The organism is Pseudomonas izuensis, assembly GCF_002356535.2.
Lineage (GTDB): Bacteria > Pseudomonadota > Gammaproteobacteria > Pseudomonadales > Pseudomonadaceae > Aquipseudomonas > Aquipseudomonas izuensis.
Genome location: NZ_AP017423.2, coordinates 1,316,964 through 1,429,586 on the forward strand (window position 1 = coordinate 1,316,964; position 112,623 = coordinate 1,429,586).

The 112,623-nt window shown below is 60.1% G+C and carries 107 protein-coding genes, 1 tRNA gene and 1 riboswitch (2 of these 109 running past the window's edge); of the genes, 57 read left to right on the forward strand and 51 right to left on the reverse strand.

Annotated elements, in window-relative coordinates:
* Positions 1–834, forward strand: partial view of a PLP-dependent cysteine synthase family protein gene (locus LAB08_RS05890; protein WP_096513093.1) — the 3' portion only. Its footprint begins 261 nt before the window's first position; the window shows 834 of its 1,095 coding nt (coding positions 262–1,095); the start codon falls outside the window, past its left edge; the stop codon is at positions 832–834.
* Positions 835–959: 125 nt separating this feature from the next.
* Here LAB08_RS05890 and LAB08_RS05895 read toward each other — a convergent pair whose 3' ends face one another.
* Together LAB08_RS05895 and LAB08_RS05900 are read right to left on the reverse strand one after the other, a co-directional pair.
* Positions 960–2,573 carry an NAD(P)/FAD-dependent oxidoreductase gene (locus LAB08_RS05895; protein WP_096513092.1) on the reverse strand — a complete coding sequence of 538 codons (1,614 nt, stop codon included), beginning with the start codon at positions 2,571–2,573 and terminating at the stop codon, positions 960–962.
* Between the two features lie 95 nt (positions 2,574–2,668).
* Positions 2,669–3,334, reverse strand: a complete 666-nt coding sequence (locus tag LAB08_RS05900; protein WP_096513091.1) for a COG3650 family protein — start codon at positions 3,332–3,334, stop codon at positions 2,669–2,671.
* Between the two features lie 215 nt (positions 3,335–3,549).
* Here LAB08_RS05900 and LAB08_RS05905 point away from each other — a divergent pair, with 215 nt between their 5' ends.
* Positions 3,550–3,879, forward strand: a complete 330-nt coding sequence (locus LAB08_RS05905) for a hypothetical protein (protein WP_254007501.1) — start codon at positions 3,550–3,552, stop codon at positions 3,877–3,879.
* 35 nt (positions 3,880–3,914) lie between these two features.
* Here the strand turns inward: LAB08_RS05905 and LAB08_RS05910 are convergent, their stop codons facing one another.
* The gene (locus tag LAB08_RS05910) at positions 3,915–4,511 is read right to left on the reverse strand and encodes a short chain dehydrogenase (protein ID WP_096513089.1); all 597 of its coding nucleotides are present in this window, start codon (positions 4,509–4,511) and stop codon (positions 3,915–3,917) included.
* Between the two features lie 105 nt (positions 4,512–4,616).
* Between LAB08_RS05910 and LAB08_RS05915 the strand changes: the two genes are divergently transcribed.
* Positions 4,617–5,525 (forward strand): LysR family transcriptional regulator, encoded by a 909-nt coding sequence (locus LAB08_RS05915; protein WP_096513088.1) that lies wholly within the window; start codon positions 4,617–4,619, stop codon positions 5,523–5,525.
* Between the two features lie 194 nt (positions 5,526–5,719).
* Here the strand turns inward: LAB08_RS05915 and LAB08_RS05920 are convergent, their stop codons facing one another.
* The 5 genes from LAB08_RS05920 to LAB08_RS05940 all read right to left on the reverse strand — a co-directional run bounded on the left by LAB08_RS05920 (position 5,720) and on the right by LAB08_RS05940 (position 10,722).
* Positions 5,720–6,421, reverse strand: a complete 702-nt coding sequence (locus tag LAB08_RS05920; RefSeq protein WP_096513087.1) for an ABC transporter ATP-binding protein — start codon at positions 6,419–6,421, stop codon at positions 5,720–5,722.
* Positions 6,422–7,189 (reverse strand): high-affinity branched-chain amino acid ABC transporter ATP-binding protein LivG, encoded by a 768-nt coding sequence (gene livG, locus LAB08_RS05925; protein ID WP_096513086.1) that lies wholly within the window; start codon positions 7,187–7,189, stop codon positions 6,422–6,424.
* A complete protein-coding gene (locus LAB08_RS05930) occupies positions 7,186–8,442 on the reverse strand; it encodes a high-affinity branched-chain amino acid ABC transporter permease LivM (protein ID WP_096513085.1) in 1,257 nt (418 codons plus the stop codon). The genes livG and LAB08_RS05930 overlap by 4 nt, the downstream gene beginning before the upstream one ends.
* The gene (livH, locus tag LAB08_RS05935; protein ID WP_084321765.1) at positions 8,439–9,362 is read right to left on the reverse strand and encodes a high-affinity branched-chain amino acid ABC transporter permease LivH; all 924 of its coding nucleotides are present in this window, start codon (positions 9,360–9,362) and stop codon (positions 8,439–8,441) included. Before livH ends, LAB08_RS05930 begins: the two co-directional genes overlap by 4 nt.
* Positions 9,363–9,594: 232 nt before the next feature.
* Complete coding sequence (locus LAB08_RS05940; RefSeq protein ID WP_096513084.1) at positions 9,595–10,722, reverse strand: branched-chain amino acid ABC transporter substrate-binding protein; 1,128 nt, start codon at positions 10,720–10,722, stop codon at positions 9,595–9,597.
* A gap of 348 nt (positions 10,723–11,070) precedes the next feature.
* Between LAB08_RS05940 and LAB08_RS05945 the strand changes: the two genes are divergently transcribed.
* Entirely contained in the window at positions 11,071–11,376 is a 306-nt protein-coding gene (locus LAB08_RS05945; RefSeq protein ID WP_096513083.1) for a DUF2288 domain-containing protein, read from the forward strand.
* A gap of 270 nt (positions 11,377–11,646) precedes the next feature.
* On the opposite strand, the gene LAB08_RS05950 is transcribed toward LAB08_RS05945, so the two are convergent.
* Positions 11,647–13,848, reverse strand: coding sequence for a hypothetical protein (locus LAB08_RS05950; RefSeq protein WP_096513082.1), 2,202 nt, complete (start codon positions 13,846–13,848; stop codon positions 11,647–11,649).
* A gap of 198 nt (positions 13,849–14,046) precedes the next feature.
* On the opposite strand from LAB08_RS05950, the gene LAB08_RS05955 reads away from it, so the two are divergent.
* A complete protein-coding gene (locus LAB08_RS05955) occupies positions 14,047–14,943 on the forward strand; it encodes an NAD(P)-dependent oxidoreductase (RefSeq protein ID WP_096513081.1) in 897 nt (298 codons plus the stop codon).
* Here LAB08_RS05955 and LAB08_RS05960 read toward each other — a convergent pair.
* Positions 14,900–17,116, reverse strand: a complete 2,217-nt coding sequence (locus LAB08_RS05960) for a putative bifunctional diguanylate cyclase/phosphodiesterase (RefSeq protein ID WP_301943431.1) — start codon at positions 17,114–17,116, stop codon at positions 14,900–14,902. The two genes, LAB08_RS05955 and LAB08_RS05960, sit on opposite strands and share 44 nt — an antisense overlap.
* Before the next feature lie 146 nt (positions 17,117–17,262).
* On the reverse strand, positions 17,263–17,628 hold the full coding sequence (locus LAB08_RS05965; protein WP_096513079.1) for a YkgJ family cysteine cluster protein: 366 nt from the start codon (positions 17,626–17,628) through the stop codon (positions 17,263–17,265).
* A 303-nt stretch (positions 17,629–17,931) separates the two neighbouring features.
* Here LAB08_RS05965 and LAB08_RS05970 point away from each other — a divergent pair, with 303 nt between their 5' ends.
* On the forward strand, positions 17,932–19,281 hold the full coding sequence (locus LAB08_RS05970) for a spinster family MFS transporter (RefSeq protein WP_096513078.1): 1,350 nt from the start codon (positions 17,932–17,934) through the stop codon (positions 19,279–19,281).
* Between the two features lie 158 nt (positions 19,282–19,439).
* On the opposite strand, the gene rapA is transcribed toward LAB08_RS05970, so the two are convergent.
* Positions 19,440–22,286, reverse strand: coding sequence for an RNA polymerase-associated protein RapA (gene rapA / locus LAB08_RS05975; RefSeq protein WP_096513077.1), 2,847 nt, complete (start codon positions 22,284–22,286; stop codon positions 19,440–19,442).
* Positions 22,287–22,504: 218 nt separating this feature from the next.
* Between rapA and LAB08_RS05980 the strand changes: the two genes are divergently transcribed.
* From LAB08_RS05980 to ccoM, 3 genes are all read left to right on the forward strand, one after another.
* Complete coding sequence (locus LAB08_RS05980; RefSeq protein WP_096513076.1) at positions 22,505–22,846, forward strand: aspartate-semialdehyde dehydrogenase; 342 nt, start codon at positions 22,505–22,507, stop codon at positions 22,844–22,846.
* Positions 22,847–22,913: 67 nt separating this feature from the next.
* A complete protein-coding gene (locus LAB08_RS05985) occupies positions 22,914–23,120 on the forward strand; it encodes a hypothetical protein (protein ID WP_157755743.1) in 207 nt (68 codons plus the stop codon).
* 141 nt (positions 23,121–23,261) lie between these two features.
* Positions 23,262–23,378 (forward strand): cytochrome c oxidase subunit CcoM, encoded by a 117-nt coding sequence (ccoM, locus tag LAB08_RS30510; RefSeq protein ID WP_281355032.1) that lies wholly within the window; start codon positions 23,262–23,264, stop codon positions 23,376–23,378.
* Between the two features lie 265 nt (positions 23,379–23,643).
* Here ccoM and LAB08_RS05990 read toward each other — a convergent pair whose 3' ends face one another.
* Positions 23,644–25,119 carry an inorganic phosphate transporter gene (locus tag LAB08_RS05990; RefSeq protein WP_096513075.1) on the reverse strand — a complete coding sequence of 492 codons (1,476 nt, stop codon included), beginning with the start codon at positions 25,117–25,119 and terminating at the stop codon, positions 23,644–23,646.
* A gap of 375 nt (positions 25,120–25,494) precedes the next feature.
* On the reverse strand, positions 25,495–25,695 hold the full coding sequence (locus LAB08_RS05995) for a hypothetical protein (RefSeq protein WP_008056863.1): 201 nt from the start codon (positions 25,693–25,695) through the stop codon (positions 25,495–25,497).
* Positions 25,696–26,385: 690 nt separating this feature from the next.
* On the opposite strand from LAB08_RS05995, the gene pcaR reads away from it, so the two are divergent.
* From pcaR to pcaC, 11 genes are all read left to right on the forward strand, one after another.
* Positions 26,386–27,228: a pca regulon transcriptional regulator PcaR gene (pcaR, locus tag LAB08_RS06000; protein WP_096513074.1), complete on the forward strand. Its 843-nt coding sequence runs from the start codon at positions 26,386–26,388 to the stop codon at positions 27,226–27,228.
* A 128-nt stretch (positions 27,229–27,356) separates the two neighbouring features.
* Positions 27,357–28,703: a 4-hydroxybenzoate transporter PcaK gene (pcaK, locus tag LAB08_RS06005; RefSeq protein ID WP_096513073.1), complete on the forward strand. Its 1,347-nt coding sequence runs from the start codon at positions 27,357–27,359 to the stop codon at positions 28,701–28,703.
* A 294-nt stretch (positions 28,704–28,997) separates the two neighbouring features.
* Positions 28,998–29,855 carry a CoA transferase subunit A gene (locus LAB08_RS06010; RefSeq protein ID WP_008054173.1) on the forward strand — a complete coding sequence of 286 codons (858 nt, stop codon included), beginning with the start codon at positions 28,998–29,000 and terminating at the stop codon, positions 29,853–29,855.
* Positions 29,855–30,634, forward strand: coding sequence for a CoA-transferase subunit beta (locus tag LAB08_RS06015; RefSeq protein WP_096513072.1), 780 nt, complete (start codon positions 29,855–29,857; stop codon positions 30,632–30,634). Before LAB08_RS06010 ends, LAB08_RS06015 begins: the two co-directional genes overlap by 1 nt.
* Positions 30,631–31,836: a 3-oxoadipyl-CoA thiolase gene (gene pcaF / locus LAB08_RS06020; protein ID WP_172901629.1), complete on the forward strand. Its 1,206-nt coding sequence runs from the start codon at positions 30,631–30,633 to the stop codon at positions 31,834–31,836. Before LAB08_RS06015 ends, pcaF begins: the two co-directional genes overlap by 4 nt.
* 37 nt (positions 31,837–31,873) lie before the next feature.
* Entirely contained in the window at positions 31,874–32,578 is a 705-nt protein-coding gene (pcaH, locus tag LAB08_RS06025) for a protocatechuate 3,4-dioxygenase subunit beta (protein ID WP_096513070.1), read from the forward strand.
* Position 32,579: 1 nt separating this feature from the next.
* Positions 32,580–33,146 (forward strand): protocatechuate 3,4-dioxygenase subunit alpha, encoded by a 567-nt coding sequence (gene pcaG / locus LAB08_RS06030; RefSeq protein ID WP_096513069.1) that lies wholly within the window; start codon positions 32,580–32,582, stop codon positions 33,144–33,146.
* Positions 33,147–33,338: 192 nt separating this feature from the next.
* Positions 33,339–34,643: an MFS family transporter gene (locus LAB08_RS06035; RefSeq protein WP_096513068.1), complete on the forward strand. Its 1,305-nt coding sequence runs from the start codon at positions 33,339–33,341 to the stop codon at positions 34,641–34,643.
* A 43-nt stretch (positions 34,644–34,686) separates the two neighbouring features.
* Positions 34,687–36,051 (forward strand): 3-carboxy-cis,cis-muconate cycloisomerase, encoded by a 1,365-nt coding sequence (locus LAB08_RS06040; RefSeq protein ID WP_096513067.1) that lies wholly within the window; start codon positions 34,687–34,689, stop codon positions 36,049–36,051.
* Positions 36,052–36,062: 11 nt separating this feature from the next.
* The gene (gene pcaD, locus LAB08_RS06045; RefSeq protein WP_096513066.1) at positions 36,063–36,851 is read left to right on the forward strand and encodes a 3-oxoadipate enol-lactonase; all 789 of its coding nucleotides are present in this window, start codon (positions 36,063–36,065) and stop codon (positions 36,849–36,851) included.
* Between the two features lie 11 nt (positions 36,852–36,862).
* A complete protein-coding gene (gene pcaC / locus LAB08_RS06050) occupies positions 36,863–37,255 on the forward strand; it encodes a 4-carboxymuconolactone decarboxylase (protein WP_007976697.1) in 393 nt (130 codons plus the stop codon).
* Between the two features lie 136 nt (positions 37,256–37,391).
* On the opposite strand, the gene LAB08_RS06055 is transcribed toward pcaC, so the two are convergent.
* The 4 genes from LAB08_RS06055 to LAB08_RS06070 all read right to left on the reverse strand — a co-directional run bounded on the left by LAB08_RS06055 (position 37,392) and on the right by LAB08_RS06070 (position 44,861).
* Positions 37,392–38,651, reverse strand: coding sequence for an OprD family porin (locus tag LAB08_RS06055; protein ID WP_096513065.1), 1,260 nt, complete (start codon positions 38,649–38,651; stop codon positions 37,392–37,394).
* A gap of 427 nt (positions 38,652–39,078) precedes the next feature.
* Entirely contained in the window at positions 39,079–40,539 is a 1,461-nt protein-coding gene (emhC, locus tag LAB08_RS06060; RefSeq protein ID WP_096513064.1) for an efflux RND transporter outer membrane subunit EmhC, read from the reverse strand.
* Positions 40,539–43,700, reverse strand: coding sequence for an efflux RND transporter permease subunit EmhB (emhB, locus tag LAB08_RS06065; RefSeq protein WP_096513063.1), 3,162 nt, complete (start codon positions 43,698–43,700; stop codon positions 40,539–40,541). Before emhB ends, emhC begins: the two co-directional genes overlap by 1 nt.
* Before the next feature lie 3 nt (positions 43,701–43,703).
* On the reverse strand, positions 43,704–44,861 hold the full coding sequence (locus LAB08_RS06070; RefSeq protein WP_096513062.1) for an efflux RND transporter periplasmic adaptor subunit: 1,158 nt from the start codon (positions 44,859–44,861) through the stop codon (positions 43,704–43,706).
* A 268-nt stretch (positions 44,862–45,129) separates the two neighbouring features.
* Here LAB08_RS06070 and emhR point away from each other — a divergent pair, with 268 nt between their 5' ends.
* Positions 45,130–45,762, forward strand: a complete 633-nt coding sequence (gene emhR, locus LAB08_RS06075; RefSeq protein ID WP_096513061.1) for an efflux system transcriptional repressor EmhR — start codon at positions 45,130–45,132, stop codon at positions 45,760–45,762.
* Positions 45,763–46,219: 457 nt separating this feature from the next.
* Here the strand turns inward: emhR and LAB08_RS06080 are convergent, their stop codons facing one another.
* The 3 genes from LAB08_RS06080 to LAB08_RS06090 are packed head-to-tail and all read right to left on the reverse strand — an operon-like array spanning position 46,220 to position 48,795.
* Positions 46,220–47,269: an alkene reductase gene (locus tag LAB08_RS06080; RefSeq protein WP_096513060.1), complete on the reverse strand. Its 1,050-nt coding sequence runs from the start codon at positions 47,267–47,269 to the stop codon at positions 46,220–46,222.
* A 21-nt stretch (positions 47,270–47,290) separates the two neighbouring features.
* Positions 47,291–48,457 carry an MFS transporter gene (locus tag LAB08_RS06085; RefSeq protein ID WP_096513059.1) on the reverse strand — a complete coding sequence of 389 codons (1,167 nt, stop codon included), beginning with the start codon at positions 48,455–48,457 and terminating at the stop codon, positions 47,291–47,293.
* 35 nt (positions 48,458–48,492) lie between these two features.
* Positions 48,493–48,795 carry an ArsR/SmtB family transcription factor gene (locus LAB08_RS06090; protein ID WP_096513058.1) on the reverse strand — a complete coding sequence of 101 codons (303 nt, stop codon included), beginning with the start codon at positions 48,793–48,795 and terminating at the stop codon, positions 48,493–48,495.
* Between the two features lie 171 nt (positions 48,796–48,966).
* Between LAB08_RS06090 and LAB08_RS06095 the strand changes: the two genes are divergently transcribed.
* Positions 48,967–49,536, forward strand: a complete 570-nt coding sequence (locus LAB08_RS06095) for an acyl carrier protein phosphodiesterase (RefSeq protein WP_096513057.1) — start codon at positions 48,967–48,969, stop codon at positions 49,534–49,536.
* A 108-nt stretch (positions 49,537–49,644) separates the two neighbouring features.
* On the opposite strand, the gene LAB08_RS06100 is transcribed toward LAB08_RS06095, so the two are convergent.
* Both LAB08_RS06100 and olsB read right to left on the reverse strand, forming a co-directional pair.
* The gene (locus LAB08_RS06100) at positions 49,645–50,439 is read right to left on the reverse strand and encodes a lysophospholipid acyltransferase family protein (protein WP_096513056.1); all 795 of its coding nucleotides are present in this window, start codon (positions 50,437–50,439) and stop codon (positions 49,645–49,647) included.
* Positions 50,439–51,194, reverse strand: coding sequence for an L-ornithine N(alpha)-acyltransferase (gene olsB / locus LAB08_RS06105; protein ID WP_034146715.1), 756 nt, complete (start codon positions 51,192–51,194; stop codon positions 50,439–50,441). Before olsB ends, LAB08_RS06100 begins: the two co-directional genes overlap by 1 nt.
* 155 nt (positions 51,195–51,349) lie before the next feature.
* On the opposite strand from olsB, the gene LAB08_RS06110 reads away from it, so the two are divergent.
* The 5 genes from LAB08_RS06110 to LAB08_RS06130 all read left to right on the forward strand — a co-directional run bounded on the left by LAB08_RS06110 (position 51,350) and on the right by LAB08_RS06130 (position 55,789).
* Positions 51,350–52,228 carry an acyl-CoA dehydrogenase middle domain-containing protein gene (locus tag LAB08_RS06110; protein ID WP_096513055.1) on the forward strand — a complete coding sequence of 293 codons (879 nt, stop codon included), beginning with the start codon at positions 51,350–51,352 and terminating at the stop codon, positions 52,226–52,228.
* Positions 52,229–52,385: 157 nt separating this feature from the next.
* Complete coding sequence (locus LAB08_RS06115) at positions 52,386–53,480, forward strand: serine hydrolase domain-containing protein (RefSeq protein ID WP_096513054.1); 1,095 nt, start codon at positions 52,386–52,388, stop codon at positions 53,478–53,480.
* Positions 53,477–53,806, forward strand: a complete 330-nt coding sequence (locus LAB08_RS06120; protein ID WP_096513053.1) for an amidase — start codon at positions 53,477–53,479, stop codon at positions 53,804–53,806. The genes LAB08_RS06115 and LAB08_RS06120 overlap by 4 nt, the downstream gene beginning before the upstream one ends.
* 233 nt (positions 53,807–54,039) lie before the next feature.
* Complete coding sequence (locus tag LAB08_RS06125) at positions 54,040–54,630, forward strand: YceI family protein (RefSeq protein ID WP_096513052.1); 591 nt, start codon at positions 54,040–54,042, stop codon at positions 54,628–54,630.
* Between the two features lies 1 nt (position 54,631).
* Positions 54,632–55,789: a phospholipase D-like domain-containing protein gene (locus tag LAB08_RS06130; RefSeq protein WP_096513051.1), complete on the forward strand. Its 1,158-nt coding sequence runs from the start codon at positions 54,632–54,634 to the stop codon at positions 55,787–55,789.
* 69 nt (positions 55,790–55,858) lie between these two features.
* On the opposite strand, the gene bglX is transcribed toward LAB08_RS06130, so the two are convergent.
* The gene (gene bglX, locus LAB08_RS06135; protein ID WP_096513050.1) at positions 55,859–58,150 is read right to left on the reverse strand and encodes a beta-glucosidase BglX; all 2,292 of its coding nucleotides are present in this window, start codon (positions 58,148–58,150) and stop codon (positions 55,859–55,861) included.
* Between the two features lie 261 nt (positions 58,151–58,411).
* On the opposite strand from bglX, the gene LAB08_RS06140 reads away from it, so the two are divergent.
* The 4 genes from LAB08_RS06140 to LAB08_RS06155 all read left to right on the forward strand — a co-directional run bounded on the left by LAB08_RS06140 (position 58,412) and on the right by LAB08_RS06155 (position 61,879).
* Positions 58,412–59,017 (forward strand): LemA family protein, encoded by a 606-nt coding sequence (locus LAB08_RS06140; protein ID WP_096513049.1) that lies wholly within the window; start codon positions 58,412–58,414, stop codon positions 59,015–59,017.
* A gap of 34 nt (positions 59,018–59,051) precedes the next feature.
* The gene (locus LAB08_RS30515) at positions 59,052–59,813 is read left to right on the forward strand and encodes a TPM domain-containing protein (RefSeq protein ID WP_096513048.1); all 762 of its coding nucleotides are present in this window, start codon (positions 59,052–59,054) and stop codon (positions 59,811–59,813) included.
* Between the two features lie 30 nt (positions 59,814–59,843).
* Positions 59,844–60,461 (forward strand): TPM domain-containing protein, encoded by a 618-nt coding sequence (locus LAB08_RS06150; protein WP_096513047.1) that lies wholly within the window; start codon positions 59,844–59,846, stop codon positions 60,459–60,461.
* Positions 60,462–60,664: 203 nt separating this feature from the next.
* On the forward strand, positions 60,665–61,879 hold the full coding sequence (locus LAB08_RS06155; RefSeq protein ID WP_096513046.1) for a class I SAM-dependent methyltransferase: 1,215 nt from the start codon (positions 60,665–60,667) through the stop codon (positions 61,877–61,879).
* An 84-nt stretch (positions 61,880–61,963) separates the two neighbouring features.
* Here the strand turns inward: LAB08_RS06155 and LAB08_RS06160 are convergent, their stop codons facing one another.
* On the reverse strand, positions 61,964–62,854 hold the full coding sequence (locus LAB08_RS06160; protein ID WP_096513045.1) for a DMT family transporter: 891 nt from the start codon (positions 62,852–62,854) through the stop codon (positions 61,964–61,966).
* 300 nt (positions 62,855–63,154) lie between these two features.
* On the opposite strand from LAB08_RS06160, the gene LAB08_RS06165 reads away from it, so the two are divergent.
* From LAB08_RS06165 to LAB08_RS06175, 3 genes are all read left to right on the forward strand, one after another.
* Entirely contained in the window at positions 63,155–63,736 is a 582-nt protein-coding gene (locus LAB08_RS06165) for a DJ-1/PfpI family protein (RefSeq protein ID WP_096513044.1), read from the forward strand.
* A gap of 14 nt (positions 63,737–63,750) precedes the next feature.
* The gene (locus LAB08_RS06170; RefSeq protein WP_096513043.1) at positions 63,751–64,056 is read left to right on the forward strand and encodes a ribbon-helix-helix domain-containing protein; all 306 of its coding nucleotides are present in this window, start codon (positions 63,751–63,753) and stop codon (positions 64,054–64,056) included.
* Positions 64,057–64,224: 168 nt separating this feature from the next.
* Positions 64,225–64,569: a YegP family protein gene (locus LAB08_RS06175; RefSeq protein ID WP_096513042.1), complete on the forward strand. Its 345-nt coding sequence runs from the start codon at positions 64,225–64,227 to the stop codon at positions 64,567–64,569.
* 142 nt (positions 64,570–64,711) lie between these two features.
* Here LAB08_RS06175 and LAB08_RS06180 read toward each other — a convergent pair whose 3' ends face one another.
* Complete coding sequence (locus LAB08_RS06180) at positions 64,712–65,731, reverse strand: DUF4917 family protein (protein WP_096515537.1); 1,020 nt, start codon at positions 65,729–65,731, stop codon at positions 64,712–64,714.
* Positions 65,732–65,883: 152 nt separating this feature from the next.
* Here LAB08_RS06180 and LAB08_RS06185 point away from each other — a divergent pair, with 152 nt between their 5' ends.
* The 4 genes from LAB08_RS06185 (at position 65,884) to LAB08_RS06200 (ending at position 70,683) form a co-directional block, all read left to right on the forward strand.
* A complete protein-coding gene (locus LAB08_RS06185; RefSeq protein ID WP_096513040.1) occupies positions 65,884–66,792 on the forward strand; it encodes a LysR family transcriptional regulator in 909 nt (302 codons plus the stop codon).
* Positions 66,793–67,045: 253 nt separating this feature from the next.
* On the forward strand, positions 67,046–68,239 hold the full coding sequence (locus tag LAB08_RS06190; RefSeq protein ID WP_096513039.1) for a CaiB/BaiF CoA transferase family protein: 1,194 nt from the start codon (positions 67,046–67,048) through the stop codon (positions 68,237–68,239).
* Positions 68,236–69,162 carry a hydroxymethylglutaryl-CoA lyase gene (locus tag LAB08_RS06195; protein WP_096513038.1) on the forward strand — a complete coding sequence of 309 codons (927 nt, stop codon included), beginning with the start codon at positions 68,236–68,238 and terminating at the stop codon, positions 69,160–69,162. Before LAB08_RS06190 ends, LAB08_RS06195 begins: the two co-directional genes overlap by 4 nt.
* Before the next feature lie 189 nt (positions 69,163–69,351).
* Positions 69,352–70,683, forward strand: coding sequence for an MFS transporter (locus tag LAB08_RS06200; RefSeq protein WP_096513036.1), 1,332 nt, complete (start codon positions 69,352–69,354; stop codon positions 70,681–70,683).
* Positions 70,684–70,760: 77 nt separating this feature from the next.
* Here the strand turns inward: LAB08_RS06200 and LAB08_RS06205 are convergent, their stop codons facing one another.
* Positions 70,761–71,249 carry a DMT family transporter gene (locus tag LAB08_RS06205; protein ID WP_096513035.1) on the reverse strand — a complete coding sequence of 163 codons (489 nt, stop codon included), beginning with the start codon at positions 71,247–71,249 and terminating at the stop codon, positions 70,761–70,763.
* A gap of 77 nt (positions 71,250–71,326) precedes the next feature.
* Here LAB08_RS06205 and LAB08_RS06210 point away from each other — a divergent pair, with 77 nt between their 5' ends.
* From LAB08_RS06210 to LAB08_RS06230, 5 genes are all read left to right on the forward strand, one after another.
* Positions 71,327–72,244, forward strand: coding sequence for a LysR substrate-binding domain-containing protein (locus LAB08_RS06210; protein WP_096513034.1), 918 nt, complete (start codon positions 71,327–71,329; stop codon positions 72,242–72,244).
* Between the two features lie 177 nt (positions 72,245–72,421).
* On the forward strand, positions 72,422–73,060 hold the full coding sequence (locus tag LAB08_RS06215) for a LysE family translocator (RefSeq protein WP_096513033.1): 639 nt from the start codon (positions 72,422–72,424) through the stop codon (positions 73,058–73,060).
* 87 nt (positions 73,061–73,147) lie between these two features.
* Complete coding sequence (locus LAB08_RS06220) at positions 73,148–74,491, forward strand: sensor domain-containing protein (protein WP_096513032.1); 1,344 nt, start codon at positions 73,148–73,150, stop codon at positions 74,489–74,491.
* 117 nt (positions 74,492–74,608) lie between these two features.
* Positions 74,609–74,764, forward strand: coding sequence for a KGG domain-containing protein (locus LAB08_RS06225; protein ID WP_096513031.1), 156 nt, complete (start codon positions 74,609–74,611; stop codon positions 74,762–74,764).
* 72 nt (positions 74,765–74,836) lie between these two features.
* The gene (locus tag LAB08_RS06230; protein WP_096513030.1) at positions 74,837–75,340 is read left to right on the forward strand and encodes a DUF4142 domain-containing protein; all 504 of its coding nucleotides are present in this window, start codon (positions 74,837–74,839) and stop codon (positions 75,338–75,340) included.
* Between the two features lie 45 nt (positions 75,341–75,385).
* Here LAB08_RS06230 and LAB08_RS06235 read toward each other — a convergent pair whose 3' ends face one another.
* The gene (locus LAB08_RS06235; protein WP_096513029.1) at positions 75,386–75,796 is read right to left on the reverse strand and encodes a low affinity iron permease family protein; all 411 of its coding nucleotides are present in this window, start codon (positions 75,794–75,796) and stop codon (positions 75,386–75,388) included.
* Between the two features lie 134 nt (positions 75,797–75,930).
* Between LAB08_RS06235 and tam the strand changes: the two genes are divergently transcribed.
* Both tam and LAB08_RS06245 read left to right on the forward strand, forming a co-directional pair.
* Positions 75,931–76,701 (forward strand): trans-aconitate 2-methyltransferase, encoded by a 771-nt coding sequence (gene tam / locus LAB08_RS06240; protein WP_096513028.1) that lies wholly within the window; start codon positions 75,931–75,933, stop codon positions 76,699–76,701.
* 511 nt (positions 76,702–77,212) lie between these two features.
* Positions 77,213–78,388 (forward strand): acyltransferase family protein, encoded by a 1,176-nt coding sequence (locus tag LAB08_RS06245; protein WP_096513027.1) that lies wholly within the window; start codon positions 77,213–77,215, stop codon positions 78,386–78,388.
* Positions 78,389–78,557: 169 nt separating this feature from the next.
* On the opposite strand, the gene LAB08_RS06250 is transcribed toward LAB08_RS06245, so the two are convergent.
* Entirely contained in the window at positions 78,558–78,965 is a 408-nt protein-coding gene (locus tag LAB08_RS06250; RefSeq protein ID WP_096515535.1) for a type II toxin-antitoxin system HicB family antitoxin, read from the reverse strand.
* A 37-nt stretch (positions 78,966–79,002) separates the two neighbouring features.
* Entirely contained in the window at positions 79,003–79,182 is a 180-nt protein-coding gene (locus LAB08_RS06255; RefSeq protein WP_096513026.1) for a type II toxin-antitoxin system HicA family toxin, read from the reverse strand.
* 328 nt (positions 79,183–79,510) lie between these two features.
* Here LAB08_RS06255 and LAB08_RS06260 point away from each other — a divergent pair, with 328 nt between their 5' ends.
* On the forward strand, positions 79,511–79,966 hold the full coding sequence (locus tag LAB08_RS06260) for an EcsC family protein (protein WP_096513025.1): 456 nt from the start codon (positions 79,511–79,513) through the stop codon (positions 79,964–79,966).
* A gap of 312 nt (positions 79,967–80,278) precedes the next feature.
* On the opposite strand, the gene LAB08_RS06265 is transcribed toward LAB08_RS06260, so the two are convergent.
* The 12 genes from LAB08_RS06265 to LAB08_RS06320 form a co-directional block, all read right to left on the reverse strand.
* Positions 80,279–80,352 (reverse strand) — tRNA-Gly (locus LAB08_RS06265).
* A gap of 157 nt (positions 80,353–80,509) precedes the next feature.
* Complete coding sequence (locus tag LAB08_RS06270) at positions 80,510–81,394, reverse strand: alpha/beta fold hydrolase (protein WP_096513024.1); 885 nt, start codon at positions 81,392–81,394, stop codon at positions 80,510–80,512.
* Positions 81,395–81,707: 313 nt separating this feature from the next.
* Positions 81,708–82,400, reverse strand: coding sequence for a pseudouridine synthase (locus tag LAB08_RS06275; RefSeq protein WP_096513023.1), 693 nt, complete (start codon positions 82,398–82,400; stop codon positions 81,708–81,710).
* A 34-nt stretch (positions 82,401–82,434) separates the two neighbouring features.
* Positions 82,435–82,653, reverse strand: coding sequence for a cysteine-rich CWC family protein (locus tag LAB08_RS06280; protein WP_096513022.1), 219 nt, complete (start codon positions 82,651–82,653; stop codon positions 82,435–82,437).
* Positions 82,640–84,133, reverse strand: a complete 1,494-nt coding sequence (locus LAB08_RS06285) for a sensor domain-containing diguanylate cyclase (protein WP_096513021.1) — start codon at positions 84,131–84,133, stop codon at positions 82,640–82,642. The genes LAB08_RS06280 and LAB08_RS06285 overlap by 14 nt, the downstream gene beginning before the upstream one ends.
* A gap of 192 nt (positions 84,134–84,325) precedes the next feature.
* The gene (gene atzF, locus LAB08_RS06290; RefSeq protein WP_096513020.1) at positions 84,326–86,098 is read right to left on the reverse strand and encodes an allophanate hydrolase; all 1,773 of its coding nucleotides are present in this window, start codon (positions 86,096–86,098) and stop codon (positions 84,326–84,328) included.
* Positions 86,099–86,122: 24 nt separating this feature from the next.
* A complete protein-coding gene (gene uca / locus LAB08_RS06295; protein WP_096513019.1) occupies positions 86,123–89,770 on the reverse strand; it encodes an urea carboxylase in 3,648 nt (1,215 codons plus the stop codon).
* 277 nt (positions 89,771–90,047) lie between these two features.
* On the reverse strand, positions 90,048–90,689 hold the full coding sequence (locus tag LAB08_RS06300) for an urea amidolyase associated protein UAAP2 (protein ID WP_096513018.1): 642 nt from the start codon (positions 90,687–90,689) through the stop codon (positions 90,048–90,050).
* A gap of 11 nt (positions 90,690–90,700) precedes the next feature.
* Positions 90,701–91,426, reverse strand: a complete 726-nt coding sequence (locus LAB08_RS06305; RefSeq protein WP_096513017.1) for an urea amidolyase associated protein UAAP1 — start codon at positions 91,424–91,426, stop codon at positions 90,701–90,703.
* 12 nt (positions 91,427–91,438) lie between these two features.
* Positions 91,439–92,227 (reverse strand): ABC transporter ATP-binding protein, encoded by a 789-nt coding sequence (locus tag LAB08_RS06310; RefSeq protein ID WP_096513016.1) that lies wholly within the window; start codon positions 92,225–92,227, stop codon positions 91,439–91,441.
* 19 nt (positions 92,228–92,246) lie between these two features.
* Positions 92,247–93,062 (reverse strand): ABC transporter permease, encoded by an 816-nt coding sequence (locus tag LAB08_RS06315; protein ID WP_096513015.1) that lies wholly within the window; start codon positions 93,060–93,062, stop codon positions 92,247–92,249.
* A gap of 15 nt (positions 93,063–93,077) precedes the next feature.
* Positions 93,078–94,145 (reverse strand): putative urea ABC transporter substrate-binding protein, encoded by a 1,068-nt coding sequence (locus LAB08_RS06320; RefSeq protein WP_096513014.1) that lies wholly within the window; start codon positions 94,143–94,145, stop codon positions 93,078–93,080.
* 61 nt (positions 94,146–94,206) lie between these two features.
* Positions 94,207–94,307: riboswitch (guanidine-I (ykkC/yxkD leader) on the reverse strand.
* 277 nt (positions 94,308–94,584) lie between these two features.
* Here LAB08_RS06320 and LAB08_RS06325 point away from each other — a divergent pair.
* Complete coding sequence (locus tag LAB08_RS06325; protein WP_096515533.1) at positions 94,585–94,830, forward strand: hypothetical protein; 246 nt, start codon at positions 94,585–94,587, stop codon at positions 94,828–94,830.
* Positions 94,831–94,997: 167 nt separating this feature from the next.
* Positions 94,998–95,462, forward strand: coding sequence for a hypothetical protein (locus LAB08_RS06330; RefSeq protein ID WP_096513013.1), 465 nt, complete (start codon positions 94,998–95,000; stop codon positions 95,460–95,462).
* 117 nt (positions 95,463–95,579) lie between these two features.
* On the opposite strand, the gene dspII is transcribed toward LAB08_RS06330, so the two are convergent.
* Positions 95,580–96,692 carry an enoyl-CoA hydratase/isomerase DspII gene (gene dspII / locus LAB08_RS06335; protein WP_096513012.1) on the reverse strand — a complete coding sequence of 371 codons (1,113 nt, stop codon included), beginning with the start codon at positions 96,690–96,692 and terminating at the stop codon, positions 95,580–95,582.
* A gap of 132 nt (positions 96,693–96,824) precedes the next feature.
* Here dspII and ung point away from each other — a divergent pair, with 132 nt between their 5' ends.
* Complete coding sequence (gene ung, locus LAB08_RS06340; protein ID WP_096513011.1) at positions 96,825–97,517, forward strand: uracil-DNA glycosylase; 693 nt, start codon at positions 96,825–96,827, stop codon at positions 97,515–97,517.
* Positions 97,518–97,615: 98 nt separating this feature from the next.
* On the opposite strand, the gene LAB08_RS06345 is transcribed toward ung, so the two are convergent.
* Genes LAB08_RS06345 through LAB08_RS06365 form a run of 5 tightly spaced genes read right to left on the reverse strand, consistent with a single transcriptional unit; the run spans position 97,616 to position 102,991 of the window.
* Complete coding sequence (locus tag LAB08_RS06345) at positions 97,616–98,656, reverse strand: AbrB family transcriptional regulator (RefSeq protein ID WP_096513010.1); 1,041 nt, start codon at positions 98,654–98,656, stop codon at positions 97,616–97,618.
* Positions 98,649–100,163, reverse strand: coding sequence for a tripartite tricarboxylate transporter permease (locus tag LAB08_RS06350; protein WP_008059450.1), 1,515 nt, complete (start codon positions 100,161–100,163; stop codon positions 98,649–98,651). Before LAB08_RS06350 ends, LAB08_RS06345 begins: the two co-directional genes overlap by 8 nt.
* Position 100,164: 1 nt before the next feature.
* On the reverse strand, positions 100,165–100,623 hold the full coding sequence (locus tag LAB08_RS06355) for a tripartite tricarboxylate transporter TctB family protein (RefSeq protein WP_096513009.1): 459 nt from the start codon (positions 100,621–100,623) through the stop codon (positions 100,165–100,167).
* Positions 100,624–100,681: 58 nt separating this feature from the next.
* Complete coding sequence (locus tag LAB08_RS06360) at positions 100,682–101,659, reverse strand: Bug family tripartite tricarboxylate transporter substrate binding protein (protein ID WP_096513008.1); 978 nt, start codon at positions 101,657–101,659, stop codon at positions 100,682–100,684.
* A gap of 39 nt (positions 101,660–101,698) precedes the next feature.
* Positions 101,699–102,991: an OprD family porin gene (locus tag LAB08_RS06365; RefSeq protein ID WP_096513007.1), complete on the reverse strand. Its 1,293-nt coding sequence runs from the start codon at positions 102,989–102,991 to the stop codon at positions 101,699–101,701.
* Positions 102,992–103,228: 237 nt separating this feature from the next.
* Here LAB08_RS06365 and LAB08_RS06370 point away from each other — a divergent pair, with 237 nt between their 5' ends.
* Complete coding sequence (locus LAB08_RS06370) at positions 103,229–103,900, forward strand: response regulator (protein ID WP_096513006.1); 672 nt, start codon at positions 103,229–103,231, stop codon at positions 103,898–103,900.
* Positions 103,893–105,281 carry a sensor histidine kinase gene (locus LAB08_RS06375; protein WP_096513005.1) on the forward strand — a complete coding sequence of 463 codons (1,389 nt, stop codon included), beginning with the start codon at positions 103,893–103,895 and terminating at the stop codon, positions 105,279–105,281. The genes LAB08_RS06370 and LAB08_RS06375 overlap by 8 nt, the downstream gene beginning before the upstream one ends.
* A 113-nt stretch (positions 105,282–105,394) precedes the next feature.
* Here LAB08_RS06375 and LAB08_RS06380 read toward each other — a convergent pair whose 3' ends face one another.
* Both LAB08_RS06380 and ygfZ read right to left on the reverse strand, forming a co-directional pair.
* Complete coding sequence (locus LAB08_RS06380) at positions 105,395–106,216, reverse strand: HDOD domain-containing protein (protein WP_096513004.1); 822 nt, start codon at positions 106,214–106,216, stop codon at positions 105,395–105,397.
* A 36-nt stretch (positions 106,217–106,252) separates the two neighbouring features.
* Positions 106,253–107,194 (reverse strand): CAF17-like 4Fe-4S cluster assembly/insertion protein YgfZ, encoded by a 942-nt coding sequence (ygfZ, locus tag LAB08_RS06385; RefSeq protein WP_096513003.1) that lies wholly within the window; start codon positions 107,192–107,194, stop codon positions 106,253–106,255.
* Positions 107,195–107,343: 149 nt separating this feature from the next.
* On the opposite strand from ygfZ, the gene LAB08_RS06390 reads away from it, so the two are divergent.
* Positions 107,344–107,598, forward strand: coding sequence for an FAD assembly factor SdhE (locus LAB08_RS06390; RefSeq protein WP_020797795.1), 255 nt, complete (start codon positions 107,344–107,346; stop codon positions 107,596–107,598).
* On the forward strand, positions 107,582–108,034 hold the full coding sequence (locus tag LAB08_RS06395; protein WP_096513002.1) for a protein YgfX: 453 nt from the start codon (positions 107,582–107,584) through the stop codon (positions 108,032–108,034). Before LAB08_RS06390 ends, LAB08_RS06395 begins: the two co-directional genes overlap by 17 nt.
* On the opposite strand, the gene nadB is transcribed toward LAB08_RS06395, so the two are convergent.
* Complete coding sequence (nadB, locus tag LAB08_RS06400) at positions 108,003–109,619, reverse strand: L-aspartate oxidase (RefSeq protein WP_096513001.1); 1,617 nt, start codon at positions 109,617–109,619, stop codon at positions 108,003–108,005. The two genes, LAB08_RS06395 and nadB, sit on opposite strands and share 32 nt — an antisense overlap.
* Positions 109,620–110,176: 557 nt before the next feature.
* Here nadB and rpoE point away from each other — a divergent pair.
* The 4 genes from rpoE to LAB08_RS06420 form a co-directional block, all read left to right on the forward strand.
* Entirely contained in the window at positions 110,177–110,758 is a 582-nt protein-coding gene (gene rpoE / locus LAB08_RS06405) for an RNA polymerase sigma factor RpoE/AlgU (protein ID WP_003172477.1), read from the forward strand.
* Between the two features lie 31 nt (positions 110,759–110,789).
* Complete coding sequence (locus tag LAB08_RS06410) at positions 110,790–111,377, forward strand: sigma-E factor negative regulatory protein (RefSeq protein ID WP_096513000.1); 588 nt, start codon at positions 110,790–110,792, stop codon at positions 111,375–111,377.
* A gap of 8 nt (positions 111,378–111,385) precedes the next feature.
* Positions 111,386–112,345 (forward strand): MucB/RseB C-terminal domain-containing protein, encoded by a 960-nt coding sequence (locus LAB08_RS06415; protein ID WP_096512999.1) that lies wholly within the window; start codon positions 111,386–111,388, stop codon positions 112,343–112,345.
* A gap of 178 nt (positions 112,346–112,523) precedes the next feature.
* Positions 112,524–112,623 carry the beginning of a DegQ family serine endoprotease gene (locus LAB08_RS06420; protein ID WP_096512998.1) on the forward strand. 1,328 nt of this gene lie beyond the right edge of the window, so 100 of the gene's 1,428 nt are visible here — the first part of the coding sequence; it begins with the start codon at positions 112,524–112,526; the stop codon falls past the right edge of the window.

Below are 112,623 nucleotides of genomic sequence, written 5' to 3' on the forward strand. Positions count from 1 at the left end.
TCCGAAGCGTATTTCGCCCGGTTGCTGGGCGTCCCGTTCATTGCGGTGGTGCCGGCCAGCACGTCCAAGGAAAAAATCGCACAGATTGCGTTCTACGGTGGCCAGACCCATCTCGTGGATGATCCGACGCAGATCTACGCCGAGTCCGAACGACTGGCACGAGAACATGATGGGCATTACATCGACCAGTTCACCTACGCCGAGCGCGCCACCGACTGGCGGGCGAACAACAACATTGCCGAATCGATCTTCCAGCAGATGCGTTTCGAAAAGTATCCGGAGCCGAGCTGGCTGATCTCCAGCCCGGGCACCGGCGGCACCACGGCCACCCTGGGGCGTTACGTGCGCTACCGCCAACATTGCACCCGCGTACTGTGTGCCGATGCCGAGCGTTCGGTGTTCTTCGATTACTACCAGACCGGCAATGCCAGCCTGCGCCTGGATCACGGTTCGCGAATCGAAGGCATTGGCCGACCGCGGGTGGAAGCATCGTTCCTGCCGAAGGTGATCGACGCGATGGTCAAGGTGCCGGACGCGTTGTCGCTGGCGGCCATGCACTACCTGGCCGAGCGATTGGGGCGACATGTCGGCGGTTCGAGCGGAACCAACCTGATTGGCGCACTGATGGCGGCGCAACAAATGGCGGCGGCGGGGGAGACGGGATCCATCGTGGCGATCCTGTGCGACAGCGGCGAGCGCTATGCCACGACGTATTACGATCAGAAATGGCTCAAGGCCGAGGGGTATGAGTTGAGCGGTTTGATGGCGGTGGTGGCAGCGAGTGTCGAGCAGGGCGTGGCGCTGCCGGCCAGTGTGTTGCGCGCCAATATCTAAGAACTTTCAGGCACTGAAGTCCCCGTGTGGGAGCGAGCCTGCTCGCGAAAGCGGTAGATCATTCAACATCTCTGTTGGATGACACTCCGTCTTCGCGAGCAGGCTCGCTCCCACAGGGATTTGTATCAGGCTTCGAGACCGAGGATGTCCCGCGCCACAGCTTCCGCAATCCGAATCCCGTCGACACCCGCCGACAGAATTCCTCCCGCATAACCCGCGCCTTCACCCGCCGGGAACAAGCCCTTCACGTTCAGGCTCTGCAACGATTCGTTGCGGGTGATCCGCAGTGGCGACGAGGTGCGGGTCTCGATCCCGGTCAACACCGCATCGTGCAGTGAGTAACCGCGAATCTGCTTCTCGAACGCCGGCAAGGCTTCGCGAATTGCTTCGATGGCGAAGGCCGGCAAGGCCAGCGCCAGGTCGCCCAGGGCAACGCCCGGCTTGTACGACGGTTCAACGCTGCCCAGTTCGGTGGACGGCTTGCCGGCGATAAAGTCGCCGACCAGTTGCGCCGGCGCTTCGTAGCTGCTGCCGCCCAATACGTAGGCGTGGGACTCCAGGCGTTCCTGCAACTCGATACCCGCCAGCGGACCGCCCGGATAGTCAACCTCCGGGGTAATGCCGACGACAATGCCGGAGTTGGCGTTGCGTTCGTTACGCGAGTACTGGCTCATGCCATTGGTGACCACGCGGTTCGGCTCGGACGTCGCCGCCACCACGGTACCGCCCGGGCACATGCAGAAGCTGTAGACCGAGCGACCGTTCTTGGCGTGATGCACCAGCTTGTAATCGGCGGCACCCAGTTTCGGGTGACCGGCGTACTTGCCCAGGCGCGCGCGGTCGATCAGCGACTGCGGGTGCTCGATACGGAAACCCACCGAGAACGGTTTGGCCTCCATGTACACGCCACGACCGTGAAGCATGCGGAAGGTGTCCCTGGCGCTGTGGCCGAGGGCCAGGATCACGTGTTTCGAATGGATTTGCTCGCCGCCGTGAAGTTCGACGCCGACCAGTTGCCCGTCTTCGATCAGTACGTCGGTGACCCGCTGCTGGAAGCGCACTTCACCGCCGAGGGCGCGGATCTCTTCACGCATGTTTTCCACGACACCGGTCAGGCGGAACGTACCGATGTGCGGTTTGCTGACGTAGAGGATTTCTTCCGGCGCACCGGCCTTGACGAACTCGTGCAGGACTTTGCGACCCAGGAATTTCGGGTCCTTGATCTGGCTGTAGAGCTTACCGTCAGAGAATGTCCCCGCGCCGCCTTCGCCGAATTGCACGTTCGACTCGGGGTTGAGCACGCTTTTACGCCACAGGCCCCAGGTGTCCTTGGTGCGCTGGCGCACATCGGGGCCGCGTTCGAGGATGATCGGCTTGAAGCCCATTTGCGCCAGCAGCAGGCCGGCGAAAATGCCGCAGGGTCCGAAGCCAACGACGACCGGACGCGCGCCCAGGTCGGCCGGCGCCTGGCCGACCATTTTGTAGCTGACATCCGGCGCCACGTTGACGTTACGGTCATCGACGAACTTGTGCAGCACCGAGGCCTCGTCGCGAACGTTGAGGTCGATGGTGTAGATGAAGCACAGTTCGGAGGATTTTTTACGCGCATCGTAGCTGCGCTTGAACAGGGTGAAGTCGAGCAAGTCATCGCTGGCGATGCCCAGGCGCTGCACGATGGCAGGACGCAGGTCTTCATCGGGATGATCGATCGGCAACTTGAGTTCGGTGATTCGTAACATGGCGGGATCCGGTTCGCGGGGCGCATAACTGCGCCAGGGCGTTTGAAGCCGGCGATTATAAGCCGCAATGAACCGGTCCCGTGAGGCCTAAACGATCAGTCGTCGCGCGATCCGCCGAAATACCCGCAACCGCGTTGCACCTGGCCGTCGATTCGCAGTTCGGCAGTCATGTGCTGAATGCTGCCGGTGCTACTGTCGACGCAACGTTGCGGTGCGACCCACAGTTCGATGTGCTGATTGTTGGCTTCGGTGCTGAGATTGAAGCGGCCATCGCCCAGTTGCTCTTCGACGTAGGGCACCGCCAACGGCGGCTGGCCGGCGCGGTCGATGACCATGCCTTTGCCGCTGACTCTTAGGCTCCACTCGGGAGCATGGCCGGCAGCGCGCAGAATCAGCAGTTTGAAGTTGGGATCGTCACAGGCGTTGCCGGAGCGTTCGACGCGGTACAGCTGTTCGAGGTCGAGCTGCCCGTCACCGGAGCCGGAAACGATCCGCCCGCGCACATCGGCAAACAGTTTGCCCTGGGCATCGGCCAGGCTCGCGGCCTGTTGCAGGACGCTGGTACCCCCCGTGTCATTGACCGCATAACGATGTTGCTCGCCGCACGGCTGGAACAACAACTTGCCGTCGGCGGCGCTCAACTGGCCTTGCATGCGGGTCTGGCCGACATGGGAAGCGCTTTCACGCGCACCGTCGAACAACTGGCATGCGGCGAATAACGGAACCAGGGCAACAAGGACTAAGGAACGGGCAACGCGCATCTTGGGGTCTCCTGACAAGTGCCGCCACGTTACTCAGACTGACCGTTCATCACAACCCATGAGTGGGTTTGTCGTGGTTTCTGACGCCGTTCTAGAAACATTCGGCTTTACTTCAGGCAACAGAGCGAAAGGTATTTGGACGTAACCTTGTCGACTTTTTCGTTGCGAGAGGTGTTATGAGGGGATCAGGCAAACTGCTTTTTGTGGCATTGGGAATGATGGCGGCGCTGCCCTCTCTGGCGGCAGACATCGATTTTTCGTCCAGGTCGGACTTTACCGAAATGAGCCTGGAGCTCAAACGGGTCGATGATCCGAATCCGCAATCCATTGGGCTCAAGGTCACCCTGAGCCCTGAGGCGCAACGCCGTCTGGAGCAGGTGACGAGTCAGGAAATGCATCAGCGTTTGCGGCTGTCCATCAATGGCGTTCTGGTCTCGACCGCGACGATTCAATCGGTGATCAATGGTCCCGGTCTGGCGATATCCGTACCGCGCGCGGTAGCCGGCAAGCTGGTTCCTACACTGCTGGAACCCCCGGCATCCTGATGCGACGCTGAGTCAGCGCCGCACCTTGGGGTTGTTCAGATGTGAAAGGTCTGGCCTGTCTGCAAGCCTTCGACACTTTTTGCGTAGGCCAATGCCACATCGGCTGCCGGAACCGGTTTGAAGCCACGGAAGTAGGGTGCGTATTTGCCCATGGCTTCGACCAGTACGTTGGGGCTGATCGAATTCACCCGCAAGCCGCGAGGCAATTCAATGGCCGCGGCACGAACGAAGCTGTCCAGTGCGCCGTTGACCAGCGCTGCCGAGGCACCGCTGAGGATAGGGTCGTGGCTGAGTACGCCAGTGGTGAAGGTAAACGACGCGCCGTCATTGGCGTACTCGCGGCCGATCAGCAGCAGGTTGACCTGGCCCATCAACTTGTCTTTCAGGCCCAGGGCAAAACTCTCTTCGGTCATTTCGGCCAGTGGGGCGAAGGTCACGTTGCCGGCGGCGCAGATCAGCGCATCGAACTTGCCGGTTTGCTCGAATAGCTTGCGAATCGAGGCGCTGTCGCTGATATCCACCCGGAAATCACCGCTGTTGCGGCCGATGCGGACGATTTCGTGGCGTTGGGACAGTTCCTTGTCGATTGCCGAACCGATGGTGCCGCCTGCGCCGATCAAAAGAATTTTCATGTTGCCGTTCCTCCACGGGTTTGAATGTGGCTTCAGTTTAGTGTGGTTTTTTTCACTGATAAGCGCGCTAATAGGCAACCTTTGGTTTTCAAATGGAAACAATCCATGAGTGAAATGGATGATCTCGCGGCGTTCGCCGTGCTGGTCGAAGCGGGCAGTTTTACCTTGGCTGCGCAGCAACTCGGGTGCAGCAAGGGACAACTGTCCAAACGCATCAGCCAACTGGAAGCGCAGTTTTCCGTGGTGTTGCTGCAACGCACCACGCGGCGCTTGAGCCTGACGGCGGCCGGTGCTGCGCTGTTGCCGCAGGCGCAAGCACTCGTAGTACAAGTGGAGAGGGCGCGTCAGGCTTTGGCGCGGCTGAAGGACGACATGGCCGGTCCGGTGCGTATGACTGTTCCGGTATCGCTGGGGGAAACCTTCTTCGATGGCTTACTGCTGGAATTTTCGGCCAGGTACCCCGAGGTGCAAATCGAGTTGGAGCTCAATAACAATTATCGCGAACTGTCCCGCGACGGCTTCGATCTGGCGATTCGTTCCGATGTAGCCAATGACCAGAGACTGGTGGCACGCCCACTGTTGGCGTGGCACGAAATGACCTGCGCCAGCCCGGCCTATCTGGAGCAGTTCGGTGAACCGCAGACACCCCAGGCGTTGATCGAACACCGATGCCTGCTCAACAGCCATTACAGCGGTCGCGAAGAATGGCTCTATCACCAGCAACACGAATTGTTGCGGGTGCGGGTGTCCGGACCGTTTGCCAGCAACCATTACAGCTTGCTGAAGAAGGCTGCACTGGCCGGCGCCGGCATTGCCCGTTTGCCGTCCTACCTGTTGCCGATGGAATTGGCTGACGGGCGTTTGCGTTGGCTCCTGCGTGATTATCAGACCCGGAGCATGCCCATGTACCTGGTGCATCCGTATCAGGGCGGGTTGCCGAAACGCACGCAGGTGCTGGCGGATTACTTGATGGGGTGGTTCAAGCGCAGTGGGGAGGCGCTGGATCGGCTGTAACTGTAAAACATGACACTGCACAAAACCTGTGGGAGCGAGCCTGCTCGCGAATCTGGATTGTCAGATACATCAATGTTGAACATCCCACCGCTTTCGCGAGCAGGCTCGCTCCCACAGGAGGGCTACGTCGTTGTTGCGATTGTGGCAGGCAAAAAAAACGGCCCGAAGGCCGTTTTTTTGTTTACCGCAAAGGCTTAGCCACCGAGGTACGCGTCACGTACTTTCGGATCGGTCAGCAGCGCTTCACCGGTGCCTGTCATCACCACCCGGCCGTTCTCCAGAACATAGGCGCGGTCAGCGATTTTCAGCGCCTGGTTGGCGTTCTGCTCGACCAGGAACACCGTTACACCGTCCTTGCGCAGTTGTTCGATGATGTCGAAGATCTGCTGGATGATGATCGGTGCCAGGCCCAGCGACGGCTCGTCGAGCAGCAGCAGCTTGGGCTTGCTCATCAGTGCACGACCGATGGCGAGCATTTGCTGTTCGCCGCCGGACATGGTGCCGCCGCGCTGGTTGAAGCGTTCTTTCAGGCGCGGGAAAAGTCCGAGGACTTTGTCCATCTGTTCCTGATAGTCGCCTTTCGCGGTGAAGAAACCGCCCATGGAGAGGTTTTCTTCCACGGTCAGACGGGCAAACACCCGACGACCTTCCGGGACCACGGCGATGCTTTTGCGCATGATCTGCGAGGAGTCCTGGCCAACCAGTTCCTCACCCATGTAGCGGATGCTGCCGCTGTGGGCCCGAGGCGAACCGCACAGGGTCATCAACAGCGTGGACTTGCCGGCACCGTTGGCGCCGATCAGGGTCACGATTTCGCCCTGGCGGACTTCGACGTTGACGCTGTGCAGCGCCTGGATCTTGCCATAGAAGGTGGAAACGTTTTCGAACTGCAGCATTTACGCTTCCCCCAGGTAGGCTTTGATCACTTCAGGATTGTCGCGGATCTGTTCCGGCGTACCGTCGGCCAGCGGCGTGCCCTGGTTGATCACGACGATGTGGTCGGAAATGCTCATGACCAGTTTCATGTCGTGCTCGATCAACAGCACGGTGACATTGTGCTCTTCGCGCAACACGCTGATCAGCGCCTTCAGGTCTTCGGTTTCCTTCGGGTTCAGGCCGGCGGCCGGTTCGTCGAGCATGAGGATCCGCGGGCGGGTCATCATGCAGCGGGCGATTTCCAGGCGTCGTTGCTGACCGTAGGCCAGGGTGCCGGCAGGGCGGTTGGCGAATTCCTTGAGGTGAACCTTTTCCAGCCAGTACTCGGCGTACTCCATGGCCTCGCGTTCGCTTCTGCGGAACGACGGGGTCTTGAACAGACCGGACAGGAAGTTGGTGTTCAGGTGACGGTGCTGGGCGATCAAGAGGTTCTCGACCGCGGTCATGTCCTTGAACAGCCGTACGTTCTGGAAGGTGCGCACCACGCCTTTGAGGGCGATCTTGTGGCCCGGCAGGCCTTCGATCGGCTCGCCGTCCAGCAGGATGCTGCCGCCGCTCGGCTTGTAGAAGCCGGTCAGGCAGTTGAACACGGTGGTCTTGCCGGCGCCGTTGGGGCCGATCAAGGCAACCACCTGTTTCTCTTTCACGCTCAAGGCAACGCCGTTGACCGCCAGCAAGCCGCCGAAGCGCATGCTCAGGTTTTCTACTTTAAGGATCTCGCGGCTCATTTGCGCAGCTCCATGTGAGGACGTTGCATGGGCAGCAGACCCTGAGGGCGCCAGATCATCATCAGTACCATCAAGGCACCGAACATCAACATGCGGTACTCACTGAACTCACGCATCATTTCCGGCAGCAGGATCATCACCACGGCCGCGAGCACCACGCCCAGTTGCGAGCCCATGCCGCCCAGGACAACGATGGCCAGAATGGTCGCCGACTCGATGAAGGTGAAGGATTCCGGTGTCACCAGACCCTGACGCGCGGCGAAGAAGCTGCCGGCGAAACCGGCGAAGCACGCACCCAGGGTGAAGGCCGAAAGCTTGATGATCGTCGGGTTCAGACCCAGCGCACGGCAGGCGATTTCATCTTCACGCAGCGCTTCCCAGGCACGACCCAGGGGCATGCGCAGCAAGCGGTTGATGACAAACAGCGCGAACAAGGCCAGGAACAAGGCCACCAGGTAAAGGAAAATCACCTTGTTGATCGAGTTGTATTCCAGGCCGAAGTACTCGTGGAACGTCTGCAGGCCTTCGGCGGCTTTACGTTCGAAGGTCAGGCCGAAGAACGTCGGTTTCTCGATGTTGCTGATGCCGTTCGGACCGCCCGTGAGGCCGGTCAGGTTGCGCAGGAACAGACGGATGATCTCACCGAAGCCCAGGGTCACGATCGCCAGGTAGTCGCCACGCAGGCGCAGGACCGGGAAGCCGAGCAGGAAGCCGAAAGTGGCCGCCATCAGGCCGGCGATCGGCAGGCAGATCCAGAAGCTCAGGCCGTAGTAATGCGACAGCAACGCATAACTGTAGGCGCCGACGGCATAGAAGCCGACATAACCGAGGTCGAGCAGACCGGCCAGACCGACCACGATGTTCAGGCCCAGGCCGAGCATCACATAGATCAGTACCAGTGTGGCGATATCCACCGCACCACGGGAGCCGAAGAACGGCCAGACCAGCGCACCGATGATCAACGCAATGATGATCCAGCGCTGGGTGGTTGGCAGGGTCAGGAAGTTACTGGCCTTGGCCGGCATGACCGGCAGGTTGGGCGAGGATTTCCAGGCCGCGCTGATCTGCTGGTCGAACAGCACACGCAGGAACATCAGCACCGAGCACACGGCGATGGTGATCAACGTGGCGTCGCTGGTGCCATGGACTTCGAGGTTGATGCCGACGATGGTCAGCTTCAGACCCAATACCGGGTAGGCCACGGCCCACACCAGCAAGGCGCTGAACAACGCCTGTTTAAGATTCCTAGTCATACTTTCTCAACCTCCGGACGGCCCAGCAGGCCGGTTGGCCGGAACAACAACACCAGAACCAGCAGGCCGAACGCCACGACGTCCTTGTACTGGTCGCCGAAGATATCGGCACCGAAGGCTTCCGCCACCCCAAGCACGATCCCGCCGAGCATGGCGCCCGGAATGCTGCCGATACCGCCCAGTACCGCTGCGGTGAAGGCCTTGAGGCCGACCAGGAAACCGGCGTTCGGGTTGATCACGCCGTATTGCATGCTCAGCAGCACGGCCGCGATGGCCGCCAGGGCGGCACCGATGACGAAGGTCAGGGCGATGATGTTGTTGGTGTTGATACCCAGCAGGTTGGCCATCTTGATGTCTTCGGCGCAGGCGCGGCAGGCACGACCCAGGCGAGAGCGGGAGATGAACAGCGTCAGGCCGAGCATGGCGACCAGGGTCACCACGAACACCACGATTTGCATGTAGGAAATCAGCACTTCATGTGCGCCACCTGGCCCGATGGCAAAGTTGCCCGGGATCAGGTTGGGAATGGATTTGTCCTTGGAGTCTTGCGCCAACAGAACCGTGTTCTGCAGGAAGATCGACATACCGATGGCAGAAATCAGCGGAATCAGACGGTTGCTGCCGCGCAAGGGGCGGTAGGCAATCCGTTCGATGCTGTAGCCGTAGGCACTGGTGACGACGATAGTCGCCAGGAAAGCGGCGGTCATCAACAGCGGAACACTGTCGAGTCCCAGCATGGCCAGTCCGGCGATGGCGATGAACGCCACGTAGGAGCCGATCATGTACACCTCGCCGTGGGCGAAGTTGATCATTCCAATGATGCCGTAAACCATCGTATAGCCGATGGCGATCAGGGCATACGTGCTGCCAATGGTCAGACCATTAACCAGCTGTTGGAAGAAGTGATAGATGTCAGGCATTACAGCGCTCCTAAAAACCTGATACGCATTTCACTGGTGGAGTCATTTTCCCGCCCGAGCCCCGTGGATCTGCATCCACTTCGAATTCGGGGTTTGCCAGCGAACCGCTGATGACGGTTTTGAGATTTTCAGGTGGGGAGACTAGCGGATCACGCCAGCGCGGCCCAATACGTTCGTAAAACAAAGCCCACGGCACGCCGTGGGCTTTATTGGCAGTCAGTCAGGCAGCGCCTTACTGAGGCGAAGCTTCAGTTTTTGGTTTGCCGAAGTGCCACTCGTAAACCACAAACTTGAAGTCTTTCAGGTCGCCCTTGGCGTCGAAGCTCAGGTCGCCAGTCGGGGTCTTGAAGGTGCCTTTGTGGATGGCTTCAGCCACTTTGGCGGCGTCTTCGGACTTGGCAGCCTTGATGCCTTCGGCGATCACTTCCACAGCCGAGTAGGCCGGGAACACGAACGGACCGCTCGGGTCTTCTTTCTTGGCTTTGAAGTCTTCAGCCAGTTTCTGGTTGGCCGGATCCTGGTCGAAGGATTTCGGCAGGGTCACCAGCAGGCCTTCGGAAGCGTCCTTGGCGATCTGCGAAATGGAGTCGTTACCCACGCCTTCCGGACCCATGAACTTGGCTTTCAGGCCTTTTTCCTGGGATTGACGCAGGATCAGGCCCAGCTCCGGGTGGTAGCCGCCGTAGTAGACGAAGTCGACGTTGGCTTGCTTGAGCTTGGAGATCATGGAAGAGAAGTCTTTGTCGCCGGCGTTGATGCCTTCGAACACGGCAACCTTGACGCCTTTGCCTTCCAGGGTTTTCTTCACGGCGGTGGCGATGCCTTCACCGTATTGCTGTTTGTCGTGCAGGACAGCAACGATTTTCGGTTTTACGTGATCGGCAATGTAGTTACCGGCGGCAGGGCCCTGGGCGCTGTCCAGGCCGATGGTGCGGAACACCATTTTGTAACCACGGTTGGTGATGTCCGGGCTGGTGGCAGCCGGGGTGATCATCACGACGCCTTCGTCTTCGTAGATGTCCGAAGCCGGTTGGGTGGAGCTGGAGCACAGGTGACCGACCACGAATTTCACGCCGTCGTTGACGACTTTGTTCGCGACCGCTACCGCTTGTTTAGGATCACAGGCGTCATCGTATTCAACGGCTTCGAGTTTCTTGCCGTCTACGCCGCCTTTGGCGTTGATCTGTTCGATGGCCATTTTGGCGCCACTGAACTGCATGTCGCCGTATTGGGCTACAGGGCCGGTTTTAGGGCCGGCGATGCCGATCTTGATGGTGTCAGCTGCGAACGAATGGCTGGCAACCCCGGCCAGAACCATAGCGGCAAACAGTTTGGAAATCTGCTTAGTAGCCTTAGTCATAGTGCTCCACTCTTACTGTTGTAGTTTTTATAGTCCTGGCGCCGTCGGCAGCAGAACCGGGTCAGTATCTACGACATCCCCGGAAAAGCCCCTCGGCAACTGTACCGGTACAGTGTAGAGCGCCGATTGTCAGCCTGGGAAGCTGGCGCCGGGGGACAAAACTTGGGCGTGTCGCTTTTTTGAAAGAAAAAGACAGAATTGCGGCGGGGGTTTGACGGGCGTATAGCCAGTTTCCGTGCATTCCTTGGCTTTCCTGCTCTTTTCGTTCAGTGACTCAAATTGCATCTGGGTTTTTCTGCCGGACCACCGACGTTATCATTGCGTCGATTTCTTTTCCGGACCGTACCCATGATTGAAGAACCTAGCACCCTCTATGCCAAGCTGCTTGGTGAAACCGCATCTATTACCTGGAAAGAATTGGAACCGTTCTTTGCCAAGGGTGCCCTATTGTGGGTCGACCCTGGCCTGGATTTGATCGCCGCGGCCGAGGCAATGGCTACGGACGATGGCGAGAAAGTGGCTGCCTGGTTGGCTGCCGACAAGGTCGCCAAGCTGTCTGAAACGCGGGCGCTGGATCTTTTCGAACGTGATCCGCAGCTGTGGGCCGTGGTGGTTTCGCCGTGGATCATGATCCAGGAAAGAGCAAAGCCTTGAATGCGTGCACCTGTCTGGTGCGCGTCGCTACCGAGCAAAAGTGTGTAGGCGAGTAGCGTGATGGCAGGTTGCCGTAGAGAAAGGCCACAGCCTCACGGTGACGTAAACGTAACGGGAACAGTTGAGTGAGCGGCCGGAGGGCTGCTCAATTGTTTCTGGATATTGGGATTCGCGGCAAATTCAGTGCCGCCTTCGCGAGCAGGCTCGCTCCCACAAGGTTCAGTGATGACCCTGTGGGAGCGAGCCTGCTCGCGAATGGAGCGACGCGGTTTAGAAGGTTTTGCCCGTATGGTTATTCAGCGAAATAACCTTGGTCTTGCCAATGCGGTGACGGTAGATCTCGCGCAGGTACTTGATCGCTTTCTTCACGCAATCCCGGGACAGGCGAATGTCGTTGATCGAGACGAACTTGTCCTTGTCGTTGATCAGCTCGCGGTATTTCTTCTCGTACATCGGTTTGATCGCATACCAGTTGGTATCGAGGATCTTCGCCGGGTTTTCGAACTCGTTGAGCAAGTCGTCGATGCGCTCTTCGTCGAAATCTTCATTGATGATGAAGTCCAGCATCGAGTTGTCCAGGGTTTCGTCGAAGCGGTACGGGCTGCGGGCGAAGCAACGCTTGATGAAGGCCACGATCAGCGTCAGGAAGTCGTCCGACAGGCACGGGCTCTTGGCGATCAGGGTGGTCAGCGACAGGTTGGCCGAGGCGCCGATCACCAGCGCATAACGCTTGAGCGTGGTGTTGGGGAACAGGTTGTTGAGGTGGGTCTTCAACCGGTTCAGGTCCATGTAGGACAGCTTGTAGTCCTTCGGCAGGGAAACGATCGACACCACCGACGAACAGTTCTTGAAGAAGTGCAGGTCGTGCAAAGCGGCGGCGTCGTAGCCGGAATTCTTGTACTGCTCCAGCGACGCGCGATAGCGCTTGGACTCGATCGGCAGCAGGCTGATGCCTTCGATGGCCTGTGTGACTTTGTTGAAATGCGGCAGGTCGATGGAGCGGAAGAACAGATCGTCGATGTTCAGGCGCTGCGGCTCTTTCTCGAACACCTTGAACTTGTCGTTGGTCGGCGCCGGGCTTTCCGGGACCACGGACTCGGCGTAGGCGATCGCCACAGGGCCGGCCAGGCTCATGAACAGGTCGTTGGCATCAAGGCGAATGGTTTCGCCGATGTCGATGCCGGCGCGCCGGAAATAGTTCTGGTCGTAGTCGGTCGTTACCGCTTGCGCTGTCAGAATGTTGAAAATCTGCTGCGAGATGTATTGGTTGGCGTGCTTTTCCATGGCATTGACATCAATGTTCTGGATGTTGCCATCGTCGCTTTCTTCGGCGTAACGCATGATGTCGTTGGAGATCAGCATCATTGCGTTCCAGGGACGGATACGGCCCATGACGCTGGCTTCACTGCTGTCTTCGTTGGCGAAGTTGTAGGAGAAGTCCCACTCTTCCGACAGGTATTTGCACAGCAGGCGACCGGCGTTGATATGCAACGCTTCGGACATTTCACTGCGATGATCGGAAATGTTCGGCAGGACGCAGATACCGCTGGTGAAAATCGGCTCGAAAACGAAGGAGTGACCGCTCTTGCCGTCGTGCTCGTCCATCGGCTTGGTGTCGAACGTCTTGTTCATGTACGAGTGCTGCTGGGCCAGGCCGAACTCCGAGGCCATGCCCGAGCCGGTACCGCCACCGGCGCTGAAGATCGAGAAGTACAGGCGTGATTGGTTGGCCTTGATGCCGCAGCTGTCGATCAGGTACGAGTGAATCATCTTCCAGTCAGGGCTGGAAAAACGCTGGGTGTCCTTGTTCAGGATAATCTTGGCCAGGTATTGGCCAAGAATCGGCGCGTTACCGGCACCACCGGCGTGGACTTCCGACAAGTCCATGATTTTCATTTTGCTGTAGTCGCGCAGGAACCCGCTTTTTTCACCCTTGCGCGAGAAGCGGATTCGACCGGCGATGTCTTTGTCCAGGTCGCCGAGCATCACCAGCGGTTCGACCAGGAACACCGGTTTGGTGGCCTTGTTCGGCATCAGGCGCAGATTGTTGCGAATCCACTGTGCCGGGCTGTAGCCTTTTTCGGCATAGCGTTTATCCGGCGACAGGCGGTCTTCGCTGTTGAATTCGTTGAGGTAGAACTTGCGGGCGTTGTACACCAGTTCCGCGACATCCAGCGCGATGTTCGAACCGCAGCGACCCAGGCCGATCAGGCATACCGACGGGAACTCCTGATCGTTATGCTGCTCGTTGTCGCCTTCCAGGTGCGGTGGGCGCGGGAACACCATGTCACGCAGGCCGTCGAGATTGTCGAGGATGCGGTCGGTGTTGGTTTCGGTGTAATACAGGTATTGCTGGGTCGCCAGCGGACGTGACGGGAGTAATGGCTTCGACGCTATAGGGGCAGGGCTGTTCGCCGCAGGGCTCAAGGTCAGGTCGGATACCGCGGTGGCCGGATTATTTTTGGAAGTCATTATTCGCCATCTACCTGGGCTTGTTAGTCGGGCGACGCGCTGTCGTCGAACCGTCACGGAATGAGAAATCGCGTCTTTTATCAGCGCGTATTTGTCCCAAGCGTCAGAGCCGTGGCCTGAACATCGCTCGGGGGAATCCTTTCCTGAGTCATGATGAATCGGCCAATATTCGACGATCTTTAATCAAGAAGAGGCAAAATGATGTCAGCGCTACCTTCGTTGGGGTTTGCCGGAATCGGTCTGATGGGGTTGCCGATGTGCCGGCGCCTGCTGGCGGCGGGTTATCCGCTGACGGTGTGGAACCGTAATCCGGACAAGTGCACACCACTGGTCGAGGCCGGTGCCCGCCAGGTCGCCACGCCGGCAGAGTTGTGCCAGCACGCCGACGTCGTGATGTTGTGCCTGGCGGACACCTCGGTGGTGCGTACAGTGGTGTTTGGCCCTGCCGGGGTGGTCGAAGGCGCGAAAAATGGCCAGTTGCTGGTGGATTTCTCCAGCCTGGAGCCGACCGCAACCCGGGAAATGGCGGCGGAGCTCGTCAGTAAAACCGGCATGGGTTGGCTCGACGCCCCGGTGTCCGGTGGTGTGGTCGGCGCCGAGGCCGGCAGCCTGGCGATCATGGTCGGTGGCGACGCGGAAAATCTCGAACGCATCAGACCTGTGTTGTTGAGCCTGGGTCAGCGGGTGACGCACATGGGGGCGGTTGGAGCGGGGCAGGTGACCAAGGCCTGCAATCAGATGATCGTGGCGTGCAACGCCTTGGTGATTGCCGAAGTGGTGGCGCTGGCGGAGCGTTCCGGCGTCGATGCGAGCCTGATTGCCGAGGCGCTGGCCGGAGGCTTTGCCGATTCGAAACCCTTGCAGATTCTCGCCCCGCAAATGGCCGAAAGCCGCTTCGAACCGGTGAAATGGCACGTGCGGACCTTGCTCAAGGATCTGGACACAGCGGTGAAGTTTTCCCGCGAGCAGGGTTCGGCGACACCCATCAGTGGCCTGGCGGCACAGCTGATGCGGTTGCATGGCGGGCAGGGGTTCCTGGAAAAGGATCCTTCTACATTAGTGCAGATGTACCGTGAACCAGACTCAAGGACGTAAGCGTATAGGTGTGTTTGCGCTGGTTGATTTCATTCAGCACCGGAAGTAGTTCAACCAGCGGCACCGGGCGACTGAGCAGGTAACCCTGAACGAAGTCGCAGCCATGGCATTCGAGGAACTGGTATTGCTCGAAGGTTTCGACGCCTTCGGTAACCACCTCAAGATGCAGGGTGTGGGCCATGGCGATAATCGCCTGGACGATCTCCATGTCCTGGGTCGACTTGGGGATGTCCTGTATGAATGAACGGTCGATTTTCAACGTGTTGAGCGGCAAGCGCTTGAGGTAGGCCAGGGACGAATAACCGGTGCCGAAATCATCGATCGACAGCGACACGCCCAAGGCGCGAATCTGTCGCAGCTGTACCAGGGTGTCGGCAATATTGCCCATCAGCGCATTCTCGGTCACCTCCAGCTCCAGCCGTTGCGGTGCGACCCCGGTGCTGCGCAATGCCTGTTCGATTTGACCGGCCAGCTCTTCGCGCGCCAGGCTCAGGGGCGAGCAGTTCACGGCGATCTTCAGGGCTTCGCATCCCTGGTGCGACAACTCGGCGAGGTCTATACAGGCCTTGCGCAGCACCCAGTTGTCCAGTTCGGTGATCAGGCCATTGGCCTCGGCAATGGGGATGAAACGGTCCGGTGCGAGGAATCCGTGGACCGGGTGTTGCCAGCGAATCAACGCTTCAAGCTTGCTGACCTCCCCGGTTTTCAGGTCGTAGATCGGCTGGTAATAGAGCATCAGGCCCGTGTCTTCGCGCAGGGCGTTGCGCAATTCTTCCTCCAGTTGCAGTTCCAGCGTGGCGCGGGCCTTGAGGTTGGCGCTGAAGAAGTTCAGGCCGTTGCGGCCGCTACCCTTGGATTGGTACAGCGCCAGGTCGGCGTTTTTCAGCAGCTCATCGCAGGTCTTGCCGTCATCGGGAAACAGGCTGATGCCGATACTGGTGGTCATGACCATGCGCCGCCCGGCCAGCTCGATGGGCTCCTTCATTTTTTGCATGATGCGCTGCGCCATGTGCCGCGCTTCTTCGCGATCATTGAGGTTGATGAGCATGCAGAATTCGTCGCCACCGAAGCGTGCCACCACATCTTCGTGACTGCGCACCGAGCCTTTGATATGGCTGGCCAGCACCTTGAGCAATTCGTCGCCCGCGTCGTGGCCGAGGCTGTCGTTGATGCGCTTGAAATGATCGATGTCGAGAAACAACACGGCGAGCATGCCGCCTGCATGGGTTTTCTCGATGAGTTTCTCGGCGAAGAGCTGATTGAAACCGCGGCGGTTGGTCAGGTTGGTCAGGGGGTCAAAGTGCGCCACCTGTTGCAGCGACATGCGCGCCTGATCCAGCTGGCTGAGCAGTGAATTGACCCGTTGCAGGTCATGCTCCTTATGTTGCAGTTTCTTGTCCGCCAACGCCGCACTGATGCAGCTGCCAATGATCAGCAGTGTCATCACCGCGACCGTCAGGCCCAGTTGCAGGTGATTGTTTTCCCCGGGCTGGGTCAGGAGGCTACCGCTTGGCAACACCAGATTGAAGGCCGCCATGCCGGTGAAATGCATGCTGATGATGCCTGTCCCGAGTACCAGGCTGGCGCCGTACTTGAGCAGCTGATGGAACATGCCGACGCCGTTGCGCAAGTAGCTCGCCAGCAGCAATGCCGCCAGGCTGGCGGCAATCGCCACCAGGATAGAGAGGGCGAACATGGTCGGTTGGTAGTAGACCACCGCCTGTGAGCGCAGGGCGGACATACCCACGTAATGCATGGTGGCGATGCCCAGGCCGATCCAGATCGACGCCTTGAGGCATTGCCAGAAATTCAAGGCAGGACGACTGAGTGTATGCATCGCCAGCCATGAAGTGAGCAGGGCGATCAGGAGGGAGACAAGGGTGATGGGCAACAGGTAATGCACGTTGACTGGCGCCTGGAAGGCCAGCATGCCGATGAAGTGCATGGCCCAGATCCCGCCGGCCAGGCACCCGGCACCGACCCAGCGCCAGAGTCGTCGGGAAGCGGCATTTTCCGCATGCGCGACCCGTTCGGCCATGTCTAGCGTGGCGAAGCTGCCGGCACAGGCGACCAGATATGCCAGTAGCACCAGAAAAGGGTCATGTATGCAATTGAGTATGACCTGCCCGCTCTCTGGCAGCTCGGTAATGAAATGCAGACCAAGCCACTCCATAGCATGCCCCATGTTGTATTCCTGGCCGACGCAAGCCGCGTCGACGAATGTCCTGAAGTATAGAGGGCATGCAGGGAGCGCAAGACGTAGTGGCACATTGGCGCCAATGATTTCGGCATTAAGTTAATCGCGATTAGTGCTAAGCATCAGGCGATTTGCTTCTCAGGCATCTGGAATGCGGGCTCCAGCGCCGCCAGGCCGAACGCCGCCCGGGCTGCGTCGCAATCGGGGTTGGGCTGGCCATCGGTCCAGGACGCTTCGAATTCCCGGCAGGTGCTCGAGCGTTTTTCGTAGATCGAGCATTGCACCCTACTGCCTACGTCCCCTGCCAGACTGACGCAGCGTACGGGTTTGCACTCGGTGCCCAGCATGGCGACGCGGCTGGGGCTGATCTGTGCGACAAGCTCATCGGGCACTGTCCCTCCGGACGAAGCGCATTCACCCCAAAAAAATGACACGCGAAAATGAGAACAGCAGGCACCGCAATTCAGGCACGGACTGGCATCGGACATGGGTATTTATCTTAGGAGGGGTGGGGAACGCTGAGGGCAGACAAGGCCGCTATTCTAGGCTTCGCCAGCGGCTTGGAAAGGGGGGGCGAAAAGTATTTTTCAAGGGATGGCAGTGCGGTGAAAACATTCCCCTCGGGCCAATGAACATTGAGCCTCGCCGGTGGGCGGGGGCGGCGCTTGTGCGCTGTTTTGCCATGGGCTGGTATCAGCCTTGCGAATAATGACAGACAGCTGTGGCGGGCCTGTCTAGATTGCTGTTACCGGGGACAGTGACGCCCCAATAACAATAAAAGAGACGGACCCATGCAGAACTCGACCCAAGCGGCGAATGCCTGGCGCATTCTGTTCCTGCTGTTCCTGGCCAACCTGTTCAACTTTTTCGACCGCACCATCCCGGCCATCATCATCGAACCGATCCGGATGGAATGGCATCTCAGCGATTTTCAGCTGGGCATCATCGGCACTGCATTCACTATTGTCTACGCGATCGCCGGCCTGCCCCTGGGGCGGATGGCCGACACCGGTTCGCGCAGCAAACTGATGGGCTGGGGCCTGGCGGTGTGGAGCGGGCTGACCGCGGTCAATGGCATGGTCGGCAGTTTCTGGAGCTTTCTGCTCGTGCGCATGGGCATCGGCATCGGTGAAGCCAGCTATGCGCCCGCCGCCAACTCGCTGATCGGCGATTTGTTTCCGGCGCATCGCCGGGCGCGGGCCATGGGGATTTTCATGCTCGGGCTGCCGTTGGGGCTGTTGCTGGCGTTCTTTACCATCGGAGCGATGGTCAAGGCGTTCGACAGCTGGCGCGCGCCGTTCTTTATCGCCGCGGTGCCGGGGTTGATCCTGGCGATCTTCATGTTCTACATCAAGGAACCCAAACGCGGTGCCGCGGAAAACGTGCAGGTGTCGCAGGAGAAAGTTGACCGTCCGATCCGCCGTGTCCTCGCGGTGCCGACCTTCCTGTGGCTGGTGCTGGCCGGGCTGTGCTTCAACTTCGCCACCTATGCCTGTAACTCGTTTCTGGTGCCGATGCTGCAGCGCTATTTCCTGATGCCATTGCAGGAAGCGGCGGTGGCGACCGGGGTCATCGTCGGTGTAACCGGCCTGGTAGGACTGACCCTGGGTGGCTGGATCGCAGACAAGATCCACCAGCGGGTTGCCAATGGTCGTCTGTTGTTCGCCGCGTTCAGTCTGATTATTTCCACCCTCTGCACGGCATGGGCGCTGCATTCGGGGCGGATTGAAATCGGCATCTTTGTAGCGGTGTTCAGTCTGGGCTGGCTGTTTGCCTATAACTTCTACACCTGCGTTTACACGGCGATCCAGGACGTGGTCGAGCCGCGCCTGCGGGCGACGGCCATGGCATTGTTCTTCGCCGGGTTGTATCTGCTGGGCGGTGGGCTGGGGCCGGTGGTGGTCGGTGCCTTGTCCGATCACTTTGCGCATACGGCCATGCTGTCGGCTGGAGCCGAACAGATGACCGAGGCATTCAAGGCGGTCGGCCTGCATGATGCGATGTACCTGATACCGGTGGCGTTGTTTTTCACCATGGTGTTTCTGGTGTTGGCATCGCGGTGTTTTGTGCGCGATGCCAAGCGGATGAAGGATGGGTTGGTGGCGGTGGTTGAGCCTGAGGGTGCTGCGGCGACTGCGTAATCGCCATCGCGAGCAGGCTCGCTCCCACATTTGGAATGCATTCCCCTGTAGGAGCGAGCCTGCTCGCGAAGAGGCCATCAACAGCAACCACAAAACTCAAGCAAACAAAAAGGCCCGCATCGCTGCGGGCCTTCTTGTTTATCGGTGGAGCAGGGGACTTAACCCGCCACCAACACCCGGATCGCTTCCAGCCGCAGCGCAGCCTTGTCGAGCATGGCCAGGCCTTGTTCGCGCTGTTTACGCAGGGCAACCAGTTCGCTGTCGCGTACGGTCGGGTTGACCGCTTGCAACGCGGTCAGGCGCGCCAGTTCTTCATCGGTATCGGCTGCCAGGCGACGTTGCGCCTCGGCCACGCGTTCGGCATGGCGCGGATAGATCTTGTCTTCGCCGGCGTTGATCCGTGGCGTCAACTGATCGCGCTGGGCCTGGATAAACTTGTTGGCGCTGGCGCGGGGAACGCTTTCCAGTTGATCGTTCAGGGTTTCGAACGACACGCGGGCCGACAGGTCATTGCCATTGGCATCGAGCAGGCAGCGCAGGGCGGCAGGCGGCAGGTAACGCCCCAATTGCAGCGAGCGTGGCGCGACCACTTCGCTGACGTAGAGCAGTTCGAGCAATACGGTGCCGGGTTTCAGTGCCTTGTTCTTGATCAGCGCCACCGCGGTGTTGCCCATGGAACCGGACAACACCAGGTCCATGCCGCCCTGCACCATCGGGTGTTCCCAGGTGATGAACTGCATGTCTTCGCGCGACAGTGCCTGGTTGCGGTCGTAGGTGATGGTCACGCCTTCGTCGTCGCCCAGCGGGAAGCTGGCATCGAGCATTTTTTCGCTCGGCTTGAGGATCAGGGCGTTTTCCGAATGGTCCTCGCTGTCGATGCCGAAAGCGTCGAACAGGGTTTCCATGTAGATCGGCAGGGCGAACTGGTCGTCCTGCTCGAGAATCGCTTCAACCAGTGCTTCGCCTTCGCCAGCACCGCCGGAATTGAGTTCCAGCAAGCGGTCGCGGCCGGTGTGCAGTTCGGCTTCCAGACGCTCGCGCTCGGTCCGGGCTTCGTCGATCAGTGTTTGCCATTCTGCATCGTCGGCCTCTTCCAGCAGCGGCAGCAGGCGCGGGCCGAACTGATGCTGCAAGGCGTTGCCGGTCGGGCAGGTATTGAGGAACGCATTGAGCGCCTCGTGGTACCACTGGAACAGGCGCTCCTGCGGGCTGGTTTCCAGATACGGGACGTGCAGTTCGATGATGTGTTTCTGGCCGATCCGGTCCAGACGACCGATACGCTGTTCCAGCAGGTCCGGGTGGGACGGCAGGTCGAACAGTACCAGGTGATGGGAGAACTGGAAGTTGCGGCCTTCACTGCCGATTTCCGAGCAGATCAGCACTTGCGCGCCAAACTCTTCGTCGGCGAAGTAGGCGGCGGCACGGTCGCGTTCGAGGATGTTCATGCCCTCGTGGAACACCGTGGCCGGGATGCCGGAACGCACACGCAGGGCGTCTTCCAGATCCATGGCGGTTTCAGCGTGGGCGCAGATCACCAGCACTTTGGTGCGCTTGAGCATTTTCAACTGGTCGATCAGCCATTCGACGCGCGGGTCGAATTTCCACCAGCGCTCTTCTTCGCTGGCGTCCGGCTGGGCCTGGAAGCTGACCTCCGGGTACAGCTCGGCGTGATCGCCCAACGGCAGTTCGAGGTATTCGTCCGGGCACGGCAACGGGTAGGGGTGCAGTTTGCGTTCCGGGAAACCCTGCACAGCGGCACGGGTATTACGGAACAACACGCGACCGGTGCCGTGGCGGTCGAGCAGTTCGCGCACCAGGCGGGCGCTGGCTTCGGTGTCGCCATCGTTGACCGCTTCCAGCAAGGCTTCGCCTTCGTTGCCGAGGAAACCGTGGATGGTCTTGTGCGCTTGCGGCGACAAACGTCCCTGGTCCAGCAGTTCCTGAACGGCTTCGGCCACCGGGCGATAGTTTTCACTCTCGGCGCGGAATGCGTGCAGGTCATGGAAACGGTTTGGGTCGAGCAGGCGCAGACGGGCGAAGTGACTGTCCTGGCCCAGTTGTTCCGGGGTTGCGGTCAACAACAGCACGCCGGGAATGGTTTCGGCGAGTTGCTCGACCAGCGAGTATTCAGGGCTGACCTGATCTTCGTGCCACACCAGGTGGTGCGCTTCGTCGACCACCAACAAGTCCCAGCCAGCGGCGAACAGCGCGTCCTGGGCCTTCTCGTCGTCCACCAGCCATTCCAGTGCAACCAGCGCGAGCTGGGTGTCTTCGAACGGGTTGGAGGCATCGCTTTCGATGAAGCGTTCTTCGTCGAACAGCGCGACCTGCAAGTTAAAGCGGCGGCGCATCTCCACCAGCCACTGGTGCTGAAGGTTTTCCGGCACCAGGATCAGCACGCGATTGGCGCGACCCGAGAGCAGTTGGCGATGGATCACCAGGCCGGCTTCGATGGTTTTACCCAGACCCACTTCGTCCGCCAGCAGAACCCGTGGCGCGATGCGGTCGGCGACTTCACGGGCGATGTGCAATTGGTGCGCGATCGGTTGCGCACGCACGCCACCCAGACCCCACAGCGAGGACTGCAACTGGCGACTGGTGTGTTCAAGGGTGTGGTAACGCAGGGAGAACCAAGCCAGCGGGTCGATCTGGCCGGCGAACAGACGGTCGCTGGCCAGGCGGAACTGGATAAAGTTCGACAGTTGGGTTTCCGGCAGGGTGACCACTTCGTTCTGGGCGTTGAGGCCGTGGTAAACCAGCAGGCCATCCATGTCGTCGACTTCGCGGACGGTCAGTTTCCAGCCTTCGAAGTGCGTGATGGTGTCACCCGGCGAAAACCGCACGCGAGTGAGGGGCGCATTTCGCAGCGCGTACTGGCGGGTGTCGCCAGTGGCCGGGTAGAGCACGGTCAACAAGCGGCCGTCCTGTGCCAGAACGGTGCCTAAACCCAGCTCGGCTTCGCTGTCACTGATCCAGCGTTGCCCCGGTTGATACTGCTGCGCCATGCTGCCTGACTCCCACCTTGAAAAAGCGGGCTATCTTAACGGAATGAGGGCTTCAGGGCCAAAGGACTCTCAGAAAAACTCTCGGGTTTACGTTAGCCCACTTACGCACGCTGCGTGGGCTACGGCACCACCGAGTGCCAATCGGGTCACAGTTTGCGACCGATGGCTCAAGTCACCCTCCCGGCGGCCGACAGCCTGCTCACAGGAGACCCATAAATATGCTGCCACCGATGCTTCCCTTGAGCGCCGTGCCAATCACTTCCCAGCACGACCCGGTCCGCCCACGTCCGGACATCGCGCCTGTGGTGCCAATGCAGGAAAGCTCCAGTGACAGCACCATCGACCTGAAGCACCGCAACCCCGAAGAAGCAGCCTTGTTGTTGCGCGAGGAGCAGCGCCGGCAGCAGGAGCGCGAGCGTCGCCGCCGTGAAGCCGACGATGATCCCGAAGCGTATCTGGCAATTCCCGGTGATGACCTCAATGCCGACAACACCGTGCCGGTGGCACCGTTGATGGAAGATCAGCCGCGCCAGGGGTTGTGGGTCGATATCGAGATTTGAGGTCGCGACTGGTCAGCGCCGTCGCCAGACCGCATTATTGGTGCATCCCTGCCGAATGATGCGGCAGATGAACAACATTCCAAGCGATGCACTGAACGCCATGAGCCAAGACGACAAGCTGATCGACCTCAACGCCGAACGCGCCAAGCGCGTCCATGACCTCAACGACAAGCGCCTGAATGAAATGCGCCAGGCGTTCGAACAGGCCATGCCCCTGGGTAAAGCGAAGAAAAACCCGAAAGCCAAATCGAAGAACAAGCCGAAAAAACGTTGACCCCCGCATCGGTTGATGCGGGTCAGTTTTTCCCCTCCTTATAGGCCCGGCCCCGGGCAACATTGATCCCGGTCAATATTCTCTCCTGCCCGATTGGTTACCTTAACTCCATCGCAGCAAGGCAACTGCAGGAGAGGCGTCATGTTTTTCGACAACGTGGTGATCGCCGGAGTGCTGACTGTCAGCCTCATGTTGGTGTTTTTTGCAGGGTTCGGATTTTTTATCTGGAAGGATTCGCACAAGCGGAGAAAACCGTAGGTCTTTCTTGATGCAATGAGCACGCAAGGCATTTTGGGCAACTTCGGTTGCCCTTTTTTTTTGCCTGCGAAATTCTATCGGTAAACACGTAACCCTGTAGGAGCGAGCCTGCTCGCGATAGCGGTGGGACAGTCAACATTGATGCTGTATGTGATGGCCTCATCGCGAGCAGGCTCGCTCCTACAGTGATTTGTGGTGTAGCGAAGATTCGGCAATAAAAAAGGCGCGGTCCTCACGGAGCGCGCCTTTTTCATTCAGCAGCGTATCAGCTACCCAGTGCCTTCGAAGCCAGCCAGAACAGGCCCGCCGACAGGGCAACCGTGGCTGGCAGGGTCAGCACCCAGGCCAGCAGGATGGTTTTGACGGTGCCGCCTTGCAGGCCGCTTTTGTTGGCGACCATGGTCCCGGCAACACCCGAGGACAGTACATGGGTGGTGGAAACCGGCAGGCTGAAGACGTTGGCCAGGCCGATCAGGCTGGCGGTGGTGATCTGTGCCGACATACCCTGGGAGTAGGTCATGCCTTGCTTGCCGATCTTCTCGCCGATGGTCAGTACCACGCGTTTCCAACCCACCATGGTGCCCAGGCCCAGCGCCAGTGCAACTGCCAGAATCACCCAGAAAGGCGCGTACTCGGTGGTGGTGGTCAGATCCTTGCGCAGCTTGTCCAGGTCGGCCTTTTCACGGGCGGCCAGGAATGGCAATTTGCTGACCTTCTTCGCGGTATCGTCCAGGCACAGCAGGTAGCGGCGTACTTCGATACGGCTTTCCGACGACAGCGAGTGGTAGTCCGCAACGCCTTTCAGGGTACCGAGCAAGGCATCGATGGTCGGTTCGGTCTGTTGCGGGTTGCAGCGGAATTTCTCCGGCAGATCGCCTTCCACGCTTTTACCCAAGGCCAGGAACTCGCCCAGGGAATCGGCATTGCGCTTGTAGAACTGGCTCAAGTGCAAGGTGGCGTCACGGGTACGCTCGATCTGGTAGGTGGTGCTGCTCAGGTCGAGCACGAACTGTGCAGGCACGATACCGATCAGCACCAGCATGATCAGGCCGATACCTTTCTGACCGTCGTTGGAACCATGCACGAAGCTGACGGCCATGGCCGAGATCACCAATACCAGGCGGTTCCAGAACGGAGGGTGCTTCTTGTCGTCGATCTTGCGACGCTGTTCCGGCGTCTTGTGCATCTTTGACAGCGGACGCCACCATTTGAGGCCGATCAGTATCAGCGCGGCGATCAGGAAACCTGCCATGGGCGAGAACACCAGCGAAGCACCGATATCGATCGCCTTCTGCCAGTTCACGCCGTCAGCCAACGGAATATCGTTGATCAGGGCGTTGGCCAGGCCTACGCCGAGGATCGAACCGATCAGCGTGTGGGAGCTGGAGGCGGGGATACCGAAGTACCAGGTGCCCAGGTTCCAGGTGATGGCTGCGGCGAGCAACGAGAACACCATCGCCAGGCCATGGCCGGTATTCACGTTGATCAGCAGTTCTACCGGCAGCAGGTGGACAATGGCATACGCCACGCCAACGCCGCCCAGCAATACACCGAGGAAATTGAACACACCGGAAAAAAACACGGCCAGATGAGGCGGCATTGCTTTGGTGTAGATAACAGTGGCTACCGCGTTAGCGGTGTCATGAAATCCATTGATGAACTCGAAGGCGAGGACAAAAGCCAGGGCGAGCAAGAGGCTCACAAGCACCCAAGCATCCAGTCCGCTGAATAAATCGATCATGAAGGTTTTCTGACCCGGTCATAAGGGGGCGCGATTATGCCAGAAAAGACTATCAATCGATGCACTAGCTGCTCATCGGTAACATTCTTCAATGAAATATTTTGCAGCCACGCCCGCAGCCCCGGCGATTTTTCGGGGTTTGCAAGTCATTGAATTTCTTGGGAACGCAGTCGCCACAAGGGTTTCACTCACTTGGGGGAGCGATTGGACCGCTTGTGTGAAATTTCTGAAAGGGAGGTCAGATGTGAGCCTTTTACCCTGTCAGATGGACAAAGTAGCCGCTGCCCGCTCGTAGCGGGCGCAGAAGACTACATCAATACACCCCGCTTTTAACGGGTGTAAATGCAGACCCCGAAAGGCTTCAAGCCGAGGTGCTCATGGCTCTTCGGCCTTGAGTTCCTTTTCCATTTTTTCCAGTTCCTGCTTGAAAACCTGATCCTGAACGGTGGCGCGTTTACGCCAGGGTTTGCGTTCCGGTTCGGGCTGGGCGGCGTAGGTGGTGACTTCCCCGCCGTAAACTTCCTTGTAGCGTTGTTCCTGGCGCTCAAGTTCCGCGCGCAGTTCGTCTTTCGTCACAGTGCTACCTGATTGAGTTGAGATGAATTCTGGTGAAACGCGCTGCGTTCAATGTATTGATCACGCTCGTCGGAAGGACAAGGCCCAGGCAGGCATTGTTTTTACGGCAGGGGCAATCAGTACATCCATGTTGCAGGCGGCCACGGCACCAGAGATAAATAGCTGACGTAGCATCAGATTCCTGTTTCGGCGAGCGCGTTGGCGATGCAGATGCAGTCAGCGTCGGACGCTTGCCGGGGACGGTGGCGATGGAACATCACAGCACCGGGTAGCGGGATCGGCGAACAACAAATCGCCTGGCTACTGAATTGCATTATAGCGAGCGATTCACAGAACACTATCGCCAAAGAGTTAAAAGTGGATCTTGGCGTGTGATTGTTTTGTTGCGCGCAACTTCAATGGCAACTAGCGCGCTGGCGGATGTCACAGTGCAACGATGCCTTTCTGGCGCCATTAAGTCGGAACAACTTGGGAGGCAACTACGTCCACCTTTAACACCGCATTCCAGTCTGCTCGAAAGTATATAAGGAAGGTTGCGTATTTCGGCCGGTGGGCAGGCGGGAGGTGGAGGAGGTCGATTGCGATTATCGGTCGATGGTTCGATAATCGCCCGATCTTGGTTGGCCGGGGTTGTTTGCCGGACCCATGCCGCTTGTAATAGTCGCTGATCCGTTTGGGAAAGGACCATATATGAACGATCAACTGCGCAATTCCTTCGCTTCAGTGGCACCGCCGATCGTCGCTTCGCCAGCCAAGCGGATTCAGGCCCTGACCGGTGACCCGGACTTCATGACCTCGCTGGCCCGTGGTCTGGCTGTGGTGCAAGCGTTTCAGGAGCGCAAGCGACACCTCACCATTGCCCAGATCAGTCACCGCACGGAAATTCCCCGCGCCGCTGTCAGACGTTGCCTGCATACCCTGATCAAACTCGGCTACGCCACCACTGATGGTCGTACCTATTCATTGCTGCCCAAAGTGCTGACCCTCGGCCATGCCTATGTCTCCTCGACCCCGCTGGCCGTTTCTGCCCAGCCGTACCTGGACCGTATGAGCGAGCAACTGCATGAGGCCTGCAACATGGCCACCCTGGAAGGCGATGACATTCTCTATATCGCCCGCTCGGCGACAACCCAGCGTCTGATTTCGGTGGACCTCTCGGTGGGCGGGCGCTTGCCGGCGTATTGCACGTCGATGGGCAGGATTCTGCTGGCTGCCCTGGATGACACTTCGCTGGGTGAATACCTCGATCACGCCGACCTGCAAGCCAAGACCAGTCGCACTATCCATACCCCTGAAGCGTTGCTCGAATGCCTGCAGGAGGTGCGTAAACAAGGTTGGTGCATCGTCGATCAGGAACTCGAACAGGGCCTGCGTTCGATTGCCGTGCCGGTGTATGACGCTTCCGGTCAGGTGGTCGCGGCACTCAACGTCAGTACCCATGCGGGGCGAGTCAGTCGTAACGAACTTGAACAGCGTTTCCTTCCTGGTTTGTTAAGTGCCAGCCGCGACCTCAGCGCGCAGCTGTTTGCCTAAGCTGTTCGATAATCGCACGGAGTCGCGTCGGGTGAATTGACGCTGTTTGCTGCGGATTATTACTGTCGCGGCTGCGCCAGCTTCGGCTGGCTCCTGTACGACTGCGTACTTCGCATGGAATAAAAATAATGAACCAGCCTCAGTCTGCTGTAGGAAACTGCCTAGACGTGCAGTCCTTCATCAATGCCCAACCGATCTCGCGCTACCAGTGGCGCGTAGTGATCCTCTGTTTCCTGATTGTCTTCCTCGATGGCCTCGACACCGCCGCCATGGGGTTCATTGCCCCCGCCCTGTCTCAGGACTGGGGTATCGACCGCGCCAGCCTGGGCCCGGTGATGAGTGCGGCATTGATCGGCATGGTTTTCGGTGCGCTGGGTTCCGGCCCATTGGCTGACCGCTTCGGGCGAAAAATCGTACTGGTGAGCGCCGTGTTGTTGTTCGGCGCGTTCAGCCTGGCCTCGGCCTACAGCACCAATGTCGATCAGTTGCTGGTACTGCGCTTCCTCACTGGCCTGGGCCTGGGGGCCGGGATGCCGAACGCCACCACGCTGCTGTCGGAGTACACGCCGGAGCGCAAGAAGTCCCTGCTGGTGACCAGCATGTTCTGCGGTTTCAATTTGGGCATGGCTGGTGGCGGGTTCATTTCGGCCAAGCTGATTCCCGCCTTCGGCTGGCACAGCCTGTTGCTGATCGGCGGGATCTTGCCGTTGATTCTTGCTGTCGTCTTGCTGCTCTGGCTGCCGGAATCGGCGCGCTACCTCGTCGTCCGCAATCGCGGTAACGACAAAGTGCGCAAGGCGCTGGCGCCCATCGACCCGACAGTGGTCGCCCAGGCCGCAAGCTTCAGCGTGCCGGAACAGAAAACCGTGAAAGCGCGCAATGTCTTTGCGGTGATCTTCTCCGGTACCTACAGCGTCGGCACCTTGTTGCTGTGGCTGACCTACTTCATGGGCCTGGTGATTGTTTACTTGCTGACCAGTTGGCTGCCGACCCTGATGCGCGACAGTGGCGCGAGCATGGAGCAAGCTGCATTCATCGGTGCGCTGTTCCAGTTTGGCGGTGTGTTAAGTGCAGTGGGCGTGGGTTGGGCGATGGATCGGTTCAATCCGCACAAGGTCATCGGCACTTTCTACCTGTTGGCCGGGGTGTTTGCCTACGCGGTGGGGCAGAGCCTGGGCAACATCGCAGTACTGGCGACCCTGGTGCTGGTGGCCGGGATGTGTGTCAACGGTGCGCAATCGGCGATGCCGTCGCTGGCCGCGCGGTTTTATCCGACCCAGGGGCGAGCCACCGGTGTGTCGTGGATGCTGGGTATCGGCCGCTTCGGCGCGATCCTCGGCGCCTGGATGGGTGCAACGCTGCTGGGCCTGGGCTGGAATTTCGAGCAGGTGCTGACGGCGTTGGTGGTCCCGGCGGCGCTGGCGACCACGGCGGTGGTGATCAAGGGCATGGTCAGTCATGCGGATGCGACCTGACAGGTTGATCCGCAATCTTCAGTGATGCTGATGGCCTCATCGCGGGCAAGCCTTGCTCCCACAGGTCTGTGTCGTTCCCAAGTCGGATAAACGCCTCGGACCTGTGGGAGCAAGGCTTGCCCGCGATGCTTTTGGGATCGGTAGGTACGCAACAATGTGTTCGATAATCGAACACTCAGTCGATTATCGGATTGTTTGACGTTTTTCACAGGCTTAATCTTCAGTCATTCCGGCGCTGCGCATCGGCGCCTTTTTCGACCACTGTTGGTTAATAACAAATGGGAGCCTGCCCCAATGGCTGAAATTCTTTCACTGCATGACGCGGTGAAGCAGTTCGTGAACGACGGCGATACCGTTGCGCTCGAAGGCTTCACTCACCTGATCCCGACGGCGGCGGGTCACGAAATCATTCGCCAGGGCAAGAAAGACCTGACCCTGGTGCGCATGACCCCTGACCTGATCTACGACCAGTTGATCGGTGCCGGTTGTGCCCGCAAGCTGATTTTCTCCTGGGGTGGTAACCCGGGTGTCGGTTCGCTGCACCGTCTGCGCGATGCAGTCGAGAAGCAGTGGCCACACGCGCTGGAAATCGAAGAACACAGCCACGCCGACCTGGCCAATGCCTACGTCGCAGGGGCCTCCGGCCTGCCGTTTGCGGTGCTGCGTGCCTACGCCGGTTCCGACTTGCCGAAGGTCAACCCGCTGATCAAGTCCGTGACCTGCCCGTTCACCGGTGAAGTGCTGGCGGCGGTGCCTTCGGTGCGCCCGGACATCACCGTAATTCACGCGCAGAAAGCCGACCGCAAGGGCAACGTGCTGCTGTGGGGCATTCTCGGCGTGCAGAAAGAAGCCGCGCTGGCTGCCAAGCGTTGCATCGTCACCGTCGAAGAGATCGTCGACGACCTCAATGCACCGATGAACTCCTGCGTGTTGCCGACCTGGGCCTTGAGCGCCGTCTGCCATGTGCCGGGTGGCGCGCATCCGTCCTACGCCCACGGCTACAACGAACGCGACAACCGCTTCTACCAGGCCTGGGACCCGATTGCCCGCGACCGTGAAACCTTCACCGCGTGGATCAACGAGTACATCCACGGCAGCGCTGACTTCAGCGAGTTCCAGGCCAAACTGGCCGCCGCTTCGGAGGCGAAGTAATGACTTACACCACCAATGAAATGATGACCGTCGCCGCTGCCCGTCGCCTGAAAAACGGTTCGGTGTGCTTCGTGGGCATCGGCCTGCCATCGAAAGCGGCCAACCTGGCGCGCCTGACGTCCTCGCCGGATGTCGTGCTGATCTACGAATCGGGTCCGATCGGTGCCAAGCCGAGCGTATTGCCGCTGTCGATCGGTGACGGCGAACTGGCGGAAACCGCCGACACCGTGGTCCCGACCGGTGAGATTTTTCGCTACTGGCTGCAGGGCGGTCGCATTGACGTCGGTTTCCTCGGTGCGGCCCAGGTTGACCGTTTCGGCAACATCAACACCACAGTGGTGGGCGACTACCACGCACCGAAAGTCCGCCTGCCGGGCGCCGGCGGCGCACCGGAAATCGCTGGCTCGGCCAAGAGCGTGCTGATCATCCTCAAACAATCGGCGCGTTCGTTCGTCGACAAGCTCGACTTTATTACCTCGGTCGGCCACGGCGAGGGCGGCGATTCGCGCAAGCGTCTGGGTCTGCCGGGTGCCGGTCCGGTCGGCATCATTACCGACCTGTGCACCATGGAGCCGGAAGCCGGCACCAACGAATTTGTGGTGACCGCGCTGCACCCGGGCATCACCCGCGAGCAAGTGGTTGCCGCCACCGGTTGGCCGATTCGCTTTGCCGCCAGCGTCGACACCACTGCCGAGCCGACCGAAATCGAATTGACCGCCCTGCGCGATCTGGAAGCCCGTACCGCGGCGGCCCACGGCCAAGCCCCTGGAGAAGCGTGATGCGTGACGTTTATATCTGCGACGCGATTCGTACCCCCATCGGCCGTTTCGGCGGTGGCCTGTCGGCAGTACGTGCCGACGATCTGGCCGCCGTGCCGATCAAGGCACTGATGGAGCGCAACCCGACCGTGGACTGGACGGCGGTGGACGAAGTGTTCCTCGGCTGCGCCAACCAGGCCGGTGAAGACAACCGTAACGTGGCGCGCATGGCGCTGCTGCTGGCCGGCCTGCCGGAAACCATTCCCGGCGTTACTCTCAATCGCCTTTGCGCGTCGGGCATGGATGCCATCGGCACCGCGTTCCGCGCCATCGCCAGTGGCGAAATGGAGCTGGCGATTGCCGGCGGTGTCGAATCGATGTCCCGCGCGCCGTTCGTGATGGGCAAGGCCGATGCGGCGTTTTCGCGCAACATGAAACTCGAAGACACCACCATCGGCTGGCGCTTCATCAACCCGCTGATGAAAGCCCAGTATGGCGTGGACGCGATGCCGCAGACGGCGGACAACGTCGCCGACGACTACGAAGTGTCCCGCGAGGATCAGGACGCGTTCGCCCTGCGCAGCCAACAACGCACGGCCGCCGCGCAAGCCGCAGGTTTTTTCGCTGAAGAAATCGTCGAAGTGCGGATCACCCACAAGAAGGGTGAAACCGTGGTCAGCCAGGATGAACATCCTCGTGCCGACACGTCCCTGGAAGCCCTGGCCAGGTTGAAGCCGGTCAACGGCCCGGACAAAACCGTCACCGCTGGCAACTCCTCGGGCGTCAACGACGGTGCCGCCGCGTTGATCCTGGCCAGCGCCGAAGCGGTGAAAAAACACGGTCTGACCGCTCGCGCCAAAGTGCTGGGTATGTCCAGTGCCGGTGTTGCACCACGGGTGATGGGCATCGGCCCGGTACCGGCGGTACGCAAACTGACCGAGCGCCTGGGTGTGGCGGTCAGCGATTTCGATGTGATCGAACTCAACGAAGCCTTCGCCAGCCAGGGCCTGGCGGTGCTGCGTGAACTGGGGCTGGCGGACGACGCGGCCCAGGTCAACCCGAACGGTGGCGCCATTGCCTTGGGCCATCCATTGGGCATGAGCGGTGCGCGACTGGTACTGACTGCTTTGCATCAGCTGGAAAAAACCGGTGGCAAGAAAGGTCTGGCGACCATGTGCGTCGGCGTCGGTCAGGGTCTGGCCCTGGCGATCGAACGCGTTTAACGCGTTCTGAAGACTTATAAGAACTGAGGAACGTTTCATGACCGACAAGCCTGGTTACCGTCGCCCGCAGGAAGGCACCCAGCCTGCGTACCTGCACCCGACCTACCAATCCACCAACCTGCGCTCGCCGTCCAAGCCCTTGGTGTACCTGCCGCATTCGTTGTCGGAAATCACCGGGCCGACCATCGGCGCCGAGCGTGTCAGCGAGAACGACAACGACCTGACCGCCCAGCACAAGGGCGAGCCACTGGGTGAGCGCATCATCATTCACGGCCGCGTGCTGGATGAAAACGGCTTGCCGGTGCCAGGAATTCTGGTGGAGATCTGGCAGGCCAACGCCGCCGGTCGCTACAACCATGCCCGCGACCTGCACGACGCGCCGCTGGACCCGAACTTCACCGGCACCGGTCGCACCGTGACCGACGCCGATGGCTGGTACCAGTTCCAGACCATCAAGCCCGGCGCCTATCCGTGGGGTAACCACCACAACGCCTGGCGCCCGGCGCATATCCATTTCTCGTTGTTTGGGCCGAGCATCCTGACGCGCCTGGTGACGCAGATGTATTTCCCGGGCGACCCGTTGCTGGCGTACGACCCGATCTACAACTGCGTGCCCGATACCAGCGCCAAAGAGCGACTGATCGCCAGTTTCGACCTGGAAAAAACCATCCCTTCCTATGCCCTCGGTTATCGCTGGGACATCGTCTTGCGCGGCCGCGACGCCACGCCGATGGAGAAATAAGATGACGCTGACTGCCACCACGTCCCACACCGTCGGGCCGTACTACCACATCGGCCTGACCTGGCTGAACCGTGAAAACCTGACCGTCGAACAAACCCTGGGTGAGCGCGTGGCGATCTCCGGGCAAGTGGTCGACGGCAACGGCGATGTCGTCAACGACGCGATGCTGGAAGTCTGGCAGGCCAACGCCGCCGGCAAGTACGACCACCCCGAAGACGATCAGGACAAGCCCCTGGATCCGCATTTCGAAGGGTTCGGCCGGGTGCCGGTGGATGCCGAAGGGCGTTTCCGTTTCACCACGATCAAACCGGGCACGGTGGAAGGCCTCAAGGGCACGACCCAGGCGCCGCATCTGGTGGTGCTGGTGTTTGCCCGTGGCCTGGTCAAGCACCTGCTGACACGGATTTACTTCGAGGGTGACGCGGCGAATGTGAACGATCCTCTGCTGGAATGCGTGCCGGCCGAGCGTCGTGGCACTTTGCTGGCGAAGCAGGATGCGAGCGGTGTGTACCAGTGGAATGTGATTCTGCAGGGTGCCGATGCTGAGACGGTGTTTTTCGATTATTGAGAACAGCGTAAATCCTTGTGGGAGCGAGCCTGCTCGCGAAAGCGGCGTGTCAGTACCATCAATGCTGAATGACACACCACATTCGCGAGCAGGCTCGCTCCCACAGGGGGAATGATGTGGCAGATCTATCTGTGGAACGGGACTGTTGCAAAGTATGTCTAGACTCTCACTGTCCCCATTGAGTGAAAAACAATGACAACACCAACCGCTTCACCCGCGCTATATACCGGCGAAGAGCGTAGAAAACGGATCTTTGCCATTGTCGGCGCCTCGTCCGGCAACCTGGTCGAATGGTTCGACTTCTATGTCTACGCCTTCAGTGCGCTCTATTTCGCGCCGGCCTTTTTCCCTTCCGACAACCCCACGGTGCAGTTGGTCAATACCGCCGGCGTGTTTGCCGCCGGGTTTCTGATGCGACCGATTGGCGGCTGGATTTTCGGTCGGTTGGCAGACAAGCACGGGCGTAAGAATTCGATGGTGATCTCGATTCTGATGATGTGCTTCGGCTCGTTGCTGATCGCTTGCCTGCCGACCTACAGCAGCATCGGGATCTGGGCGCCGATTCTGTTGCTGTTCGCACGTTTGCTCCAGGGCCTGTCGGTCGGTGGCGAGTACGGCACCACCGCCACCTACATGAGTGAAGTCGCCCTCAAGGGGCAGCGCGGTTTTTTTGCTTCGTTCCAGTACGTGACGCTGATTGGCGGGCAACTGCTGGCGGTGTTGGTCGTCGTGATCCTGCAACAGTTCCTCAGTGAAGACGAGTTGCGTGCCTACGGTTGGCGGATCCCGTTCGTGGTAGGGGCCATGGCGGCGCTGGTTTCGCTTTATCTGCGTCGTTCGCTGAAAGAAACCTCCAGCAAGGAAATGCGCGAAAACAAGGATGCCGGCAGCATCGGTGCACTGTTCCGCGACCATAAAGCCGCATTCATCACTGTGCTCGGTTACACCGCAGGTGGTTCGCTGATTTTCTACACCTTTACCACGTACATGCAGAAGTACCTGGTGAACACCGCCGGCATGCCGGCCAAGACCGCCAGCTACATCATGACCGGCGCGCTGTTCCTCTATATGTGCATGCAACCGGTTTTCGGCATGCTCGCCGACAAGATTGGCCGGCGTAACTCGATGTTGTGGTTCGGTGCCCTCGGTACGCTGTGCACCGTACCGATTCTGCTGAGTTTGAAAACTGTCGGCAGCCCGTTCCTGGCTTTTGTGTTGATTACCCTGGCCTTGGCGATCGTCAGTTTCTACACCTCCATCAGTGGCCTGGTAAAAGCCGAAATGTTTCCGCCCGAGGTGCGTGCACTGGGTGTCGGCCTGGCGTATGCGGTAGCGAATGCGATCTTCGGCGGTTCGGCGGAATATGTGGCCTTGAGTCTCAAGGCCGTCGGCATGGAAAACGCCTTCTACTGGTACGTGACGGTGATGATGGCGGTGGCGTTCCTGTTCAGCCTGCGCTTGCCGAAACAGGCCGCGTATCTGCACCACGACCTTTGATCTTTACGCGGGCCTGACCGGCCCGCGCTTCCAGGGACTGTTTATGAACCATCGACCGGGCAATCAATTGTTCGATGCCTATTTCACTGCCCGCGATATGCGCGACGTGTTCTGCGATCAGGGCCGGGTCCAGGCCATGCTCGATTTCGAAGCGGCGCTGGCCCGGGCCGAAGCGCGGGTCGGCCTGATCCCGCAGTCTGCCGTGGCGCCCATCGAAGCGGCGTGTCAGGCCGGGCATTTCGACTTTGTCGCCCTCGGCGAAGCGATTGCCACTGCCGGCAACTCCGCCATTCCGCTGGTCAAGGCGTTGGGCAAACAGATTGCAAGTAAGGATGCCGAAGCCGAACGCTATGTGCATTTGGGCGCGACCAGCCAGGACGTGATGGACAGCGGCCTGGTGCTGCAATTGCGCCGGGCGCTGGAACTGATCGACGGCGATCTGGCGCAGCTGGGGCAAACCCTCGCCAGTCAGGCTCAGCGTTATGTGGCTACGCCGCTGGCCGGGCGCACCTGGCTGCAGCATGCGACGCCGGTCACCCTCGGCATGAAAATCGCCGGATGGCTGGGGTCGGTGACCCGCAGCCGCCAGCGCCTGCAAGAACTCAAGCCGCGCCTGCTGGTGCTGCAATTCGGTGGCGCGTCCGGCACCCTCGCAGCGCTGGGCGAACAGGCGATGCCGATTGCCCGGGCGCTGGCCGAGGAGTTGCAACTGAGCTTGCCTGATCAACCCTGGCACACCCAGCGGGATCGCCTGGTGGAGTTCGGTTCGGTGCTCGGGTTGATCGCCGGCAGCCTTGGCAAACTCGGACGCGACATCAGCCTGTTGATGCAAACGGAAGCGGGCGAAGTGTTCGAGCCGTCGGCGCCCGGCAAGGGCGGTTCTTCGACCATGCCGCACAAACGCAACCCGGTGGGCGCGGCGGTGCTGATCGGCGCGGCCACCCGTGTACCCGGTTTACTCTCGACCCTGTTCAGCGCCATGCCGCAGGAACACGAACGCAGCCTCGGCCTGTGGCATGCCGAGTGGGAAACCCTACCGGAGATTTGCTGCCTTGTGTCCGGCAGCCTGAAGCAAGCGCTGTTGGTGACCCAGGGGCTGGAAGTGGACGCCGGGCGCATGGCCCGCAACCTTGATTTGACCCAGGGCCTAGTGCTGGCCGAGGCGGTGAGCATCGTCCTGGCGCAACGGGTCGGGCGCGACACCGCGCATCACCTGCTGGAGCAATGCTGCAAACGCGCCGTGGCCGAACAGCGCCATCTGCGCGCGGTGCTCGGCGACGAACCGCAAGTGACTGCCGAGCTGTCGGCGCAAGAACTCGATCATCTGCTGGACCCCGCCCATTACCTCGGTCAGGCCCGTACCTGGGTCGAGCGAGCGGTGGCGGAACATTCTGCATTGACTGCCTGAAGGAGAATGCTGTGGCTTTTGTACAACTCGCCGAGGGCGAACTGCACTACCAAATTGAAGGACCGGTCGATGCGCCGGTGCTGGTGCTGTCCAATTCCCTGGGCACCGATCTGCACATGTGGGACGCACAAATTCCGGCGTTCACCCAGCATTTTCGCGTGCTGCGTTTCGACACCCGTGGTCACGGCAAATCGTTGGTGACACCGGGGCCTTACAGCATCGATCAACTGGGCCGTGACGTGCTGGCGCTGCTGGATGCGTTGCACATCGAACGGGCGCATTTCTGCGGACTGTCCATGGGCGGACTGATCGGCCAGTGGCTGGGCATCAACGCCGGCGAGCGCCTGAACAAACTGATCGTGTGCAACACCGCAGCGAAAATCGGCGATCCATCGATCTGGAACCCGCGTATCGAAATGGTGCTGCGTGATGGTCAGGCGGCCATGGTTGCCCTGCGCGATGCGTCGATTGCCCGCTGGTTCACCCCGGATTTTTCCGAGGCCAACCCGGCGGCAGCCAAGCAGATCACCGACATGCTGGCGGCCACGTCGCCTGAAGGCTATGCGGCCAATTGCGCGGCGGTACGCGATGCCGATTTCCGCGATCAATTGTCCTCGATCAAGGCGCCGCTGCTGGTGATCGCCGGTACTCAGGATGCGGTCACACCGCCGTCCGGCGGGCATTTCATCCAGGAGCACGTACCGGGTGCCGAGTACGCCGAGTTCTATGCCGCGCACTTGTCCAACGTTCAGGCCGGCGCTGACTTCAGCGAGCGCGTGCTGGCATTTCTGCAGGCTTGAGGGGAAATTCCGTGGACGAGAAACAACGTTACGATGAGGGCATGAAGGTCCGTCGCGCCGTACTGGGCGATGCTCACGTCGACCGCAGCCTGACCACCCTGACCGAGTTCAACTCGGAGTTTCAGGAAATGATCACCCGCCATGCCTGGGGCGACATCTGGACCCGCCCGGGCCTGCCGCGCCACACCCGCAGCCTGATCACCATCGCCATGCTGATCGGCATGAACCGCGAGGGTGAGCTCAAACTGCACCTGCGCGCCGCCGCCAACAATGGCGTCAGCCGTGGCGAGATCAAGGAAGTGATCATGCAGAGCGCGATCTACTGCGGCATCCCGGCGGCCAATGCGACCTTCCACCTGGCCGAGTCGGTGTGGGATGAGTTGGGGGTTGAATCGCGGGAGTGATTCTGGCGAATTGCGGTGCCTGATCTGACGCCATCGCGGGCAAGCCCGCTCCCACAAGGTTTTGTGTAATGCTCTAATTTTGGAGCACATACAGAACCTGTGGGAGGGGGCTTGCCCGCGATGACGGCAGTGAGAGTTACAGCAGGCTGATCGGGTAGCTGATGATCAGGCGGTTTTCGTCGAACTCGTTGTTGCTGTAGTCACGGCGCATGGTTGAGTTGCGCCATTTGACGTTCAGGTCTTTCAGCGCACCGCTCTGCACGGTGTAGCCCAGTTCCGACTCACGTCCCCATTCTTTGCCATCGGTGATGCTGCCGGTGTGTACGTTATCGCCGCTGATGTAGCGGTTCATCAGCGTCAGGCCCGGCACGCCGAGGGCGACGAAGTTGTAGTCGTGGCGCACTTGCCAGGATTTCTCCCCGGCGTTGTCGTAGCTGGAGTTGTAGCTGTCGTTGGCCAGGGTGCCGCCGCTGGTGCCGTTGACCCGCATCCACGGGCTGTCCCCGGTGAGTTTTTGCAGTCCGACGTAGAAGGTGCTGCCGCCATACTTGGCCGAGAGCAGGCCATACATCGTTTTGTTCTCCAGCTCGCCGGCGCGGGCGCTGCCGTCATCCTTGCCGTAGAAGAAACCGAGGTTGGCACCCAGGGTCCAGTCGCCGATGGGCTGGCTGTGGATCACGTTGATGAATTGCTGGCTGTAGATGTCCTTGAGTTCGGCATTCCACAGGCCGATCTGAGTGCGCTTTTCGTTGAACAGGTATTCGCCGCCCTGGAAGTTGAAGCGGTCCGAGGTGAACGCGGCTTTGCCGGTCATCGACATGTCACCCATGCTGCTGTCGTCCCGCGGGCTGTTCTGGCGGAATTGGCCGCCGTAGAGCGTCAGGCCATTGATCTCCTTCGAGGTGATCTGGCCGCCGCGGAAGGTTTGCGGCAGGGAGCGACCGTCGTCGGAGCGCAGGATCGGCAACACCGGCATCCACTCGCCAACCTTCACTTCGGTCTGCGAAAGCTTTGCCTTGAACGCCACGTTGGCACGGCCGAAGTTGTCCGCCGGGCGGCCGTCGTGGTCCAGCGGCAACAGTTGCGTACCGCCGGTGCCTTTGCCGCCGTCGAGCTTCACCGAATACAAACCGAGCACATCCATACCAAAGCCGACGGTGCCCTGGGTGAACCCGGACTTGGCGTCGAGAATGAAACTCTGTGTCCATTCCTCAGCCTTGCCCTGGGCCTTGGTCGGGTTGGTGAAGTTGCGGTTGATGTAGAAATTGCGCAGGTTCAGGTTGACCTTGGCGCCTTCGACAAAGCCTGATTCCTCGGCCTGGGCGGGCAGGGCCGCACCGGCCAGGGACAGGGCAATCAGGCTGGGAACGAAATACTGTGCGGTAGAAGGCGTCATGGGTTCGGGCTCTCTAATTCTTGGGGATGAAACGGGGTGGTGCCGCAGCCGGGGAGGGTGCAGACATGAAGTCGACATCGCTGGGTAAAGCCTGGGGATCAGCCGGACAGGGCAGGGCGCGGGGGCATGGTGTCGAACCTGTTGTTATTGGTTTTGTAGGCCGATGGTGCTGTGAATGTACTAGATGGTTCAATCTGTAAAAGTGGGTTTTGGGCGATTATCGAACGAAAGATGAGTGGGTATGTGTCGTTTGTGCCGGCCCTTTCGCGAGCAGGCTCGCTCCCACAGTGGATCGAGTTCCTTCAGGAAAAATGCGGTCCATTGTGGGAGCGAGCCTGCTCGCGAAGAGGCCAGAACAATCAACACACTTTTCCCGCAGCCAACAAAAAGCCCACCAAAAGGTGGGCTTCGTGTTTTCACAGTGCTATCAGAACAACCGCATCTTCGGCGCTTCTTCTTTCAACGGCTCGTTCTGCGCCGTTTGTTCGTTCCAGCCACCGCCCAGGGCCTTGTACAGGTTGACCGCGCTGACCAACTGCGCCAGACGGTCCGTGATCAGCGCCTGTTGGGCACTGAACAGTTGGCGTTGGGCATCGAGGAAGGTCAGGTTGCTGTCGACACCGATGCGGTAACGACGCTCGGCCAGGCGGTAGTAGTCCTGGTTGGCGCGGACGAAGTCGGTTTGTGCTTCCAGCTGCTGGACATAGGTCTGGCGCGCGGCCAGGCCGTCGGCGACTTCCTGGAAGGCCGTTTGAATGGACTTCTCGTAGTTCGCCACACCGATGTCTTTCTGGATTTTCGAGTAATCCAGGCTGGCGCGCAGGCTGCCGGCGTTGAAGATCGGCAGGTTGATCTGCGGCTGGAACAGCCAGGTGCCCGAACCGCCCTTGAACAGACCGGACAGGTCCGGGCTCAGGGTCCCGGCGTTGGCTGTCAGGCTGATGCTCGGGAAGAATGCAGCGCGCGCCGCGCCGATGTTGGCGTTGGCGGCCTTGAGGTTGTACTCGGCTTGCAGGATGTCCGGACGACGGTGCAGCAAGTCCGACGGCAGGCCGGGCGGAACGTCGCTCAGCAAGTCGTCGTCAAGCGGCTTGGCCGCTTGCAGGTTAGCCGGGACACCGGTGCCGAGCAGCAGCACCAGGCTGTTTTCATCCTGGGCAACCTGGCGGGTGTACTTGGCCAGTTGCGCACGGGCGTTTTCCACCGAGGTCCGCGACTGCGCCAGGTCCAGGGCCGAGGCAACTCCCACTTCGTTGCTGCGGGCGGTGAGCTTGTAGCTCTCCTCGAACGTGGCGAGGGTGTCCTGGGTCAGCTTGTACAGTTCCTTGTCGGCCTGCCAGGTCAGGTAGGCATTGGCCACGCTGGCCACCAGACTGATCTGGGTGCTGCGCCGGCCTTCTTCGGTGGCGAAGTACTTCTGCAGCGCTTCTTCACTCAGGCTGCGAACCCGACCGAACAGGTCGAGTTCATAGGCGCTGATACCGACGGTGGCCGAGTAGGCGCTGACGATGCCCGACCGACCTGTTTGCGAGGAGTTTTCCGGAATCCGTTGACGGCTGCCGGAGCCATTGGCCGAAACGGCCGGGAACAGGTCGGCGCGCTGGATGCGGTATTGAGCCGCAAAAGCGTCGATGTTCAGGGCCGCGACACGCAGGTCACGGTTGTTTTCCAGGGCCACCTGAATCAGCTGCTGCAATGCCGGGTCATGGAAAAACTGCTTCCAGCCTTGTTCGGCAGCGGCCTGTGCGGGCGCCTGGGCCGGCGAATACGCCGGGCCTTGCGGGTATTGTTCTGCCACCGGCGCGTCCGGCCGCTGATAATCAGGTATCAACGAGCAGCCACCGAGCACGAAGGCGGCGACTGCCAGGGAGAGTAGCGACTTGCTCATTAGCCAGCCTCTTTAGAAGGTTCAAAGGCAGCGTCCTGGTCGGCGACTTTGCGCTGGCCCATGGACGATACAGTGACGAAGAACAGTGGGACCCAGAAGATCGCCAGCACGGTGGCGGTGATCATACCGCCAATCACACCGGTACCGATCGCATGCTGGCTACCCGAGCCTGCGCCCGTGGATATAGCCAGTGGTACCACACCGAGAACGAATGCAAGCGAGGTCATGATGATCGGTCGCAGACGCATGCGGCAGGCTTCGATGGCCGCATCGCGCAGGCTGCGCCCTTGTTCGTGCAGTTCCTTGGCGAATTCGACGATCAGAATGGCGTTTTTCGCCGCCAGGCCGATGGTGGTCAACAGGCCCACCTGGAAGTACACGTCATTGGACAGGCCGCGCAGGCTGGTGGCCATCAGTGCCCCGATGATCCCCAGCGGTACCACCAACATCACCGCAATCGGGATCGACCAGCTTTCATACAACGCCGCCAGACACAGGAACACCATCAGCAGCGACAGGGCGTACAACGCAGGCGCCTGGGAGCCGGACAGACGTTCCTCGTAGGACAGGCCGGTCCAGGAAATACCGACACCCGCCGGCAGTTTCTGGGCAATGGCTTCGACCTCGGCCATGGCTTCACCGGTGGAATAACCTGGCGCCGGGGCACCGAGGATTTCCATCGCTTCCACGCCGTTGTAACGGGCCAGCTTCGGCGAGCCGTAGATCCATTCACCCTTGGCGAACGCCGTGAACGGCACCATGGTCCCTTCGCGGTTGCGCACGTACCACTTCTGCAGGTCTTCAGGGCTCATGCGTGCACCGGGGCGGCCTTGTACGTATACCTTCTTCACCCGACCGCGGTCGATGAAGTCATTGACGTAGCTACTGCCCAGGGCAATCGACAGGGTGTTGTTGATGTCGGCGATGGTAATGCCCAGGGCACTGGCCTTCTCGTCATCGATTTCCAACTGGTATTGCGGTTCGTCGTTCAGGCCGTTCGGACGCACCTGCGTCAGCACTTTGCTCTGCGCGGCCATGCCCAGGAACTGGTTACGGGCTTCCATGAGCTTGTTGTGGCCAATACCGGCGCGGTCTTGCAGGAACACGTCGAAACCGGTGGCGTTACCCAGCTCGAGTACCGCCGGTGGCGCAAAGGCGAACACCATGGCGTCACGGAAGGTGAAGAAGTGCTGTTGGGCACGGGCCGCCACCTTGAACACGTTGTTGTCGGCGTTTCGCTCGTGCCACGGCCTGAGCATGATGAACGCCATGCCCGAACTCTGGCCACGGCCGGCGAAGTTGAAGCCGGTCACGGTAAACACCGAGTTCACCGCATCACCCTCACCGCCATCCTTGCCCGGACGCAGCAGGAATTCACGCATCTCGTCAACGACCACCTGGGTACGCTGGGCCGTCGAACCGGCCGGGGTCTGCACCTGGGCAAACAGTACGCCCTGGTCTTCTTCCGGCAGGAACGCCGTCGGAATGCGGGTGAACAGCCAGATCATGCCGACCACGATGATGATGTAGGCCAGCAGGTACGGGGCCTTGCGCGCCAGCATGTTGCCCACGCCGCGCTCATAGCTGCGTACGCCACGGTCGAAGTTACGGTTGAACCAGCCGAAGAACCCGCGTTTCGGTGTGCCATGCTCGCCTTTCGGAATCGCCTTGAGCATGGTGGCGCACAGCGCCGGGGTGAAGATCAGTGCCACCAGTACCGACAGGGCCATGGCCGAGACGATGGTGATCGAGAACTGCTTGTAAATCACACCGGTGGAACCGCTGAAGAACGCCATCGGCAGCAGTACCGCCGAGAGCACCAGGGCGATACCGACCAGAGCGCCCTGGATCTGCCCCATGGATTTCTTGGTGGCTTCCTTGGGCGACAGGCCTTCTTCGCTCATTACCCGTTCGACGTTTTCCACCACGACGATGGCGTCGTCCACCAGCAAGCCGATGGCCAGCACCATACCGAACATGGTCAGGGTGTTGATGCTGAAACCGGCGGCGGCGAGGATGCCGAACGTACCGAGCAATACCACCGGCACGGTCATCGTGGTGATCACGGTGGCGCGGAAGTTTTGCAGGAACAGGAACATCACCAGGAACACCAGCACGATCGCTTCGACCAGGGTTTCAACCACACCCTTGATCGACTCGGTCACCACCGGCGTGGTGTCGTACGGGAACACCACTTCCATCCCTTGCGGGAAGAATGGCTTGAGGTTGTCGATGGTCTTGCGCAGGGCTTTTGCCGTGTCGAGGGCGTTGGCACCGTTGGCCAGTTTCACCGCCAGACCGGAAGCCGGGGCGCCGTTGAACTGGGCGTTGATGCTGTAGTTCTCGCCACCCAGGCCAACGTCGGCGACATCCTTGAGGCGAACCTGGGAACCGTCCTTGTTGACCTTGAGCAGGATCTTGTTGAACTGCTCGGCGGTCTGCAAGCGGGTCTTGCCGATGATGGTCGCGTTCAGCTGCGTGCCGGGCATGGCAGGCAGGCCACCGAGCTGGCCGGACGAAATTTGCACGTTTTGCGCGGCGATCGCGGTTTTGACGTCGATCGGGGTCAGGTTGTAGTTGTTTAACCTGGCCGGGTCGAGCCAGATACGCATGGCGTACTGGGAACCGAACACCTGGAAGTCACCGACACCGGCGGTCCGCGAGATCGGGTCCTGCATGTTCGACACGATGTAGTTGGACAGGTCGTCCTTGGTCATGCTGCCGTCACGCGACACCACGCCGATCACCAGCAGGAAGTTCTTCACGGCCTTGGTGACGCGGATACCTTGCTGTTGCACTTCTTGCGGCAGCAGCGGGGTGGCCAGGTTCAGCTTGTTCTGCACCTGAACCTGCGCGGTATCGGAGTTGGTGCCTTGCTCGAAGGTCGCGGTGATGGTCATGGTGCCGTCGGAGTTACTTTCCGACGAGACATAACGCAGGTTGTCGATACCGTTGAGTTGTTGCTCGATTACCTGCACCACGGTGTCCTGCACGGTCTGCGCGGAAGCGCCCGGGTAGGTCACGGAGATGGCGATCGCCGGTGGCGCGATGCTCGGGTATTGGTTGATCGGCAGTTTGAGGATCGATAGTGCCCCGACCAGCATGATCACCAGGGCAATTACCCAGGCGAAAATCGGACGGTCGATAAAAAATTTCGACATGGTTTACTCCCCTTTGCCGGCGGAAGCCTGTTCAGCTGCTTTCACGGGGGCCGGGTTTATTGCGCCAACGTTGGTCGCCTCACTGGCCTTGACTTCGACGCCAGGTTTGACGAATTGCAGTCCTTCAGTGATCAGGCGATCGCCGGCTTTCAGGCCGTCTTCGATCAGCCATTGGTTGCCGACGGTGCGGCTGGCCTTGAGCTGACGCAGTTCGACCTTGTTGTCGGGGCCGACGACCAGCGCGGTCGGGGAACCTTTGAGGTCGCGAGTCACGCCTTGCTGCGGGGCCAGGATTGCCGCGCTGTTCACACCGGCCTTCAGCTGGGCGTGCACGAACATGCCGGGCAGGAGTGTGTGATCAGGGTTCGGGAACACGGCACGCAGGGTCACCGAACCGGTGGTCTGGTCAACCGAGACTTCGGAGAATTCCAGCTTGCCTTCCTGCTGGTACTGGCTACCGTCCTCAAGGGTCAGCTTGACCGCCGCAGTATTGTCGCCGGCCTTTTGCAGACGGCCGCTTTCCAGCTCGCGGCGCAGCTGCAACAGCTCGACCGAGGACTGGGTGACGTCGACATAGATCGGGTCAAGTTGCTGAATGACCGCCATCGCTTCGGTCTGGCCGTTGCTGACCAATGCGCCTTCGGTCACCGAAGAGCGACCGATACGGCCGGTCAATGGCGCGTAGACCTTGGTGTAGCGCACGTTGATCTGCGCCGTTTGCAGCGCGGCTTCCGATTGCAGGCGGTTGGACACGGCGGTGTCGTACTCCTGACGGCTCACCGCTTGCTCGTTGACCAGTTGCTGGTAGCGGTCGGAGATCGATTTGGTCGAACGCAGGTTGGCTTCGGCGCTTTTCAGGGTCGCTTCATAGACCGCCGGATCGATCTGGTACAGCTGCTGGCCGGCCTTGACCTCGCCGCCTTCCTTGAACAGACGCTTGAGAATGATGCCGTTGACCTGCGGGCGCACTTCGGCGATGCGGAACGCGCTGGTGCGGCCCGGCAGTTCAGACGTCAACGTAAACGTTTGCGGCTGCAGGGTGACGACGCCGACCTGAGGCGGTGGTGCGGCCGGTGCCGCTTCTTCCTTTTTGCATCCACTGAGCAGTGCAGCAAGGGCGACGGCGGCGACCAGAGCGGTAACAGCTGGCTTGAATTGCATGAAAATCCTCGGGTCAGGCGCGAAACAAACGCACAAGAAAAGATGGAAGGTTTAAAAAATGGGTGCCGGGTGGATAAGTAGCTTGCTAAGGAATATACTTACATTCACGGTTGTTTGTAAATACCTTGGCTGTGTATCCTCGCCGTTACAGAGGCCGTCGCAAGGTTGGAATTGTAAGCCCGGGGACGATACCCAAGAGCGTTCACCCCGCATTTATTCAGCTGATATTCAGACATCGCTGAAGCATCCTGATTGAGGTTGTACTGCCATGGTTCGTCGCACCAAAGAGGAAGCTCAAGAAACCCGCAGCCAGATACTCGAAGCGGCCGAAAAAGCCTTTTTCGAGCGGGGCGTGGCTCGTACGACGCTGGCGGACATCGCGACCCTGGCCGGTGTTACCCGTGGCGCCATCTACTGGCATTTCAGCAACAAGGCCGATCTGGTGCAGGCCATGCTCGATACCTTGAAGGAGCCCCTTGATGAGCTGGCCAAGGCCGCCGAGAGCGAAGACGAACTCGACCCACTGGGTTGCATGCGCAGGCTGCTGATTCATTTGTTTCATGAAGTTGCGCTGGATCCCAAGACCCGGCGTATCAACGAGATTCTGTTTCATAAGTGCGAATTCACCGATGAAATGTGCGACCTGCGCCAGCAGCGGCGCGCGGCCAGCCTTGAATGCAACTCGCGGATCGGCCTGACCCTGCGTAATGCCGTGAACCGTGGCCAGTTGCCGGAAGATCTCGACACCGCCCGCGCCGCTATCAGCATCCATGCCTATATAGACGGCCTTCTGTACCAATGGTTGCTCGCGCCCGACAGCTACGAACTGCACACCGAGGCCGAACGATGGGTCGATACCGGGCTGGACATGCTGCGTTTCAGCCCCAGCCTGCGTAAATGAAACAACATGCGTACTCGGCGTCGTGTGTGTCAACCGTCGAGGCCTTGGATGAACGGTTCTTCATGCGCTCCACCGCAGAAGGGTGCTTTTATATACTTACGTTTGACAGGTTGACAGGTAGCAAGCTCAGTATTTTGTAGGGATTTTGTGTCGCCCCCCTGTAGGAGCGAGGCTTGCCCGCGAAGGCGGCCTACGAGCCGACCTGATTTTGCAGATGTATTCGAATCCCTGTGGGAGCTGGCTTGCCGGCGATGGCGGCCTGATAGCCGACCTGATTCCCCGAATGTACTCTTCCCCCTGTAGGAGCGAGCCTGCTCGCGAAAAACGTCCCGACAACCCGGTCATCCAGACAGGGCGCGTTATCGTTGACGCCCATCGCGAGCAGGCTTGCTCCTACGGAAACGCAAAAGCCCCGGCTCTTTCGAGTCCGGGGCTTTTGCGTTTCAGGGGCTGACGATTACAACGTCGGATAGTCGATATAGCCGACCGGACCCTTGCCGTAGAACAGTTCCGGACGCGCTTCGTTCAGCGGCGCATCGGCCTTCAAGCGAGCCGGCAGGTCAGGGTTGGCGATGAACGGCACACCAAAGGCCACCGCATCAGCCTTGCCGGCCGCCAGCCAGGCATTGGCGCTGTCCTTGGTGAAACGCTCGTTGATGATGTACGGGCCGCCGAAGGCTTCCTTGAGTTGCGCACCGAGACTGTCGGCGCCTTCTTTCTCGCGGGAGCAGATGAACGCGATGCCGCGTTTGCCCAGTTCACGAGCCACATAGGTGAAGGTTTCGGCCAGGTTGTCGTCGCCCATGTCATGGGAGTCGGCACGCGGGGACAGGTGCACACCGACACGGCCGGCGCCCCAGACTTCAATCGCTGCATCGGTCACTTCCAGCAACAGGCGCGCACGGTTTTCCAGGGAACCGCCGTATTGGTCGGTGCGTTGGTTGGTGCTGCTTTGCAGGAACTGGTCGAGCAGGTAGCCGTTGGCGCCGTGGATTTCCACGCCGTCGAAACCGGCGGCCTTGGCGTTTTCGGCACCGACGCGGTAAGCATCGACGATGTCGGCGATTTCAGCGGTTTCCAAAGCGCGTGGGGTCGGGTAGTCGGCCAATGGGCGAACCAGGCTGACATGGCCTTTGGGCTGGATGGCGCTTGGGGCGACCGGCTTTTCGCCGTTCAGGTACGACTCGTGGGAAACCCGGCCGACGTGCCACAGTTGCAGGAAGATTTTGCCGCCCGCGCCGTGGATTGCTTTGGTCACGTTGGTCCAGCCGCGCACTTGATCGTTGGACCAGATGCCCGGGGTGTCCGGGTAGCCGACGCCCATCGGGGTAACCGAGGTGGCTTCGCTGAGGATCAGGCCCGCCGAAGCGCGTTGAACGTAGTACTCGGCCATCAGCGCGTTGGGTACACGGCCTTCGTCGGCGCGGCAGCGGGTCAGCGGGGCCATGATGATGCGGTTGGCCAGTTCGAGGTCGCCCAGTTTGATCGGATCGAAAATAGTCGTCATTTAATAGCTCTCTTATGGAGATCAGTTAGTCGCTGGAGCCAGTTCGGGATTACCGCTCTGACGGAAAGTGATCAGGGTCGCCAACAGGGCGAGTACCGCCAGTGCGGCTGCCGCGAGGGGCACGCTGGTCAGGCCGAAACCGTGGGCGATGACGCTGCCGCCGACCCAGGCGCCCAGGGCATTGCCGACGTTGAACGCGCCGATGTTCAGGGTCGAGACCAGGTTGGGTGCGGCCTTGCCGTAGGTCACTACGTTGACTTGCAGGGCGGGCACGGCGGCGAAACACGCGGTGGCCCAGAGGAACAGGGTGATTTCGGTCGGGATCAGCGCGACGCTGGTCCAGGTCAGCACCGTGGACACCACGGCCATCGAGACGAAGACACCAATCAGCGTCGCGGCCAGGCCTTTGTCAGCCAGTTTGCCGCCGATGATGTTGCCGACGGTCAGGCCCAGGCCGATCAGCATCAGGGTCCAGGTCACGCCACGGGGCGAGACACCGGTGACTTCGCCCAGCAGTGGCGCGACGTAGGTGAACAGGGTGAACACCGAGGCGGCGAACAACGCGGTCATGCTCAGGGACAACCAGATGCCGGCGCCTTTGAGGGCACGCAGTTCGGCGCGCATGTCGAGTTTTTCTTCGTCACGTTTGGCCGGCAGGAAACGAATCAGGCCGATCAGCGCGATCACACCGATCACGGTCACCGCCCAGAAGGTCGAGCGCCAGCCGGCTTGCTGACCGAGGGCTGTACCCAGCGGCACGCCGAGGACGTTGGCCAGGGTCAGGCCGGTGAACATCAGGGCCACGGCCGATGCGCGTTTGTTGGCCGGCACCAGGCCTGCCGCCACCACCGAGCCGATGCCGAAAAACGCACCGTGGCACAGCGCCGTCACCACACGGGCAAACATCAGCACGTTGTAATCACTGGCCACCGCACAGAGCAGGTTGCCGACAATGAAAATGCCCATCAACGCCACCAGGGCGGCCTTGCGCGGCAGCCGGGCGGTGGCCAGCGCCATGAACGGCGCACCAATGGCCACGCCCAGCGCGTAACCGGTGACCAGCCAGCCGGCGCCGGGGATCGACACACCGAGGTCGGCCGCCACGTTGGGCAGCAAGCCCATGATGACGAATTCGGTGGTGCCGATGGCGAAGGCGCTTAACGCCAGAATGAGTAGCGAGAGGGGCATTGTTTAATTCCTTGTCGGCCGACTGACGTGAAGGGTCAGAGCTCTTTACTGAAGATGCGGAGGAACTCCTGAATGGTTTCCTCATTGCGTTTGAAAAAGTGCCATTGGCCGACCTTGCGGCTGCTGATCAGGCCGGCGCGTTGCAGGGTCGCCAGGTGTGCGGACACCGTGGACTGCGACAGACCGCAACGTTGATCGATCTGCCCGGCGCAAACGCCGTGCTCGTTGCTGTGAGACTGATCGGGGAATTCGACGGTCGGGTCTTTGAGCCAGTGCAGGATTTCTCGCCGTACCGGGTGCGCCAGGGCTTTTATTATTTCGTCGAGGTCAAGGTTCATGGTCGGGGGCTCGTGATTAGTAAAACGCTATATCGCGATGAGGCGAACTTTAAATCGGTATTTCGCGATATACCAATATGATTTCGGTCTGACGACCGCGTAAATCGATATATCGGGTTATAACGATACGTTGATTGTAAAGAAACAAGGCTGCAGTGCTAAGCTGCGCCCATGAACTATCTCGCACATCTTCACCTCGGTGGCCAGCGTCCCGGTCAATTGCTCGGCAGTCTGTATGGCGATTTCGTCAAGGGACGGCTGCTGGGGCAATTCGATCCTGAGATCGAGGCGGCCATCCAGTTGCATCGCAGCATCGACGTCTTCACCGACCGCCATCCGTTGGTGGATGCCTCGTTGTCGCGCTTTACCCTGACGCGCCGACGTTACGCCGGGATCGTCCTTGACGTGTTTTTCGACCACTGCCTGGCACGGGACTGGGCGTTGTACGCGGACCGGCCATTGGAGCTGTTCACTTCGGACGTGTACCGGGTGCTGTCCACTCAGCCGCAACTGCCCGAGCGCCTGGCGAGGATCGCGCCGCACATGGTGGCCAATGACTGGCTGGGTTCCTATCGGGAGTTTGAAGTGCTGGAGCAGGTGCTGCGGGGGATTTCACGGCGCTTGACCCGGCCGGAGGAACTGGCCGCTGCGATGCAGGAGTTGCGGGTGTTGTATGAGCCGTTGAGCGAGGATTTCCGGTTGTTCTATCCGCAGCTTCAGGCTTTCGCCCAAAACCGCTGACACCAACCCCTGTGGGAGCAAAGCTTGCTCGCGATGAAGGATAACGCGGTCTTCAGTTAAACCGCGGTGATCCCATCGCGAGCAAGCTTTGCTCCCACAGAAAAGCGCTTATGCGGCGATCAGTTCGCCGGCACGCCGTGGTTCGGCAGGTTTCGTCACTTCACCAAACAACTCCTTCTGCACCGCCTGCTGCGCTTCGAACGCCAGCGCGGCCCGTTCGCGGCCTTCGCAGGGGATCGGTTTGAGCAGATGGATTTCCACATTGCCGCGATCATTGGCAAACAAGCGCATCAGGTGCGACAGCAAATCATCATCGCCAATGAATGGCGCCAGCGTATCGGCTTCGCCGTCGCGCACATAGCGGATCGCCACCGGTTGCAGTTTCACCTCGGAATCAATCGCCGCCGACAGCAGGCGACCGTGGAAGGTGCGCAGGGAACGGCCATCGGTGGTGGTGCCTTCCGGGAACATCAGCAGCGGATGTTCCTGTTGCAGGTGGCGGGTCATCTGTTTGCGGATCAACTGGCTGTCACCCGAGCCGCGGCGGATGAACAGGCTACCGGCTTTGGCCGCCAGCCAGCCCGCCACCGGCCAGGTGCGCACTTCGGCTTTGGACAGGAACGACAGCGGCGTGAGCATTCCGAGCAGCGGGATGTCGGTCCAGGACACGTGGTTGCTGACCCACAGCATCGGCGTCTTCGGCAACTCACCGTGCACGGTCACATCGAAGGGCAGGGCATTGCTCAGGCGCGCCATGAAAAACCGTGACCAGCGTTGTCGACGGACCATCGAGTGAGCCAGGCCCAGGCGTTCGAACACGCCGAACACGCTGGCCATGCTCAGGCCGAGCGCAACCACCAGCAACACCCGGGCGATTCGCGCGTACACGCGCAACCGACGCATTACACGGCCGCCTTGAAGTGTTTGGCGTAGCGCGGGCAGAGTTCGTCGCGCTTGAGCAGAATGAACACGTCCGCGACCTGGAAGTCCTCGTCCCAGCACGGCTCGCCGCAAATTTTCGCCCCCAGGCGCATGTAGGCCTTGAGCAGTGGCGGCATTTCCGCGATGACGTTCGAAGGAATGTCCAGGGTCGGCAGCGGTTTTTTCGGTTCGGCCCGCAGGTGTTCGGTGCACAGGTAGCGTTCGCGCAGACGCTGCATGATCGCATGGGCCTGGATGCCACCGTCCTGCATCGGGATGCTCGCGCAACCCATCAAGTAGCTGTAGCCGCCCTGGTTCAGCACTTCGGCCAGTTCGCCCCAGAGCACGGCAATGGTTCCGCCGTTGCGGTAGGCCGGGTCGACGCAGGTGCGACCGATTTCCAGGATCGGGCCTTGCAGATGGACCAGGCCATGCAAGCTGAATTCTTCTTCGCTGTAGAACTTGCCCAGGCTGCTCGCGGCCGTGTGGTCGAGCAGGCGGGTGGTCGCCACCAGGCGCCCGGTGTTCAAGTCACGCACGCCGATGTGGGCGCAATGAACGTCGTAGTCATCCATGTCCAGACCCAGCTCCGCGCCCTTCAGCTTGGCGTTGAATTCGCCGCTGAATACGTTGAAACGCAAGGCCTGTGCTTCTTGCAGAGCCTCGGCGCCCACCAGGCGTTCGGCTTGCAGGCGGCGTTCGTTGCCGGTGTCGCTGATGCGGGCGATCTGAGTCATGGCGAATCTCCGTGCGGGCTGCTCACCCGTCTTTGGGTTACAGCGGATCGACTTTCTTTATCCAGCCTTGTTGTGCAAAGTCAGGCTATGTAGCCCCGGTGTCATCGCCGTTAAGCTTTGGTGATGCTTATATGACAGCCCACAAGGAGCCTCTTATGCCCTGGCAAACCCTCTTGAAACGCCGCGATCGCTTGCCCGCGGACCCGGACCTGGGCGAAGGGTTCGTGACCCTGTTGCAGCTGTTGGGCAACGTCACCCCGTTTGAATTGGCCGTGGCCGGCGGGCGGCTGATGGCGACGCCGGGGCTGGCGTTTCTGGTGGGGTATCAGGCGGCGTTGCGCATGCTCTGGCCGAGCGCGCCGATGAGCCTCGGCGCGCTGTGTGCCACCGAGCAACGCAGCCTGCGAGTGGCGGACATGCAGACCCGACTGCGGGATTTGCGCTTGAGCGGGCAAAAGGATTTCGTCACCGCAGGTGATGCCGCCGACTGGCTATTGATCGCCGCCCGCAGCGAACAACCCGGCGACGATCCGCGCCTGAGCCTGGCGGTGGTCTATCCCGATGAGCCGGGTGTGCGGGTGGAAAAACTTCCGGCAATCCCCTTGATGCCGGATATCAGCCATGGCCGGTTGTTTCTGGATAACGCGCTGTGCGAGTTGCTGGCGGGGGATGGTTGGGATGCGTATGTCAAACCGTTCCGCACCCTGGAAGACATCTGTGTACTCAGTGCCATGACCGCCTGGTTGTATGGTGTCGGTCAGGACAGCGACTGGCCGCAAACCCTGCAACTGCGCTTGCTGGCGTTGCTGGCCGGTTGCGCGGAAGTCAGTCGTCAGGCACCGAACAGCCCGGCCGGGCATGTGTTGCTCGGTGGGTTGTTTGCGCAGTTCGAGGCGCTCAAAACTGAGGTGAATGAAGCGCTGGCCGAGGGGCCGCCGGAGTGGGCGGCGATGTGGCGGCGGGATCAGGCGGTGATGGATCTGGCAGCGGGGGCGCGGGGCAAGCGGTTGGCCAAGGCGTTGGCGGTGTATTGAAGGGCCCCTTCGCGAGCAGGCTCGCTCCCACATTTGAAATGCATTTCCCTTGTGGGAGCGAGCCTGCTCGCGAAAGCGATATCACAGGCAACACAAATCCCGGAACTGTCATCAACCTCGACTAGGCTCACCAGGTTCATCCCCAAGAGCCCCGGCCATGTTCAAAGGCTTGTCCCTGTTTTTCATGCTACTGCTCAGCCTCACGGCCCACGCCGAAAACTGGCCCGCCGAGCAATGGCTGACCGGCCCGACCATCACCGGGCCTGCGCTTGAAGCGCTTGAGCACTATGCCTTCCCACCCCGCGACGACTCCACCCGCCAAGGCATCCGCACCGACGCCTTGCTGGTGATCCGTGACGGCCAGTTGATCTACGAACGCTACGCCGGCCCGACCACCGCCGAGACACCGCACCTGACCTGGTCGATCAGCAAGAGCCTGATGGCCACGGTCCTCGGCGTAGCCTATGGTGAAGGCCGGTTCAAACTTCAGGACCCGGTCGCCCAATTCTATCCGCCCCTGCAAAAACACCCGGATATGACCCTGGCCGACCTGTTGCACTGGGCTTCCGGCCTCGATTGGCAGGAGGACTATGAATACGCCCCGCTGAAATCCTCGGTGGTGACCATGCTCTACACCCGTGGCCACCCGGACATGGCCGCGTTCACCGCCGATCATGGTACCTACGCCGCACCGGGGCAGGCGTTCCGTTATTCCAGCGGCGACACCAATCTGTTGTCTGCCGCGCTGAAAACCATCGTTGGCCAGGACCGCTATGCGGACTATCCGTGGACGGCTTTGTTCGGGCCATTGGGCATTCACCATGCAGTGTGGGAAACCGACGCCGCAGGCACATTCGTCGCCTCGTCCTACGCCTACCTCACTGCTCGGGACCTTGCCCGCATCGGCCTGTTGATGGCCCGCGACGGGCGCTGGGGCGAGCGGCAATTGCTGCCCAGGGACTGGGTCGCATTCAACCGCGAACCGTTCACCCGCTATCAGGCCAACCAAGATGATGCGGTGCCCGGCGGTCACTGGTGGCTCAATCGTGCGGTAGACGGGGCCGCCCGACCCTGGCCCGATGCTCCCGCCGATACCTTCGCTGCACTGGGTCATTGGGGCCAGGCGATGTACGTGATTCCCGGCGAACATCTGGTGATCGTGCGCTACGGCGATGACCGGGACGGCAGCTACCGGCACAACGAACTGCTCAAGCTCGCGCTCAAGGCCTTCGCCGCGAAGGTGCAGCCATGAACCGTCGCGGCTTTGTGCGTCGCCGGCCGTTCAGTACGTTGCTGTTGATCCTGATGGTCGCCTTGCTTGGCTGGGCCTGGCAGGAGCGGGTGGCGCTTGGGGCATTCCCGGACATCATCAGCGCCTACACCGCCAAGGAATATTGCTCGTGCCGATATGTGATGAACAACGACGCGGGCTATTGCCACAGCTACGTGAAACAGTGGCTGCCCACCAGCGATTTTACCGATGACACCGCGAACAAGCGCATTACCGTCAGCGGCATGGGACGCAGCAACAGCGCGGTGTGGATTGGCGAGCGCCAGGGTTGCCGATTACAGCCTTGAGCGAGCGGGCTTTTGTGGCGAGGGAGCTTGCTCCCGCTCGGTTGCGCAGCAATCGTAAAGCCAGCAATCCCGGTCGGATCAGGTTCATCTCGGCTGCAGGTTTTAGCACTGCTTCGCAGTGCAACGGGAGCAAGGTCCCTCGCCACAAAGGCAGGTTGTAAGTAACGGGCGGTTTGCAATGCGCCGAAGGCCAGTTAAGGTTCAGCACAGGTTTATCTGCCCCATGAGTCTCTATGTTCAAGCGGTCTGTCACCCAAACCCTCGTCATCCTGCTGCTGGCCGGCGCTTCGCTGTCGGCCCGGGCCGACTGGTATCTGGACGGTGAGTCTTCACGGCTGTCGTTTGTCAGCACCAAAAACGCCAACATTTCCGAGGTGCAACGCTTTCTGGTACTGCACGGCAAGGTCGATCCCAAAGGGCTGGCCGAGGTGGAAGTCGAGCTCGATTCCATCAACAGCGGCATCCCCTTGCGCGATGAACGCATGCGCAAGGACCTGTTCGAAGTCCAGACCTTTCCCGAGGCGCTGATCACCACGCAGATCGATCTGCGTCCCATCAACGACCTCGCCCCCGGCGCGCAACTGGAATTGCGCCTGCCGCTGACCGTGGATCTGCATGGCAAGCAGCACACCTACAACGCCGAACTGCTGGCCACGCGTCTCGATGACCGGCGTTTCCAGGTGGTGACCCTGGAGCCGCTGGTGATCAATGCCGAAGATTTCGACCTGGTGCCAGGCCTGGAAGCGCTGCGCAAGGTCGCCGGCCTGTCCGCCATCAGTCTGTCGGTACCGGTGGGTGCGGTCCTGATCTTCACGGCGCGTTGACATGGCCGGCGCAATCTTTCCCTGGCGTGAAGGCAACCATTTCGAACTGTTGATCGACGGTCCGCAGTTCTTCCCGCGCATGCTGGTGGCCATTGCCCGTGCCGAAGAACAGGTCGAACTGGAGTTGTACCTGGTGGAGGCGGGCGCCTGCGCCGAGGCCATGGTGCAGGCGTTGGTCCAGGCAGCCGAACGCGGAGTGCGGGTGCGTTGCCTGTTCGACGATTATGGCAGCCTGGCTTTCACCCTGACCTTGCGTCAGCGCCTGATGGCGGCCGGGGTCGAGCTGCGTTTCTACAATCGCTTGAGCTGGCGGCGCTGGGTCGGCAACTTTTACCGTGATCACCGCAAGCTGTTGCTGGTGGATCAATCCATGGCCGTGGTCGGTGGAACCGGCGTGACCGATGAGTTCTGGACGCCGGGTGAAGAGGTCAGCGAGTGGCATGAAGTGATGGTGGAAATCACCGGCCCGCTAGTGCTCGACTGGCAGTTGCTGTTCGACCGCCAATGGATCGCCAACCGTCATCGTCGCGCGTGGAAGCCCGCTTCGCATTTCGGCCTGCCGCGTCTGCCTCGCGTGCCGTCCACGGGCGAGGGCATGGGCCGGGTCGCCTACGCTGACGCCCGTCAGCACCGGGACATCCTGCAATCGCTGATTCGCGCGTTGAACAGCGGCCAGCGACGGATCTGGCTGGCCACGCCGTATTTTCTACCGACCTGGAAAGTCCGCCGCTCCCTGCGTCGCGCGGCATCCCGTGGCGTCGATGTGCGGCTGCTGCTGACCGGGCCGCGCACCGATCACCCTTCAGTGCGCTACGCCGGGCATCGCTACTATCCGCGACTGCTCAAGGCCGGGGTGCAGATCTTCGAGTACCAGCCGTGTTTCCTGCACCTGAAAATGGTCCTGATCGATGATTGGGTGAGCATCGGCTCGTGCAATTTCGATCACTGGAATCTGCGCTTCAACCTCGAAGCCAATCTCGAAGCCCTGGACCCCGGACTGACCCGGGCGGTGGTGGCGAGTTTCGAAAGGGACTTTGCCCTGAGCCAGGAAGTCAGCCTGGAGGCATGGCAACGCCGGCCATTGTGGCGGCGGGTCAAGCAGCGGGTGTGGGGATGGGTGGATCGGGTGGTGGTGAATCTGCTGGATCGGCGGGGCTAATCGCCACACCCTAAAACATTGTGGGAGCTGGCAAGCCAACTCCCACAGGTTTTTGCAGTGTTTGAATGATTACAGCAATTCAAAGCTCTGCTGCGTCACGTTCTCTGAATCCAGGCCGATCTGCACGTTGAACTTGCCCGGCTCTGCAGCGTACTTGAGCTGGGCGTTGTAGAACTTCAGGTCGTCCTCGGTGATGGTGAAGTGCACGACTGTCTGTTCGCCGGCCTTGACCATCACTTTCTGGAAGTTCTTCAGTTCCTTGATCGGGCGGATCATCGAACCGGCCACGTCCTGGATGTACAACTGCACCACGGTTTCGCCATCGCGCTTGCCGGTGTTTTTCACCGTGACACTGGCGTCGAGCTTGCCGGTCTTGTTCAGCGTGGTCGACGACAGCGCCATGTCGCTCAGGCTGAAATCGGTGTAGCTCAAGCCATAACCGAACGGGTACAGAGGGCCGGTGGTGTCATCGAAATACTGCGAGGTGTAGTTGCCCGGCTTGCCCGGGGTAAACGGCCGGCCGATGGTCAAGTGGTTGTAGTAGGTCGGAATCTGGCCGACCGAGCGCGGGATAGAGATCGGCAGTTTGCCCGATGGGTTGTAGTCGCCGAACAGCACATCGGCGATGGCGTTGCCGCCCTCGGTGCCGCTGAACCAGGTTTCCAGGATCGCGTCGGCCTGTTCTTTCTCTTCGAGGATCGTCAGTGGACGGCCGTTCATCAACACCAGCACCAGCGGTTTACCGGTGGCTTTCAGAGCACGGATCAGCTCGCGCTGGTTTTCCGGGATGTTCAGGTCGGTACGGCTCGACGATTCGTGGGACATGCCACGGGATTCGCCGACGGCGGCAATGACGACATCAGCCTCCTTGGCCGCTTTCACCGCTTCGTCGATCAGCACGTTCGCCGGGCGGGGATCATCCACCACTTCCGGGGCATCGAAGTTGAGGAAGTTCAGGTAGCCGAGGATTTTCTTGTCGTTGGTGATGTTGGCACCACGGGCATAGATCAAGGTCGATTTATCACCCAGGGCGTTGGTCATGCCGTCGAACAGGGTCACCGATTGCGCCGGCTTACCGGCGGCGGCCCAGCTGCCCATCATGTCGATGGGCGCCTTGGCCAGCGGACCGACCAGGGCAATTTTCGCGGTCTTCTTCAGGGGCAGGGTTTCGTTCTGGTTCTTCAGCAACACCAGGCTGCGGCGCGCCACATCACGGGCCTCGGCACGGTGCAGGCGGCTGTCGGCGTAGGTGTCGGCCGGATCATCCTCGGCCTTGCCGATGCGCAGGTACGGGTCCTTGAACAGGCCCATGTCGTACTTGGCGTCCAGTACCGCACGCACGGCGTTGTCGATGTCGCTCTGCTGGATCTCGCCGGACTTCAGCAGCCCTGGCAGCTCCTTGCCGTACAGGGTGTCGTTCATGCTCATGTGGATGCCGGCCTTGATCGCCAGCTTCGCCGCTTCGCGTCCGTCGGCGGCGACACCGTGCTTGATCAGCTCGAAAATCGCCCCGTGGTCGCTGACGGCCAGGCCCTTGAAGCCCCATTCCTTGCGCAGCAGATCGTTCATCAGCCAGGTGTTGGCCGTGGCCGGCACGCCGTTGATCGAGTTCAGCGCAACCATCACCCCGCCAGCACCGGCGTCGATGGCCGCACGGTACGGTGGCAGGTAATCCTGGTACATCTTGACCGGGCTCATGTCGACGACGTTGTAGTCGCGACCGCCCTCGACCGCGCCGTACAGGGCGAAGTGCTTGACGCTGGCCATGATGCTGTCGGCGGCGTTGGCGCCAGTACCCTGGAAGGCCTTGACCATCACGCCGGCAATGCGCGACACCAGGTAGGTGTCTTCGCCGAAACCTTCGGAGGTACGGCCCCAGCGCGGGTCGCGGGAGATGTCGACCATGGGCGCGAAGGTGATGTCGAGGCTGTCGGCCGCGGCTTCCTTGGCGGCGATGCGCCCGGACAGGCCGATGGCGTCCATGTCCCAGCTCGACGCCAGGGCCAGCGGGATCGGGAAAATGGTGCGGTGGCCGTGGATCACGTCATAGGCGAAGAACATCGGGATCTTCAATCGGCTGCGCATGGCCGCGTCCTGCATCGGACGGTTTTCCGGGCGGGTGATCGAGTTGAACGTACCGCCGATATTGCCCGCCGCGATTTCCTTGCGGATCAGCTCCCGGGGCATTTCCGGGCCGATGCTGATCAGGCGCAACTGGCCGATTTTTTCATCGAGGGTCATTTGCTTCATCAGGTTGCTGACGAAGGCTTCCTTGTTCTCCAGAGGTGCGGGCGTCGTGGCGGCCAATACGTTATGACTGGCCAGGCTGACGAACAGGCCCAGCAAACACAGCTTCTTCATGAATTGTTTTCTCAAGGGCCCAAACGGCGATGGACTCGCCGGCCAGCCAAAATTTAGGGAGCGTCTATTGTTGTTCGGGTGGCTTTCCAAATACGGCAGTCGAAAAACGACAGTCGGATTCCGGGTGTGTTTTTTTGCGCAGGGCATCTTTTAGCCCATTGCCCCGATCCAATCCAGTGGCGCGGGCGATTATGCCCCAAGAGCCGGTCGAGAGGGTCGCCGGTTGTTTTTTCCATGAAATGTGAAGGGAGTATCACTCTGATGAATGTTCCACAGTCATACCGGTCGCGGCTGCAAATCGCCACGTTGCTGGTGCTGGCCACGTTGCTGACCGCCTGCGGCATCAACAACATCCCGACCCTCGATGAGCAGGCCAAGGCGGCCTGGGGCCAGGTGCAGAACCAGTATCAGCGCCGCGCCGACCTGATTCCCAATCTGGTGGAAACCGTCAAGGGCTACGCCGCCCATGAAAAAGACACCCTGACTGCCGTCATCGAAGCCCGGGCCAAGGCTACTTCTATCCAGGTCGACGCCTCCACATTGGATAACCCGGAAAAACTCAAGCAGTACCAGCAGGCCCAGGATCAACTCAGTGGCGCCTTGAGCCGCTTGATGGTGGTGTCCGAGCGCTATCCGGACCTGAAGGCCAACCAGAACTTCCTCGCTCTGCAATCACAGCTTGAAGGCACCGAAAACCGCATCAGCGTGGCGCGGCGCGATTTCATCCTGGCGGTGCAGAAGTACAACACCGAGATCCGCACGTTTCCCGGTCGCCTGTGGCACAGCGTGATGTACAGCAACCTGCCGGTTCGCGAGACCTTTGAGGCCACACCGGGTTCGGAGAAACCGCCTGAGGTCAAATTCTGAATTAACCCCGTAGGTTGGACCGATGAGGTTGCCCATGCGCGTGTTGAAAACTGGCCTGGTGCTGTTGCTGTGGGTGTTTGCACTGGCAGCCCAGGCCGAATTGAAGTTTCCGGAGCTGACCGGGCGGGTGGTGGACAATGCCCAAATGATCGAGCCTTCGGTGCGCGAACAGCTGACGCAACAGCTTCAGGCCCATGAGAAGGTCACCGGTGAACAGCTGGTGATCGTCACCTTGCCGGACTTGCAGGGCACCGACATTGCCGACTTCGGCTATCAACTGGGCCGCTACTGGGGCATTGGCCAGAAAGACAAGAACAACGGCGCGTTGCTGATCGTGGCCCGTGACGAGCGCAAGCTGCGCATTGAAGTCGGCTATGGCCTGGAAGATCGCCTGACCGATGCGCAGAGTTCAGTCATCATCAATCAGGTGATGACCCCGGCATTCAAGGCGGGCAATTACAGCAAGGGCATCAGCGACGGGGTGGCGGCGATGTTGGTGGTGCTGGGCGGTAATCCCCTGGACGAGCCATCGACGGTGTATGACTCCGGCGGCGATCCGAACGACGATTTCGTCTCGCGGCATCCGGGAGTGTTCGTATTTTTGGTGTTGTTGTTCATCCTGACTGTTTTTGTCTGCCAGATGCTCGGTATCCTTCCCGCCGGTCGCGGTGGTTCGGGGGGCTCTGGCGGTTTCGGTGGGGGACTCGGCGGCGGTGGTTTTGGCGGCGGTGGAGGCGGTGGTTTCAGTGGCGGCGGGGGCAGTTTCGGGGGCGGCGGTTCGTCGGGCGGCTGGTGATAAAACAAAAATAATCGGGCATTTCAAGACATGGCATTACTGACTGAACACGAACAACGCAAAGTTGCCGAGGCGATTGCCAGGGTCGAGCGCGACACCGATGCCGAACTGGTGACGGTGCTCGCGGCCCGCGCCGACGACTATGCGTACATCCCGCTGCTCTGGGCCAGCCTGTTGGCGCTGGTGGTGCCGGGCATCGTGCATTACCTGACAGGCTGGTTGACCCTGCACAGCCTGCTGCTGGTGCAATGGATCACTTTCATCGTCCTGTGCCTGGTGTTTCGGCTGCCGAAAATCACCACCCACCTGATCCCGCGCTCGGTGCGTCACTGGCGTGCCTCGAACCTGGCGCGCCGGCAGTTCCTGGAGCAAAACCTGCATCACACCGTGGGTAGCACCGGCATGCTGATTTTCGTCTGCGAAGCCGAGCGTTATGTGGAAATCCTGGTGGATGAAGGGATTTCCAGTCGTCTCGACAACAAAAACTGGGACGCGATAGTCGCCGCGTTCACTGGGCAAGTGCGGCAAGGACAGACATTGCAAGGCTTCGTCAGCTGTATCGAGGCCTGCGGCGAGTTGCTCAAGGTGCATGTGCCGGTGACGCACGTGCGCAATGAATTGCCGAACCGGTTGGTGATCCTGGGCTGAGCCTCTGGTCCCTGTGGGAGCGGGCTTGCCCGCGATAGCGGTGGATCAGTCGATATCAATGTTGAATGTCAGATTGCAATCGCGGGCAAGCCCGCTCCCACAAGGGATCTGCACCGTTCGGGAAATTACCCGTGCCCTCGCACCCCATCCCCCCTAAAATACCCGCCATTCCCGATCCGCACCGCCCTGAGGCCGTTTTTTCCATGTCTGTCACCGCCACTCCCGCCAGCCTCGCGCCGGATCATCACGCTCAATTTATCGACTTGCTGCAAACCAGCCTCGATCAAAATGCCTTTATCAAACTGGTGCTGGCCAAATACGTCGGCAATGAGGCTGACCTGCAGCGGATCATCATCAAATCGGTGACGGTCAAGGCGCAGCCGTGCTTGTCCTTCGTCTATCGCTACAAGACGCGAGACATCACCAAGAACCTGCCACTGGCTGAAGGCGTCGCGACCATTGCCGGTCTGTTGCCCGCGGCGTTCAAAAATGCGCACTTGTTATCGCTGACCGACGAAGCCCAGCTTGAATACAGCAAAAAGGGCAAGAGTTCGCTGTTCAAGAGCCAACCCCAGCAATTGCGCGAGGTGCCCTCCGCCGAGCACAACCGCGAGAAGAACCGTTTCCTTGAACTGAGTCGGCCGTTTCTCGCCGACCTGGGCGTGACCAACAAGCAGCATGAGCTGATCCCGGCGATGTCGCGCAAGTGGAAGCAGATCAACAAGTTCATCGAGGTTTTCAGCCATGCCCTGACGTCGTCGCCGCTGGCGCTGGACAAACCGGTGCGGGTGGCGGACTTCGGATCGGGCAAGGGCTACCTGACCTTCGCCATCCATGACTACCTGCGCAACACCTTGAAGGCCGAAGGCGAAGTGACCGGGGTCGAGCTGCGTGAAGACATGGTCACCCTGTGCAACAACGCTGCGGCCAGGCTTGAGCATCCAGGGCTGGTGTTCAAGTGTGGTGACGTGCGCAGTGTGGCGCCGAGTGAGCTGGACGTGATGATCGCGCTGCACGCCTGCGACATCGCCACCGACTATGCGATTCATACCGGCATCCGTTCCGGCGCTTCGATCATCATGTGCTCGCCGTGCTGCCATAAACAGATTCGCCTGCAAATCCAGAGCCCGGCATTGCTCAAACCCATGCTGCAATACGGCTTGCACTTGGGCCAGCAGGCAGAGATGGTCACCGACAGTTTGCGCGCGCTGTTCCTCGAAGCCTGTGGTTACGAAACCAAGGTGTTCGAGTTCATCTCTCTGGACCACACCAACAAGAACAAGATGATCCTGGCGGTCAAGCGCGCCGAGCCGGTTGATCCGACCCAACTGTTGGCGAAGATCCAGGAACTGAAGGATTTCTACCACATCACCGAGCATTGCCTGGAAACCCTGCTGCGGGCCGACGGTTTCCTCTGAAACACTACAAAACTGTGGGAGCAAAGCTTGCTCGCGATGGCGTCCTCGAGACCGCTATCGCGAGCAAGCATTGCTCCCACAGGTTTAGGCGGTGGCGACCTGCGCCGGTTTGACCGCCGTCTTGCGTCCGAGCATCACGGTCACGATCACGCCCGCAGCGAACAGCCAGGTAATCGGCTCGACATGCTCGCCAAAGAACAACGCTGAAAAAGCGATGGTGAAGAAGATCTGCAGCAACTGGATCTGACTGACCCGGGCAATGCCACCCATGGCCAGCCCTGCGTACCAGGCGAAGAAACCGATGAACTGCGAAAACAGCGAGACGTAGCCGAAGGCCCACCAGGTCTTGCCGGAAATCTCACCCTGATGCTGTAGCGCCAGGTACGCCACCGGGCCGATCAGCAGCGGTGTCGATAGCACCAACGCCCAGCAGATCACCTGCCAGCCCCCCATTTCCTTGGCCAACCGGCCACCTTCGGCATAGCCCAGACCGCCCACCGCAATGGCCCCGAGCATCAGCAAGTCACCAGCCTGAATGCTGCCGGCACCGCTGATCAATGCATAACCGAGCACAAGCGCACTGCCCAGCGCGGCGCAGGCCCAGAAGGCTTTCGACGGGCGCTCATGGGACAGCCACGCGGCGTATAGCGCCACGCACAGCGGTTGCAAGCCATTGACCAGCGCGCCGTGGGACGCCGGCAAGGTTTGCATCGCCCAGGCCGACAATACCGGAAAGCCAAGGATCACCCCGGCAATCACCAGGCTCAGGCCCTTGACCTGTTTCCATGTCGGCCATTTTTCGCGGCGCCACAGCAACAGCATTGCCGCAGGTACCGCCGCAAACAGCGCCCTGCCCAGGCCATTGAGCAGTGGATGAAGTTCCTGCACGACGATCCGCGTGAAGGGCAGGGTGAGGCTGAAAATGACGACGCCGAGCAGGCCGAGGGCCATGCCGGTGTTTTCGCGGGAGGACATGATGGCAACCAAAGTATTGGGTGAGGGGAAGTGCTGTTATATAGCCATAAACCCGGCATCTGCCGCTGTTACAGATAGGCGCAGAGTTATCCGTACAGTTTGAGGGCGCCATCGCGGCGGTGCGGCGATCCGACAAGCCTTGCTCCCACATTGGAATGCATTCCCCTATGGGAGCAAGGCTTGGCCGCGATGAACGATAACGCCGTTCTCAGGTAGTAGCCGGTTGTTACCCGACCCGCCGGATAAGGACTACCTTGAATACTCCTGCATGCCCACGCATTTTCCAGAGGAGTCCTCCCCATGGCTGCTAAAAAAATTCTGATGCTGGTCGGCGATTACGTCGAAGACTATGAAGTGATGGTGCCGTTCCAGGCCCTGTTGATGGTCGGCCACACGGTACACGCCGTTTGTCCGGACAAAACCGCCGGCCAGACCGTGCGCACGGCTATCCATGATTTCGAAGGCGACCAGACCTACAGCGAAAAACCCGGTCATCTGTTTGCCCTGAATTTCGATTTTTCAAAGGTCAAGTCCGCGGACTACGACGCTGTGCTGATCCCCGGCGGTCGTGCGCCGGAGTACCTGCGACTGAACGAAAAAGTCCTGGAGCTGGTGCGGGATTTCAACAAGGCCGGCAAACCGATTGCCGCCGTGTGCCATGGTGCGCAATTGCTGGCGGCGGCCGGGATACTCGAAGGGCGCGAGTGCAGCGCTTACCCGGCCTGTGCACCTGAAGTACGCCTGGCCGGTGGTACCTTCATTGATATCCCGGTGACGGATGGCCATGTTCAAGGCAATCTGGCCACGGCACCGGCCTGGCCCGCCCACCCGAACTGGCTGGCCGGTTTCCTCGGGTTGCTGGGCACCAAAATCACGCTGTAACGAGGAATCTGTCCATGTGCGAGCTCTACGTCAAAGCCGACCCGATTCTCTACGAATCGCGCTCTCGCTCGCTGCGCATCTGCGGGGTGGTCACCACCCTGCGGCTGGAGAATCAGTTCTGGGACATCCTCAGCGAAATCGCTGAGGTCGACGGCATGACCACCAATCAGTTGATCGCCAAGCTGTATGAAGAGGTGATGGACTACCGCGGCGAGGTGGTGAACTTCGCCTCGTTCTTGCGGGTGAGTTGTACGCGGTATCTGAGTCAGCGGCGGGTGGCGGCTCCTGAGTTGTCGGTGGTGCGGGCGGCGGTGAAGTAGATAGGACTGTGTCGACTTCATCGCGGGCAAGCCTTGCTCCCACAGTTCGGTGGCGTATGGCCTGTGGGAGCAAAGCTTGCTCGCGATGAGGCCGGAACAGGCGACAGAAATCCCGGGCTGGTCTTTACTCTGAAACGCGCAACCTCTCAATCGCCAAGGAGAAAGAGCATGTCCGGATGGTACGAAGTGAGCAAAAGCAGCAGCGGTCAGTTCAGGTTTGTGCTGAAGGCGGCGAACGCCGAGACCATTCTGACCAGTGAGCTGTACACCACCCGCGCCGCGGCCGACAAAGGCATTGCGTCAGTCCAGGCCAACAGTCCGCTGGATGAGCGTTACGAGAAAAAAACCACCAAGGACGGCCATCCTTATTTCAACCTCAAGGCTGGCAACCACGAGATCATCGGTGGCAGCGAGTCATATTCCTCGGCGGCTGCCATGGAAAAAGGCATCGCCAGCGTCAAGGCCAACGGGCCGACCAAGGTGATCAAGGACAAGACCCTTCCCGTCCTTTAAAAATACCTGTGGGAGCGAGCCTGTTCGCGAAGGCGTCGTGTCAGTCGACATCATTGTTGAATGGTATCCCGCGTTCGCGAGCAGGCTCGCTCCCACAGGGGAAATGCATTCCATTTTGGTTGCGAGGGTGAGGCGTCAGACACTAAACCTCGACCGGCACCGCAAGCTTCGGACTCCCCAACGCATGCGTCTTGGAATCAAAAAACCGCAACGCAACCCCCGTCCCCTCGAACACCTTCGCGTAATGCCGCTTCTGATGCTGAATGAACGCCTTGCTGCGCGGATAAATCGAGATCGCCACCACCTTCGGTTTCGCCTGGCGCAAGGCGTGCACGATATGGCTGTCCTGCTCGCCCAACGCATGGCCGAAAATGCACAAGCCGTCGTCGTGGCCGAGTAACTGGTCGTAGCAGAACGACAGATAATCCGAGCTGCGAATGGTCTTGAGCTTGTCCGCGCTCGGTCCTTCGTTGACGAACAGCGGCACATCGTCGAGGGTCTTGATCGTGTTGTTGATGGCGAAACTGCCCAGCAACGTGCCCTCGGTCGACATCAGTTTGCGTGCCGTGCCGTCCTGGTTGCGCACCAAATGCAAGCCGCCGTGCAGGTACAGCAGGCGAGGCTTGTCGGTGGCCGTGGCGCTCAGGTCGAAGGCAGGTTCGGCCCCCTGGAACAGGTCGGTGATCGCCTGCGCTTGATGCTCGATTGCCCAGTGATTGAGCAGGTCGTAATTGGTGGTGAACACCGTGCGATAGTTGGCCAGCTCCCGATTGATCGTCGCCAGGGTCGAGGCCTCGACCAGCCGCCATGGGATATGCACCGCATGCACGGTGTTGATCAGCGCTTCCTTGATCGCGTAGTAACGATTGCGCGGTGCGGCGGAGCTGACGGCCAGGGCCTTGTTGACCCGGCTGGTGGTCTTCAGCGCGCTCAGCACCTGCTCGAAACTGCGCGTCTGCATCGCATCGAACACGCTCAGCTCGGACGGGCTCAGGGGTTTTTCTTCGACGGTGCGGGCGTTTTCAAACAGCGAGTCATAGCCGAAGTCGTCCCACACCGCGCGGCTGGCGCCGTTGCCCACCAGCAGGCCGCCGAACGCAGCGCTGGTGCGCAAGGCGTTCCAGTCTTCAAGGTGGGCGTCGACATCCTGGAAATCGGTCATTGCGATCAAAGTCTCAAAGCAAAAGGTCTGATGGGCGGCGACTTTATCACGGCGGGCACCGAGATTTTCCTCTGTGCGTACCAAGCCCGCCACGGCTCGGGCGAAGAACGTTATGCTGCGGCTTCGCCTGAACCGACATCGCCGAGTCCCAGATGCTGCAGAAAAGCCTGATCCGCCGCCTCGACCTGATCACCCTGCAACTGTTCGTCGCCGTCCATGAAGAGGGCACGCTGACCCGGGCCGCCGCACGCGAAGCGATTGCGGTGTCGGCGGCGAGCAAGCGTTTGATGGAACTGGAAGAGGCACTCGGCATCAGCCTGTTCGTGCGCCAGGCCAAGGGCATGACGTTGACGCCGGCCGGCGAAACCTTGCTGCACCACGCCCGGCAGATGTTGTTCAACGTGGAGAAAATGGGCCTGGAACTGGGCGAGCACAGCCACGGCGTGCGCGGTTATGTGCGGATGCTCGCGAACCTGTCGGCGATCATCCAGTTCCTGCCCGAAGACTTGCGGGACTTCTCCGAACAACATCCCCAGGTCAAGACCGACCTCGAAGAGCGTCCCAGCGCCGGGGTGATTCAAGGGGTACTCGATGGCGTGGCCGACCTCGGGATCTGCTCCATCGACAGCGACATCAAGGGCTTGCACAGCGTGCTGTACCGCCAGGACAAACTGGTGGTGTTGATGCTGCCGGATCATCCGTTGGCCAGCCGTTCGAGCCTGGCATTTGCCGATACGCTGGACAGCGATTACGTCGGCCTGCATGCGGCCAGTTCGATCAACATGCGTACCCACGCGGCGGCGCGTGAAGCTGGCCGGGTATTGCGGGTTCGCATCCATGTGCCGGGCTTCGACGCCATGTGTCGCATGATCCAGGCCAACATGGGCATAGGGGTGCTGCCGCAGCGGGCCTATGAATTGTTTGGCCGGGCGTTGGGTTTGCATGCGGTGCCGTTGACCGACGACTGGTCGGATCGGGCGTTGATTCTGGTGGTGCGCGATCAGGCGTTGTTGTCGCCGGTGAGCCGGATGTTGTTTGAGCATTTGCGCGGGGCGAACTGAAAGCTCTCTGTTGAATTCACCGGCCTCATCGCGGGCAAGCCCGCTCCCACAGGGATCTATGTTGGTCACACAATTTGTGCTTCACATTGCACACTGTGGGAGCGGGCTTGCCCGCGATGACTGACCTGAGGTCACGCTAGTCTTTCAGGCCGTTCGCATTTCGCGAACGCCCGTTGCCAACTGAAGGTTGGATTCCCAAGCCCCCGGTCCTCTAGCCTTGGCCACATATTCCAAGAACAAGAGGTACCCCGCGATGACTGCCCCCCTGAGTGCAATCAAAGTGATCGAGATCGGCACGCTGATCGCCGCGCCGTTCGCTGCACGCATGCTGGCCGAGTTCGGCGCCGAGGTGATCAAGATCGAAGCCATGGGGCAGGGCGATCCCCTGCGCAAATGGCGCAAGCTGCACGAAGGCACCTCGCTGTGGTGGTACCTGCAATCGCGCAACAAGAAGTCCCTGGCGCTGAATCTGAAATCCCCCGAAGGCATTGAACTGGTCAAGCAACTGGCGACCAGCGCCGACGTGCTGATCGAAAACCTGCGCCCCGGCGCCCTGGAAAAGCTCGGCCTGGGTTGGGACGTGCTGCACGCCCTTAACCCCAACCTGACCCTGGTGCGGATTTCCGGTTATGGCCAGACCGGCCCGTACCGTGATCGTCCGGGGTTCGGCGCCATTGGCGAGGCTATGGGCGGCATCCGCTACACCACCGGCACTCCCGGCTCGCCGCCGGCGCGGGTAGGCGTCAGCCTTGGCGATTCGCTGGCTTCGCTGCACGCGGTGATTGGCGCCTTGATGTCGTTGCTGCGGGTCAAGACCGGGCAGGGCGGTGGGCAAATCGTCGATGTGTCCCTGGCCGAAAGCGTGTTCAACGTCATGGAAAGCCTGGTGCCGGAGTACGACATGCTGGGGCATGTGCGTGAGCGCAGCGGCGGTGCGCTGCCGGGCATCGCGCCTTCCAACACCTACCTGACGGCCGATGGCGCCTATGTGGTCATCGCCGGCAACAGCGATCCGATCTACCGTCGTTTGATGAACACCATTGGTCGTACGGACCTGGCCGAAGCGCCGGAATTCGCCCACAACGACGGGCGTGCGGCCAAGAGCAATCTGCTCGATGCGGCGATCACCCACTGGACCAGCAGCCTGCCGATCGACGAGGTGCTGGCGGCACTGGAGACCGCGGAAGTCCCGGCCGGGCGCATCTATTCGGTGGCCGATATCGTTGCCGATCCGCACTATCAGGCGCGGGACATGCTGCTCAATGCCGAACTGCCGGGCGGTGCGACGGTGAAAATGCCGGGCATCGTGCCCAAGCTCTCGGAAACCCCCGGTGGCGTGAACTGGTCCGGCCCCGGACTGGGCCAGCACACGGATGGCATCCTCGCGCAGCTTGGTCTGACGCTGGCGGACATCGAACGCCTGAAAGTCGAAGGAGTGGTGCAATGATCACTGACTATGCAGATAGCCTGATCGTCCAGGAAGTCTCCCCGCGCGACGGCTTGCAGATCGAGCCGACCTGGGTCGAAACTGTCGACAAGATCGCCCTGATCGATCAATTGTCGCTGGCTGGATTCAGTCGCATCGAAGGCGGTTCGTTCGTGTCGCCCAAGGCCATTCCGGCACTGCGCGATGGCGAGCTGGTGTTCAAGGGCATCACCCGCCAGCCGGGGGTGATCTACGTCGCCTTGATCCCCAACCTCAAAGGCGCACAACGGGCGCTGGCCTGCAACGCCGATGAGCTGAACCTGGTGATGTCCGCCAGCCAGACCCACAACCTGGCGAACATGCGCATGCGCTGTGAAGATTCGCTGGCCGCGTTCGGCGAAATCGTCCAGTTTGCCAGTGGCACTCGGGTGCGACTCAACGCCAGCATCGCCACCACCTTCGGCTGCCCGTTCGAAGGCAAGATCGATGAGGACCGGGTGTTGCAGATCGTCGACGCCTATCAGGAGCTCGGCATTCAGGGCATCACCCTGGCCGACACCACCGGCATGGCCAACCCGCGTCAGGTCGACCGTTTGGTGCGGCGAGTATTGCAGCGAGTGGCGCCGGCGGACCTGACCCTGCATTTCCACAACACCCGCGGCCTGGGCCTGTGCAATGTGCTGGCCGCCTACGAGGCCGGTGCCCGACGCTTCGATGCGGCACTCGGCGGGCTCGGCGGTTGCCCGTTTGCACCGGGGGCTTCGGGCAACATCTGCACCGAAGACCTGGTCAACCTGTGCGATGAAGTCGGCATTCACACCGGGATCGATCTACCGCTGTTGCTGAAGTTGTCACGAGGGCTGCCGGCACTGCTTGGCCACGAAGTGCCCGGTCAACTGGCCAAGGCCGGACGCAATTGCGACCTGCACCCCGTGCCCTCCTGACCCCACACCGCCCCCCTCTGTGGGAGCAAAGCTTGCTCGCGATGACTGAGTCACATCCAACATTGATGTCGACTGATACACCGCTATCGCGAGCAAGCTTTGCTCCCACAGAAAGCGTGTTCAAAGATGTTCTTAACCAGACAACAAAAACAATCGGACACCTGCGGGAAGTCCGCCTGGAGAAACGCAATGAGCCTCAATGCACTGGAGGCCGGCGCGAGCCCGGCCGTTAGCCACGATGAAGAAAAAGCCCTGGTCAGCAAAGTCGCCTGGCGATTGATGCCGCTGATCATGGTCTGCTACCTGTTCGCGTTTTTCGACCGCATCAACATCAGCTTCGCCAAGTTCCAGTTGCAGACGGACCTGAGCCTGAGCGATACCGCCTATGGCCTGGGTGCCGGGTTGTTCGTGGTCGGTTACGTGATTTTCGAAGTGCCCAGCAACATGATGCTGTACAAGGTCGGCGCCCGTCGCTGGATCGCCCGGATCATGATGTCCTGGGGCCTGGCCACCGCGCTGATGGTCTTCGTCAACAGCGAATGGCAGTTCTACACCCTGCGCTTCGTGATCGGCGCGATGGAGGCAGGTTTTGCGCCGGGCGTGCTGTATTACCTGACGCTGTGGTTCCCGCAGCACTATCGTGGGCGCATCACCTCGATGCTGTTCCTGTCGTCTGCCTTTGCCGGCCTGGTGGGCGCGCCGTTCTCCGGGCTGGTGCTGCAGCATCTCGACGGCTTCCTGCAAATGCGTGGCTGGCACTGGCTGTTCCTGCTCGGCGGCGTGCCATGCATCGGCCTCGGTTTACTGGTGCTGACCCTGCTCAAGGACCGCATCGAAGACGCCCATTGGCTGACGGCCTCGGAAAAGACGCTGCTGGCCAGTCGCATCGCTCACCATGAACCGCACAAAAGTGGCGGCTCGCTGCTGGCGGCGCTGAAAATCCCGGGTTTCCTCACCCTGGGCCTGATCTACTTCCTGATTCAGGTGGCGTCCTACGGCTTGAATTTCTGGGCACCGCAACTGATCCGCAGCGCCGGTACCGAGAGCCCGGTGATGATCGGTCTGCTGACGGCCATTCCGTACATCTGCGGCGCCATCAGCATGGTGGTGATCGGGCGCTTGTCCGACGCCTCTGGCGAACGGCGCAAGTTTGTCGCAGGGCTGGTCGCGGTCGGCGCCATCGGCTTCTTCTGCGCAGGCATTTTCGCCAACCACACGACCTTCCTGATTGTTGCACTGGGCTTGCTCGGCGCCGGGATCATCGCCTCGATCCCGAGCTTCTGGACCCTGCCCCCGAAACTGTTGGCCGGTGCTGGCGCCGGGGCTGCGGGCGGAATTGCGGTGATCAATACCCTGGGCCAGTTCGGCGGCATCGTCAGCCCGGTCATGGTCGGACGGATCAAGGACATGACGGGCAGTACCACACCGGCGCTGTATGTCATCGGCGTTTGCGCATTGATTGCCGTGGCGCTGTTGATGTGGGGACTGCCGCAGAAGCTGCGTTCCCTCGACAAGGCGTAAAAATCGCAGACTGCGGCAGTTCCCACAGAGACCACGCATCCCTGTGGGAGCTGCCGAAGGCTGCGATCTTTTGATCTTCAAGAAGCTGCAATCACCGCTTTGGCTGGCGCGTTTGCAAACTGAATCAACACGACTCCGCCGATCAACAACAGCGCCCCCGCCAATCGCGGCAAGGTGACTTGCCGCTCCAGCAACCCAAACCACCCAAAGTGATCCAGCACCAGCGACGCCATCACTTGCCCCGCCAGCGACAGGGCCAGGAACCCTGAAGCACCCAGCTTGGGCAATAGCACCACGGCCAACGAAATGAAACACACACCGAAAGCCCCCCCGGCCCAGATCCACAAGGGGGCCTTGGCTATGAATGCCATAGAAGGCAGTGGCAAGCGCATCGCCAGTATGATCGGCAACAACACCAGAATGCTCACCAACAACGACACTAACGTCGCCCACAATGGATGGCCCAAGCCGCGTCCAAGGTTGAAGTTGATCGCACTCTGGAAAGGCACCACAGCCCCGGCAATCACGGCGAGTAATAGAAGACCGATTCCGTGCAGCGTACTCATGATCATGCTCCAACAGGTTTTGCTGGACTCTAGAGTATTCATCGCGCAGATTTAAATTCCGTTTTGTTATCCAGAACATGCATCAGATGAATGATCTGCGCCGCATCGACCTCAACTTGCTGGTGATCCTCGACACCTTGCTCAGCGAGCAACACGTGACCCGTGCCGCCGAACGTCTGCACTTGAGTCAACCAGCCGTCAGTCATGCCCTCGCACGATTGCGCGATCTGCTTGGCGATCCGCTGCTGGTGCGTGCCGGCGCCAGTCTTGTACCAACCCCGCGAGCGCTGGAGCTGATGGCGCCGCTGGCCGAAGTCTTGGCCCAGCTGCAATCGCTGCTGGCACCGAATGCCTTCGAACCTGCCACCGCCAAGCGCACATTTCGTCTGGCGATGTCCGACTACGGTGCCGCTATCGTCCTGCCGGGATTGACCCGTTTGCTGCGCCGCGAAGCGCCGGGCATCGATCTGCAAATCAGCCATGCCAGTCGCGAAGGCATGCTCGACGGTGTGTACAACGGTGACATCGATATTGCCATCGGCGTGTTTCCGGAAATGCCCAACGAGCTGCGCAGCACACTGCTGTTCGAAGAGCACTACGCCTGTCTGGTAGACCGCAACTCCTTGCCTGTCGATGGTGCGCTCGATCTGCCCACCTACCTGAGCCGCCCGCACGTCCTGCTGGAAATGCGCGGCAGCGGCACGCCGGAAATCGAGCGAGCATTGACGACTTTGCGTGAACGCCGTCGAGTTGCCATCAGCCTGCCGCACTGGAATGTCGCCCCGGAACTCATCAGTGGCACTGACTTGATCCTCACTGTCGCAACCCGTGCCTTGCGCGATATTGATCAGCAGTCATTGGTCGTCGTGCCGCCACCGTTTCACATTCCGTCGTTTGATTTTGTGCTGGTGTGGCACAAGCGAAGGGGCGGAGATCAGGCGTTGAGTTGGTTGAATCAGAAAATAGCGGAGCGGGTAGCACAGGATAGAGGGTGAGCGTTTGGTGTTGGGAACGGTAATTAGCGAAGGCTCGACACCCACTTGGCTAAAACCGCGTCAACTGTCGCGAGCGGCCGTATGCGGGAATGAAGTTCTTCGACGATCAGTCAGTCGATAGCTAAAAACCTGATATAGACTGGCCACCATTCACCAAACGGTTCAAAAGGACTTCCCATGACCCCATCGCTGCTAATGGCCGTGCTCGCCTCGGGTTTCATCTATGGCATTACCCCCGGGCCGGGTGTGCTGGCGGTGTTCGGGATTGGCGCGGCGCATGGGCGGCGGGCGGGGGCGGGGTTTCTCTGTGGGCATTTGCTGGGCGATGTGATCTGGTGCAGCACGGCGCTGGTGGCGATTGTCGGTGCGCGGGAAATCGGCAGCACCGCGTTCGATGTGCTGGGTTTGCTCAGCGGCCTCTACCTGTTCTGGCTCGGCTGGCGCGCCGTGCGGGCGCGTCGCAGCAGCGCCGAAGCTCCCGAGGGGCCAGCGCGTCAGCCGTTCTGGCATGGCATCCTGTTTGGCTTGACCAATCCGAAAGCCTACCCGGTGGCGGTAGCGACGTTCACGGCCTTGCTGTCGAGCCGCGCCGAGTTGCTGACCTGGTCGATGTTGCCGTGGCTGATCGTCCTGAGCTTCGTCGGTGGCCTGATCGCCTACGCTATCCTCATCGGCATTGTCGGGGCGCGCCGGGTGCGCACCTTGTATCAGCGCCATGAGCTGGCGATTACCCGTCTGTGCGGGGTGATGTTTATCGGTTTCGCCATCAACGCCCTGGCGCATGCATTGCCGGGGCTGGTGACGAACAAGGCTTGACGCTGATTGCAGGACTGCATCAGTTGCATAGGTACGGGTCAGGGATGGTTTCTTATTGCTGCATCGTTCGGACACGTTCTCGGCACCATGACCACCAGAAATTCCGCTCCGTTGGCGAGCTACATCGACCTCTTGCTGGACGCCGTTTGCGCGGTCGACAAACAAGGTCGCTTCGTATTTGTCAGTGCGGCCTGCGAGCGCGTCTTTGGCTACACCCCCGACGAGTTGATCGGTCAGCAGATGATCGATCTGGTGCACCCGGCCGACCGCCAGCGCACCCTCGATGCCGCACGCGAGATCATGGGCGGCGAGCCCAAGCTGAATTTCGAGAACCGCTACCTGCGCAAAGATGGCCGGGTGGTGAACATCCTGTGGTCGGCTCGTTGGTCGGAGGTCGATCAGCTGCGCATCGCCGTGGCCCGCGACATCACCGAACGCAAGCAAGCCGAGTCCCGGCAAGCAGCGCTGTACGCGATTTCCGAAGCGGCACATGCGGCGGAAGACTTGCTGGCGCTGTTCAAACGTGTCCACCTGATCATCGGCGAATGGCTGCCGGCGCTGAATTTTTCCGTGGCGCTGTATGACGAGCACTGCGAGCAGCTGAATTTCCCTTATCACGTCGACGACCACGAACCGCAACCCGAGCCCGGTACGATCACCGGGCGCCTGTGTGCCGAGGTCATCCGCACCGGCCTGCCCATCCTGCTGACCCCGAACCAGGAGAAACCGCCCATCGGATTCGAGGCGCTGGTGACCGGGCAGAACTCATCGTGCTGGCTGGGTGTGCCGCTGAACTCGCAGAACGGTACCATCGGCGCGCTGATCGTCAAAAGCATCCCTGGCGGCGAGCGCTATACCGAGCAGGATAAAGAGCTGTTGCAGTATGTCTGCGCCCAGGTCGCGACGGCGATCGAGCGCAAGCAGTTGCACGCACGGCTGCAACGCATGGCCCAATACGACCAGTTGACCCAACTGCCCAACCGCGAATTGCTCCGCGACCGGCTCAAGGCCGCATTGGAAGCGGCGCGCGAAGACCGTGGGCGCATGGCGCTGCTGTATGTCGACCTTGACCGCTTCAAGCAAGTCAACGACACCCACGGCCATGCGGTGGGCGACATGTTGTTGCAGACCGTCGCCAATCGGCTCAAGGGCTGTGTGCGTGAAACCGACACGGTGGCGCGCATTGGTGGTGACGAGTTTGTGGTGTTGTTGCACAGCATCCACGCCTCGGGCGATGCCGACTGCGTGGCCGGGAAAATCCGTCAGGTCCTGGCCCAGCCGCTGCGCCTGGACGGCCACAGTCTGCATATCCACCCCAGCATCGGCGTGGCGCAATACCCTGAGAACGGCACGGAAGAACAACAGTTGTTCCGGCACGCCGATGAAGCGATGTACAGCGCCAAGCGCGAGCATCACCTGCGGCTTGTCTGAATGTCGGCTGCCGTTCGTCGCGGCGTGACCGGATTTTTCTAAACCTTTTGGCACGGACAAATTCAGAATCTATGCGGGCTACTGCTCGCCGCGATTATCACCAAGAGGTAGAGAATCATGCCTAACTCAAGAAACTCGAACTCGGGAAACTTCGGCAACGATCGAACCAAGGCGTCTGAAGCCGGTCGCAAAGGTGGGAAAACCACCACCACGACTGTCGATAAGGAGCCTAAACCCGATATGGGTCGTAAGCCCGCACAGAAATCGAAGTAATGGATGTTGGTGGTTTTGATTGAGAAGCGGGGGCGAAAGCTCCCGTTTGAATTTTTAGAGGAGGGCGCGACCATGAACCGGATGGCCACTCGATTATGCAGCTGCGGTTTTGCCGCGTTACTGGGCCTGTGTGCCAGCAGTGCCTTCGCCCAGACGCCCGCCGAATTCATCAACGATGCCTCGGCCCAAGGTATTGCCGACATCGAAGCCAGTCGCCTGGCGCATCAGAAGACCGAATCCAAAGAGATCAAGGACTACACCATTGTCGTGATCAACGACCGCACCACCGCCAACCAGCACCTGGCGAAAATCGCCAGGCAACTGGACTTGCCGGTGGCCCCGCGCGAAGAGGTGGTCGATAAGGCCAAGGCCTTGATGCCCGAAGTCATGGAGGGCGCGAACTTCGATGAAGCCTACGCGGCCAGTCAGGTCAAAATGAACGAGCAAGCCATTGAGCAGCTCGAGCAAACGGCGCAGACCACCGACGTGCCGCAGATCAAGGCATTCGCCGAAGAAACCCTGCCCAAACTGCAGAATCACCTGCAAATGGCCAAGGCCCTGCAAGCCAGTCTCTAGTCATTCCCGTGCGCGGGTGACCTGTGGCTACCCGCGCAATGTCGATCAGCACTCATTCAGATCCTGTTTGCCTTTCTCCTGGACCACGGTGCCGTCGATGGAAATGGTCTGGCCCTCGCCCAGGCTGCGATAGTGTTTTCTCAGCGCCTCCAGCTCCTTGAGGTCCAGCGCTTCGAGCCCCAACATCGCGTTCTGCGCGTCCTTGGTCACGCGCAGCAATTCATCGACCTTCAAATGCAAGATATCCGTGTCGCGGTTCTGCGTGTTCTGGATCAGGAACACCATCAGGAAGGTGATGATGGTGGTCGAGGTATTGATGATCAGTTGCCAGGTATCGTTGAAATGGAAAATCGGCCCGCTCAATCCCCACAGGAAAATCAGCAGGATCGCCCCCAGGAACGTCCTGGGGCTACCGGCCCATAGGGCGAGTTTTTGCGCAACTTTTGCGAACTTCATGGCCGTTTTCCTTGTGAGAGGGCGCTTGAAGTTCAGACAGTGGGGGCCTATTGAAAATTCTATTTGCCTGTCCTGAGAAAAGCGCTGGGTGGCCGTGGGGTAAGATGCTTCGGCACCCACGAAAGGAGAACGCAATGAGTTGGTCCGCCCAGCAATACGTCGCTTTTGAAGATGAACGCACCCGTCCTGCCCGTGACCTGCTGGCGGCAATCCCCGCCGCAGAGGTGCGCTCGGCCATCGACATCGGTTGCGGCCCCGGTAATTCGACCGAGCTGCTGGTGGAGCGCTTTGCCGACGCCACGGTGCGCGGGCTCGACAGCTCGGCCGACATGATTGAAGCGGCCCGCAAGCGCTTGCCGCAGGTGCGTTTCGATATCGCCGACATCGATACCTGGAACGAAAGCGGCCCGTTCGACGTGATTTTCGCTAACGCGGTGTTGCAGTGGGTGCCGGATCACGCTGCGCTATTGCCTTCGCTGGTGAACAAGCTTGCACCCGGTGGCAGTCTGGCGATTCAGATGCCGGACAACCTCAATGAACCCTCGCACCGTTTGATGCGCGAAGTTGCGGGTGTTGGTCCCTGGGCGGGCAAACTTGCCGGAGCTGCCGGGCAACGCACCGAAATGGCCGATGCCAGTGGCTATTACTCAATTCTGAAAGCCTGCTGTACCCGCGTCGATGTGTGGCGCACCACTTACCATCATCCACTGGCGGGGGGCGCCTCGGGTGTGGTCGAGTGGTTCAAGGGCAGCGGATTGCGGCCGTTTCTCGAGCCTTTGGATGAGGCTGAGCGGGCGGAGTATTTGAAGCAGTATCTGGCTGCCATCGAACAGGCCTATCCGGCACTGGCCGATGGCTCAGTGTTGTTGCCATTCCCACGATTGTTTCTGGTCGCGACTCGCTGATGTGAAAAAGGGGCAGAGGTTACCGGTCTTCTGCCCTTCTTCTTGATCGCTGGGAAAAATCACTGCGGTTTGCTTCTTTTTGAGCGCCTGGCACTCAAATATTCAAAAACAAACGAAGCAAAGCCGAACAACCCGATCATCGAAATGATCATGATCCCCAACTCTGAACTGTCCATGCTGACCTCTGACCTCTGAGCGAACGGTGAGCGGGGAGAGTAAGGCATCCGCCGTTCGGCTCAACGCTGCTCTACGGCTTCTTTACTGGGGGGCGGGAATCTATACGCAATCTATACGAGCGGCAGGGTGCTACTTGTTTGCGTTTGTCGGGGTTCGGATTTCGACTAATTGGTCACGTATTTTTGTACCTCCGGATCCTTCCTGCACAGCATTCCAATGAAGCCTGGCATTGTGTATAAATTGATACATTCACATTGCGTGACCGCGCTTGGCTGCTTTTGAGGTCCTTGCGGGGGCAAGGGATGCTGGATCTACTAATAAGAATGGATGCAATATGGATCGCATGACCCCCGATAAAAATAATAACAAAATGTGGTTTTTACAGTTTGCGCGCGGATTGGCCTGTCTGCTGATTGTGTATGTTCATTGGTTGACGTTTTTGCTGGCCCCGGCTTCATTGGATACTACGATTTTTCAATCGGCACTTCCTGCCTACCAGGCACCCATGGCGGTGTTTGGGTATGCTGGCGCTGTGGGCAAGATTGTTCCTGTTGATTTTCGAGAAGTTTACTTCGGGCTTGCACTGTTTTTTATTATTAGCGGTTTCATAATTCCCGTCTCGCTGGAGAAAGGTAGCCGGGCTAATTATGTTATTCGTAGAATTGCGAGGATTCTTCCGACCGCTTTTGCATGCACAGTCATTACAGCCCTCGTTATATTGTTTGGACGGCTCCTTGAAGGAAATACAGTTGCCCCTTTTTCGGTTTCGAGTGTCCTCGCAAATGCCATGCTCATCAGGGATGTGGTGGGGCATCCCTACATCGATACGGCGATTTGGACCCTTGAGATAGAGGTGCATTTTTACGTTATCTGTTTCGTTTTAAGTTTTTTCTCCGGGCAGAAAAAAGCGTGGGTCGTTTTGGTAATGGCCTTGGCTTTTCTTTTCGTCAGTATCGCTTATACGTATTGCAATGGTCCCTATGAGGTCTATAGGCGGTATTTGAACGTTATCGCGACCAATGGCACATTTCTCGTTCCCATGTTTATCGGCATGGCACTCTATAACTTCAATGCTGGAAACTGGTCGGTGGTGAAAACCGCGCTTGTGGTGGTTGCGCTGCTCGTGATGAATAACTTGACCCTTCAGTATCATGTGGGGGGCACATCGAGTGTCATCTACTTTAATCACTTGTTCGCGACGCTTGTGTTTGTAGTGTTGTTGTTGCTCGGTGATAAGGTTCCCTATTTCAGTTTCATGGATAAGTTGGCGGAAGTGTCCTATCCGCTTTATCTTTTGCATGGTACTTGTGGTTATGTTGTTTTTTATATTGTGTACAAATTTCTGCATGAAACTGCGATTGCTTTGCTCCTGTCCTTCACAGTCATTACAGCATTAACGTTCCTGGTTCACAGAACAATCGAGTTGCCTTCGACACCCGCAGGCAAACGCATTGCGAAGTCTTTTGATAAGGCTGATTTTTTTGGGCGGTTGAAACGCCGAAGCGCGTAATCGACGTCTGGCGTGTTCTGCCCCTTTGTTTGGCAACTGTGTGGGAGTGAGCTGGCTCGCGATAGCTGGCCCACTCCCACAGGTTGAGCCGTCAAGATGGCTCTGTATCCATGCGTCGAGCGATAGCGTCCAGCACATCGCAACCGTCACGCGCAGCCACCTAAGATTATCAGTTCTGCTGTAATACCTTCAGTGCTGCCGATGCCAGAAAACCCGAACGGCTTTTTTCCTCAGGGTGGTGCAGCACGTATTCATCAATCCGGTTGAGCAGGTAGCCTGGCAGCGTGATGTTCAGCTTCTGGGCCTTACCCAGATATTTGGTAACGTCGATGTCCACCAATGCCCACGCACAGCCCGTGTACTTCGGGTTGGCTGCATGCAGGGTCACTTTGCTTGCGGGCGGGATTGGCGAATCATCTTCGGCCAGAATTTCGAAGTGGCCTTCAATGGCTTCCCGGGCCATCGCCATCGCGTCATCCAGATCTTCCCCGGCGGAAAAGCACCCCGGAATGTCGGGCACTTCCACACCCCAGGCATGTTCGTCATCGCCCATTGAAATCGCAATTGGGTAAAGCATGTTCATTGTCCTCCGAGGACTCCGCGCACCGGGCTGGTCACAGCAGCGCCTGTTGCAAAATACTGATGGCCGTTTTTTTGAGCAGATCTTTTTTGGGATGAGGAACCGTCACCAGCCCCGGTTTGGTCGGATGCTTGAAGTGATGGTGGCTGCCTCTGATTCGTACCAGATACCAGCCGTCCGCAACGAGTTGGCTTATCAAAAGTCGGCTATTCACATCACCTCCCTGTGGTGTGCTTGTGGTTACTATACCTACTGATTTTTTGTAATCAACACTATACCCACCGAATCGTCCTGTGCTCGATGGGAAAGCGATAGGTACCGAGTCTAGGAGGGCGCTGCATCAACGGCTTGGAGCAAGCCGGAATTGAGCTGCTTTGTGTATTGCGAGGTTTTGCCGAAAGTAGACAGCACCCGAAATTTTCGCTGAGCAGTGTCCACGGGCGATACCTTTCTGCTCTTTTGCTTCAGGTAAGCCTCGTTCAATCATGGGAAAGAGCTAAGCTGAAATTCATAAAGGCTATTGAAGGACACGATGCCTGGCCATGAAAAATCCTCCAGATTTGAGACCGCTTGCTCCGGAAGATCGACGCTCTTTGCAGCACGCCAAAAACCTTCTCGCGAACCCCGGCTTGGTTGCTCAGTTGACCAGTATGTTGGGCACTCCTATCGAAGCCACCATCAAGAGGCTGCCTAAAGGTGCTAACAAACGTGTCAACAGTACTTTGGAGACTGCCCTGTTGAGGTGCGCGCGTACCGCCGCCAGGACCATGGACGACTCAATTGGCGAGCGATCCTGGAACAAGACTTATATGGGGTCCGTGGTTGTAACTGGCGCTGCGGCAGGCTTCTTGGGCCCTTGGACGATGCTGGTGGAGATACCGATAACGACCACAATTATCTTTAGGTCAATTGCAGATGTTGCACGTAGCGAGGGTGAGTCGATTAAAACGGGTGATGTCGTAACGGGTCGCGAGGGTCTTGAAACCGGCTTGCATTGACGAAATCCTTTACTGAGACAAGAAAAACGCTAACGGATCGTTGCTCTTATGCGAAAACGTTAATTTCGAAAGAATGAAAAGACTAAAAACAGACGGAATTTGATAATAAATCCGTGTTTTGCGAAAAAAACGCTAACAGGTCTCAGAATAGTCGCTATCGACCATAGGCACTTGCTGATCGATCAGGGAAACGACTAATGACTCACAAGCCCAATCCCACTAAACCCCAGACACAAAAAAACCGGCCATCAAGGCCGGTTTTTTCTTTACCTGTATCCCCCGTCAAAAACCAACGTGGGACTGAAATTCGATTGGAGCGGGTGAAGGGAATCGAACCCTCGTTATCAGCTTGGGAAGCTGGAGTAATGCCATTATACGACACCCGCCTGGAGCGGTTGACTTTGTACCAGATGTGACCGTGGAAATGAAGTTTTTCTTTGCGGCAGATGGCTTTAGCGCAAATGAAACAAAGCGGACCGCGTTGCGGTCGTTCGCGGGCAAGCCTGCTCTTGCAGAGCGGGGCTTGCTCGCGATGACGCTGTTTCAGATGGCCAATGCATGATGGTCCTGGGCGTAGTGGAAACGCGGTCGGCCCTCATGCTGCGCCGGTTTCAGGAACCCCATCAGTGCATTGCGGCTGTCTCGGCAGGCGGCTTTGTGTTCCATGTCGAGAAAGTGCCCGGTGGCCTGCAAGGTGCTGAAGGTGCTGTGTTGCACGTGGCCGGCGAACAGTCGGGCGTCCTCGGCGGCGGTGTACTCGTCCCATTCGCCATTCATGAACAGCACCGGCACATTGATTTTCTTCGCCGCGTTGAGGTAGCAGTACCGATCACTGTTAAGCACATCGCTGATGTGAAAGTGCATCTGCCCGTATTCATGCTCGGCCAGGCTGCTGACGTGTCGGTAGTTGAACCGTTTGAACAACGACGGCAAGTGTTTGCCGATGGTGCTGTTCACCAGGTTGCCGACCCGGTCGCCGTCGCGGTTGCCGAGGTAATCGACACCACGTTCGAGGTAATCGAGCATGTGGGCGTTGACCACCGGGGAGAACGAGCTGATGACGGCTTTTTCGATCCGGCGTGGCTGTTGCGACAGCGCCACAAGGGTCGCGGCACCACCAAAGGAAAACGACAGCACGTGTTCGGCGGCGAAGTGCTCGATCAGCTCCAGGAGGATCTGCCCTTCGATTTCCTTGGTCAGCATTTTCTCATGCAGGTTGTGGGCTTTTGACTTGCCCGCGTAGGGCTGGTCGTAGCAGACCACGTTGAAATGCGGATAGAGGTTTTTCACGGTTTGGGCAAACGACGCAGTCGTGGACATCGAGCCGTTGACCAGAATAATGGTCTTCTCTGCGGCGTCTGCGCGATAGAACTCCGTGTAAACCCGATACTGACCCTGTATATCCAGCACAGCGATTTCTGGCCTCATGTCATAAGACTCCTGGCAAGCGGGTATGCGCGCAAAAGAGATTGCACGAGCTTTGTGACAGGTAGGCATATGCCTTGGAATTTGTTAGCCCATGTCGATCCACTGCAGTCCGGTCGACGGGTATTGTTATTGGCGGGCAGTCTGCCGGGTGAGGCCGGAACCCAAGGGTTCCTACCGGCAAAAAGTTTCTTAGACGTATCTTGTGACTCGTCGGTCACATTTCGGCCGACGTCCTGATTCAAGCAGGGGTCACATGATTGCGCAAGTGCCGTTGATAAATTGTTCGACAACTTTCTGCTGAGCGGTCGTGCCCTTAGATCGATCGGATCTCTTCGTCGCTCAGTGGGCGGTATTCGCCCGGTTTCAACCTGTCGTCGAGTACCAATGGGCCCATGCGTTCGCGGTGCAGGCGCAGCACCTTGTTGTCGAAATGTCCGAACATGCGCTTCACCTGATGGTAACGGCCCTCGACGATGCTCAGGCGCGCCGATGTCGGTCCCAGCAGCTCTAGCCCGGCGGGTTGAGTGGTGAGGTCTTCGAAGGCGAAGTACAGGCCTTGCATGAACTTGGTGGCGTATTCGGGGCCGATGACCTGTTCGGTTTCGACGTAGTAGACCTTTGGCAGTTTGGTCTGCGGTTGGGTCAGGCGGCGCGACCAGCTGCCGTCATTGGTGATCAGCATCAGGCCGGTGGTGTTGAAGTCCAGGCGTCCGGCGATGTGCAGATCGTCCCTGTCCGGTTCATGGATCAGGTCGAGCACGGTCGGGTGCTGTGGATCTCGAGTGGCGCTGACACAACCGGCCGGTTTGTGCAGCATGAAGTGACGCAGCGGCTTGCCGGTTTGCAGGACCTCGTCATCGACTTCGACCCGGCTGAACTCACGGACTTCGGCATGCGGGTCACTGACGATTGTTCCGTCAATCCGGACGCGCTTTTCCACCAGCAACAGGCGTACTTGCTTACGGTTGAAGCGGGGCAGGTTGCTGAGAAAACGGTCGACGCGCATGACTCAAGGATCAGTGAGCAAAGGGCTGCGCATCTTACTTGATTGGCTGGGGCACTGCTTGCAACTGCGCCTCGACCTCGGCGCAGCGCGGGCACAGGCAGGAGGCGTTGCGCAGTTCGGCCGGCAGCGCTTCAAGGACCGCCGGGTCGATACTGACGCCGTAGCACCAGCACGCCCGATCGGCGGTTCGCGGGTCGGCCAGGGTGCAGTCGTTGGATGCACCGCAGGCCGGGCAGAGGTCAGGCTGGTTCATAAATGGAGTGGGGCATTTCCACGCAGGTACGGTTGCGGCCACTTTGCTTGGCCCGATACATCGCATGATCGGCCCGCGACAGCAATGTGTGCAAGGTGTCATCGGGTTGCAGGGTGGTCAGGCCGATGCTGACTGTCAGCTGCAAACTACTGACGTTGTAGGCATAACGCTGGTGTTCCACATGCTGACGAATCTTCTCGGCAATCATCAGGCCGGTTTTACCATCGGTGTCCTTGAGCAGCACGATGAACTCTTCGCCGCCCCAGCGACAGACGATGTCGGAATGGCGCAGGCAGCTTTCCAGATCCCGGGCAAAACCGATCAGCACCTGATCGCCGGCCAGGTGCCCGTAGGTGTCGTTCAAGGCTTTGAAGTGATCCAGGTCAAGCAGCAGCGCGGTCAGTGGCCTGGGTTCGCGCCGGGCCTCGTGCATGGCTTGCGCAGCCAACAGGTCGAAGCCACGTCGGTTCGGCAGTTCAGTCAGGCTGTCGAGTGTTGCCTGGGCGTGGATCTTGCTCTGAAAGCGCTTGATCACCCGGTTGAGCAGGGCCAGCACGGTCAGGGTGACGACCAGGCAGATCAGCAGGTTGAGGTACAGCGAACGACGGATGTCACTGAGGTCGCCGTCTTCGCGTTTGTCGACGAACAAGTACCAGTTCAGCTCCGGAATGAACCGCACGTTGAGGAAATGCCCCTGGCCCTGGCCGGAATATTCGTAGCTGCCGCTGTGGGGCTTGGGCAATTGGCTGACCAGGTTCTTCATGCCTTCGAGTTCACCCAGGGTCTGTCCGGCCCGTGCGCCATCGGGCCCGCCCTCGGCGCCGGTCAGTACCAGGCGCCCGAAGGTGTCGACGAAGTACACGCTGCGTTGGTAGCGCCGCTGGTATTTGTCGATCAGCTTGATCACCGCATCGACCGTCAGCCCGACACCCGCGGCACCGATGAAACGGTTGTTGTAGTCGTAGACCTTGTAATTGATGAAGACGGTCAGGTTGTCCTTGTTGGCAAGGTCCGGATCGACGTTGATCTCGTAGGGATCTTTCATGTCACGCACGCGAAAGTACCAGGCATCGCGGGGCTCGGTAGCTTTGACCTGCTTGAGCACGCCCTTGGCGTGATAGTAGGTCAGGCTGGTATCGGAAACGAAAAAAGCCGTGTAGGCGCCGTAGTGGGTCATGACCTCGTTGAGGTAGCGGGTCATCTGGTCGGAGTCGCGTTCGCCGTTCACCACCCAGTCGCGCATGAAGGTATCGCGGGACATCATCGAGGAAATCAGGATCGGTCTGACAAGATCCTTCTGGATTTCCGAGTAGACGGTGTCCGATGTCAGCGGCAGTTCGGTGTTGACGATGTTGTCGCGGATCGACGCTCGCGAGGCGTAGTAACTGAGGAAGGAGGTGGCCAGGAATCCCGCGCCCAACAATGCGACCAGCGTGAGCACCAACGAGCGTTGAGAGTACAGCGGCGAGCGAAGCGGCATGGCAGTTCCGTTGGCATTGATCCGATGGCCTGCATTCTAGTGGTAACGGCGGGGAAATGGCTGCTGCATTTGTAGGGCGAATCGGTATGGATCAGGGATGGCAGCGTCTGGGCTGACGCCTTCGCTGGCAAGCCAGCTCCCACAGGTATTGCACCGGACCTGTAGGAGCTGACTTGCCAGCGAATCGAGAGGTCAACGCAGGTTTTTCAGATACGCCCGCCAGCCGCCCAGATGACTGATATCCACTGCCCCCTCCAATCCATTCGCCTCACAGATAAACCCGCTCTCCCAGCGCCCATCCGCCAGTTGCACCTTGCCCAGGCCCAACGGCGCCGGGATGCCGGTGAGGAACGAACCCAACTCGCTGCTCGGCAATTCCCACACTTCCACGGCAATCGCCACACCGCCATCTCTTACCCGAACCATACCCGGACGAAAGGGCGGACCACCCGCCAGGGCATACAGGTGATAGTCGGGTGAGCTGAACGTTGTTTCCACCCGCCGGGCGCCGCGCTGTTTGAGCTGCCAGTTCAGCGCCAGCCCCTCCAGATGCGCGCCACAGACCACCAGGCGTGCACGATCATTGCGTGCAACCGTTGCCGGTGCTGACGCTGCCAGACCTTGCAGGCGCTCCAAGCCATCGGCCACGCTCAGCAGGTATTGATCGGTAAACGCCCGGCCAAACAGCGTCACGCCCCACGGCAAGCCGTTGCCCATGAAGCCGCTGGGCACGGCGACGGCGGCGTAGTCGAGCAGGTTCATGAAGTTGGTGTAGTAACCCAGTTCCGAATTGCGCAGGACGGGCTCAGCGTCCAGTTCAGCCAGCGTGACAGGGCGGCCGATGGTCGGCGTCACCACGCAATCCAGATTTTCCAACGCCTTGTCGCACAGGGCTTTCAGGACTTGCAGCCGATACTGGGCGCGGAAGGTTTGCACACCGCTTACCGCTGGCGCCTTGGCCAGCACCGCACGAATCACCGGCAGCACGGCTTCGGGGTTTTGTTCCATCAATCCGCCGGCCACGCTGTAGCGCTCGGCCACCCACGGGCCTTCGTAAAGCAGGCGCGCAGCTTCCAGGAACGGCGACAGATCCAGTTCTACCGCTTCGCCGCCCAATGCCTTGAGGCGTTGGATGGCTTCCTCGAACAGCACCGGACCTTGGCTGCAGCCGAAAAACGCCAGATCCTGTGTTCGTGGTACGCCAAACCGGAAGGGGCCAGGCGTGCCGAACGCCGAGCCGTCATTCCACAGTGGATTGTTGCGGCTGTACTCATCCCGCGGGTCGAGACGTGCGGTCAGTGCCAGCAACTGACTGGCCTCCCGGGCGGTGGCGGTGAACGTGGTCACGCAATCCAGCGTGCGACAGGCAGGCACCACGCCCGCCGTGGAGATCAAGCCTTTGGTGGCTTTCATCCCGACCAGATTATTCAATGCCGCCGGCACCCGTCCGGAGCCCGCCGTGTCGGTGCCCAGTGAAAAACTCGCCACACCGAGCGCCACTGCCAGCGACGAGCCGGCACTGGAGCCGCCCGACGGATACTCGGGCAGCACGCTGTTAGGGCAGGCACCGTAGGGAGAGCGACTGCCATTGAGGCCCGTGGCGAACTGGTCCAGGTTGGTCTTGCCCAGAGGAATCGCCCCCAGTGCCAGCAATTGCTCGACGATGGTTGCCGAGTGTTCAGGCACATAGGCAAACGCCGGGCAAGCCGCGGTGGTCGGTATGCCCGCCAGATCGATGTTGTCCTTGATCGCGAAAGGCACGCCGTACAGCGGCAGGCTGTCGATGTCGCGGCCGTCGAGCGCGGTCAGAAACGGCTCCAGTTCCTCAATGCTGAGCAAATGGATAAACAGGTGAAAGTCCGGGTTCAGCGCGGCGGCTTTTTCCCGCAAGGCCAACAGCAGTTGGCGTGGTGTGGTCTCGCCGGTGCGGTAGGCCGTGCGCAGGGCATCGAGTTGCAGGTTCATGGTGTTAATCCTTTTCAAATGGGTTCAGTCGAGTTCCAGCACCACAACGCGCTGTCCGGCGCACACCGCCGAACCCGGTTGCACGCGAATTTCGCGAACCACGCCAGCCGTCGGGGCGAGCAGCGGAATTTCCATCTTCATCGACTCCAGAATCACCAGCACGTCGCCAGCCTCGACCCGGTGACCGGTTTCCACCTGGACCTGCCAGAGGTTGCCGGCGATGTGGCTGTCGACGCTCATTTGATCGCTGCCGAGCGGTGCGTCATCGGGCATTTGCGCAGTCGCTTCCTCGCTGTCGAAGTGCGCCTGGCCACTGGCGATCCAACGTTCGCGCTCGGCATTGAATGCGCCTTTTTGCTGATCGCGGAACGCGGTGATGCTCGTGGCTTCCCGAGCCAAAAACGCCTGGTAGTCCGCCAGGTTCAACTGACTGTGCTCGATGTCCAGCTCGAAGCGCCCGAGGGGGAAATCCCGGCGAATGCGCAGCAGTTCATCGGCGCTCACCGGGTAAAAGCGGATCTGGTCGAAGAAGCGCAACAGCCACGGCTTACCATCGAACGCAGCGACTTCACGGTAGCGGTTCCACATCTGCAAGGTGCGCCCGACGAACTGATAACCACCGGGGCCTTCCATGCCGTACACGCACATATAGGCACCACCGATGCCCACCGAGTTCTCCGCGGTCCAGGTGCGCGCCGGGTTGTACTTGGTGGTCACCAGGCGATGCCGCGGATCGAGCGGAGTGGCAACCGGTGCGCCGAGGTAGACGTCCCCCAGGCCCATCACCAGATAGCTGGCGTCGAACACCGTGCGCTGTACTTCATCGAGGTTCGGCAGGTCGTTGATGCGGCGGATGAACTCCAGGTTGCTCGGGCACCACGGCGCGTCCTTGCGCACGGTGGTCATGTATTTTTCGATCGCCAACTGGCACGCCGGATCGTCCCAGGACAGTGGCAGGTGGACGATGCGCGACGGCACTTGCAGGTCTTTGGCGGCGCACACGGCGTCCCATTCACCGGCGACGATGCCGAGCAGATCGGCCAGTGGCAGTTGTTCGGGGTGGTAGTGCACTTGCAGCGAGCGGATGCCGGGTGTCAGGTCGATCACGCCGTACAGATGTTTGCTTTCCAGGGCCTGCATCAGGGCATGGGCACGGAAGCGCAGGACCAGGTCGAGTTCGGGGGCGCCGATTTCCAGGAGCAAATGAGTGTCGCCCGAAAGCCTTGCCACCAATCGAGTGTCTTCTTGCCCAATATCCAGAACCACAGGCGACGCAATTCCTTGTGGGAGCGAGCCTGCTCGCGAAGAGGGCGTGTTAGTCAGCATTTCTGTGCCTGACACACCGCTTTCGCGAGCAGGCTCGCTCCCACAGTGGGTATTCCATTTCAGGGCCAGTGTACGGGCGGTTTTGAGGTCGACGGGTTGGAACTGCACCTTGTCCCCAGCCTTGAGCTGTCCCAACTGCCAAAGATCCGCCTCGATCACTGTCACCGGGCACACAAACCCGCCAAGGCTCGGACCGTCCGGGCCGAGGATCACCGGCATGTCCCCGGTGAAGTCCACTGCGCCAATTGCATAGGGATTGTCATGAATATTCGACGGATGCAGCCCGGCCTCGCCACCGTCGGCGCGTACCCATTCCGGTTTCGGTCCGATAAGGCGCACGCCGGTGCGGCTGGAGTTGAAATGCACTTCCCACTGGGTATTGAAGAAGGTGCCAATGTAGTTTTCCGTGAAATATTCCGGCGCACCGTGGGGGCCGTAAATCACCCGGACCTGCCGTACGTGGGGTAGCTCGCTGACCTGATCTTCAGCCAGTTGCTGACCGGCGTTGCGATCGATCAAGGCCGGCACATGCAATACATCGCCGGCCCGCAAGGCGCGGCCCCCGTGACCGCCGAACTGACCCAGGGTAAAGGTACTTTTACTGCCCAGATAATCCGGCACTTGCAGGCCACCGCGCAGGCACAGATAGCTGCGCGCGCCTTTACCTGCGATGGTGCCGAGGCTCAGCGTAGCGCCTGCCGGCACCCAAAGTGAGGTGTTCATCGGCACGGTTTCGCCGTCGATTTTCAGTGGAATCACCGCCCCGGTCACCGCGACTACCGCCTCGCAATTGAAGCGCAGCAATGGCCCGCTCATGGTGATTTCCAGCGCGGCTGCGCCCTCATCGTTGCCCAGCAAAAGATTGCCCAAGCGCAAGGCACGGCTGTCCATCGGACCAGACGGTGGAACACCCACAGCCCAATAGCCGAGGCGGCCGGGGTAATCCTGAACGCTGGTCTGGGTGCCAGCACTGAGCACTTCAAAGGTGTTGGCTTGATAGACCAGGCCTTCAAGGCAACGGGTCCACGGCTGGCCGCTGGCGAACGGCGCATCGAGCAGGATTTGTCGCAGGTAATCGCGGTTGGTTTCCACACCATAGAGCAGGCTGTCACCCAAGGCCTGATGCAGATCGGCGCGCGCTTCTTCGCGGCTCGGCGCCCAACTGATGACCTTGGCAATCATCGGATCGAAGTACGGCGGGATCTCGCAACCGGCTTCGACCCAGGTGTCGATGCGCAGCTGTTTGCCATCGGCGACCGGGAAGTTGACCGCGGTGAGCAAACCGGGGCTCGGTTGGAAATCCCGGCCCGGATCTTCGGCATACAGCCGCGCCTGGATCGCATGCCCCTCGGCCCGCAAACCCTTGCTCAATTCACTCAGCGGCGGTAGATCACCCGCCGCCAGCGCCACCATCCAGCGCACCAGATCCACACCCCACACTTGTTCGGTGACGCCATGTTCGACCTGCAAGCGGGTGTTCACTTCCAGAAAATAAAAACGCCGGGCATCGCTGTCGAACACGAACTCCACGGTGCCGGCGCTGCGGTAGTTCACCGCTTTGGCCAGCTTGATCGCTGCCGCGCACAGCTCGTCGGCCATGCCTTCGGGCAAGTTCGGCGCGGGGGTTTCTTCCAGGACTTTCTGGTTGCGTCGTTGCACCGAGCAATCACGTACGCCGAGGGCGATCACTTCACCCTGACCGTCGCCGAACACCTGCACTTCCAGGTGCCGGGCGCGCTGGATGTACTTCTCGATGAACACTCCGGCATCACTGAAGTTGTTCTGGCCCAGGCGTTTGACCGCTTCAAAGGACTCACTCAACTCCGCCGCGCTGCGGCACACCCGCATGCCGATGCCACCGCCGCCGGCAGTGCTTTTAAGCATCACCGGGTAGCCGACCTGTTCGCCTGCGAGCAGTGCGGCTTCTAGGCTGTCGAGCAGCTCGGTACCTTCGAGCAGCGGCACGTCGTGTTGCCGGGCCAAGGCGCGGGCGGTGTGCTTGAGGCCGAATACGCGCAGTTGCTCGGGTGTCGGGCCGATGAAGGCGATGTTGGCGGCTTCACAGGCTTCGGCGAATGCGGCGTTTTCCGAAAGAAAACCGTAGCCGGGATGGATTGCCGTGGCGCCAGTGGATTGGGCGATGGCGAGGATTTTTTCCACCGCCAGATACGTGCCGGCAGCGGCACCTTCCCCAAGGCTATGGGCTTCGTCGGCTTGCAGGAGGTGCAGACTGGCGGCGTCAGCCTCGGAGTAAACGGCGACGCCCTGGACGTTCAGTTCGCGCAAGGTGCGCAGGATGCGGCAGGCGATGGCGCCACGGTTGGCAATCAGGACTTTTTCGAACATGGCATAACCCCTGGAGGGGATGCGGGCCGTCCCGCAGTTTTTCGATGAGCACCAGGGTCGTCCCCGGCGGAAAAAACAGTTCTCTTAAAACCACCACCGCATCCTGTGGGAGCGGGCTTGCCCGCGATGACGGTGTGTCAGTCGACATCAATATCGAATGTGCTGGCCCTATCGCGGGCAAGCCCGCTCCCACAGGTTCCGTGGTATCAGTGCTTTTTGAGGCACTGCCCGGAGCGGGCCTGGCAGAGGGCAAACAACCAGCGACGCAAACGGCTTTTCAGTTCCATACCAGCAACTCCGCAGGGGTCGGGTTGTAGGCGTTGCATGGGTTGTTCAGCTGCGGGCAGTTGGAGATCAGCACAATCACGTCCATCTCGGCGCGCAGGTCGACGTACTTGCCCGGCGCGGAAATCCCGTCTTCAAAGCTCAGGCCGCCGTCGGCGGTGACCGGCACGTTCATGAAGAAGTTGATGTTCGGCCCGATGTCGCCCTTGCCCAGTCGCCCATCGTGCACACACGCGCGCAGGTAGTTGTCGCGGCAGCTGTGCATGTAGCGTTTTTCCAGGGCGTAGCGCACGGTGTTGCTCTCTTGCGCGCAGGCGCCGCCGAGGGTGTCGTGGCGGCCGCAGGTGTCGCCGACGATGGTCAGCATCGGTTTGCCGAGGTTGGAACACAGCACGCTGCCGGTGCTCAGGTAGACGCTGTTCTGCCGGCGCAAGGTGCGTTGCACGTCGTAGCGTTCCTTCGGATTGGCGAGGCTGTAGAACAAAGTATCGACCGCCTGGTTGCCTTCCAGGTCGAGGATGCGCAGGGTCTGGCCGGCCTTGACCTCCATCAGCCAGGGTTCGCCGGCCGGGATGGTGGCGCGGTAGATCGCGGCTTCGGGTTGCTTGGCAGCGGTAGCGAGTGCGAGTGACATGGCAGCGATCCTCAGGCGAACAGACGGTCAGTGTTGATGAAACCGCGCTCGTTTTCCGGGCGCGAAGTGCGGCAGTGTTCGGCGACGCTGGCGTCGGCGTTCATCCAGCTGAGCTTCAAGGGCTTGGGCGCGTATTCCGGTGCCGGGTCCATCGGATGTTGCAGTGCGGTGAGCACCACCAGCGTGTCCATCGGCGCGTACAACTCGATGTAGTCGCCAGGCTTCGAGTTGCCCTCGACGAAATGAAAGTGCCCGGCGTCATCGACGTTCACGCGGCTGAACAGGTTGAGTGTCATCAGCAAATCCGACAGGCCCAAACCCCACTTGCCCAGTTCCACCAGCAGGTTGTCGGTGCCGTTGCGAAAGAAACCGTTGCGCAGTTCCTGGTAGCGGCCGGCGCCGTACTTTTGCGCGACTTCTTCAGCGCAGAGCACACCGCCGAGGCTGTCGCTCCAGCCGCAGGTGTCAGCGGTGATTGCTGCCAGCACCCGTCCCATGTCCGAGTACAGGCAATGGCCCGTGGTGAGCTTGGCGGTGTGCTGGCATTTGAGGCTGTCAGGCAGGTTCAGGCGTTCGGTTTTTTCATTGGCGTTGAGCAGTGTCAGGCTGACGTTGGCGCCGCCGCGAATGTCCGTCAGCCGCAGCAATTGGCCGCGCTTCAACACGAACGAACGATGACCACCACCGGGGAGCATTTCTTCGGCGAAGGGCGGGAACAGTTGGGTCGAATCAGTCATTTTCAGATTCCTCTAAGCGATACGAAGCGTGCCTGCCGTGGGTGCCGGCAAGGCGTCGACGGCAGCGCGTTCAATGCGGCGGTCGCTGTTCAAAGGGATGTCGTAGGTAATGCGCGCGCCATAGGCGCCGGGGGCGTGTGGGTCGAGGCGGACCTTGTCGAACACCAGCAAGCGGGTGCCCAGGCTGAAGCCTTCGGACAAGTCATGGGTGACCATGAACACCGTCAGTTGCGTCTCGCGCCACAGCTCCAGGAGCAGGGCGTGCATGTCCTTGCGGATGCCCGGATCGAGGGCGCCGAAGGGTTCGTCGAGCAGCAGCACCCGCGGCTTCATGATCAGCGCCTGGGCGATGGCCAGCCGTTGCTGCATGCCGCCGGAAAGCTGCGCCGGGTACTTGTCCAGCGAATGGCCGAGGCCGACCTTGTGCAGCAGCACCGAGGCCTGTTCGCGGGCATCCTTTTTCGCGCTGCCGAACAACCGGCCCAGTAGCGGTGAACGCGGCAGTTCAAGACCGAGGGCGACGTTGTCCAGCACACTCAGGTGCGGGAACACCGAATAACGTTGGAACACCACGCCACGGCTCGCATCCGGTTCGCCGGCCAGGGGTTGACCATCGAGCAGAATCTCGCCGCGACTGGCTTTTTCCTGACCGAGCAACAACCGCAGGAAGGTCGATTTGCCACAGCCGGAGGCGCCCACCAATGTGCAGAATTCGCCCTCGTTGACGCTCAGGTTCAGGCCTTCGAGCACGACCTGATCGGCGTATTGCTGCCAGACGTTTTTCACGGTGATGAAGCTCATGCCCGTGCTCCTTCATAACTCATTTAGAGGCACCCTGGTGCCAGGGGAATGCACGAAGAGTCAGGCGTTTCAGACCCCAATCCATCAGCCAGGCGAGCAGGGTGATCCACACCACGTAGGGCAAAATCACATCCATCGCCAGGTAACGGCGCACCAGGAAAATCCGGTAGCCAAGGCCGTCGGTGGAGGCGATGGCTTCGGCGGCGATCAAGAACAGCCACGCCGAGCCGAGCATCAGCCGCAGCGAGATCAACAGCCGCGGCAGCAATTGCGGCAGTACTACCCGCAGCATCAAGGTCCAGGTCGAAGCGCCGAGGGTCTGGGCCTTGATCAGCAACTCCACGGGAATCTCCCGGGCGCGCTGCTCCAGATCGCGCGCCAGGGCCGGGGTGATGCCGATCACGATCAGCATCACTTTCGACAACTCACCGAGGCCGAAGACGATGAACAGGATCGGCAAAATCGCCAACGGCGGCACCATCGACAGCACCGTCAATAACGGCGATAACGGCGCACCGAACAACGGCAAGGTGCCTGCCGCCATGCCCAGGCACAGCCCGGTCAATGCACCGATGCCCAGGCCAATGGCCAGCCGGCGCAGACTGGAAGCGGTGTCCTGCCAAAGCACGTATTCACCGGTGCGACTGTCGGCGACGAAGGCCAGGCGTTTCACCGCGTCGGTCATCTGCACGGCGCTGGGCAACAGCTTGTCGTTGGGGTTGTCCATCAGCCGCTCGGCCGAGCCCATGAAGTAGGCGAACAGCACCAGGGCGAACGGCAGGATCACCAGCAACAGGCGACTCGGACGATCCGGGTGGCGATTGATCAGGCGCATGGCCAAGTCCTCTTCTTACAGCTTGGCGTCGGCGGCCATCTGCACGTAGCTGGGGTCGAAGCGCAGCTTGAGATTGCCCTTGTCGCCGCTGGTCACGCCGTTGGCGAAGGCCATGCCGACCGCGCTGGTGTCCTTGGCGCCTTCCCCGAGCAAGCCATGCTGGAAGGAGAACTCAGCGACCCGGCGCATGGTGTCCGGCAGTTGCTTGCTGGTGCTGAATGCCAGGGCTTCCTTTGGCGTGGCGAACAGCTTGGTGGTGTCCAGTTGCGCCTGGAAACCGGCCAGGTCGGTACCCGACGCCTTGGCCATGTGTTCCAGCGCGGCTTTGCTGACTGCGTTTTTCGCATTCATCAACTCCACCACCTCGAACCAGGCACCGGTCAGCGCCTTGCCGAGGGCCGGGTTGTCTTTGAGGGTCTGGGAGTTGACCACCATCATGTCCATGATTTCGCCGGGGATCTGGCTGGAGTTGAAGACTTCGGTCACCGCAGGCTTGGCCTTGATGTCCGAAAGCATCGGATTCCAGGTGGTCACGGCGTTGACCTGATCGGTGTTGAAGGCGGCTGAAATATCGGCGTCGGAGGTGTTGACCACTTTCAGGTCTTTCTCGGTGAGGTCCACCGAATCCAGGGCCCGGGCCAGCAGGTAGTGGGAGACGGACAGCTCCACCAGATTGACGTCCATGCCCTTGAGGTCGGCGACTTTCCTGCCTTCGCCCTTGAGCACGATGCCGTCATTGCCGTTGGAGAAATCGCTGACGATCAGCGCGGTGCTGTCCACGCCACCGGCCGCCGGAATGGTCAGCGCATCCATGTTGGTCATGGTGCAGCCGTCGAACTGGCCGGCGGTGTACTGGTTGATGGATTCAACGTAGTCGTTGAGTTGGACCACATCGATCTTGATGCCGTACTTCTTCGCCCATTTATCGACGATGCCCTGGCTGCCGGCATATTCCCAGGGCATCCAGCCCGCATAAATGGTCCAGCAGACGCTGAAGTGGTCTTTTTGCGCGGCGTGGGAAGAGAGGCTCACAAGGGCTGCGAATGCAGCGGCGAACAGGGTGGGTAAACGAAGCTGGGACATGGTGGTTCTCCAGTTGATCAAGGGCGGGCAGAAGGCAATGCGGCACCGCGAACGGTGGCTTGTCTCCCGGGCTTTTGTCCCGCCGTGTAACCTCAACTGGAGGTCGCCGACTCTCGGACCAGTCACTCGCGATTGCGAGCCGGAACCCTAGTCAGCCATTGCAAATTGTGGTGCCGCGAACCTGTGATGACTCCTGCACGGTTTTGCTATAGCGAGAGCCGTGCCAAGTCGGCCGGAAGGCTCTGGCTCGGGGGGATTGCGCGATGGAAGCCATGGCAGGCGAGTCTGTACTGCCTTGTGATGGTGCGCGGGCGCACTGCAATGGGACGTGTCGGCCACTGATCTGAAGGCGCGCCTCGCGGTGCACTTGGTGAGGGATTTCGAGTCAAAACAGGTGTCAGCCGGCCTGTTCCGGCTGCGGGTCTTTCAGGAGGCCGCCATGTTTCGACGACTGTTGCTCGGTGCTGTGCTGGGTCTTGGGTTGGCCGGTTGTTACTACTACTCCGGAGGCTACGACGTTGCCTATCCCGCCCCTTATTACTACCCCGGTTATTACCCTTATTCCTACTATTACGGACCGCGTTATTACCACGGCCCACGCTTTTACGGTGGCTATCGCTATTACTACTGGGGCGGGCATGCGCCAGGTTATTACGGCGGTAGATATCGCGGGGGAGGCCACTAATCAGCGCGTGAATGGATGAAAAACCTTTCATCGGCGAGATGTTTCAACTTGTTACGAGGACGCACCAGATTCCGAAATTGATGTCAGATGTTACGACAGTTAGCGAATCATTGACTGTCGCCCGCCAGCGTCGCTGGTGTGGCTCACTCGCGGTCCAGGAGGCCGCCATGCTCTGTCGAAAGAAACTCCGCCGAATTCTACTGACTGCCGTGTTGGGATTGTCCCTGGGTGGTTGCGTGCCTTACTACGATGAAGGAAGCAGTTACTACAGTTCCGATGTCTACACCTCGCCAGCGCCGACCTATTACTCCGGCGGCGGGGCTTACTATTCAAACGATGGTTACTACACACCCCCTCGCAGGTATTACGCACCGCCTGCCAGGTATTACCAGCCAACACCCAGGTACTACTACCAGCCACGGGTTTATCAACCGACCCCGCGCTATTACCAGCCGGCCCCGCGTTACTATCAATCACGGCCAGATTATCGGGCGTATCAGAATCATGGTTGGGACGGCCGCAACCGTGGCAACTGGGACAACGATCATCGTGGCGGACACAACGACAATCATGATCGTCGAGGCGACCGCAATGGGCACGGAGACCGCGATGGCCGGGGCAACCACCGTTAATCCAATCCAAAAGCCATTTTTGTGGGAGCGAGCCTGCTCGCGAAGGCGGCGTGTCAGACTGCACTAATGGTGTCTGACACTCCCTCTTCGCGAGCAGGCTCGCTCCCACAGTTGTTTTTAGTATTCCGATAGATCGGCCAGTGGATGCCTGCCTTCCCAAACCTTTTTGAAATGCGCTTCCACCACAGCATCCGGCACAGTATTGACATCCGGCCAGTGCCAGTGCGGTTTCTGATCCTTGTCGATCAGCCGCGCACGCACCCCTTCGCTGAATTCCGGATGACGGCAGCAATTGAGGCTCAGGGTGTATTCCATCTGAAAAACTTGCGCCAGCGACATGTGCCGGGCGCGGATGATCTGTTCCCACACCAGATGAGCGGTCAGCGGCGAGCCTTCGCTCATGGTCCGCGCGGCGCGGCTGAGCAGCAGGTCGTTGTGATCGCGCAGCGCACTGACGGCCTTCCAGGCACACCGAACGTCACTGACATCCAGCAGTTCATCGATTTGCCGGCGTCGCGGCAGCCACTGGGCTTCGGGCATCCGGTCGACGGCTTCCTGCTCAAGGGCCTTGAGCAGGCTGTTGAGCTGCATCGGCGTCTGTTCCTGCCAATTGAGTTGCAACAAGCCTTCGATCAGCGCTTCCTGCTGCTCATCAAGCAGAAAGCGGTCGGCCAGGTCCAGATCGATCGCATCGCGACCATTCATGTGGGCGCCTGTCAGGCCGAGGAACAAACCGAGCTTGCCCGGCAGGCGCGACAAGAACCAACTGGCGCCGACATCCGGATACAGGCCGATACTGATCTCAGGCATGGCCAGCCGACTGCTGGGCGTGACAATGCGAGTGCTCGCCCCCTGCAGCAGGCCCATGCCGCCGCCGAGCACGTAACCATGCCCCCAGCAGATCAATGGTTTGGGGTAGGTGTGCAGGCTGAAATCCAGGCGATATTCCGAGTTGAAGAAGTGCGCAGCCTGAGGCGGCACTTCGCCCGGATGGGCGCGACACGCCTCTACCAGACTGCGCACTTCGCCGCCGGCGCAAAAGGCCTTGGCGCCATTGCCGCGCAATAGTACGCAGACGATTTGCGGCTCCTTGGCCCAGGCGTCAAATCGATCGCGCAGGGCATTGATCATCGACAAGGACAGGGCATTAAGCGATTTTTCGGCGTCGAGGGTGGCAATGCCGATGCGGGCGCCGTCGGTGCCGGTGAGTTCTTCGAAGTGCAGATTCATCGTGACCTCGATCGGGAATTTGAGGGTTAAGTATGATCGCTGTGTGGGAAAGTGCCGGATCTGCGTCAGATCAATTGACAAGCGTGACCGGCCTTCTTAGGGTTCGCCCCATTGTTTTTGCCGGATATGACCATGACTGCTGACGACCGTATCAAACTCGAACCGAGCTGGAAGGAAGCACTGCGTGCCGAATTCGACCAGCCCTACATGGCAGAGTTGCGAAACTTCCTGCAACAGGAACGGGCGGCCGGCAAGGAAATCTATCCACCGGGCCCGATGATCTTCAATGCGCTCAATTCCACGCCATTGAACAAGGTCAAGGTCGTCATCCTCGGTCAGGATCCGTATCACGGCCCAGGGCAAGCCCATGGCTTGTGCTTCTCGGTGCAACCGGGTGTGCCGGCACCGCCGTCGCTGGTGAACATCTATAAAGAGCTCAAACGCGACCTGAACATCGACATTCCCAACCACGGTTACCTGCAAAGCTGGGCCGAGCAGGGCGTGCTGATGCTCAATACCACCATGACCGTCGAGCGCGCCAACGCCAATGCGCACAAGGACAAGGGCTGGCAGTTTTTTACCGATCGAATCATTGAAGTGGTCAGCCAGCAGCAACCGCACCTGGTGTTCATGCTGTGGGGCGCCCATGCCCAGAGCAAGCAGAAGCTGATCGATGCCACCAAGCATTTGGTGTTGACCTCGGTGCATCCGTCACCGCTGTCGGCCTATCGCGGCTTCCTCGGTTGCGGGCACTTCAGCCGGACCAACAAGTTCCTGGAGCAGAATGGCGAGACGCCAATCGAGTGGCGGTTGCCGAACCTCTGAAAAAGCTTCGCGAGCAGGCTCGCTCCCACATTGGATTTTCGGTGTTCACAAAATCCATGTGGGAGCGAGCCTGCTCGCGAAGGGGACGACTCGGTCTATCAGGTTGACTCAGGTTGCCGGTTCCAATACCTGAACAGCGGCTCCGCCAGAAACAATACAAACAACAGCCGCATCACCTGCATCGCCGTCACCAGCGGCACCGACAGTTGCAGGGTCTCTGCCGTCAGGCTCATTTCCGCAATGCCGCCGGGCATCATGCCCAGGGTCAGCGAGCGCAGATCCAGCCGGGTCAGCGCACTCAAACCCAATGCCGCTGCCGTCGCAATCAACATGGTCAATACCGTGCCGATCAAGGTCCGGCCCATAAATGACGGTGCGCGTCGGAAAAACTGCCGGTTGAAGTGACAGCCCAGGCCGCTGCCGATCAACCATTGACCGATCTGGCTGCCACCGTTGGGCAAGCCGATGTGCAGGTCCCAACCGATGCTGACCGCTGCACTCACCAGCAACGGCCCGAACAGCCAGGGGTTGGGTTGACGCAGGCGTTGCCAGATCCAGGCCACCAGTGCGCCTGCGGGAAACAGGATCGCCAGCCAGCGCCAATCGATGCTGCCGGCATGGGAAATCGGTGTACCGTCGCCCAGCAGGTATTTGAACGCCGCCGGCACACACAGCACCACCACCAGCACCCGCAGGCTCTGGCCCGCGGCCACCCGGCTAAGCACCGCGCCGTTGCGAGCACCGAGGTTGACCATCTCCCCGGAACCGCCCGGCATGCTGGAAAAGAACGCCGTAGCGCGATCTTCCCCGGTGCGGCGCATCAGCCAGACGCCGACCACCGCAGACAGGCTGGTGACCAACGCACCGAAGAAGATCAGACCGAAATGACTCAGCACCTGCTCCATCACCAGCGGGGTGAAGTGCAGGCCAATGCCAATGCCGACGATCCACTGGCCGCACTTGCGACCGCCAGGGATTTCGGCCAATTGCCAAGGTGTCAGGCAGCGCACCAGGATGATCGCCAGCAACGAGCCGACCATCCACGGCAGCGGCCAGCCGACCTGGCTGGCGAGGTAACCGCCCAGCAGGCCGACCAGTGGTGTACCCCACCACGCTTTGAACGGTGTTCGGTCAGACATCGGCGATAACGCGCCGTGCAACCGAACGTTTGCGCCAGATGCGCACGATCGGCACCAGCAACATGACCACGATCAACCCCCAGACACCGACGGTAATCCCGCTCGACCAGAGAATGTCCAGCGAACCGTTGGAGATCGACAGAGCGCGACGCAGGTTCTGTTCCATCAAACCGCCAAGAATGAAACCCAGCAACACCGGCGACAACGGGAAGTCGAGCTTGCGCAGGATGTAGCCGAAGATGCCGATGCCGATCATCAGGAACAGATCGAAGGTGGTCGCATGCACCGCATACACGCCGATGGCGGTGATGATCGCGATCATCGGCACCAGCGCCCAGTTCGGCACGGCGAGGATTTTGGTGAAGATGCGGATCATCGGGATATTGAGGATCACCAGCATGATGTTGGCGATGAACAACGACGCGATCAGGCCCCAGACAATGTCCGGTTGTTGTTGAAACAGCAACGGGCCCGGGGTGATGTTGTACAGCGACAGCGCGCCGATCATCACCGCCGTGGTGCCCGAACCCGGAACACCGAGGGTCAGCATCGGCACCAGCGCACCGCAGGCTTCGGCACCGATGGCGGTTTCCGGGGCCGCCAGGCCACGTTTGTCGCCCTGGCCGAACTTGCCATTCGGACCGGCGATGCGTTTTTCGGTCATGTAGGCCACGGCGCTGGCCAGCGTCGCGCCGGCACCCGGCAGCACGCCCATGATGAAGCCAAGCACACCGCAACGCATGTTCACCCAGAACACCGAAGCGGCTTCCTTGAAGTTGAACAGCATCCGCCCGGTGGCCTGGAAGGCTTCCTGGCCACGGTGGGTTTTTTCCAGCAGCAACAGGATTTCGCTGATGGAGAACAGGCCCAGCACCAGCACCACGAATTGAATGCCGTCGGTGAGGTGGATGTTGTCACCGGTGAAGCGGTATACGCCGCTGTTGGCGTCAATGCCGACGGTCGACAGGAACAACCCGATCAACGCCGCGATAAACGTCTTGAGCGGTCGATCACCCGCCATGCCGCCAAGGCAGACAATCGCAAACACCATCAGCACGAAGTATTCCGCCGGGCCAAAGGCTATTGCCCATTTCGCCAGCATCGGTGCGAACACCACCATCCCGCAGGTCGCAATGAAGGCGCCGATGAACGAACTCCACGCCGACAGCGACAACGCTACGCCAGCCAGTCCCTGACGGGCCATCGGGTAGCCGTCGAGGGTGGTCATGACGGTGGAGGCTTCGCCCGGGATGTTCAGCAGGATTGAGCTGATCCGGCCGCCGTATTCGCAACCCAGGTACACCGCGGCCAGCAGGATCAGCGCCGACTCCGGCGGCAGGCCCAGGGCGAAGGCGATCGGTATCAGCAATGCCACGCCATTGATCGGTCCCAACCCCGGCAGCAGGCCGACGACGGTACCGATCAGCGTGCCGCTGAGCGCGGTCACCAGGTTGTACGGGGTCAGTGCGACGCCAAAGCCGTGACTCAAATAACCAAGCGTATCCATATCAGTTCTCCAGAACGTCGAGCAGGCCCAGAGGCAGTGGTACGTCCATGACTTTGTCGAACAGCAAGTACAGGCCGACGCTCATCAGGCTGATGATCACTGCGCCCGGCAGCCAGCGCCCGCCGTACAGGCGAGCCATGGGAATGCCAATCAGCATGCTGCTGAGGATGAAGCCCAGCGGTTCGAACAGCCCGGCGAAGACCAGCAGCAACAGCACGCAAACACCGATCTTGTTCAAGGTTTCGCGATCCATCGGCGGATCTTCTTCGGTGTGTTTGATCGGCGAGGGGCGGTACACCATGTACACCAGCGCCAGGCCCATCAGCCCCAGCATCAACAGGGGAAAAGCCCGTGGGCCGATCGGTTCGTAGGAAAAAGGTGCCTGGTAGGGCCAGGCCATCGCCACCAGGCTGAGGCAGGCCAGCAACAGCACCGAAGCAAAAATGCGTTGTAAGAGCATGAGGAACTCCTGTGCTGCGACCCCGCCGAGCGGAGTCGCAGCCGCTAGACAGAGACGATCACTGGATCAGGCCGAACTCTTTGGCCAGCACTTTGTAGTCCGCGACCTGCTTCTTCACGTAAGTGTCCAGCTCCGGACCGGTCATGGCGAACGGGAACAGTTCACGCTGGTCGCGCAACTTGGCGAAGTCCTCGGAGGCCAGCAGTTTGTCGAAGGCAGCTTTCCACCAGGCGTAGTCTTCGTCGCTGACTTTTGGCCCCAGGTAGAAACCGCGCACCACCGGCCAGACGATGTCGTAGCCTTGCTCGCGGGCCGTCGGGATGTTTTTCATTTCCGGCTCGTCCAGACGCTTGTCGGAGAACACCGCCAGCAGGCGCATGTCGCCGCTGAGGATGTGCGGCATGGAGTCGGAGATGTCGGTGCTGCCGACCTGGATGTGGCCGCCGAGCAGGGCGGTGGCGATTTCACCGCCGCCTTCAAGGGCAACGTAGCGCAGGTCGCGAGGGTTGATCCCGGCGGCCTTGGCGATCAGCGCGGTTTGCATCCAGTCCTGGCTGCCAACGGTGCCGCCGGAACCGATCACCACTTTGCTCGGATCTTTCTTCAGCGCCTGTACCAGATCGTCGAGGGTCTTGTAGGGCGAATCGCTCTTAACCGCGATGGCGCCGTAGCTGGTGCCGACAGCCGCGAGCCAGCGCACGTTGCTTTCATCGAAGCGACCGAACTTGCCTTGTGCCAGGTTCAACAGCGAGCCGCTGGACCAGGCCACCAGGGTGCCGGCATCCGCCGGACGCTGGGCGACCACCGCGTTGTAAGCCACCGCGCCGACACCGCCGGGCATGTAGGTCACGCGCATCGGTTTGGTCAGCAGTTTTTCGTTGATCAGCGCGCTTTGCGCCAGTTTGCAGGTCAGGTCGAAACCACCGCCGGGGGAGGCCGGGGCGATGCATTCCGGGCGCTTGGGTTCGGCGAGCGCTTGGCCGGTGAACAGCAGGACGCTGGCGGCGAGGGCAATTTTACGCATTGACAGGTTCATTCAAGTCTCCTTGGGAGTTGTTGTTATGGACGTACTGAATTACCAAAGGGCAACGCTATAGCTCACCAGCAGACGCACTTCATCGGCATCGCGAGCGGAGTAGTTGGAACGGTAGGTGGCATTGCGCAGGCGCACGGCGACATCCTTGAGCGCGCCGCTTTGTACTACATATTTGATCTCGCTGTTGCGTTCCCATTCCTTGCCTTCGTCACCGTTCTTGAGCTTGATGTTGTCACCGCTCACGTAACGGCTCATGAAGCTCAGACCGGGGACGCCGAGGGTGACGAAGTCGAAGTCATAACGCGCTTGCCAGGAACGCTCTTCGGCGCCGGCAAAGTCGTTGATCTGCACGAAGTTCACCAGGTACGGGTCGCTGCCATCCACATAGGGGAACGCGCTGTCACCGGACATGTGTTGGTAGCCCGCGCTGAACTTGTGCCCGCTCAAGGCGTAACTCACCAGACCGTTGAGGGACTTGTTGTCGATCTTGCCGCCACGGGCCTCGCCCTGGTCATCACTGATGGCAAACCGCAGGTCGCTGGCAAAGGTGCCGGGGCCGAACGGCTGCGAAGCAACCAGCCCGAGAAAGTGCTGGTTGTAGACTTCATCGAGTTGCGCGAAGTGGTAGCTGCCGGTGATTTTGTCGGTGAACTTGTAGTCCACACCGCCGAAGTCGAAGTGCTCGCCGGCTACCGTTCCGGCGAAGCGGCTGTTTTTGTTGTTGAGGGCTACGTCCTCGAAGTCGGTGCTGTCGCGATCCTTGGCCTTGTCCAGGCGCCCGCCGGTGAAGGTCAGGTTTTTGATTTCCTTGGAGGTCAGCATGCCGCCTTCAAAGGTCTGCGGCAGGATGCGGCCATCGTTGGGCTTGAGGATCGGCAGTTCCGGGATCAGGCTACCGACTTTCAACTCGGTGGCGGAGATTTTTACTTTGCCGGTCAGACCGAGCTTGGAATATTCGTCAGCCGCGCGCCCGTCGCTATGGGTTGGCAGCAGCCCGGTACCGGTGCGGTCCGGGCTTGAATCGAGCTTGACCCCCATCATGCCCAGTGCATCGACACCGAACCCCACGGTGCCGTCGGTGTAGCCTGATTTCAGATTGAGCATGAACCCCTGGGCCCACTCGTCACGCTTGGATTGCTGGGCACTGGTACCGTCGCGAAAATCGCGGTTGAAGTACATGTTGCGGGTTTCGAAAGTGGCTGAGCTGTCTTCGAAGAATGCGGCTTGGCTCAACGGTGAGAAACCGGCAAGGGCGGCAGCGCTGGCAAGCGCAGTGTGGCTGAAACGGGAGAGGCGGGTAGGCGCGATAGCCTGGGTCTGCAGGGACTGCATGGATGACTTACTCCGTTTATTGTTCTTATTTGTCGAAAACGCTTCGAGGCGTTTTTCGTATCGCTGTGTGGCGGCAGCGACGGCAGTCGTAACTGTCCGTGTCAGGACTTTAACGGGCTAACCTTTCGCTAGGCTTTCAGCTGGTTTTCACGGTTTTCGGGCTTCACAGCGGCGGTTGCGGCTGTAAACTCCGCGCCAAAGAATGGCGTCGACCATCCCTGAATGAGGTAAAGATCCATGCGTGTCCTGCTCGTCGAAGACCATCTGCAGCTCGCCGAGAGCGTCGCCCAGGCGCTGAAGAGCACCGGGCTGACAGTGGATGTGCTGCATGACGGTGTGGCGGCCGACCTGGCGCTGGGCAGCGAGGAATACGCCATGGCGATCCTCGATGTCGGCCTGCCGCGCATGGATGGCTTCGAAGTTCTCGCGCGTCTGCGGGCAAGGGGCAAGAACCTGCCGGTGTTGATGCTGACCGCGCGCAGCGATGTCAAGGATCGGGTCCACGGCTTGAACCTTGGCGCCGACGACTACCTGGCCAAACCGTTCGAACTCACCGAACTCGAAGCCCGGGTCAAAGCCTTGTTGCGCCGCAGTGTGCTGGGCGGCGAACGCATTCAGCGTTGCGGTGTGCTGGCCTATGATCTGGAAACCCGGCGTTTCACCCTCGGCGAAGAGTTGCTGACCCTGACCTCCCGCGAGCAGGCCGTGCTCGAGGCCCTGATCGCCCGTCCCGGCCGCGTGATGAGCAAGGAGCAACTGGCCTCCCAGGTCTTTGGTCTCGACGAAGAGGCGAGCCCTGACGCCATCGAAATCTACGTGCATCGCTTGCGCAAGAAACTCGACGGTCACCCCGTGGCCATCGTGACCTTCCGTGGCCTCGGCTACTTGCTGGAAAGCCGCGATGCATAAGCCCAGTAGCCTGCGCTGGCGGTTGTTGTGGAACCTGGCGCTGCTGTTGGTGGTGCTGATGCTGGCCAGTGGCTTGAGCGCCTACTGGAACGGCCGCGAAGCCGCCGACACCGCCTATGACCGCACCTTGCTGGCCTCGGCGCGGACCATTGCGGCGGGCGTCTCCCAGCGTGACGGAACGCTCAGTGCCGACGTGCCTTACGTGGCGCTGGATACCTTCGCCTACGACAGTGCCGGGCGGATTTTTTATCTGGTGAATGACATTCACCAGAACCTGATTTCCGGTTACGAAAACCTCCCCGCGCCACCTCCCGGCACACCCCGCACCGATGACTACCCCGCGCTGGCGCGTTTTTACAACGCGACCTATCGAGGTCAGAACGTGCGGGTGGTCAGCCTGCTCAAGCCTGTCAGCGAACCGAACATGAACGGCATGGCGGAAATTCGTGTCGCGGAAACCGATGAGGCGCGAGTCAGTATGGCGCGCAGCCTGGCGGCGGATACCTTGCTGCGCCTGGGCATGCTAGCGGTGGGGGCGCTGCTGTTGGTGTGGTTTGCTGTCAGCGCAGCGCTGCGTCCGCTGGAGCGCTTGCGCACGGCGGTGGAAGAGCGCCAGCCAGATGATTTGCGGCCATTGCCGTTGGTGGAAGTGCAGCACGAGCTATGGCCACTGGTGCGGGCACTGAATCACTTTACCGAACGCTTGCGCGAGCAATTCGAGCGTCAGGCGCAGTTCATCGCCGATGCGGCCCACGAATTGCGTACACCTCTGGCAGCCCTCAAGGCGCGACTTGAACTGGGTTTGCGGGCGAACGAAACCGAAACCTGGCGCAGCACCCTGGAAACCGCCGCCCAGAGCACCGATCGATTGACTCACCTGGCCAATCAGTTGCTTTCCCTTGCGCGGGTCGAAAATGGCGCCCGGGCGATTGCCGAGGGCGGTGCGCAGTTGCTGGATTTGAGTCAACTGGCGCGTGAGCTGGGCATGGCCATGGCGCCGCTGGCCCATAAGCGCGGCGTGGCACTGGCCCTGGAAGCGGACGAGCCGATATGGATGCGGGGTGAGCCGACCTTGTTGAACGAACTGTTGAGCAATCTGGTGGATAACGCGCTGGCCCATACGCCACCGGGCGGCAACGTTATCCTGCGGGTCTCGGCGCCGGCAGTGCTGGAGGTCGAGGACGATGGGCCGGGCATTCCCCTGGATGAGCGTGATCGGGTATTCGAGCGCTTTTACCGTCGCAACCCGCACGTGGCCGGATCAGGCCTGGGATTGGCGATTGTCGGCGAGATTTGCCGCGCGCACCTGGCCCAGATCAGCCTGCACGATGGCGAGCAGGCGGGGTTGAAAGTACGGGTGAGTTTTATTGCCGGGGAGTGATGGTGATCGTGTCGGCCCCTTCGCGAGCAGGCTCGCTCCCACATTCGATCTATGAAGTACCACAATCCCTGTGGGAGCGAGCCTGCACGCGAAGAGGGCGACGCGGTTTCGGATCAATAGAACATCGAGCGCGTTTCTTCCAGATCGGCGCACATCGCCTTGTTATCGGGATCGATCCCGAGCTTGACGAATGCCGGCACGCTGTAAGGGTCGATGCGCGAGTGCGGGTGGTCGGTGTCCTTGTGGCAATACAGGCTGGCCACTTGTACCAGGTCGACATAATCGATCTGTTCGGACTGTCGCTTGAAGTTCAGGTACAACCGGGGCACTTGCACCAGCATGTCCGGAAACTCCCAGACCCTGAGCAGCTTGTCGCCGAGCAACGGGTGAATATGGTCGATCACATGGTTGAGGCTGACCGGGTCGGACAATAGCTCATAGTGATCTTCGGCGTAGGTCAGGATCGGCAGCACGCCAATCTGATGCACCAACCCACCCAGGGCTGCCTGATCGGGCTTGAGCTGGGTATAGCTGCGGCACAACGCATAACTGACGCCGGCGATTTCCAGGCTCTTGCGCCAGACTTCGCGCATCTTCTGTTCCACTACATCGGAGCGGGCATGGAAAATCTGTTCCATGACCAGGCCGATGGCCAGGTTGCTGCTGTAGTTGATGCCCAGGCGCGTGATCGCCGTGTGCAAGTCGGTGACTTCCTGGGTGGCACGCAGCAACGGGCTATTGACCACTTTGATCAGGCGCGCCGACAGCGCGGCGTCGCGACCGATCACTTTGCTCAGGGTGCTGATACTGATTTCCGGGTCTTCAGCGGCCTTGCGAATCTGCAGGGCCACCTCCGGCAACGTTGGCAGAACCAGGTCATCGTTATCGATGGCCTCAACCAAATCCTTCTGGACCTTTTCCGCCAGCTCACTCATTTCGTTTCTCTAGGTGTTGCAAAAAAAGTACTGCGGTCAACGCTGGATCTCGCGGTCGCGGTCCAGTGGGTAAGGCAGGTCGAGCAACTTCAGGGCAGGGCCTTCGAGCGCGCCGACGTGGATATCGCCAGCCTCCGCTGCTTCGGCTTGCAATACCGCCAGCAGTTCAATGTTCTGCTCGGCGCGGGCAGCCAGCACCACTTCACCGATCGAGCTGGTATGACTCGGGGAAAACAGCGGGGTGCCGGGTTCAGGCAAATCGCCGGCTTCCAGTTGCACGCGATACAGGCGGCGCTTGAGTTTGCCCAGGTATTGCATGCGCGCGACGATTTCCTGACCGGTGTAGCAGCCTTTTTTGAAACTCACGCCACCGACGGCTTGCAGATTGAGCATCTGCGGAATGAACAGTTCGCGGGTGCCCGGCATCACCTGGCCGATCCCGGCCCGGACCTGACCCAGCAGCCAACGGTTCAGGTCGCCTTCGGCCAGCAGGGCAGACAGCTTGCCCTTGATGGCATCGGCTTGATCGGCGGCAACCCACAGTTCGGCGCGTTCAGCAGAAACACGAACAGCGATCAAACCGTCATGGCGCACGACACTATCGGTTTCTGCCGGCAGCTCAAGGCCAAGGCTTTTGAGTGCAGCATCGCCATGGTCGATGCCGAAGCGGACCCAGGCAACGCTTTCATCGGTCAGCTTGGACTTGGAGAACACCGCGTACTTTTTCAGGTCCGCCAGTTGCGGTTCCAACAGCTCGCGGGCCATGGCCAGGAGCACGCCGTCACCTTCGAGCAGGATGCGGAAACTCGATTGCATCCGGCCCTTCTGCGTGCAGCGCGCGCCCAGGCTGGCCTGGGTGTCGCTCAGATAATTGAGGTTGCAGGTCAATTGGCCTTGCAGGAACTTGCCGGCGTCCGCACCGCGGACCGCCAGAACACCTTCATGAGACAGCGTGCAGAAAAAAGCAGAATCGGCCATGGGTCATCGCAAGGTAAAGAGTCTGGCGGACATAATAAGGGGGCGCCTCTGAAATGGGTAGTTCACAAAGGATCGTCGGTGACCGACCAAAGCCGACTGTTCGATAAGGCGCGGCGCTGTATACTTGCGGCCTATTTGAGGAGCGCTCCATGGTCGAAGATGTTGAACTGAATCGCCTCTACTGGCACAGCCGCCGCGGCATGCTTGAGCTTGACGTGTTGCTGGTGCCGTTTGTGAAAGAGGTCTATCCGCACCTCAACGACGTTGATCGCGCCTGCTACGTCAGGTTGCTCGAATGCGAGGATCAGGACATGTTCGGCTGGTTTATGGAACGCGCCGAATCGGAAGATCCGGAGCTTCAGCGCATGGTTCGCATGATCCTGGATCGTGTCCAGCCCAAGTAATGCGTTCGAGTGCCGCTGGCATGCCTCACGGCAGTTGCTGGCGGCCTATCTTCTGGCCCAGCTGTCTGTACTGGGTTCGTTATTCCTTCTCTCCATCCCGCTTTGGGCCGGCCTTTTCGGCGCCTTGTGCTGCCTATTGCATGGCGTTTGGGCGTTGCCGCGTCAGATTCTGCTGAGTCACCCGCAGGCTTTCCGCGGCTTGCGTCGCAATGCCGAGGGCTGGCAGTTATGGAATCAGGCTGCGGGATGGCAAGCGGTGCAGCTGCGGCCCGACAGCCTGGCGCTGCCATTGATCGTCGTGTTGCGTTTTCGTTTGCGCGGTGAGCGGCGAGTCAGGGCCATTTGTGTGCCCCGGGATTCGCAGGCGGCGGATTCGCACCGACGCCTGCGGGTCCGGCTCAAGTTCAGTCGGCGTAGGTGGGCGGTACCAGAATAGTGTCCAGGGCGACCGGCAACATGTCCGGATAGTCGAGCGTGTAATGCAGGCCGCGACTCTCCTTGCGCTCCATGGCTGACAGGATCATCAACTCGGCCACCTGGGCCAGGTTACGCAATTCGATCAAATCCCGGCTGACCTTGTAGTTACTGTAGAACTCGTCGATTTCGTCGAGCAACAGGCGCACTCGATGCTGGGCACGTTGCAGGCGCTTGTTGGTACGTACAATGCCGACGTAGTCCCACATGAAACGCCGCAGTTCATCCCAGTTGTGCGCAATGATCACGTCTTCATCGGAGTCGGTCACCTGGCTCGCGTCCCAGGCGGGCAGGGCGACTGGCGCCGAAACCAGCGGGAGCTGCTCCATGATGTCCGCCGCTGCGGAGCGGGCGTAGACAAAACACTCCAGCAACGAGTTGCTGGCCATGCGATTGGCGCCATGCAGCCCGGTGAAGCTGGTTTCGCCAATGGCGTACAGCCCCGGCACATCCGTGCGACCTTGCTGGTCGACCATGACGCCGCCGCAGGTGTAGTGCGCCGCCGGTACCACCGGAATCGGTTGCTTGGTGATATCGATGGAGAACTCGAGACAGCGTTCGTACATCGTCGGGAAGTGCGTCTTGATGAACTCTTCGGACTTGTGGCTGATGTCCAGATAGACGCAGTCGATGCCCAGACGCTTCATTTCATGGTCGATCGCCCGGGCGACGATGTCCCGCGGGGCCAGTTCGGCCCGTGGATCGAAGCGTTGCATGAAGCGTTCGCCATTGGGCAGTTTCAGGTGCGCACCTTCGCCGCGCAGGGCCTCGGTGATCAGGAAACTCTTGGCTTGTGGGTGATACAGGCAGGTGGGGTGAAACTGGTTGAATTCCAGGTTCGCCACCCTGCACCCCGAACGCCAGGCCATGGCGATACCGTCACCGCAGGCGCCATCGGGGTTGCTGGTGTAGAGGTAGACCTTGGCTGCGCCGCCGGAGGCCAGGATCACGAAACGGGCGCCGTAGGTTTCGACTTCACCAGTGCCGCGATTGAGTACATAGGCTCCCAGACAGCGATCACCTTTAAGGCCGAGGCGTTTTTCCGTGATCAGGTCGATAGCCACCCGTTGTTCCAGCAGCTCGATGTTCGGCCGTTGGCTGGCCTGGGTCAGCAGTGTTTTGAAAATTGCCGCGCCGGTGGCATCGGCAGCATGAATGATGCGTCGATGACTGTGGCCGCCTTCTCGGGTCAGGTGAAATTCGAACCCGCCGTCTTCTGTACTGGAGTGCTCATCACGGGTAAAGGGGACGCCCTGGTCGATCAGCCACTGAATGGCCTCTTTGCTGTGCTCGACGGTAAAGCGCACGGCGTCTTCGTGGCACAGGCCGCCGCCGGCATTGAGGGTGTCGTCGACGTGGGATTCGACAGTGTCGGAATCATCCAGTACGGCAGCGACGCCGCCCTGGGCCCAGAAGGTCGAGCCGTTGGCGAGGTCGCCTTTGCTCAGTACAGCGATGCGCAAATGACCGGGCAAGGTCAGCGCAAGGCTCAAGCCGGCAGCACCGCTGCCAATTACCAGAACATCGTGTTGAAACTGTTGGCTCATTTCAGGATTCCGCTCAAAGCGACCCGGGTCGGGGTGGCGCTGGACATCTGGACATGCAAGGTCAGGCTACCGCACAGCCCACTAGTATATAGAGGGGGGGAGCGGCACAATAGCCGAGCCCATATGGCATTGTGAAACTACTGTGACGGAAAACACCTGACGCTTCGTCGGATGATTTTTTGGCCGAATCGGCGACAAGAGGACTGTATCGTGGATTTAACGATATTTTTCCCTTCACGGTTGCACAATGTCGGTGTCGCGCAGCTATAAATATTTGGAACTTTTGCCAAAGGCCCAAGATCAATAGACGGTTGCCTGATTAAAGGGACAGTGTCGGTTTCAGCGCAGGATCAGCAGTTGGATCCTGGTCGTGAATCCGATGACAAGATTATTCGCGCAGCCGGGGTATCTCGTGCTGCGCTTTTCGTGCGTGCCGAATCAGAGCCCGCAGGAAACTTGCCTGGAGGGGGAGAACTTTTGCGAAAAGCCCGAGTCTATGTTTGCAAGTCCGGTCGTTTAGTTATGCAAGCCTCCTCCGAGCTTATCGAGGAGTGTTCATGCTAACCCAGGAAGAGGATCAGCAACTGGTCGAACGCGTTCAGCGCGGCGACAAGCGTGCTTTCGATCTGCTAGTGCTGAAATACCAGCACAAAATTCTCGGGTTGATCGTGCGTTTCGTGCACGACACCCATGAAGCCCAGGATGTGGCGCAGGAAGCCTTTATCAAGGCGTACCGGGCGCTTGGAAATTTTCGCGGAGACAGCGCGTTTTATACGTGGCTTTACCGCATCGCCATCAACACGGCGAAAAACTATCTGGTTTCACGCGGCCGTCGGCCGCCGGATAGCGATGTCAGTTCCGAGGATGCAGAGTTCTACGATGGCGATCATGGCCTCAAGGATCTCGAGTCGCCAGAACGGGCTTTGCTGCGGGATGAGATCGAAGGCACCGTCCATCGAACCATTCAGCAACTGCCGGAAGATTTGCGTACGGCTTTAACTTTACGTGAATTCGATGGTCTGAGTTACGAGGACATTGCGAGTGTCATGCAATGTCCGGTGGGCACCGTGCGCTCCCGGATCTTCCGCGCCCGGGAGGCCATCGATAAAGCCCTGCAGCCGTTGTTGCAGGAAAACTAGTGACAGCGGCGACAGCCAAGAGAGGAACGCCATGAGTCGTGAAGCCCTGCAGGAATCGCTGTCCGCAGTGATGGATAACGAAGCGGACGAATTGGAACTGCGTCGGGTACTCAGTGCCTGCGACGATGTTGAAACCCGTGAAACCTGGGCTCGTTATCAGATCGCTCGGGCAGCGATGCACAAGGATCTGCTGCTGCCACGTCTGGATATTGCAGCGGCTGTTTCTGCAGCTCTGGCTGACGAAACCGTGCCGGCAAAAGCCACCCGTGGTCCATGGCGCAGCCTGGGTCGTCTGGCCGTAGCAGCTTCGGTCACGCTTGCCGTGTTGGCAGGTGTTCGTCTGTACAACCACGACGAGATCGCTGGAGTCGAACTGGCGCAGCAATCCAGCCAACAGAATCTGGCCGCTCCTCAAATAAAGGGCCCGGCTGTACTGGCAGGCTACAATGAGAGTTCGGAAGCCACTGGCCCTATGGTCAACGGCGTACTGCAGGGTCAGCCAGGCTCGCAGGATCAACGTTTGCCAGGCTACTTGCGCCAACATGCTCAACAGGCTGCACTGAAAGGTACTGAGAGCGCTCTGCCTTACGCTCGTGCCGCGAGCCTGGAAAACCGTTAAGGAGGATCATGCGCGCCATACCTCTACTTTCGCTTCTGCTGAGTGGCTGGTTAGTTGTTCCAGCCCACGCCGATGAAGCTCAGGACTGGCTGACCCGTCTTGGTCAGGCCGAGCAGCAGCAAAGCTTTCACGGTACCTTCGTCTACGAGCGTAACGGTAGTTTTTCTACCCATAACATCTGGCACCGCGTCCAGGATGGCAAAGTCCGCGAGCGGTTACTCCAGCTCGACGGCTCTGCGCAGGAAGTCGTGCGCATTGATGGGCATACTCAATGCGTCAGCGGCGCCCTGATAGCCGGGCTGGGGGATTCGCCAAACTCCGCTGCTCGTGCCCTCGATCCCCAAAAGCTCAAGAATTGGTATGACCTTGCTGTCATAGGCAAGTCGCGCGTGGCCGGGCGAGCGGCAGTGATTGTTTCACTGACGCCTCGCGATCAACACCGTTACGGGTTTGAACTGCATCTGGATAAAGAAACCGGACTGCCGCTCAAGTCGTTGCTGCTCGATGACAAGGGGCGATTACTGGAGCGATTCCAGTTCACGCAGCTTGATACCGTCAATGTTCCCTCCGACAGCGAATTGCAGCCTGGCGCCGATTGCAAAGCAATCAATCTCGAAAGTGACAAGGCTTCCGCAGTCAAAGCAGCACAGGTCTGGCATTCAGACTGGTTACCACCCGGTTTCGAGCTGACGAGCAGCACGGCGCGCAAGGATCCGGAGACTAAAACCCAGGTCAGCAGCTTGCTTTTTGACGATGGCCTGGCGCGTTTTTCGGTGTTCCTGGAGCCATTGAATGGCGCAGCAGTTACCGATACCCGGACTCAGCTGGGGCCAACTGTTGCGGTTTCCCGCCGCTTGACCACACCACAAGGCGAAATGTTGGTGACAGTGGTCGGTGAGATTCCGGCAGGTACCGCTGAACGAATTGCGTTATCCATGCGTAATGACGCCGCTGCCAACAAGCAGTGAGCTGAAATCGAAATGTTTCGTGAGCATTTCAATTTGCAAATACCCTCAAAATTTTTTATAGGTCAGAGCCCCTCGGCTCTGGCCTTGTTTGTTGTTCCCGGAACAAAAATACCGGCGTATCTTTCCCGGTGTTCCTTGATCCATATCGCTTAACCATGCTCGTCGTAACGGGAGCCGTATGTCGATACCACGTTTGAAGTCTTATCTGTCCATTTTTGCCACCGTGCTGGTGCTTGGTCAGGCAGTCGCTGCGCAAGCAGTCGAACTGCCTGACTTCA

Bases quoted from the DNA above. Each gene is read 5' to 3' on its own strand.
- LAB08_RS05895 (WP_096513092.1), bottom strand. From the start codon at position 2,573: ATGTTACGAATCACCGAACTCAAGTTGCCGATCGATCATCCCGATGAA.
- LAB08_RS05900 (WP_096513091.1), bottom strand. From the start codon at position 3,334: ATGCGCGTTGCCCGTTCCTTAGTCCTTGTTGCCCTGGTTCCGTTATTC.
- LAB08_RS05905 (WP_254007501.1), top strand. From the start codon at position 3,550: ATGATGGCGGCGCTGCCCTCTCTGGCGGCAGACATCGATTTTTCGTCC.
- LAB08_RS05910 (WP_096513089.1), bottom strand. From the start codon at position 4,511: ATGAAAATTCTTTTGATCGGCGCAGGCGGCACCATCGGTTCGGCAATC.
- LAB08_RS05915 (WP_096513088.1), top strand. From the start codon at position 4,617: ATGAGTGAAATGGATGATCTCGCGGCGTTCGCCGTGCTGGTCGAAGCG.
- LAB08_RS05920 (WP_096513087.1), bottom strand. From the start codon at position 6,421: ATGCTGCAGTTCGAAAACGTTTCCACCTTCTATGGCAAGATCCAGGCG.
- livG (WP_096513086.1), bottom strand. From the start codon at position 7,189: ATGAGCCGCGAGATCCTTAAAGTAGAAAACCTGAGCATGCGCTTCGGC.
- LAB08_RS05930 (WP_096513085.1), bottom strand. From the start codon at position 8,442: ATGACTAGGAATCTTAAACAGGCGTTGTTCAGCGCCTTGCTGGTGTGG.
- livH (WP_084321765.1), bottom strand. From the start codon at position 9,362: ATGCCTGACATCTATCACTTCTTCCAACAGCTGGTTAATGGTCTGACC.
- LAB08_RS05940 (WP_096513084.1), bottom strand. From the start codon at position 10,722: ATGACTAAGGCTACTAAGCAGATTTCCAAACTGTTTGCCGCTATGGTT.
- LAB08_RS05945 (WP_096513083.1), top strand. From the start codon at position 11,071: ATGATTGAAGAACCTAGCACCCTCTATGCCAAGCTGCTTGGTGAAACC.
- LAB08_RS05950 (WP_096513082.1), bottom strand. From the start codon at position 13,848: ATGACTTCCAAAAATAATCCGGCCACCGCGGTATCCGACCTGACCTTG.
- LAB08_RS05955 (WP_096513081.1), top strand. From the start codon at position 14,047: ATGATGTCAGCGCTACCTTCGTTGGGGTTTGCCGGAATCGGTCTGATG.
- LAB08_RS05960 (WP_301943431.1), bottom strand. From the start codon at position 17,116: ATGGAGTGGCTTGGTCTGCATTTCATTACCGAGCTGCCAGAGAGCGGG.
- LAB08_RS05965 (WP_096513079.1), bottom strand. From the start codon at position 17,628: ATGTCCGATGCCAGTCCGTGCCTGAATTGCGGTGCCTGCTGTTCTCAT.
- LAB08_RS05970 (WP_096513078.1), top strand. From the start codon at position 17,932: ATGCAGAACTCGACCCAAGCGGCGAATGCCTGGCGCATTCTGTTCCTG.
- rapA (WP_096513077.1), bottom strand. From the start codon at position 22,286: ATGGCGCAGCAGTATCAACCGGGGCAACGCTGGATCAGTGACAGCGAA.
- LAB08_RS05980 (WP_096513076.1), top strand. From the start codon at position 22,505: ATGCTGCCACCGATGCTTCCCTTGAGCGCCGTGCCAATCACTTCCCAG.
- LAB08_RS05985 (WP_157755743.1), top strand. From the start codon at position 22,914: ATGAACAACATTCCAAGCGATGCACTGAACGCCATGAGCCAAGACGAC.
- ccoM (WP_281355032.1), top strand. From the start codon at position 23,262: ATGTTTTTCGACAACGTGGTGATCGCCGGAGTGCTGACTGTCAGCCTC.
- LAB08_RS05990 (WP_096513075.1), bottom strand. From the start codon at position 25,119: ATGATCGATTTATTCAGCGGACTGGATGCTTGGGTGCTTGTGAGCCTC.
- pcaR (WP_096513074.1), top strand. From the start codon at position 26,386: ATGAACGATCAACTGCGCAATTCCTTCGCTTCAGTGGCACCGCCGATC.
- pcaK (WP_096513073.1), top strand. From the start codon at position 27,357: ATGAACCAGCCTCAGTCTGCTGTAGGAAACTGCCTAGACGTGCAGTCC.
- LAB08_RS06010 (WP_008054173.1), top strand. From the start codon at position 28,998: ATGGCTGAAATTCTTTCACTGCATGACGCGGTGAAGCAGTTCGTGAAC.
- LAB08_RS06015 (WP_096513072.1), top strand. From the start codon at position 29,855: ATGACTTACACCACCAATGAAATGATGACCGTCGCCGCTGCCCGTCGC.
- pcaH (WP_096513070.1), top strand. From the start codon at position 31,874: ATGACCGACAAGCCTGGTTACCGTCGCCCGCAGGAAGGCACCCAGCCT.
- pcaG (WP_096513069.1), top strand. From the start codon at position 32,580: ATGACGCTGACTGCCACCACGTCCCACACCGTCGGGCCGTACTACCAC.
- LAB08_RS06035 (WP_096513068.1), top strand. From the start codon at position 33,339: ATGACAACACCAACCGCTTCACCCGCGCTATATACCGGCGAAGAGCGT.
- LAB08_RS06040 (WP_096513067.1), top strand. From the start codon at position 34,687: ATGAACCATCGACCGGGCAATCAATTGTTCGATGCCTATTTCACTGCC.
- LAB08_RS06055 (WP_096513065.1), bottom strand. From the start codon at position 38,651: ATGACGCCTTCTACCGCACAGTATTTCGTTCCCAGCCTGATTGCCCTG.
- emhC (WP_096513064.1), bottom strand. From the start codon at position 40,539: ATGAGCAAGTCGCTACTCTCCCTGGCAGTCGCCGCCTTCGTGCTCGGT.
- emhB (WP_096513063.1), bottom strand. From the start codon at position 43,700: ATGTCGAAATTTTTTATCGACCGTCCGATTTTCGCCTGGGTAATTGCC.
- LAB08_RS06070 (WP_096513062.1), bottom strand. From the start codon at position 44,861: ATGCAATTCAAGCCAGCTGTTACCGCTCTGGTCGCCGCCGTCGCCCTT.
- emhR (WP_096513061.1), top strand. From the start codon at position 45,130: ATGGTTCGTCGCACCAAAGAGGAAGCTCAAGAAACCCGCAGCCAGATA.
- LAB08_RS06080 (WP_096513060.1), bottom strand. From the start codon at position 47,269: ATGACGACTATTTTCGATCCGATCAAACTGGGCGACCTCGAACTGGCC.
- LAB08_RS06085 (WP_096513059.1), bottom strand. From the start codon at position 48,457: ATGCCCCTCTCGCTACTCATTCTGGCGTTAAGCGCCTTCGCCATCGGC.
- LAB08_RS06090 (WP_096513058.1), bottom strand. From the start codon at position 48,795: ATGAACCTTGACCTCGACGAAATAATAAAAGCCCTGGCGCACCCGGTA.
- LAB08_RS06095 (WP_096513057.1), top strand. From the start codon at position 48,967: ATGAACTATCTCGCACATCTTCACCTCGGTGGCCAGCGTCCCGGTCAA.
- LAB08_RS06100 (WP_096513056.1), bottom strand. From the start codon at position 50,439: ATGCGTCGGTTGCGCGTGTACGCGCGAATCGCCCGGGTGTTGCTGGTG.
- olsB (WP_034146715.1), bottom strand. From the start codon at position 51,194: ATGACTCAGATCGCCCGCATCAGCGACACCGGCAACGAACGCCGCCTG.
- LAB08_RS06110 (WP_096513055.1), top strand. From the start codon at position 51,350: ATGCCCTGGCAAACCCTCTTGAAACGCCGCGATCGCTTGCCCGCGGAC.
- LAB08_RS06115 (WP_096513054.1), top strand. From the start codon at position 52,386: ATGTTCAAAGGCTTGTCCCTGTTTTTCATGCTACTGCTCAGCCTCACG.
- LAB08_RS06120 (WP_096513053.1), top strand. From the start codon at position 53,477: ATGAACCGTCGCGGCTTTGTGCGTCGCCGGCCGTTCAGTACGTTGCTG.
- LAB08_RS06125 (WP_096513052.1), top strand. From the start codon at position 54,040: ATGTTCAAGCGGTCTGTCACCCAAACCCTCGTCATCCTGCTGCTGGCC.
- LAB08_RS06130 (WP_096513051.1), top strand. From the start codon at position 54,632: ATGGCCGGCGCAATCTTTCCCTGGCGTGAAGGCAACCATTTCGAACTG.
- bglX (WP_096513050.1), bottom strand. From the start codon at position 58,150: ATGAAGAAGCTGTGTTTGCTGGGCCTGTTCGTCAGCCTGGCCAGTCAT.
- LAB08_RS06140 (WP_096513049.1), top strand. From the start codon at position 58,412: ATGAATGTTCCACAGTCATACCGGTCGCGGCTGCAAATCGCCACGTTG.
- LAB08_RS30515 (WP_096513048.1), top strand. From the start codon at position 59,052: ATGCGCGTGTTGAAAACTGGCCTGGTGCTGTTGCTGTGGGTGTTTGCA.
- LAB08_RS06150 (WP_096513047.1), top strand. From the start codon at position 59,844: ATGGCATTACTGACTGAACACGAACAACGCAAAGTTGCCGAGGCGATT.
- LAB08_RS06155 (WP_096513046.1), top strand. From the start codon at position 60,665: ATGTCTGTCACCGCCACTCCCGCCAGCCTCGCGCCGGATCATCACGCT.
- LAB08_RS06160 (WP_096513045.1), bottom strand. From the start codon at position 62,854: ATGTCCTCCCGCGAAAACACCGGCATGGCCCTCGGCCTGCTCGGCGTC.
- LAB08_RS06165 (WP_096513044.1), top strand. From the start codon at position 63,155: ATGGCTGCTAAAAAAATTCTGATGCTGGTCGGCGATTACGTCGAAGAC.
- LAB08_RS06170 (WP_096513043.1), top strand. From the start codon at position 63,751: ATGTGCGAGCTCTACGTCAAAGCCGACCCGATTCTCTACGAATCGCGC.
- LAB08_RS06175 (WP_096513042.1), top strand. From the start codon at position 64,225: ATGTCCGGATGGTACGAAGTGAGCAAAAGCAGCAGCGGTCAGTTCAGG.
- LAB08_RS06180 (WP_096515537.1), bottom strand. From the start codon at position 65,731: ATGACCGATTTCCAGGATGTCGACGCCCACCTTGAAGACTGGAACGCC.
- LAB08_RS06185 (WP_096513040.1), top strand. From the start codon at position 65,884: ATGCTGCAGAAAAGCCTGATCCGCCGCCTCGACCTGATCACCCTGCAA.
- LAB08_RS06190 (WP_096513039.1), top strand. From the start codon at position 67,046: ATGACTGCCCCCCTGAGTGCAATCAAAGTGATCGAGATCGGCACGCTG.
- LAB08_RS06195 (WP_096513038.1), top strand. From the start codon at position 68,236: ATGATCACTGACTATGCAGATAGCCTGATCGTCCAGGAAGTCTCCCCG.
- LAB08_RS06200 (WP_096513036.1), top strand. From the start codon at position 69,352: ATGAGCCTCAATGCACTGGAGGCCGGCGCGAGCCCGGCCGTTAGCCAC.
- LAB08_RS06205 (WP_096513035.1), bottom strand. From the start codon at position 71,249: ATGAGTACGCTGCACGGAATCGGTCTTCTATTACTCGCCGTGATTGCC.
- LAB08_RS06210 (WP_096513034.1), top strand. From the start codon at position 71,327: ATGCATCAGATGAATGATCTGCGCCGCATCGACCTCAACTTGCTGGTG.
- LAB08_RS06215 (WP_096513033.1), top strand. From the start codon at position 72,422: ATGACCCCATCGCTGCTAATGGCCGTGCTCGCCTCGGGTTTCATCTAT.
- LAB08_RS06220 (WP_096513032.1), top strand. From the start codon at position 73,148: ATGACCACCAGAAATTCCGCTCCGTTGGCGAGCTACATCGACCTCTTG.
- LAB08_RS06225 (WP_096513031.1), top strand. From the start codon at position 74,609: ATGCCTAACTCAAGAAACTCGAACTCGGGAAACTTCGGCAACGATCGA.
- LAB08_RS06230 (WP_096513030.1), top strand. From the start codon at position 74,837: ATGAACCGGATGGCCACTCGATTATGCAGCTGCGGTTTTGCCGCGTTA.
- LAB08_RS06235 (WP_096513029.1), bottom strand. From the start codon at position 75,796: ATGAAGTTCGCAAAAGTTGCGCAAAAACTCGCCCTATGGGCCGGTAGC.
- tam (WP_096513028.1), top strand. From the start codon at position 75,931: ATGAGTTGGTCCGCCCAGCAATACGTCGCTTTTGAAGATGAACGCACC.
- LAB08_RS06245 (WP_096513027.1), top strand. From the start codon at position 77,213: ATGGATCGCATGACCCCCGATAAAAATAATAACAAAATGTGGTTTTTA.
- LAB08_RS06250 (WP_096515535.1), bottom strand. From the start codon at position 78,965: ATGCTTTACCCAATTGCGATTTCAATGGGCGATGACGAACATGCCTGG.
- LAB08_RS06260 (WP_096513025.1), top strand. From the start codon at position 79,511: ATGAAAAATCCTCCAGATTTGAGACCGCTTGCTCCGGAAGATCGACGC.
- LAB08_RS06270 (WP_096513024.1), bottom strand. From the start codon at position 81,394: ATGAGGCCAGAAATCGCTGTGCTGGATATACAGGGTCAGTATCGGGTT.
- LAB08_RS06275 (WP_096513023.1), bottom strand. From the start codon at position 82,400: ATGCGCGTCGACCGTTTTCTCAGCAACCTGCCCCGCTTCAACCGTAAG.
- LAB08_RS06280 (WP_096513022.1), bottom strand. From the start codon at position 82,653: ATGAACCAGCCTGACCTCTGCCCGGCCTGCGGTGCATCCAACGACTGC.
- LAB08_RS06285 (WP_096513021.1), bottom strand. From the start codon at position 84,133: ATGCCGCTTCGCTCGCCGCTGTACTCTCAACGCTCGTTGGTGCTCACG.
- atzF (WP_096513020.1), bottom strand. From the start codon at position 86,098: ATGAACCTGCAACTCGATGCCCTGCGCACGGCCTACCGCACCGGCGAG.
- uca (WP_096513019.1), bottom strand. From the start codon at position 89,770: ATGTTCGAAAAAGTCCTGATTGCCAACCGTGGCGCCATCGCCTGCCGC.
- LAB08_RS06300 (WP_096513018.1), bottom strand. From the start codon at position 90,689: ATGTCACTCGCACTCGCTACCGCTGCCAAGCAACCCGAAGCCGCGATC.
- LAB08_RS06305 (WP_096513017.1), bottom strand. From the start codon at position 91,426: ATGACTGATTCGACCCAACTGTTCCCGCCCTTCGCCGAAGAAATGCTC.
- LAB08_RS06310 (WP_096513016.1), bottom strand. From the start codon at position 92,227: ATGAGCTTCATCACCGTGAAAAACGTCTGGCAGCAATACGCCGATCAG.
- LAB08_RS06315 (WP_096513015.1), bottom strand. From the start codon at position 93,062: ATGCGCCTGATCAATCGCCACCCGGATCGTCCGAGTCGCCTGTTGCTG.
- LAB08_RS06320 (WP_096513014.1), bottom strand. From the start codon at position 94,145: ATGTCCCAGCTTCGTTTACCCACCCTGTTCGCCGCTGCATTCGCAGCC.
- LAB08_RS06325 (WP_096515533.1), top strand. From the start codon at position 94,585: ATGTTTCGACGACTGTTGCTCGGTGCTGTGCTGGGTCTTGGGTTGGCC.
- LAB08_RS06330 (WP_096513013.1), top strand. From the start codon at position 94,998: ATGCTCTGTCGAAAGAAACTCCGCCGAATTCTACTGACTGCCGTGTTG.
- dspII (WP_096513012.1), bottom strand. From the start codon at position 96,692: ATGAATCTGCACTTCGAAGAACTCACCGGCACCGACGGCGCCCGCATC.
- ung (WP_096513011.1), top strand. From the start codon at position 96,825: ATGACTGCTGACGACCGTATCAAACTCGAACCGAGCTGGAAGGAAGCA.
- LAB08_RS06345 (WP_096513010.1), bottom strand. From the start codon at position 98,656: ATGTCTGACCGAACACCGTTCAAAGCGTGGTGGGGTACACCACTGGTC.
- LAB08_RS06350 (WP_008059450.1), bottom strand. From the start codon at position 100,163: ATGGATACGCTTGGTTATTTGAGTCACGGCTTTGGCGTCGCACTGACC.
- LAB08_RS06355 (WP_096513009.1), bottom strand. From the start codon at position 100,623: ATGCTCTTACAACGCATTTTTGCTTCGGTGCTGTTGCTGGCCTGCCTC.
- LAB08_RS06360 (WP_096513008.1), bottom strand. From the start codon at position 101,659: ATGAACCTGTCAATGCGTAAAATTGCCCTCGCCGCCAGCGTCCTGCTG.
- LAB08_RS06365 (WP_096513007.1), bottom strand. From the start codon at position 102,991: ATGCAGTCCCTGCAGACCCAGGCTATCGCGCCTACCCGCCTCTCCCGT.
- LAB08_RS06370 (WP_096513006.1), top strand. From the start codon at position 103,229: ATGCGTGTCCTGCTCGTCGAAGACCATCTGCAGCTCGCCGAGAGCGTC.
- LAB08_RS06375 (WP_096513005.1), top strand. From the start codon at position 103,893: ATGCATAAGCCCAGTAGCCTGCGCTGGCGGTTGTTGTGGAACCTGGCG.
- LAB08_RS06380 (WP_096513004.1), bottom strand. From the start codon at position 106,216: ATGAGTGAGCTGGCGGAAAAGGTCCAGAAGGATTTGGTTGAGGCCATC.
- ygfZ (WP_096513003.1), bottom strand. From the start codon at position 107,194: ATGGCCGATTCTGCTTTTTTCTGCACGCTGTCTCATGAAGGTGTTCTG.
- LAB08_RS06390 (WP_020797795.1), top strand. From the start codon at position 107,344: ATGGTCGAAGATGTTGAACTGAATCGCCTCTACTGGCACAGCCGCCGC.
- nadB (WP_096513001.1), bottom strand. From the start codon at position 109,619: ATGAGCCAACAGTTTCAACACGATGTTCTGGTAATTGGCAGCGGTGCT.
- rpoE (WP_003172477.1), top strand. From the start codon at position 110,177: ATGCTAACCCAGGAAGAGGATCAGCAACTGGTCGAACGCGTTCAGCGC.
- LAB08_RS06410 (WP_096513000.1), top strand. From the start codon at position 110,790: ATGAGTCGTGAAGCCCTGCAGGAATCGCTGTCCGCAGTGATGGATAAC.
- LAB08_RS06415 (WP_096512999.1), top strand. From the start codon at position 111,386: ATGCGCGCCATACCTCTACTTTCGCTTCTGCTGAGTGGCTGGTTAGTT.